Origin of the sequence: Gulosibacter chungangensis, from assembly GCF_008831155.1 — a bacterium.
In the GTDB taxonomy this organism is placed as follows: domain Bacteria; phylum Actinomycetota; class Actinomycetes; order Actinomycetales; family Microbacteriaceae; genus Gulosibacter; species Gulosibacter chungangensis.
Window position 1 is genome coordinate 1 of record NZ_WBKB01000006.1, and the last position, 115,343, is coordinate 115,343.

General features: G+C 62.9%; 99 protein-coding genes, 3 tRNA genes and 5 pseudogenes (1 of these 107 running past the window's edge). 57 read left to right on the plus strand and 50 right to left on the minus strand.

Annotated features, from left to right (window positions below; translation table 11 throughout):
- Window positions 1-326: 326 nt before the first annotated feature.
- The gene (locus F8O05_RS09880; RefSeq protein ID WP_158052586.1) at window positions 327-851 is read right to left on the minus strand and encodes a flavodoxin domain-containing protein; all 525 of its coding nucleotides are present in this window, start codon (window positions 849-851) and stop codon (window positions 327-329) included.
- 313 nt (window positions 852-1,164) lie between these two features.
- Between F8O05_RS09880 and F8O05_RS15290 the strand changes: the two are divergent.
- A pseudogene (locus tag F8O05_RS15290) lies at window positions 1,165-1,236 on the plus strand (hypothetical protein); the annotation flags it as partial.
- A 24-nt stretch (window positions 1,237-1,260) separates the two neighbouring features.
- Here the strand turns inward: F8O05_RS15290 and F8O05_RS15045 are convergent.
- On the minus strand, window positions 1,261-1,470 hold the full coding sequence (locus F8O05_RS15045; RefSeq protein ID WP_225735863.1) for a hypothetical protein: 210 nt from the start codon (window positions 1,468-1,470) through the stop codon (window positions 1,261-1,263).
- Window positions 1,471-1,557: 87 nt separating this feature from the next.
- Between F8O05_RS15045 and F8O05_RS15050 the strand changes: the two genes are divergently transcribed.
- On the plus strand, window positions 1,558-2,034 hold the full coding sequence (locus F8O05_RS15050; protein ID WP_225735857.1) for an endonuclease domain-containing protein: 477 nt from the start codon (window positions 1,558-1,560) through the stop codon (window positions 2,032-2,034).
- A gap of 105 nt (window positions 2,035-2,139) precedes the next feature.
- Here F8O05_RS15050 and hpt read toward each other — a convergent pair whose 3' ends face one another.
- From hpt to F8O05_RS09905, 4 genes are all read right to left on the minus strand, one after another.
- Window positions 2,140-2,775 (minus strand): hypoxanthine phosphoribosyltransferase, encoded by a 636-nt coding sequence (gene hpt, locus F8O05_RS09890; RefSeq protein WP_158052588.1) that lies wholly within the window; start codon window positions 2,773-2,775, stop codon window positions 2,140-2,142.
- Window positions 2,776-2,778: 3 nt separating this feature from the next.
- A complete protein-coding gene (tilS, locus tag F8O05_RS09895; RefSeq protein ID WP_225735858.1) occupies window positions 2,779-3,801 on the minus strand; it encodes a tRNA lysidine(34) synthetase TilS in 1,023 nt (340 codons plus the stop codon).
- A gap of 11 nt (window positions 3,802-3,812) precedes the next feature.
- Entirely contained in the window at window positions 3,813-4,070 is a 258-nt protein-coding gene (locus F8O05_RS09900) for a PLDc N-terminal domain-containing protein (RefSeq protein WP_158052590.1), read from the minus strand.
- Window positions 4,071-4,141: 71 nt separating this feature from the next.
- Window positions 4,142-5,728, minus strand: coding sequence for a SulP family inorganic anion transporter (locus F8O05_RS09905; RefSeq protein WP_158052591.1), 1,587 nt, complete (start codon window positions 5,726-5,728; stop codon window positions 4,142-4,144).
- Between the two features lie 172 nt (window positions 5,729-5,900).
- Here F8O05_RS09905 and F8O05_RS09910 point away from each other — a divergent pair, with 172 nt between their 5' ends.
- Complete coding sequence (locus F8O05_RS09910; protein ID WP_158052592.1) at window positions 5,901-6,386, plus strand: inorganic diphosphatase; 486 nt, start codon at window positions 5,901-5,903, stop codon at window positions 6,384-6,386.
- A gap of 221 nt (window positions 6,387-6,607) precedes the next feature.
- Here the strand turns inward: F8O05_RS09910 and F8O05_RS09915 are convergent, their stop codons facing one another.
- Window positions 6,608-8,023 (minus strand): M23 family metallopeptidase, encoded by a 1,416-nt coding sequence (locus tag F8O05_RS09915; protein ID WP_158052593.1) that lies wholly within the window; start codon window positions 8,021-8,023, stop codon window positions 6,608-6,610.
- Window positions 8,024-8,608: 585 nt separating this feature from the next.
- On the opposite strand from F8O05_RS09915, the gene F8O05_RS09920 reads away from it, so the two are divergent.
- The 4 genes from F8O05_RS09920 (at window position 8,609) to glsA (ending at window position 10,392) form a co-directional block, all read left to right on the plus strand.
- Window positions 8,609-8,681 (plus strand) — tRNA-Glu (locus F8O05_RS09920).
- Between the two features lie 68 nt (window positions 8,682-8,749).
- Window positions 8,750-8,823 (plus strand) — tRNA-Asp (locus F8O05_RS09925).
- A gap of 63 nt (window positions 8,824-8,886) precedes the next feature.
- Window positions 8,887-8,959, plus strand: a tRNA-Phe gene (locus F8O05_RS09930).
- A 389-nt stretch (window positions 8,960-9,348) separates the two neighbouring features.
- Window positions 9,349-10,392 (plus strand): glutaminase A, encoded by a 1,044-nt coding sequence (glsA, locus tag F8O05_RS09935; RefSeq protein WP_158052594.1) that lies wholly within the window; start codon window positions 9,349-9,351, stop codon window positions 10,390-10,392.
- A 125-nt stretch (window positions 10,393-10,517) separates the two neighbouring features.
- Here glsA and F8O05_RS14800 read toward each other — a convergent pair whose 3' ends face one another.
- Window positions 10,518-10,670, minus strand: a complete 153-nt coding sequence (locus tag F8O05_RS14800) for a hypothetical protein (RefSeq protein WP_192497124.1) — start codon at window positions 10,668-10,670, stop codon at window positions 10,518-10,520.
- Window positions 10,671-10,700: 30 nt separating this feature from the next.
- On the minus strand, window positions 10,701-11,531 hold the full coding sequence (locus tag F8O05_RS09945) for a DNA glycosylase AlkZ-like family protein (protein ID WP_158052596.1): 831 nt from the start codon (window positions 11,529-11,531) through the stop codon (window positions 10,701-10,703).
- 80 nt (window positions 11,532-11,611) lie between these two features.
- Between F8O05_RS09945 and F8O05_RS09950 the strand changes: the two genes are divergently transcribed.
- Window positions 11,612-12,358 carry a helix-turn-helix domain-containing protein gene (locus F8O05_RS09950; protein ID WP_192497125.1) on the plus strand — a complete coding sequence of 249 codons (747 nt, stop codon included), beginning with the start codon at window positions 11,612-11,614 and terminating at the stop codon, window positions 12,356-12,358.
- A 61-nt stretch (window positions 12,359-12,419) separates the two neighbouring features.
- Here F8O05_RS09950 and F8O05_RS09955 read toward each other — a convergent pair whose 3' ends face one another.
- From F8O05_RS09955 to F8O05_RS09970, 4 genes and pseudogenes are all read right to left on the minus strand, one after another.
- Entirely contained in the window at window positions 12,420-13,643 is a 1,224-nt protein-coding gene (locus tag F8O05_RS09955) for a globin domain-containing protein (protein ID WP_318655822.1), read from the minus strand.
- A gap of 93 nt (window positions 13,644-13,736) precedes the next feature.
- Entirely contained in the window at window positions 13,737-15,716 is a 1,980-nt protein-coding gene (locus tag F8O05_RS09960) for an AarF/UbiB family protein (protein WP_158052598.1), read from the minus strand.
- A 186-nt stretch (window positions 15,717-15,902) separates the two neighbouring features.
- Window positions 15,903-17,051, minus strand: a complete 1,149-nt coding sequence (locus tag F8O05_RS09965) for a cystathionine gamma-synthase (protein ID WP_158052599.1) — start codon at window positions 17,049-17,051, stop codon at window positions 15,903-15,905.
- A 64-nt stretch (window positions 17,052-17,115) separates the two neighbouring features.
- Window positions 17,116-18,069 (minus strand): annotated as a pseudogene (locus F8O05_RS09970) (PLP-dependent cysteine synthase family protein); the annotation flags it as partial.
- Between the two features lie 366 nt (window positions 18,070-18,435).
- Here F8O05_RS09970 and F8O05_RS09975 point away from each other — a divergent pair.
- Window positions 18,436-19,509, plus strand: coding sequence for a Fic family protein (locus F8O05_RS09975; protein ID WP_158052601.1), 1,074 nt, complete (start codon window positions 18,436-18,438; stop codon window positions 19,507-19,509).
- A 103-nt stretch (window positions 19,510-19,612) separates the two neighbouring features.
- Here F8O05_RS09975 and F8O05_RS09980 read toward each other — a convergent pair whose 3' ends face one another.
- Both F8O05_RS09980 and F8O05_RS09985 read right to left on the minus strand, forming a co-directional pair.
- Window positions 19,613-20,494 (minus strand): DUF817 domain-containing protein, encoded by an 882-nt coding sequence (locus F8O05_RS09980; RefSeq protein ID WP_158052602.1) that lies wholly within the window; start codon window positions 20,492-20,494, stop codon window positions 19,613-19,615.
- A gap of 32 nt (window positions 20,495-20,526) precedes the next feature.
- Complete coding sequence (locus F8O05_RS09985) at window positions 20,527-21,090, minus strand: nitroreductase family protein (protein WP_158052603.1); 564 nt, start codon at window positions 21,088-21,090, stop codon at window positions 20,527-20,529.
- A 104-nt stretch (window positions 21,091-21,194) separates the two neighbouring features.
- Between F8O05_RS09985 and F8O05_RS09990 the strand changes: the two genes are divergently transcribed.
- Window positions 21,195-21,851 carry a hypothetical protein gene (locus F8O05_RS09990; RefSeq protein WP_158052604.1) on the plus strand — a complete coding sequence of 219 codons (657 nt, stop codon included), beginning with the start codon at window positions 21,195-21,197 and terminating at the stop codon, window positions 21,849-21,851.
- 32 nt (window positions 21,852-21,883) lie between these two features.
- On the opposite strand, the gene F8O05_RS09995 is transcribed toward F8O05_RS09990, so the two are convergent.
- From F8O05_RS09995 to F8O05_RS10025, 7 genes are all read right to left on the minus strand, one after another.
- Complete coding sequence (locus F8O05_RS09995; protein ID WP_158052605.1) at window positions 21,884-23,227, minus strand: GNAT family N-acetyltransferase; 1,344 nt, start codon at window positions 23,225-23,227, stop codon at window positions 21,884-21,886.
- Window positions 23,224-24,516: an NtaA/DmoA family FMN-dependent monooxygenase gene (locus F8O05_RS10000; protein WP_158052606.1), complete on the minus strand. Its 1,293-nt coding sequence runs from the start codon at window positions 24,514-24,516 to the stop codon at window positions 23,224-23,226. The genes F8O05_RS09995 and F8O05_RS10000 overlap by 4 nt, the downstream gene beginning before the upstream one ends.
- Before the next feature lie 96 nt (window positions 24,517-24,612).
- On the minus strand, window positions 24,613-25,689 hold the full coding sequence (locus F8O05_RS10005; RefSeq protein ID WP_158052607.1) for an LLM class oxidoreductase: 1,077 nt from the start codon (window positions 25,687-25,689) through the stop codon (window positions 24,613-24,615).
- 146 nt (window positions 25,690-25,835) lie between these two features.
- Window positions 25,836-27,608, minus strand: coding sequence for an ABC transporter substrate-binding protein (locus tag F8O05_RS10010; RefSeq protein ID WP_158052608.1), 1,773 nt, complete (start codon window positions 27,606-27,608; stop codon window positions 25,836-25,838).
- An 18-nt stretch (window positions 27,609-27,626) separates the two neighbouring features.
- Complete coding sequence (locus F8O05_RS10015) at window positions 27,627-28,613, minus strand: ABC transporter permease (RefSeq protein WP_158052609.1); 987 nt, start codon at window positions 28,611-28,613, stop codon at window positions 27,627-27,629.
- Window positions 28,610-29,548 (minus strand): ABC transporter permease, encoded by a 939-nt coding sequence (locus tag F8O05_RS10020; RefSeq protein ID WP_192497126.1) that lies wholly within the window; start codon window positions 29,546-29,548, stop codon window positions 28,610-28,612. Before F8O05_RS10020 ends, F8O05_RS10015 begins: the two co-directional genes overlap by 4 nt.
- Window positions 29,545-31,305 carry a dipeptide ABC transporter ATP-binding protein gene (locus F8O05_RS10025; RefSeq protein ID WP_158052610.1) on the minus strand — a complete coding sequence of 587 codons (1,761 nt, stop codon included), beginning with the start codon at window positions 31,303-31,305 and terminating at the stop codon, window positions 29,545-29,547. Before F8O05_RS10025 ends, F8O05_RS10020 begins: the two co-directional genes overlap by 4 nt.
- Window positions 31,306-31,627: 322 nt before the next feature.
- Between F8O05_RS10025 and F8O05_RS10030 the strand changes: the two genes are divergently transcribed.
- Both F8O05_RS10030 and F8O05_RS10035 read left to right on the plus strand, forming a co-directional pair.
- A complete protein-coding gene (locus F8O05_RS10030; RefSeq protein WP_225735842.1) occupies window positions 31,628-32,899 on the plus strand; it encodes an acyl-CoA dehydrogenase family protein in 1,272 nt (423 codons plus the stop codon).
- Window positions 32,900-33,060: 161 nt separating this feature from the next.
- Entirely contained in the window at window positions 33,061-33,750 is a 690-nt protein-coding gene (locus F8O05_RS10035) for an asparagine synthase (RefSeq protein ID WP_158052612.1), read from the plus strand.
- A gap of 191 nt (window positions 33,751-33,941) precedes the next feature.
- On the opposite strand, the gene F8O05_RS10040 is transcribed toward F8O05_RS10035, so the two are convergent.
- On the minus strand, window positions 33,942-34,613 hold the full coding sequence (locus tag F8O05_RS10040) for a hypothetical protein (protein WP_158052613.1): 672 nt from the start codon (window positions 34,611-34,613) through the stop codon (window positions 33,942-33,944).
- Between the two features lie 452 nt (window positions 34,614-35,065).
- On the opposite strand from F8O05_RS10040, the gene F8O05_RS10045 reads away from it, so the two are divergent.
- Window positions 35,066-35,521: a hypothetical protein gene (locus F8O05_RS10045; RefSeq protein WP_158052614.1), complete on the plus strand. Its 456-nt coding sequence runs from the start codon at window positions 35,066-35,068 to the stop codon at window positions 35,519-35,521.
- A gap of 123 nt (window positions 35,522-35,644) precedes the next feature.
- On the opposite strand, the gene F8O05_RS10050 is transcribed toward F8O05_RS10045, so the two are convergent.
- Together F8O05_RS10050 and rarD are read right to left on the minus strand one after the other, a co-directional pair.
- Window positions 35,645-35,860, minus strand: coding sequence for a hypothetical protein (locus F8O05_RS10050; protein WP_158052615.1), 216 nt, complete (start codon window positions 35,858-35,860; stop codon window positions 35,645-35,647).
- 102 nt (window positions 35,861-35,962) lie between these two features.
- On the minus strand, window positions 35,963-37,027 hold the full coding sequence (rarD, locus tag F8O05_RS10055) for an EamA family transporter RarD (RefSeq protein WP_192497127.1): 1,065 nt from the start codon (window positions 37,025-37,027) through the stop codon (window positions 35,963-35,965).
- A 102-nt stretch (window positions 37,028-37,129) separates the two neighbouring features.
- Between rarD and F8O05_RS10060 the strand changes: the two genes are divergently transcribed.
- Window positions 37,130-38,056 carry a LysR family transcriptional regulator gene (locus F8O05_RS10060; protein WP_158052617.1) on the plus strand — a complete coding sequence of 309 codons (927 nt, stop codon included), beginning with the start codon at window positions 37,130-37,132 and terminating at the stop codon, window positions 38,054-38,056.
- Here F8O05_RS10060 and F8O05_RS10065 read toward each other — a convergent pair.
- Window positions 38,002-39,189, minus strand: coding sequence for a hypothetical protein (locus F8O05_RS10065; protein ID WP_192497128.1), 1,188 nt, complete (start codon window positions 39,187-39,189; stop codon window positions 38,002-38,004). The genes F8O05_RS10060 and F8O05_RS10065 overlap by 55 nt on opposite strands.
- 175 nt (window positions 39,190-39,364) lie before the next feature.
- On the opposite strand from F8O05_RS10065, the gene F8O05_RS10070 reads away from it, so the two are divergent.
- Together F8O05_RS10070 and F8O05_RS10075 are read left to right on the plus strand one after the other, a co-directional pair.
- Complete coding sequence (locus F8O05_RS10070; RefSeq protein WP_158052619.1) at window positions 39,365-39,751, plus strand: META domain-containing protein; 387 nt, start codon at window positions 39,365-39,367, stop codon at window positions 39,749-39,751.
- A 75-nt stretch (window positions 39,752-39,826) separates the two neighbouring features.
- Window positions 39,827-41,032 carry an MFS transporter gene (locus tag F8O05_RS10075; protein ID WP_158052620.1) on the plus strand — a complete coding sequence of 402 codons (1,206 nt, stop codon included), beginning with the start codon at window positions 39,827-39,829 and terminating at the stop codon, window positions 41,030-41,032.
- A 304-nt stretch (window positions 41,033-41,336) separates the two neighbouring features.
- On the opposite strand, the gene ald is transcribed toward F8O05_RS10075, so the two are convergent.
- A complete protein-coding gene (gene ald, locus F8O05_RS10080; protein ID WP_158052621.1) occupies window positions 41,337-42,455 on the minus strand; it encodes an alanine dehydrogenase in 1,119 nt (372 codons plus the stop codon).
- 284 nt (window positions 42,456-42,739) lie between these two features.
- Here ald and F8O05_RS10085 point away from each other — a divergent pair, with 284 nt between their 5' ends.
- Entirely contained in the window at window positions 42,740-43,825 is a 1,086-nt protein-coding gene (locus tag F8O05_RS10085; RefSeq protein WP_225735843.1) for a Zn-dependent alcohol dehydrogenase, read from the plus strand.
- A gap of 16 nt (window positions 43,826-43,841) precedes the next feature.
- Here the strand turns inward: F8O05_RS10085 and F8O05_RS10090 are convergent, their stop codons facing one another.
- Window positions 43,842-44,801, minus strand: coding sequence for a LysR family transcriptional regulator (locus tag F8O05_RS10090; RefSeq protein WP_158052623.1), 960 nt, complete (start codon window positions 44,799-44,801; stop codon window positions 43,842-43,844).
- Between the two features lie 163 nt (window positions 44,802-44,964).
- On the opposite strand from F8O05_RS10090, the gene F8O05_RS10095 reads away from it, so the two are divergent.
- From F8O05_RS10095 to F8O05_RS10145, 11 genes are all read left to right on the plus strand, one after another.
- Complete coding sequence (locus tag F8O05_RS10095) at window positions 44,965-46,221, plus strand: M24 family metallopeptidase (protein WP_158052624.1); 1,257 nt, start codon at window positions 44,965-44,967, stop codon at window positions 46,219-46,221.
- Window positions 46,218-47,435 carry an aminotransferase-like domain-containing protein gene (locus tag F8O05_RS10100; protein WP_158052625.1) on the plus strand — a complete coding sequence of 406 codons (1,218 nt, stop codon included), beginning with the start codon at window positions 46,218-46,220 and terminating at the stop codon, window positions 47,433-47,435. Before F8O05_RS10095 ends, F8O05_RS10100 begins: the two co-directional genes overlap by 4 nt.
- Before the next feature lie 59 nt (window positions 47,436-47,494).
- Window positions 47,495-48,817 (plus strand): M20 family metallopeptidase, encoded by a 1,323-nt coding sequence (locus F8O05_RS10105; RefSeq protein ID WP_225735844.1) that lies wholly within the window; start codon window positions 47,495-47,497, stop codon window positions 48,815-48,817.
- Between the two features lie 45 nt (window positions 48,818-48,862).
- Window positions 48,863-50,281, plus strand: coding sequence for an MFS transporter (locus F8O05_RS10110; RefSeq protein ID WP_158052627.1), 1,419 nt, complete (start codon window positions 48,863-48,865; stop codon window positions 50,279-50,281).
- 227 nt (window positions 50,282-50,508) lie between these two features.
- Window positions 50,509-51,261 (plus strand): SDR family NAD(P)-dependent oxidoreductase, encoded by a 753-nt coding sequence (locus F8O05_RS10115; RefSeq protein ID WP_158052628.1) that lies wholly within the window; start codon window positions 50,509-50,511, stop codon window positions 51,259-51,261.
- A 188-nt stretch (window positions 51,262-51,449) separates the two neighbouring features.
- On the plus strand, window positions 51,450-51,746 hold the full coding sequence (locus tag F8O05_RS10120) for a YciI family protein (protein WP_158052629.1): 297 nt from the start codon (window positions 51,450-51,452) through the stop codon (window positions 51,744-51,746).
- Between the two features lie 54 nt (window positions 51,747-51,800).
- Window positions 51,801-52,703 (plus strand): ABC transporter ATP-binding protein, encoded by a 903-nt coding sequence (locus F8O05_RS10125; RefSeq protein WP_158052630.1) that lies wholly within the window; start codon window positions 51,801-51,803, stop codon window positions 52,701-52,703.
- Window positions 52,696-53,574: an ABC transporter permease gene (locus tag F8O05_RS10130; protein ID WP_158052631.1), complete on the plus strand. Its 879-nt coding sequence runs from the start codon at window positions 52,696-52,698 to the stop codon at window positions 53,572-53,574. Before F8O05_RS10125 ends, F8O05_RS10130 begins: the two co-directional genes overlap by 8 nt.
- Window positions 53,575-53,619: 45 nt before the next feature.
- On the plus strand, window positions 53,620-54,807 hold the full coding sequence (locus F8O05_RS10135) for an MFS transporter (protein WP_158052632.1): 1,188 nt from the start codon (window positions 53,620-53,622) through the stop codon (window positions 54,805-54,807).
- 44 nt (window positions 54,808-54,851) lie between these two features.
- The gene (locus F8O05_RS10140; protein WP_158052633.1) at window positions 54,852-55,781 is read left to right on the plus strand and encodes a quinone oxidoreductase family protein; all 930 of its coding nucleotides are present in this window, start codon (window positions 54,852-54,854) and stop codon (window positions 55,779-55,781) included.
- Window positions 55,782-55,822: 41 nt separating this feature from the next.
- Window positions 55,823-56,860: a quinone oxidoreductase family protein gene (locus F8O05_RS10145; RefSeq protein ID WP_158052634.1), complete on the plus strand. Its 1,038-nt coding sequence runs from the start codon at window positions 55,823-55,825 to the stop codon at window positions 56,858-56,860.
- A 95-nt stretch (window positions 56,861-56,955) separates the two neighbouring features.
- Here the strand turns inward: F8O05_RS10145 and F8O05_RS10150 are convergent, their stop codons facing one another.
- The gene (locus F8O05_RS10150) at window positions 56,956-57,996 is read right to left on the minus strand and encodes an FUSC family protein (protein WP_158052635.1); all 1,041 of its coding nucleotides are present in this window, start codon (window positions 57,994-57,996) and stop codon (window positions 56,956-56,958) included.
- A 53-nt stretch (window positions 57,997-58,049) separates the two neighbouring features.
- Here F8O05_RS10150 and F8O05_RS10160 point away from each other — a divergent pair.
- The 5 genes and pseudogenes from F8O05_RS10160 (at window position 58,050) to F8O05_RS10175 (ending at window position 61,357) form a co-directional block, all read left to right on the plus strand.
- Window positions 58,050-59,239, plus strand: a pseudogene (locus F8O05_RS10160) (thioredoxin domain-containing protein).
- 27 nt (window positions 59,240-59,266) lie between these two features.
- On the plus strand, window positions 59,267-60,133 hold the full coding sequence (locus F8O05_RS10165) for a thioredoxin domain-containing protein (RefSeq protein ID WP_158052638.1): 867 nt from the start codon (window positions 59,267-59,269) through the stop codon (window positions 60,131-60,133).
- Between the two features lie 101 nt (window positions 60,134-60,234).
- Window positions 60,235-60,357: pseudogene (locus tag F8O05_RS15295) on the plus strand (ATP-binding cassette domain-containing protein); the annotation flags it as partial.
- A 50-nt stretch (window positions 60,358-60,407) separates the two neighbouring features.
- A complete protein-coding gene (locus F8O05_RS15300) occupies window positions 60,408-60,623 on the plus strand; it encodes a hypothetical protein (protein WP_192497145.1) in 216 nt (71 codons plus the stop codon).
- Window positions 60,623-61,357, plus strand: coding sequence for an ABC transporter permease (locus F8O05_RS10175; protein WP_158052640.1), 735 nt, complete (start codon window positions 60,623-60,625; stop codon window positions 61,355-61,357). The genes F8O05_RS15300 and F8O05_RS10175 overlap by 1 nt, the downstream gene beginning before the upstream one ends.
- Window positions 61,358-61,604: 247 nt before the next feature.
- Here F8O05_RS10175 and F8O05_RS10180 read toward each other — a convergent pair whose 3' ends face one another.
- Entirely contained in the window at window positions 61,605-64,634 is a 3,030-nt protein-coding gene (locus tag F8O05_RS10180; RefSeq protein WP_158052641.1) for a DUF7937 domain-containing protein, read from the minus strand.
- Between the two features lie 226 nt (window positions 64,635-64,860).
- On the opposite strand from F8O05_RS10180, the gene F8O05_RS10185 reads away from it, so the two are divergent.
- From F8O05_RS10185 to F8O05_RS10195, 3 genes are all read left to right on the plus strand, one after another.
- Window positions 64,861-65,157, plus strand: a complete 297-nt coding sequence (locus tag F8O05_RS10185; RefSeq protein ID WP_158052642.1) for a rhodanese-like domain-containing protein — start codon at window positions 64,861-64,863, stop codon at window positions 65,155-65,157.
- A 98-nt stretch (window positions 65,158-65,255) separates the two neighbouring features.
- Window positions 65,256-67,064, plus strand: coding sequence for a DNA helicase RecQ (gene recQ / locus F8O05_RS10190; protein ID WP_158052643.1), 1,809 nt, complete (start codon window positions 65,256-65,258; stop codon window positions 67,062-67,064).
- Window positions 67,065-67,218: 154 nt separating this feature from the next.
- Window positions 67,219-68,814, plus strand: coding sequence for an HNH endonuclease signature motif containing protein (locus tag F8O05_RS10195; RefSeq protein ID WP_158052644.1), 1,596 nt, complete (start codon window positions 67,219-67,221; stop codon window positions 68,812-68,814).
- 82 nt (window positions 68,815-68,896) lie between these two features.
- On the opposite strand, the gene F8O05_RS14810 is transcribed toward F8O05_RS10195, so the two are convergent.
- From F8O05_RS14810 to F8O05_RS10220, 5 genes are all read right to left on the minus strand, one after another.
- Window positions 68,897-69,385 (minus strand): hypothetical protein, encoded by a 489-nt coding sequence (locus tag F8O05_RS14810; protein WP_192497129.1) that lies wholly within the window; start codon window positions 69,383-69,385, stop codon window positions 68,897-68,899.
- A gap of 3 nt (window positions 69,386-69,388) precedes the next feature.
- Complete coding sequence (ypfJ, locus tag F8O05_RS10205; RefSeq protein ID WP_158052645.1) at window positions 69,389-70,309, minus strand: KPN_02809 family neutral zinc metallopeptidase; 921 nt, start codon at window positions 70,307-70,309, stop codon at window positions 69,389-69,391.
- Window positions 70,310-70,458: 149 nt separating this feature from the next.
- A complete protein-coding gene (locus F8O05_RS10210; RefSeq protein WP_158052646.1) occupies window positions 70,459-72,594 on the minus strand; it encodes an acyl-CoA dehydrogenase family protein in 2,136 nt (711 codons plus the stop codon).
- Between the two features lie 185 nt (window positions 72,595-72,779).
- Complete coding sequence (locus F8O05_RS10215) at window positions 72,780-73,994, minus strand: ABC transporter permease (protein ID WP_158052647.1); 1,215 nt, start codon at window positions 73,992-73,994, stop codon at window positions 72,780-72,782.
- The gene (locus F8O05_RS10220; protein WP_158052648.1) at window positions 73,994-74,929 is read right to left on the minus strand and encodes an ABC transporter ATP-binding protein; all 936 of its coding nucleotides are present in this window, start codon (window positions 74,927-74,929) and stop codon (window positions 73,994-73,996) included. The genes F8O05_RS10215 and F8O05_RS10220 overlap by 1 nt, the downstream gene beginning before the upstream one ends.
- Before the next feature lie 120 nt (window positions 74,930-75,049).
- On the opposite strand from F8O05_RS10220, the gene F8O05_RS10225 reads away from it, so the two are divergent.
- The 3 genes from F8O05_RS10225 to F8O05_RS10235 are packed head-to-tail and all read left to right on the plus strand — an operon-like array spanning window position 75,050 to window position 78,382.
- Window positions 75,050-75,625, plus strand: a complete 576-nt coding sequence (locus tag F8O05_RS10225) for an ECF transporter S component (RefSeq protein WP_158052649.1) — start codon at window positions 75,050-75,052, stop codon at window positions 75,623-75,625.
- Window positions 75,622-77,409, plus strand: a complete 1,788-nt coding sequence (locus tag F8O05_RS10230; protein ID WP_158052650.1) for an ABC transporter ATP-binding protein — start codon at window positions 75,622-75,624, stop codon at window positions 77,407-77,409. Before F8O05_RS10225 ends, F8O05_RS10230 begins: the two co-directional genes overlap by 4 nt.
- On the plus strand, window positions 77,402-78,382 hold the full coding sequence (locus tag F8O05_RS10235) for an energy-coupling factor transporter transmembrane component T family protein (RefSeq protein WP_158052651.1): 981 nt from the start codon (window positions 77,402-77,404) through the stop codon (window positions 78,380-78,382). The genes F8O05_RS10230 and F8O05_RS10235 overlap by 8 nt, the downstream gene beginning before the upstream one ends.
- A 388-nt stretch (window positions 78,383-78,770) precedes the next feature.
- Here the strand turns inward: F8O05_RS10235 and F8O05_RS10240 are convergent, their stop codons facing one another.
- Together F8O05_RS10240 and F8O05_RS10245 are read right to left on the minus strand one after the other, a co-directional pair.
- Window positions 78,771-82,109 carry a lamin tail domain-containing protein gene (locus tag F8O05_RS10240; protein WP_158052652.1) on the minus strand — a complete coding sequence of 1,113 codons (3,339 nt, stop codon included), beginning with the start codon at window positions 82,107-82,109 and terminating at the stop codon, window positions 78,771-78,773.
- 131 nt (window positions 82,110-82,240) lie between these two features.
- Window positions 82,241-82,873 carry a LysE family translocator gene (locus F8O05_RS10245; RefSeq protein WP_158052653.1) on the minus strand — a complete coding sequence of 211 codons (633 nt, stop codon included), beginning with the start codon at window positions 82,871-82,873 and terminating at the stop codon, window positions 82,241-82,243.
- 160 nt (window positions 82,874-83,033) lie between these two features.
- Here F8O05_RS10245 and F8O05_RS10250 point away from each other — a divergent pair, with 160 nt between their 5' ends.
- Window positions 83,034-83,486, plus strand: a complete 453-nt coding sequence (locus F8O05_RS10250) for an Lrp/AsnC family transcriptional regulator (protein WP_158052654.1) — start codon at window positions 83,034-83,036, stop codon at window positions 83,484-83,486.
- Window positions 83,487-83,816: 330 nt separating this feature from the next.
- On the opposite strand, the gene F8O05_RS15375 is transcribed toward F8O05_RS10250, so the two are convergent.
- The 4 genes and pseudogenes from F8O05_RS15375 to F8O05_RS10260 form a co-directional block, all read right to left on the minus strand.
- A complete protein-coding gene (locus tag F8O05_RS15375) occupies window positions 83,817-84,413 on the minus strand; it encodes a helicase-related protein (protein ID WP_449727776.1) in 597 nt (198 codons plus the stop codon).
- Window positions 84,402-85,454 (minus strand): annotated as a pseudogene (locus F8O05_RS15380) (DEAD/DEAH box helicase); the annotation flags it as partial. The pseudogene F8O05_RS15380 and the gene F8O05_RS15375, both read right to left, overlap by 12 nt.
- A 214-nt stretch (window positions 85,455-85,668) precedes the next feature.
- The gene (locus F8O05_RS14815; protein WP_192497130.1) at window positions 85,669-85,836 is read right to left on the minus strand and encodes a hypothetical protein; all 168 of its coding nucleotides are present in this window, start codon (window positions 85,834-85,836) and stop codon (window positions 85,669-85,671) included.
- Window positions 85,837-85,894: 58 nt separating this feature from the next.
- Complete coding sequence (locus tag F8O05_RS10260; protein WP_158052656.1) at window positions 85,895-89,167, minus strand: efflux RND transporter permease subunit; 3,273 nt, start codon at window positions 89,165-89,167, stop codon at window positions 85,895-85,897.
- Between the two features lie 166 nt (window positions 89,168-89,333).
- On the opposite strand from F8O05_RS10260, the gene F8O05_RS10265 reads away from it, so the two are divergent.
- From F8O05_RS10265 to F8O05_RS10280, 4 genes are all read left to right on the plus strand, one after another.
- Window positions 89,334-90,653, plus strand: a complete 1,320-nt coding sequence (locus tag F8O05_RS10265) for a DUF4097 family beta strand repeat-containing protein (protein WP_158052657.1) — start codon at window positions 89,334-89,336, stop codon at window positions 90,651-90,653.
- Entirely contained in the window at window positions 90,650-91,537 is an 888-nt protein-coding gene (locus F8O05_RS10270) for a helix-turn-helix transcriptional regulator (RefSeq protein WP_158052658.1), read from the plus strand. Before F8O05_RS10265 ends, F8O05_RS10270 begins: the two co-directional genes overlap by 4 nt.
- A 139-nt stretch (window positions 91,538-91,676) precedes the next feature.
- On the plus strand, window positions 91,677-92,207 hold the full coding sequence (locus tag F8O05_RS10275; RefSeq protein ID WP_158052659.1) for a CrcB family protein: 531 nt from the start codon (window positions 91,677-91,679) through the stop codon (window positions 92,205-92,207).
- Complete coding sequence (locus F8O05_RS10280) at window positions 92,204-92,575, plus strand: CrcB family protein (RefSeq protein ID WP_192497131.1); 372 nt, start codon at window positions 92,204-92,206, stop codon at window positions 92,573-92,575. Before F8O05_RS10275 ends, F8O05_RS10280 begins: the two co-directional genes overlap by 4 nt.
- Window positions 92,576-92,587: 12 nt before the next feature.
- Here the strand turns inward: F8O05_RS10280 and F8O05_RS10285 are convergent, their stop codons facing one another.
- The gene (locus F8O05_RS10285; protein WP_158052661.1) at window positions 92,588-93,721 is read right to left on the minus strand and encodes an NAD(P)-binding domain-containing protein; all 1,134 of its coding nucleotides are present in this window, start codon (window positions 93,719-93,721) and stop codon (window positions 92,588-92,590) included.
- Between the two features lie 212 nt (window positions 93,722-93,933).
- Here F8O05_RS10285 and F8O05_RS10290 point away from each other — a divergent pair, with 212 nt between their 5' ends.
- Window positions 93,934-94,149, plus strand: a complete 216-nt coding sequence (locus F8O05_RS10290) for a DUF3073 domain-containing protein (RefSeq protein WP_158052662.1) — start codon at window positions 93,934-93,936, stop codon at window positions 94,147-94,149.
- A gap of 14 nt (window positions 94,150-94,163) precedes the next feature.
- The gene (locus F8O05_RS10295; protein WP_158052663.1) at window positions 94,164-94,544 is read left to right on the plus strand and encodes an SdpI family protein; all 381 of its coding nucleotides are present in this window, start codon (window positions 94,164-94,166) and stop codon (window positions 94,542-94,544) included.
- Between the two features lie 73 nt (window positions 94,545-94,617).
- On the opposite strand, the gene F8O05_RS10300 is transcribed toward F8O05_RS10295, so the two are convergent.
- The 4 genes from F8O05_RS10300 to F8O05_RS15180 all read right to left on the minus strand — a co-directional run bounded on the left by F8O05_RS10300 (window position 94,618) and on the right by F8O05_RS15180 (window position 97,450).
- Window positions 94,618-94,941 carry a hypothetical protein gene (locus F8O05_RS10300; RefSeq protein WP_158052664.1) on the minus strand — a complete coding sequence of 108 codons (324 nt, stop codon included), beginning with the start codon at window positions 94,939-94,941 and terminating at the stop codon, window positions 94,618-94,620.
- Window positions 94,942-95,039: 98 nt separating this feature from the next.
- On the minus strand, window positions 95,040-96,149 hold the full coding sequence (purM, locus tag F8O05_RS10305) for a phosphoribosylformylglycinamidine cyclo-ligase (RefSeq protein WP_225735847.1): 1,110 nt from the start codon (window positions 96,147-96,149) through the stop codon (window positions 95,040-95,042).
- Window positions 96,150-96,409: 260 nt separating this feature from the next.
- The gene (locus F8O05_RS10310) at window positions 96,410-97,177 is read right to left on the minus strand and encodes a tyrosine-protein phosphatase (RefSeq protein ID WP_158052666.1); all 768 of its coding nucleotides are present in this window, start codon (window positions 97,175-97,177) and stop codon (window positions 96,410-96,412) included.
- A 138-nt stretch (window positions 97,178-97,315) separates the two neighbouring features.
- Window positions 97,316-97,450, minus strand: a complete 135-nt coding sequence (locus tag F8O05_RS15180) for a hypothetical protein (RefSeq protein WP_263970300.1) — start codon at window positions 97,448-97,450, stop codon at window positions 97,316-97,318.
- 29 nt (window positions 97,451-97,479) lie between these two features.
- On the opposite strand from F8O05_RS15180, the gene purF reads away from it, so the two are divergent.
- Window positions 97,480-98,934, plus strand: a complete 1,455-nt coding sequence (gene purF, locus F8O05_RS10315) for an amidophosphoribosyltransferase (protein WP_158052667.1) — start codon at window positions 97,480-97,482, stop codon at window positions 98,932-98,934.
- 299 nt (window positions 98,935-99,233) lie between these two features.
- On the opposite strand, the gene F8O05_RS10320 is transcribed toward purF, so the two are convergent.
- A complete protein-coding gene (locus tag F8O05_RS10320; RefSeq protein ID WP_158052668.1) occupies window positions 99,234-99,725 on the minus strand; it encodes an ABC transporter permease family protein in 492 nt (163 codons plus the stop codon).
- A gap of 168 nt (window positions 99,726-99,893) precedes the next feature.
- Window positions 99,894-100,370, minus strand: coding sequence for a sterol carrier family protein (locus tag F8O05_RS10325; RefSeq protein ID WP_158052669.1), 477 nt, complete (start codon window positions 100,368-100,370; stop codon window positions 99,894-99,896).
- 36 nt (window positions 100,371-100,406) lie between these two features.
- Here F8O05_RS10325 and purD point away from each other — a divergent pair, with 36 nt between their 5' ends.
- Window positions 100,407-102,788, plus strand: a complete 2,382-nt coding sequence (gene purD, locus F8O05_RS10330) for a phosphoribosylamine--glycine ligase (protein ID WP_158052670.1) — start codon at window positions 100,407-100,409, stop codon at window positions 102,786-102,788.
- A gap of 115 nt (window positions 102,789-102,903) precedes the next feature.
- On the opposite strand, the gene F8O05_RS10335 is transcribed toward purD, so the two are convergent.
- A complete protein-coding gene (locus F8O05_RS10335; protein ID WP_158052671.1) occupies window positions 102,904-104,034 on the minus strand; it encodes a DsbA family protein in 1,131 nt (376 codons plus the stop codon).
- Window positions 104,035-104,075: 41 nt separating this feature from the next.
- Entirely contained in the window at window positions 104,076-105,326 is a 1,251-nt protein-coding gene (locus F8O05_RS10340; RefSeq protein WP_225735848.1) for an AI-2E family transporter, read from the minus strand.
- 221 nt (window positions 105,327-105,547) lie between these two features.
- Between F8O05_RS10340 and purS the strand changes: the two genes are divergently transcribed.
- The 9 genes from purS to F8O05_RS10385 form a co-directional block, all read left to right on the plus strand.
- The gene (purS, locus tag F8O05_RS10345) at window positions 105,548-105,901 is read left to right on the plus strand and encodes a phosphoribosylformylglycinamidine synthase subunit PurS (RefSeq protein WP_158052673.1); all 354 of its coding nucleotides are present in this window, start codon (window positions 105,548-105,550) and stop codon (window positions 105,899-105,901) included.
- Between the two features lie 2 nt (window positions 105,902-105,903).
- Window positions 105,904-106,599, plus strand: a complete 696-nt coding sequence (purQ, locus tag F8O05_RS10350; RefSeq protein ID WP_158052674.1) for a phosphoribosylformylglycinamidine synthase subunit PurQ — start codon at window positions 105,904-105,906, stop codon at window positions 106,597-106,599.
- 367 nt (window positions 106,600-106,966) lie between these two features.
- Window positions 106,967-108,166, plus strand: a complete 1,200-nt coding sequence (locus tag F8O05_RS10355) for a DMT family transporter (RefSeq protein WP_158052675.1) — start codon at window positions 106,967-106,969, stop codon at window positions 108,164-108,166.
- 188 nt (window positions 108,167-108,354) lie between these two features.
- Window positions 108,355-108,807, plus strand: coding sequence for a DUF3817 domain-containing protein (locus tag F8O05_RS10360; protein ID WP_158052676.1), 453 nt, complete (start codon window positions 108,355-108,357; stop codon window positions 108,805-108,807).
- A gap of 298 nt (window positions 108,808-109,105) precedes the next feature.
- Window positions 109,106-110,740, plus strand: coding sequence for a phytoene desaturase family protein (locus F8O05_RS10365; RefSeq protein WP_158052677.1), 1,635 nt, complete (start codon window positions 109,106-109,108; stop codon window positions 110,738-110,740).
- A gap of 270 nt (window positions 110,741-111,010) precedes the next feature.
- Window positions 111,011-111,859 carry a hypothetical protein gene (locus F8O05_RS10370; protein ID WP_158052678.1) on the plus strand — a complete coding sequence of 283 codons (849 nt, stop codon included), beginning with the start codon at window positions 111,011-111,013 and terminating at the stop codon, window positions 111,857-111,859.
- Window positions 111,856-112,932, plus strand: a complete 1,077-nt coding sequence (locus F8O05_RS10375; RefSeq protein ID WP_158052679.1) for a hypothetical protein — start codon at window positions 111,856-111,858, stop codon at window positions 112,930-112,932. Before F8O05_RS10370 ends, F8O05_RS10375 begins: the two co-directional genes overlap by 4 nt.
- A gap of 308 nt (window positions 112,933-113,240) precedes the next feature.
- On the plus strand, window positions 113,241-114,413 hold the full coding sequence (locus F8O05_RS10380; protein WP_225735849.1) for a DUF1611 domain-containing protein: 1,173 nt from the start codon (window positions 113,241-113,243) through the stop codon (window positions 114,411-114,413).
- Window positions 114,414-114,434: 21 nt separating this feature from the next.
- Window positions 114,435-115,343 carry the start of an ABC transporter transmembrane domain-containing protein gene (locus tag F8O05_RS10385; RefSeq protein ID WP_225735850.1) on the plus strand. It continues 921 nt past the right edge of the window, so the window shows 909 of its 1,830 coding nt (coding positions 1-909); it begins with the start codon at window positions 114,435-114,437; its stop codon lies off the right edge, out of view.

Below are 115,343 nucleotides of genomic sequence, written 5' to 3' on the forward strand. Positions count from 1 at the left end.
TGATTGCGCTGGCTCACCGTCGATCGACAGTGCTGTTCGCGATGATGCGCGACGGCACCCTCTACGACGCACCGGAACCCCGACCGCTGGCATTAGCTGCTTGACAGATCACATAGGGGCACCCCCCGACCTTTCTTGTTCAAGTCATTGCGCACCTCGATGTGCGCCGCTGGGTATTAACAATACGTGCGTATTGGTTATGTGTCTAGCGGGAGTTTTGGTCATTTTCTTGATGGCTGACGGGTCGCTGTTAAACCCCGATGGCGCGCAAAATAGGCGCCCCGCTGAGGGGGCGCCTATCGCTACGGCTGCGCTCTGCTACGGCGCTACAGTGCGCGCACGTACTCCACGAGCGGGTTTACTGCCTCGCGGTCGAGGTCGCGGATCGGGTTGTCGAACATCTTCAGCATCCCCTGCTCCGAGGGGCTGAGGTTCGGTTTGAGCTTGAGCGCACTACGCATACCGCTCATCATGAGCTTGTCCTTGCCGCGCAAGATGCCCATGTCAAAGCCGCCGCGGAGGTAAAAGAGCTTTGCGGCGTCACACTGTTCGGGAGTCAGCACTTTCTCCCACTGGCGTGCGTTTGCCTCGGGGTTCTCGGGGCTCGCACCGGTGTACCAGAGCACGACCTGCTTGCCGCGGAGTTCGTCCCAGAGCTTCAGGAACTTCGACAGGCCCCCGAGATTTCCGGCCCGGTTGCCGCCGCCGTGCACGATCACGTCGTGTTCGGCGATCAGTTCAGGGGTGAGTTCGTCGGTAGTGACGAGCGTTGCGCCGAGATCGGCGGCAATCCACTCGGCATAGGTCTTCGTGAAGCCAGTTTTCGAGGTGTACGCAACCAAGACGCTCATGGGAACAGTTTACGTCGTGGTCCGTCTGCAATCTCTGTCGCTTATAGACCGTCAGGAGGGAATTATTCCCTCCTGACCACCTATACACGTCAGAAATTGCAGGTACAGGCAATGTCCCGGCCCCACCCCGCCCAACATCCGGCAGAGGCGCCGACACAGGCACAGGAACCCCAAAACCAGGAACAAAGCCAGTTCACACTGCATCTCCGCAGCGCGACACAGGTGGTCGACTTGGCGGCTGTGGAAACTCAGTAATCCACAGGTCATGACTAGTGCCTATCAGCCCGACGCAGATTCGACGTCCAATCACTGCATGAACGACCTTGAATACCTTCTTGCCCAACACCATGGCGTAGTGAGTTCTGCCCACCTCCGCGAAGCAGGGCTCAAACACAATGATGTCCGGAGACTAACGCAGCGTGGCGCCCTCACCCGCCTCCGGAATGGGTGGTACGGCGGTGATGGGGCGAACCGACTGGCTGTCAGCGCAGTTCGTGCGGGTGGAGTTCTCAGCGGCCCAGCAGCCCTGAAACTCTATGGAGTTTGGATCCCGCCAAGACAGCCAATTCATGTCAGGCTTCGCCTCCTCAAGAACTACGTGCCGCATAGGTCCGCGCATGCCCTGATGCCATTCGCTCTACCAGAAGCTCGCGCTGTTCGGCTTGATCGCAGTGTCGACCGCCCAGCCAGTGCACTTCTTACGAGCATGCTTACCTGCCCGCGTGACACCACCATTGTGCTCGCAGACTCGATCCTCAACCTCAACATTCTCAATTGGTCGGAGGTAGAGATGATTGCTCAACGTGCTGGCAAACGTGGTGCTGATGCATTGAAGCTGGTCGCGGACTCCGCACAATCGGGAACGGAAACGTATTTCCGACTGTGGTTGACTCGAAACAGAATTAAATTCCGGGCACAGGTGCGTATACCCATGGTTGGACGGGTCGATTTCCTCATCGGAGATCGCCTCGTTGTCGAGATTGACAGCCGCGCTCATCACGAGGCCCCAGAAAACCACGCCGATGATCGCCGGCGAGACCGATTCCTCACCAATATGGGGTATCGACACATTCGCCTCACCTATGCCGAGGTGATGTACAACCTAGAAGAGGTCGGATTAGACATTCTGGCGCTCATTCGACGCGACGAGCACCGTGGTGACCCGAGAACGCTTAGGCGATAGGTGATAAGAGACGTGTATGGGTGGTCAGGAGGGAATTATTCCCTCCTGACCACCCATACACGTCAGAAATTGCAGCCGCGCCGAAAAAGCCGCTAGCCTGCAGCGCTAGCTGGCGGTGGGGCCGCCGCCGAGGCCGGGGTTGATGACTTTGCGGGCGGGTTCGACGGGGCCGCTCGCGTCAATGTCGTCGGCGCCGAACACCGCGGGGTGCAGCACGACGACATCGCGCAGGTTCCGGTAGCGCTCGTTGTAGTCAAGCCCGTAACCAACCACGAACTCATTCGGCACGTCGAAGCCGATGTAACGCACCGGCAGATCTGTCTTCAGCCGCTCGGGCTTGCGCAGCAGCGTGCAGACTTCCACGGAGGCCGCTCCGCGAGAGGCCAGGTTCTGCGTCAGCCAGGTCAGCGTCAACCCAGAGTCAATAATGTCCTCGACGATCAGCACATCACGACCGGTCAAGTCGGTGTCGAGGTCTTTCAGGATCCGCACCACACCGGTAGATTCCGTGCCCGAGCCATAGGAAGACACGGCCATCCAGTCCATCTCCAGCGGCATCCGCAGTTCCCGCGCGAGGTCGCTCACGACCATGACCGCGCCTTTGAGCACCCCCACCAGCAGCGGCAGCTTGCCGGCGTAGTCACGCTCGATATCGCGCGCGAGTTCGCCGATGCGCTCCTGGATTTCTTCGGTGGTCAGTAGCACCTGACGGATCTCGTCCGGGCAGTCTTCCGCGCGCATCCGCTAGTCCTCCTCGTGTCCACGTCCGGCCGCGCCGAACAGGATTCGTCCTTCGGCTCGTTCCACGGTGATCCCTGGCAGGTCGATCGGCCCTTGACCGCGCCATTCGGTGGCCAGCGCGGACACCATCATGGTGTGGGCACGCGAGAGCGAGACGCCGAAGCCCTGCTCGGCAACGATTCGACAGATTCGCTGACGCAGGGCTGCAGGCTGGGTTACGAGTCCCCCGACATCGAGCGTGACGCGACCCTCAGCATCCGTGTCGACAATCTCCTGCGCCCATTCGAGAGCGAGCGCGTCGAGCGTTTCCGAGTCTTCCCGCAGGGTGGTTGCGGTGCGGGCAAGTGCCTGAGCGATGCCCGGCCCAAGTTCCGCCTCGAGCGTTGGCATCACGGTCTTGCGGATGCGCACCCGCTTGAAGCTTTCGTCCTCATTCATCGGGTCGAGCCAGGGTTCGAGCCCCTGGTCGGCGCAAGCATCGTGAGTCTCTTGACGCTCGATTCCAAGTAGCGGCCGCACGAGGTAGCCGTTGACGACCGCCATACCGTGCAGCGACTTCCCGCCGGAGCCGCGGGCCAGGCCCAACAGGACCGTCTCAGCCTGGTCATCCAGCGTGTGGCCCAGCACGACCCAGGATGCGCCGAGGCGCTTTTTCACCTGGTCAATGATGTCGTAGCGAGCCACGCGAGCGGAGGCTTCGGGGCCTGCACCCTTGTCCTCCACCGTGATCGTCTCAACCACGACGGGGTCGAGCCCGAGGTCACGAGCCTGTTGCGCAGCGCGCTGCGCAACTTCAGCCGAGCCCGGCTGCATCTGGTGATCGACAATGACCGCTCCGGCACGAAGACCAGCCCGCGGCGCCTCAAAGGCAAGGCCGGCCGCTAATGCAAGCGAATCCGGTCCACCAGAGAGCGCAACGAGCACAAGGTCTCCCTCGGCCGCGTATCCGCGAAGCGCATTGCGTACTGCCCTTCGGATGTTCGCGACCGCCGGGGTTAGGCGAGGTCGATCAGTCACGGATGCCAGCCTAGCTTGGCCTAGGCCTGACGGCTACGTCGCCGACCGAACACCAGGAAGGAGATCGGGCCAAAAAAGTTCACGAAGTTTGCGAAGAACCACAGCCATTTCTTCCCGCGCACCCGCTCCCGGTCGCTTGTGAGCAGCTCCGCTTGAGCCACGACCAGCAGCGTGATCTCCACGGCCGCGAGGCCCACGATTCCGAGCTTGGTGTTCTCGCTCAGGGCCTGCCACCGCTTCTTGCCTTGCGAGACCCACTCGCCATTCTGTGTCGCCATCTGCTCACGTCTCCCATTCGCGCCATTTTGGATGCTCGGGTCCAGTCTCGCGGATGCGGCTGGATGCGAGGCTATTGCGGCGTAGTTCCCCGCAGTTTTCGATGCAGGATGCGTGACTGCGGATTCATACCGACGAACTCGACTGTGGCGTCGTGCTGGGCATATTTCTGTTCGATTGCATCGAGCGTTACGACCGAAGAGGCGTCCCAGACGTGCGAATCGGATAGGTCGATGACCACTCGCTTCGGGTCATCGGCGTAGCGGAACTGGGTGACGAGGTCATTGCTCGAAGCCCAGAACAGCGGGCCGGAGACTTTATAGCGGGCCACCGCAACCGAGCCCGCACCCGAACTTGCATCCGCATCCGACCCTGCCCGCGCACCAGCGTCCGTACCTGTGCCCGCACCAGCATCCGCGCCCACGCCTACCGCCACGCCCTCAATCACGCGAGTCACCCGCGTGAAGTGCGCGACTCGGCGTGCAAAGGCGATCATCGCCGCGAGCACACCCACGATTACGCCGACGGCGAGATTCTCCGTCCAGACGACCACCACGACCGTCAGCACCATCACCGTGGTCTCGGCCCGGGGCATCCGCCGCAGCGTCTTCGGCGCGATCGAATGCCAGTTGAATGTCCCGATCGAAACCATGATCATCACAGCCACCAGCGCCGCCATCGGGATCATCCCGACCACGTCTCCGAGTAGCAGAATCAGCAGCATCAGCCACAGCCCGGCCGCGAAGGTTGACACTCGGGTGCGCGCGCCGGAGCCCTTCACATTGATCATCGTTTGGCCGATCATCGCGCAGCCACCCATGCCGCCGAACGCACCGGCGGCAAGGTTCGCGATCCCCTGTCCCACCGATTCGCGCGTCTTGGAAGAGTTAGTTTCGGTGATGTCGTCGACGAGTTTCGCGGTGAGGAGCGACTCCATCAGCCCCACAAGTGCGATCCCGACCGCCGTCGGTCCGATGATCTGCAGGGTCGCCAGCGTCAAGGGAACTTCGGGGAAGAAGAGGCCCGGTAGGGATGCGGGAAGCTCGCCTTGGTCCGCCACCGTCGGCACATCCACGCGAAAGAGCAGCGCGACCGCGGTCACCACGACGATCGCAACGAGCGGCGCCGGGACGGCCTTCGTGACCTTCGGGAACACCCACACGATCAAGATGCCGAGGGCAACGAGCGCGTACACCTGCCAGCCCACGCCAACAAGGTGCGGCAGCTGCGAGAGCGCAATCAGAATCGCCAGTGCGTTGAGGAAGGCGATCATCACGCTGCGCGGGATGAAGCGCATCAGCTTCCCCACCCCGAGCACGGCCAGCACGATCTGCAGCACACCCGCGAGTAGCACCGTCGCGACCACGTAGTTCATGTCGTATTCGCGCGAGACCTGTGCGAGCACGAGCGCGGTGGCGCCCGCGGCGGCCGTGACCATCGCAGGCCGACCACCGGTGATCGAGATCGCGAGCACCATCACCATCGAGGTGTACAGCCCTACGGCAGGGTCCAGCCCCGCGATGATCGAAAAGCCGACCACTTCGGGAATCAGCGCCAGACACACCACAAGACCCGCGAGCACCTCGCGGATAAGGATGCGCGGATGGGTGAGTGCGTGCCTCACGCGCTGCTCGACCACGGGAGAAACGGCGGTACTCATGCAAACCTTCCTGCTGCTAGGGACCTTCCGATCCTAGGCGCACCCATGCTCGGCGGCGGCACGCCCAGGCGACCCGGGGCCGCACCCATGCACGCCAAGGGACGTGCGCGCTAGCCTTGACCCAACGCATCCAATGCGAAATCACCCCATCAAGCACTTAGGAGCATCCTTCATGGCCGCATATGACGTCGTCATCGAGATTCCCCGCGGAAGCCAGAACAAGTACGAAGTTGACCACGAGACCGGTCGCGTCTACCTCGACCGGGTGCTCTTCACCCCGTTCGTATACCCGGTCGACTACGGCTACTTCGAGGACACCCTCGCCGACGACGGCGACCCGCTCGACGCGCTCGTGCTGCTCGAGTACCCGGTGTTCCCGGGCGTGGGCCTGAAGGTTCGCCCAATCGGCGTGCTGCGTATGTCGGACGAGGCCGGCGGCGACGACAAGATCCTCTGCGTCCCCCACAAGGACCCGCGCTTCGCGCAGTACCAGGAGCTCGAGGATGTCCCGCAGAACACTCGCGACCAGCTCCAGCACTTCTTCGAGCACTACAAGGACCTCGAGCCCGGCAAGTGGGTCAAGGTTGACGCGTGGGGTTCGGCTGCCGAGGCTGACGAGATCATCCAGCGTTCGATCGAGGCCTTCCCCGGCGAATAAGCGCTTTCTGGCGGCTGAGCACTTTCCGGCGGCAGAGCCCGTCCCGGCAAATCAGCGCTGACGCGAAAAATCCGCGGTGACGAGAAATCGTCACCGCGGATTTTTTAGTGGGTTGGATGCGCGGCTCGGCTTTGGCGGTATTCGCCCAGCGGGATGCTTTGTTTCGGCAGAGTGCGCGACGGCCTCGGGAGGTGTATCCCGGGCCGGATGCGCGCGTGGGCCTAGTAGTAATACATTCCGCGGTTATTCAGCCAGGCAACGGGGTCGACGTAGCTGCCGCCCTGCAGGATTTCGAAGTGCAGGTGACAACCGGTGGAGGCGCCAGTGGTGCCCGCGTAGCCGATGACATCCCCGGCATTCACGTACTGCCCAACGTAGACATTGATACCGCCCGAGGAAATGTGGCCGTTCTGGATCACGCTGCCGTCGTTGGTGCGGTAGGAGACCATGTTGCCGTAGTCACCGACCCAGCCGGCGATCGTCACGGTGCCGGATGCGACCGCATAGATCGGTGCCCAGCAGGTGCCGCCGGGGACGACCAAGTCGATGCCATTGTGCATCCGCCAGTAGAAATAGACAGGGTGCAGGCGCATGCCGTAGGGGCTGGTGATGTACGCCGAGGAGGACATCGGGTAGTGATAGCCCGCGGTGGATGCGCTGCTCGACCCGCTGCTGGAGGAACCGCTCGAGGATGAGCCGGAGCTGCTGGAACTGCTCGAGCTACTGGAGCTGCTTGAGGAGGACGAGGAGCTGGAGCCACTGTTGTTCTGCTGTTGGCGGGCGGCCTCGGCTGCTGCGGCTTCCGCGGCCGCTGCTTCGGCGGCTTCCTGGCGCTCCCGTTCGATGCGCTGGCGCTCTTCTTCGCGAAGTCGCTCGCCCTCTTCGTAGTCGGCTTCAACCACGTCGCGGTGCTCCATGAGCGGAATCAACATGGCTTCGAGTTCCGAGCCTTCGTTGATCGCCGCATCACGCTTGTTCTGGAGGTCCTGCTGCGCCGCGACTGCCGACTCGTAGGCCGCTTGCGATTCCGCCTCGAGCCGTTCGAGTTCATCGAGCGCGACCTCTGCCTGCTCGCCAAGCTGTTCGGCGTTATTGCGCTGACTGACCGCATCCTCGTAAGTGCCGCCGTTGTGGGTGCCGAGCTTGGAGAGCGTCGACATGCCCATCAAAAAGTCGTCGGCTGAGCCGGGCTGTGTGAGCAGCTGCACGGTCGGATCGACGTTGACCCGATTCGACATTGCGGCGACCATGGCGCCGGCTTCCTGCTCAGATTCGGTCGCGAGCTGGTCCGCCTCGTCAGCCTGCAGCTGCAGGTTGTAGACGACCGAGTTCTGTTCGGTGGTCGCATCTGCCGCGTCGGAGTACGCCTGGCCGGCGTCAATGGCGACCTGCTCAGCTACTTCGACATCGGCTTTGAGCTGATCAATCTGGCCGTTGATTTCGTCGATCAGGGCGTTTTGCTTGTCGACATCGCCCTGTGCGCTGATGACGTCATCCCAGGTGGCGTATTCGTCGAGATCTTTTGCGGTTGAGACAAGTGCGCCCTGTGCAATCAGAGCTGCGGTGAGAACTACTACGGCACCGGCTTTGAAACCAAGGTGGCGCGTGCGATCCCACAGACCACTGGTCGAAGTCATCCGTCCCTCTCTTTGCCTTCTTTCGAGACGCTCCGTTGCCTCGAATTTGGCATCGTCAGTGCGCAACTTTCACATACGCCACGTAAACAACATTTGCTACGGTAGTCACTCTGGCCAATGTAATCAATATTTTTCTCACGACACGCGCAGTCTGCCGACGCTATTTAGCCCGATGATGCGGTAAATACTCGCGTTATACACGGAGTGTCGGCAAGACGGCATTTTTTCACTGGATGCAGCGGGGCACTTTCCGAAAGGTTTAGTGCCTCCAGCGCCCGAGCGTTTTTTCACCGCCAGCATCCCGAGCAATTTTGCACCGCCAGCAGCCTCGAGTGACTTTGCACTTCCTGCCCCCTCGAGCGATTCCTCACTTCCTGAACCCCAAGCGATTTTGCCGCCCCAGCATCCACGAGCGATTCCGCACCTCCAGCATCCTGAACGATTTTGCACCTTCAGCATCATCGCGACACGCCGATAACTTCCCAGCATTTAGGCCGATTTTGAAACCCGAGCCGCAGCCAACTTGCGAGCGCTGCGCAATGCCCCTAAGCTTTACTCTCGGCAGTCAACACGACAGCAAATCTCGGCCCCATCGTCTAGTGGCCTAGGACACTGGCCTTTCACGCCGGCAACACGGGTTCGAATCCCGTTGGGGTCACTGTGGTAGCCCCGAGTGGTACCGAAGCCGAGAGATCTGTTACTGTTGGATGTCGCAAAAATTAATAAGGCCCTGTAGCGCAGTTGGTTAGCGTGCCGCCCTGTCACGGCGGAGGTCGCGGGTTCAAGTCCCGTCAGGGTCGCGAGTGCGACGCCCTTGTCGAAAGATGAGGGCGTTTCATCTCGGTAAAGGATTTCCTTTACCCGGCTCTGTAGCTCAGTTGGTAGAGCGCACGACTGAAAATCGTGAGGTCACGGGATCGACGCCCGTCGGAGCCACTAAACCCCGCGTAGCTTCTACATCGCGGGGTTTTTCGTTTTCCCGCGCCGCCGGCCGCCGCGCTTGCACTCCAACAATTCGTCACCAGACGCTCTTCTACCCGCCCCAATCAGCATCCATCGACGAATCTCCACACCCCACCCCCAACAACTCGTCACTCGACGCTCTCCCGCCAGCCCCAAACAGCATCCATCGACGGATCTCGGCGTCCCACCCCAGCAACTCGTCACTGGGTGCTCTTCTGTCGGCTACAACCAGCGCCTATCGACGGGTCTGTGTGGCGGGAGGGTCGGTGGAACCCACCGAGGCCGCTCGGCGAAAGCGGCGGAGGCCGAGGAATCTGCGGAGACCGCACAGCTAAACTGGGGCGATTTCACGAAGGAGTGCGATGTTCGAATCAGAAGCAAGCGTCGTCGACCAGCAAGTCTCGACGGGGCAACTCCCCACATGGGAAGAAGTCGAAGAGCTCACTGCGCTTGCGTATGCGGAATATCGGGATCTCGATGAAGGGGAAGTCGCCGACTATATTCCGGCGCTGGCCCACGCCAGCCCCGACTGGTTTGGGGTATCGGTAGCTGAAGTGCACGGGCGGATCCACGACGTCGGCGAAGCCCGGCATCCATTCTCGATCCAGTCCGTCTCCAAGGCGTTCGTGTTCGCCCTCGTCTGCGAAGAATTTGGCCACGATGTCGTCCGCGAGCGCATCGGCGCGAATAACACCGGCCTGTCTTTCAACTCGGTGATCGCCATTGAACTCAACGAGGGCAGCCCCATGAACCCGATGGTGAACGCCGGCGCGATCGCCACCACTGGGATGCTGGCTGGCATCTCGCACGAGCGGCAGTGGAGCCGCATCCGCGAGGGGCTTTCTGCGTTCGCCGGCCGCGAGCTCGAGGTGGATGCAGAGGTCTATGCCTCCGAGATGGCCAGCAATCAGCGCAATCAGGCCATCGCCTACCTCCTACAGAGTTACGGTCGCCTCAACAGGGACCCGCACGAAACTCTTGATGTCTATACCCGGCAGTGTTCGCTGCTCGTAACCGGCCACGATCTCGCGATCATGGGATCCACCCTGGCGAATGGTGGCGTAAACCCGATTACCGGTGAGCGGGTGGTCTCCCCCGACACCACGCGAGACACGCTGTCCATGCTCGCGGGTAACGGTATGTATGAACGTTCCGGCGAGTGGCTCTTCGAAATCGGCCTCCCGGCGAAATCCGGTGTCGCCGGTGGAATCGTTGCGGTATCTCCCGGGAAGGGCGCCGTTGGCACGTTTTCTCCGAGGCTCGACCGGGCGGGCAATAGCGTGCGCGGCCAGCGCGCGATCGCATATCTCTCGCGTGCCCTCGGACTCAATCTCTTCGCGTCCTCGGAACTGCCAGCCCAGCCACGCCCCACCTCAACAAGCGGATTCGGCATCCTCAACAACTAGCCGGGGTGAGACCAAAGGCGTCTACTTCGTTTCATTCGGGTGGCTCGTGTGCACCTGTTCAAGAAACACCGTCTGCCCCTCAACGAAAAACCAAATTCGTGCGCCGTCACCCCGCAGTTCGGGAGCTAGTTCGCAATCGCAACGGCTGCCAGCACCTGGCCGCGCGCGGCAGCGATCCGTTCGGCTTGGGTCTCGATTGCCTCGGCTAAATCCACCTCGGTTAAGTCCGCTTCGGTGATCGCGGCTTCGGCGGCCCCTGCCCACAGTTCAACGTTCACGCTGAGCTTTTGCTTCGCGGACTTCGGCCGTCACACCCCAATCACCTCGCCATCCACCCCAACCGCACCGGGCCGCCCCAACACCGGCCACAGCGTCTTCCGGTGGCCCTCATCCAACACGAGAAACTCCCGGTCCTTCGCCGCCATAAAGAGGTCGAAACCACTCAACAGCCGCAACTGCGGCGCATCCACCCTTCCCGCATCCCTAAGCTGCTCAACATCCGCCGTCAGGGCAAACAGCCGACGCCCCGCCACGGTCACCTCGCGCGCATCCGCTGGCCAATACGCCTTGATCTCACCCACATTCGTCTCCAGGTAGGCCGCAATGTCGCGCGGGCTTGCAGGCCCGAGGTGGTGCAGGTACGCGCGAATCACCTGCCGCGGGGTGGATGCCCGCAGAGGGTCACTCGCGAATCCGGGCTCACGGCGCGGCCAGTTCGGGATGCGCCGAAGATTCGGCGGGTTAGTGCCTGGCTCAAGCTCAAGCCCCGCGTGGAGTGCCCCGATCCGAAAGAGTTGCTCGTGCGGATGCGTAGCCCCGCACCGTCGACAATCAACCTGGTATTCGCCCGGAAGTCGCTCGTGCAGCAGCGTCGACAGCTCACCCTTCGAAATTGTGGCGCCACGGCTGGGAACCGCCTCACGCATCACAGTCGCAAAGACCTGCATCCCTTCAATCGCTCCGACACCGGCAGCCTGCAGACCTTTTCCGGCAAGCAGGATGCGTTTGGTCGCGTCGGCCTCAGAGAAGGGTGAGAGCGCGATCTGCAGGTCGGCGAGGTACTCGCGGCGCACAAAATGCGGCGCTCCACGAACGGCCCACACGGTTAGCTTGGCCGCCCGGGCCTCTTCTCGCTGCATCACCGCATCCTTCTCAGCCCAAGTTTCCGCCCTGGAACGACCACCGGCGCCGACCTATCATTGAACATATGCCTCGCCGGGTGACTGACTATCGCGGGCTCACCGAGATGAGCCGACTGAGACTGCTGCATGCCGTCCAGCGCCGTCCCGGCCGCCTGCTGAAAGACCTCGCGGCCGATGCGGGTATCCACATCAACACGGCGCGCGATCACATGCGGGTGCTGGAAGACGAGGGGCTCGTGTCGAGCGCTCCGATCGAGACGGGGCGACGGGGCCGGCCGCCGGTGGTGTATTCGCCGGTTCGAGATGTCGATGACAGTGCCGAGGCTTCCCGCCGGGTGCAGGATGCGACCGCTCGCGGCGATCTGCTCCGTCGCGTTCAGCCCGACCTTCGGGGCACGCTTGACCCGGTTGGGCTGCACCAGCTCGACACCCTCTATGAGCACTTGGATGATGTCGGTCTTGAGCCCGAGGTGAACCATCGAACGTTGACGGTGGGGCTCAAGCCCTGCCGATATGAGCCGCTGATTCATGAAGAGCGCCCGGTGGTGTGCGCCGTGCATGCCAAGTTGGTTCGTGACCAACTCCAGCACGTCGAAGGTCCGCTGGAACTTCGCCGACTGCATCCATACGTTGGGCCCGAGCGCTGCGAGATCGTGCTGGGCATCGCGGGCGAGGCGAGCCGCGCATCCCGCCCGGGCGGCGTTTCGAGCGAGGCCGCGGATGCGGAACTCGCTGAGCAGGCCGACGCCGCCTTGCGCGAATGGCAACAGAAGTCCTCCCGAGTATTCACCACCGGCCCCAGCGGCGCGAAGCTCGCGTCGTAGTGCGACGGGTGCGGCGGTGGCGCCAAGGGGATAACGCCACCACCGCACCGTCGACTGCCGACTACGCGTCGGGGTTCTGTGCCCAGAGGTCGGGACCGAAGACCTCGTAGTGGATGTTTTCGCTCGGGATGCCCTGGTCGATCAGCGATTTTCGCGCGATCTGCATGAAGGGCAGCGGGCCGCACATGAACACTTCAGCATCGCCCGGCACCTCAACGTCAGAGAGGTTCATGAACCCTTCCTTCGCTGGGTGGAGCGTGGGTGCCTTGTCAGCATCCTTCTCGTACCAGTTCTGCGCCTTCGCGTCCGACATCGCGAGCACCTGACGGCGCAGGCTGTCATACAGTGCGTGGTCGGCGTGCGACTTGTCGGCGTGGAAGAGGCGCACCGTGCGGTCTGGCTGGCGGCGCGAGAGGTCCTCGAGGATCGCGGCGACCGGGGTGATCCCGATACCGGCCGAAACGAGCACGATTGGCGAGTCGGTGTCGGCGCGGCCATCAAGCACCACGTCACCGGCAGGCTGTGAAAGGCGCAGTACCGTGCCGGGCTTGGCGTTCTCGTGCAGCCAACCCGAAACCGCGCCGTCGGGGGCGCCGTTCACACCGCGCACGCGCTTAATGGTCACTCGCAGCGAGTCGCCGCGCGGGCCCGAAGAGATCGTGTACTGGCGGGGCTGGCGCATCCCGTTTGGCAGGTCGACCTCGATCGCCACGTATTGGCCGGTGCGGTGCGAGGGCACGTTGCCTTCGAGCGGTGCAAGCAGCAGCGAGAAAACCTCATCAGACTCTTCGAAGCGCTCCACCACGCGGTATTCGCGCCACGGCGACTCGGGGTCGGTGCCGCCCTGAGCGTAGAGCTTTGCTTCTTCGGCAATGAGCTGGGTCGCAAAGAGCCAGTACACCTCATCCCAGGCAGCAGCGACCTCGGGGGTCACGGCGTCGCCGAGCACCTTGCCGATCGCACCCATCAGGTACTTGCCGACGATCGTGTACTGCGGAGCCTTAATGCCGAGCGAAACGTGCTTGTGCGCAATGCGCTGCATGACGGGGGTGAAGTCCGGCGCATCCGGCGAAATAAGCTGCACCGCGAACGCCACCACCGAGGCCGCGAGTGCCTTCTGCTGTTCCCCGATGGCCTGGTTGGCGTGATTAAACACGTTCAGCAGCTCGGGGTGAGCTTCGAACATGTCCGGGTAGAAGACCTTGGTGATCGCTTCAGCGTTCTCGGCGACAACGCCGGCGGTCGCGGCAACGATGGCTTCATTTTCCGGGTGGAGTTTCAGCATGAGATGGGCACCTCTCCTAAATTCTCTGGATGCGAGGAACACCTCGATCCTGCCCGGTCGCCAAATTCGCTGCTCGCGGTTCCACCGTGTTTATTAATGGATGCCCCTACCGCGGCGTCGCAGCACATCGAAGAGCACGCGCAGTGACAGCACACCAGAGATCGACAGCAACAAATAGCCGAACAGGTTCAGCAGCGTGACCTCGGGTGACAGCGCTGGCCCGGTGGTGCTGTTGAGCAGCAGTACCGACATGATCCCCGTGACTCCCGCGAGCACGGCGAAGGTCACGGTGGCAACTATTTCGCGGATGAAGTCACGGTCACGGCGATCGGCGAGTAACCGCATATTGAATCCGAAGCGACCTTCAGCGAGGTCCCCGGTGATCCGATCCACCCGCCCCGGTAGCCGCCTAATCATCGGCAGCGCCCCGAGTGCCTCGTCCGCGAGCGCCTTCGTGACAGAGGCGGGCTTGACCGCATCCACCGCCCGATGCTTCACGAAGCTCGCGACCTCCGCCAAGAAATTGAAGCTCGGATCGAGCACCGTGAGCGAGCCTTCGACGGCGATAATTGCCCGGAACGGCATCGTCATCTGCGCTGGCACGACAAGACCATATGACTGCAGCAGGTGGGTGACGTCGGTGACGATTGAGGCGTCGAGTTTCGTGCCGACGCCCAGCTTCGTAGCCATGAAGTCGGCAAGGCTACGGCGCAGGCTCGCCTCATCGAGATCATCGGGAAGATCGAGGAACCCGAGAATTGCTTCGGTAAACGCGCGCGAGTCGTGGCGCGTATAGGCGAGCAGCACATCGAGAATCTGCTGCCGCATTTGCGAGTCGAGTCGTCCCACCGCACCGAAATCGAGCAGCGCCAGCTGCTGCTCTGTGTCGATCACAATATTCCCCGGGTGCAGGTCCGAGTGATACGCGCCCACGTCAACGATTTGCTCGAGTGTAGAGGCGAGCAGGCGACGGGCAAGTTCATGCCGCTTTGCCGCATCCAGCGACTCGAGGCTCGAGATATGGCTCAGGGTCGTGCCCTCGAGGTACTCCATTACGAACACCTCGTCGGTGCTCAGTTCCGGGTATTGGCGAGGGATGCGCACGCGGGCCGATTCTGCGACCTCAGTCTGTGCGTGGGCCAACACCGCGAGGTTTGCGGCCTCGCAGCGGTAGTCGACTTCCTCTTTGAGGCTGTCGGTGAGGTTTTGCACGAGATGCTCGGCGTGGAGTTGATCGCCCCATTCGCTATTTTGCGTGAAAGTGCGTGCGAGCCGCAGCGCAATATCGGTATCGAGATTGATCCGGTCGACGATGCCCGGGCGGCGCACCTTCACCGCAACTCGCTCCCCCGAATGCAGGGTCGCGTCGTACACCTGCCCGATGGATGCGGAGGCAAACGGTTCCGTATGAAAAGACTGAAAGACCTCGCGATAGTCGCGGCCGAGGGATGCATTCAGCGCCGGTTCGATGGTCTCCCACGACGCTGGCGGTACTTGCTGTTGCAGCTTGCCGAGTGCGGTGATGAATTCTTGCGGCAGCAGATCCGGCCGAGTGGAGAGAATCTGGCCGATCTTCACGAACGCCCCGCCGGCATCCTCAAGGACCGCGCGCAGCGCATCCGCTTGCTCGCGGCGCGCAGTCATTGCCTGCACCGTGTTGTCGTGATGCAGCGCGCGCGGCAAGACCTTGTGCTTGCCGATAATCCGCGCGAGTTGTTGGTAGCGACGCTGTCGCTGAACACCGCGACGAACCGCCGGCAGCCATTTATCGGGTCGCGGGAGCGAACCCTGCGGGAGGACGAGTTCAGCCAGCACCAGGGTGGCCACGGAGACGAACAGGATGAGGGAGAGCGCGATCGCGATCATCGCGAACCGGTCGGTGGTGTTGTTCCACGCGAACCTCGCCGCGAACGCGACACCCGCGATGAGCCCCAGCAGCCCCGCGAAGGTAATCCGCGCGCGGCTCATTCGCTTCCCCAGCAGACGCTGCAGCAACGAACCGATCAGCAGCATGAAAACGAGGGCCGCAACCAACATCAACACAATGTCGAGCGAAACAGTCAGTGCACTCACGGGGCTCCTTCTTCGAGTCTCTCCTGAGTTCTACCAGTTCTCGACTGGCAGTTTCCGCATCGGTGAAAACTGATTTTGGCGCCTCGATGTGCAAAACAGTGGTGAAGCGCACGGCTCCACCACCGTTAGATCACTGAAACGGGCGCACTGCCACGAGATGTGGCTCATTCAACGCACGGCCGCTACCTAACCGAGCTGGTCGAGTGCCTGCAGGAGGTCGGCGACGAGGTCTTCGGAGTCTTCGATACCCACGCTCAACCGAACGAGGTCCGCAGGCACTTCAAGCTCGGTGCCGCTCACTGAAGCGTGGGTCATTGCCGCAGGCAGCTCAATCAGCGATTCCACGCCACCGAGCGACTCAGCCAGCTGGAAAACGCGAGTCGATTCGACGAGCTTGCGCGCCGCATCCGCCCCGCCGCGCACCTGCAGCGAGACCATGCCGCCGAAGCGTCGCTGCTGCTTCGCCGCGATCTCGTGACCGGGATGCGATTCCAGGCCCGGGTAGTGGATGGCCGACACGGCAGGGTGGTCGGCGATCGCCGCGACGATGGCCTCGCCGTTGTCGCTGTGCGTGCGCATTCGCGCCGAAAGCGTCTTGATGCCGCGGCTAAACAGCCAGGAATCAAACGGCGAGAGCGCCCCGCCCGAGGCGTTCTGCAGGAAGCCGATCGGCTCGCCGAGTTCGGCATCGCGCACGATCACGGCGCCGCCCACCGCATCCGAGTGACCGCCGAGGTACTTGGTGAGCGAGTGCACCACGAAGTCCGCGCCCAGGGTGATCGGCTGCTGCAGGTACGGGGTCGCGAAGGTGTTGTCGACCACGAGCAACGCGCCCGCAAGGTGCGCAATCTCGGCCACGGCGGCGATATCGGTGATGCGCAGCAGCGGGTTCGACGGGGTTTCTACCCAGAGGAGCTTCGGCTTGGTTTCGGCGACCGCAGTGCGCACCGCGTCGAGGTCGGTGAAGTCCACCGGGCGGTTTTCGACGCCCCAGTGGCGGTAGACCTGGTCGATCAGGCGGTAGGTGCCGCCGTAGGCGTCATTGCCGATCACGATCGTGTCGCCGGGGCGGGTGTGTGCACGGATCAGTGCATCCTCTGCCGCGAGACCGCTCGCGAAGGCGTAGGCCGTGGCACCTGCTTCGAGCGAGGCGAGGGTCTCCTGCAGCGCGGTGCGGGTCGGGTTGCCACTGCGCGAGTATTCGTACTCGCTGCGGAGCTTGCCGACGCCATCCTGCACGAAGGTGGAGGTGAGGTGCAGCGGCGGGATCACCGCGCCGGTGCCCGGGTCGTTGGGGTTGCCATCGTGGATCGCGCGGGTGCTAAAGCCGGTCATGCTGGGTCGTTCTCCTCTTAATTGGTGTCGGATGCGTTTAGGCGCTGACTTCGGAAGCCGGCTCGGTCAGGAGACCCTGCTCGCGCATCCAGTCGTCACTAAAAATCTTGTTGAGATAGCCGCGACCGCTGTCGGGGAAGATCACGACGACGACTGCGTTCTCGTCGAGCTCTTCCGCTACCCGCAGCGCAGCCCCGAGCGCCATGCCGGAGGAGCCACCCACGAGGAGCGCTTCCTCGGTCGCAAGCCTGCGCGTGAGTGCAAAGGATTCGGCGTCGCCGATCTTGAGGATGCGGTCGGGCACCGCGGTGTCGAAGGTCTCCGGGAAGAAGTCCTCGCCAACTCCCTCGACCCGATAGCTGTGTGCCTCGCCGCCGCTGTAGATCGAGCCTTCGGGCTCGACACCGATGATTTCGACGCGACCGTTGGAGATTTCTTTGAGGTAGCGGCCGGTGCCGGTGATGGTGCCGCCGGTGCCGACGCCGATCACCACGTGGGTGACGGTACCGTCGGTGTCGCGCCAGATCTCCGGACCGGTGCTGCGGTAATGCGCGAGGGGTCCGTTTTGGTTCGCGAACTGGTTCGGCATGAAGGCACCAGGGATTTCGCTGACGAGCTGTTCGGCCACGCTGTTATAGGAGCGCGGGTCGGAGGTCGCCACCGCGGTGGGCGTAATCACTACCCTGGCGCCGTAGGCCTCGAGCACGCGGATCTTGTCGATCGCGACCTTGTCCGGCAGGACGAACACCGTCTTGTAGCCGCGGCGCTGAGCTTCGAGTGCGAGCCCTACCCCGGTGTTGCCGGAAGTCGGTTCGACGATGGTGCCGCCCGGCTGCAGTTTGCCTTCGGCTTCGGCCGCGTCGAGAATCGCACCGGCAATGCGGTCTTTCACCGAGCCGCCGGGGTTCAGGTACTCGACTTTGGCGAGGATGCGGGCGCCAGATTTCGGGGTGACGTGCTGAAGTTCGACGAGCGGGGTATTACCGATGACTTCGGTAATCGAAGTGTGGATGCGCACAGATTTGTCCTGGGTGGAATGTTGTCGGGGTCAGTGATGGCCTCTGACCACTACGTCAGAGGTGACTAAAGACAACAACACTGCTGCATGCACCCCACGGTAGCGACCTCGAAGAGCGTAGGCAGCTATTTCGTCACGGAACGAAATATGACGAAACCGGGGCCCACTAGTCATGGATTGCAACAAAATTCCAGGCATACCGGCACTGTCTGGCCAACGGATGAGCGGCTTCATTACGTTACGACACCCGGATACTCCAGAACATTCCATCCACACGGCCAGTCATCCAGCCACCCAACCAAGAAACCTGTAAACTTTTCTTGAAATTTTTTACACGTTTTAAGGACGTGTGAAAGGATTTTGCATATGTGGAACGCGAACGAACCCTTCAATGATCTACCCGCGGCGCCGATAGAAGAACTGGAGACTCGGGCTGTCCTAAAAGCGACAGTCGGAGCTCGTGCGGAACTCGCCGGATTGAACGAGGCCCTCAAGCGGATGCCAAACCCGGCGGTTCTGTTGCAGTCAATCTCGCTCATCGAAGCCCAAGCAAGCTCCGAAATCGAGAACATCGTCACGACTATAGACGAATTGTTCCGGTCAGCTGCACACGTTGAACAAGAAATTACCCCGGCCACGAAAGAAACCCTTCGCTACCGGACCGCACTCTACGCTGGCTTAGAGAGCATCAAGTCTCGCCCGATCACTTCAACAACAGCATCGACAGTCTGCACGCAGGTGACCGGCAGGGACATGTCAGTCCGCAACCTTTCGGGCACTTTTATCGGAAACCCGACGACTGGCCTTGCCCGGTACACCCCGCCTGATGGCGCCAAGGTCATCCGGGAGAAGCTGGCAGAGTGGGAAACGCTTGTCCATGACGCAAGTGATGTCGATCCTCTTGTCATCATGGCGGCAGCACACTATCAGTTCGAGGCGATTCACCCGTTTGCGGATGGAAATGGCCGCACCGGACGCATCCTCAACTCCCTCATGCTTGTCGAGCGGGAGTTACTTTCATATCCAGTGTTGTACTTGTCGAAGTACATCATTCGTAATAAGAATGAATATTACGACCGCCTTCTCGAGGTCACTAGTAGCGAGGCTTGGGAGCCATGGATTCTGTTCATGCTCGACGGGGTCACCGAAACGTCCCGCGAGACTCTTCTCACCGTTGAGCAAGTCGATGCAGCACGACGCAGCGTTCGCACCGTTCTTCGTGAAGTCGGCGGCTCAAACTCCTATCTCCTTGACCTCCTGTTTGAGCTTCCTTACGTTCGGATTAATAATGTGGTGGCGCGATGCGATGTCTCTCGCCCCACGGCAACCAAATGGCTCAACGAACTCGTAGAGGCTGGCGTTCTTATCGACGAGAGAATCGGCCGCGAGAGGCTCTTCATCAACGTTCAGTTCCTTCGCGCATTGACTCTGTCCAGTTGATTGAGCTCCACTTCAATCAAGGCAGCAGCCTTCCCGCTGGACATGCAAAGACTTTTAACACATCCCCAGAACGTGTAAAAAATCTCGCGAATTTTTTACACGATTAATTTTGCCGAGCTATTCCGCGCGGCGGGTACACCACCGTCACCAGCACCACGCTGATCAACATCAGCAAGAACCACGACACCAGTTTCATGATCGACACTGGTTCCCAGCCGTCAACTTGATCGGGGTATGCCCACGCTCCCGCCCAGGTCGCAATGTTCTCGGCAAACCAAATGAACGTCGCGACCAGCCCAAAGGCGACCAGAATGGGCATCTTGAAGGTGCGCCGGTAGACGCGGAAATGCATCCAAGTCGGCCAATACGTGACGACTACCGCGAGCACAATCAGCCACCGCGCATCCCACACAAAGTGGTGCGTGAAGAAGTTGGCGTAGGCCGCGAGCGCGAGGATCGCGGTCAGCCACAGGCGCGGATAGCGGTCGAAACGCAGATCCATAAGCCGATACACCCGCACCATGTACGAGCCAACCGCCGCGTACATGAACCCGGTGAACAGCGGCACTCCCGCGATACGGAGCACACCGTCGGGGTCATAGAGCCAAGATCCGACCCCGGTTTTGAACAGCTCCATAATGGTGCCGGTGATGTGGAAGAGCATGATCACCCACAGCTCGCGACCGGTTTCGAGCCTGGTCACGAGCATGAGCACCTGGATGCCCACCGCCACGATCACGAGCGCGTCGTTCCGCGCGAGCGTGGCATCGTCGGGCCACCACAGTCGAGCGGCGATGATCGCGATCAGCATCAATGCACCGAAGAGGCAGGCCCACGCCTGCTTCAGCCCGAAGACGAGAAATTCCAGCAGGCCCGAGCGGAGGCCCCGGTCGCCTCGAGAGGCCAACCAACGATTCGCAGTCCGGTCGAGAAAGCGCTCAACACTCGTGAGATTTTTGGGTTGCTGCGATTCACCGGAGTTCATTGCGCCTTAGCTTGGCATAAGCAACCCCGCGATCACATCCGACTGAGGTGTCGTTCCATGTCGAGTGGCTTACGACGCTTCACGCGACGGTCGCGTTCCCGCACCCCACCGACGTAGATCCACCCGAGCAGTTGCTCGTGCTTTTCGAGTTTGTGCGCCTTGCGGATCTTCTTGCTGCGCGCGGCGTCACCCGTGCGCCACATCGTGCCCCAACCGGCTTCGTGCAGCAGCAGCGATAGGTAATGGGCGACGGCGGATGCGACGGATTCCTGCTCCCAGTACGGCACCTTCGAGCTCTTCTTGGGCGACACCACGACCGCGAGCACAAGCGGCGCTCGCATAGCCTTCGCAATCCCTTTGTCTTTGCTCGTCCCGTTCGCTTTCGCGAGCGCTTTGCCGAGCTTCTCGCGCCCCGCACCGCGGATCTCGATGATGCGCCAGGGCTTGAGCGCTGAGTGGTCAGACACGCTCGACATGGCGCTCAGGAGATATTCGAGTTCTTCGCGGTCGGGGGCTTCCTCGGTCACACGCGAGTGCGAGCGTCGCGCCCGCAGCGCAGCGAGCGCGGGACGTTCCGGGAATTCAGGTTCAGGCATCGTGGGCTCCAAAAGGATGCAGGCAGGGACAGGGTTAAGTCTCCCGTAACTTGCTTGGAATCAGACTTTGAGCGGCAGTTAACCGCCGCTGCTACGTTGCTCGCATGCCTTTCGTGAGCGCACTGCGCAATGCCGCCCCTGCCGTCGCTTCTCTTAGCCAGAACTCCGAGGAATATTGGTTCCTCGAAGACGTATTCCAGCGCATCCTGCACGGTGACATCGAAGATGCCTACGACGCCGTCGAACTCCTCGAGGAGAATATCGACGAGTATCTCGAAGACGGTGAGGATTTTCCCGAAGCCGCCGCGTTCGCTTTCGCTGAGGAACCGGAGGAATACACCGAAGCGCTCGCCGAGGCGCTCTGGGCCGCCGCGTACACGACCGCCCAGGCCTGGGATGAAGAAACTACCGACACCGACCGCTTCGTGGAAGCAATCGGTGCGCTGGAAGAACTCGGTATTGACGCCGGTATCTTCACCGACTTTGCTGATGTCGAACCGCGCGAGGGGCAGCGCGGCGCGGTAGTGCTCTGGGTGAATGCCTGGGAGAACTTCGACAACGACGATGCAGTTCCCGTCATGCTTTCGCTTGCCGAGCGTGGTGACGCCACCATGGATGAGGTCGAAGCGGATGCGATAGGCGCGTTTTCGGAGGCCGGGCTTGCGGCCGAGCGCACCGAACACCGCGGCTTCATCGTGGTGCCGATGCGATGGCGCCACCACGTGTCTTCGTGGGAAGACGCTGGCGGCCACGAGGTCTAGGCACTATCCACAGGTGCGACCCCACCGTCGGATCAGAAGATGGTGTTGGTGTAGGGGGTGGTCGAGGTGGTGAAAAGCCGCTGCAGAGTTTCGACTGCCTCAGGCGAAGCAGCCCTCACAAGCCCAGTGCCGAGCAGTTGCTGCACCGACACTCCCCCGAGGTAGAGCGATGCGAGCGCGGATGCGTCGATAGTCGCATCGACTTCCTTCGACGCGGTTCGGGTGACCGTCGCTTTGCCGCTTCGCGTCTCAAGACGATAGGCCCCGTCGATTAGCCCCAGCGCATCCTGCACTTGGAAGGTGACATCACCGTCGACCAGCCAGTCGCGCGCGGCGAGGGCCTGCTCGACGTCGAGGATGCGCAACCACAGTAAGTCGTTTTCAGTCACCACGCGATATGCGCGCGGGTCGACGAGCGCCCAGGGCAGCACATCTGCGGCCGGTGCGTGCTCAAAACGGATCACATCGGTCAGGCTCTGCCGCAGCAGGTACTCCCACAGAGCAAGATAGCCCGCGCGGGTTTCTGCAACGATATCAACGGCCTCAATCACCCGCGGGCTACCGTGCCAACCGCGATGCTGATAGGCGACATAGCCGTCGATCTCGCCCGAGGATGCAGCGATGTGGGCGGCGAAGCGGCGGTTCGGGTTCGGATTCAGGTCGGCCTGGTCGAAGCCGAATTCCCCCGCGATACCACGCGGTGTCAGCGTGGCCCGGCCAATCGAACCGGTCGTGGCGCCGTGGAAACGGTCAAAGACACCCTCCGCCACGCGGTCGTAGGTTACCCGGTCAATCTGCTGCACGGTGCCGGTGGCACCGTGCCCCTCGCGGAACTTCGCGGTGCGCGCATCCACCTCAACCGACTTCTGGAAAGTCGAAACCCCAAACCCGAACCGTGAATAGATGCCGCCTTCCGTGGCGGTGAGCGCCGCAATCGGTACGCCATCGCGCTGCGCCCGTGCGAGGTCCTCGCTGATCACCCGCCGCAGGATGCCGCGACCTTGGTATTCCGCCCGCACCCCCACGCCGGTGATGAGGTGCGCGGGCAATAGCTCGCGGCCCGCGTTCAGGGTGCGCCGATAACTGATGTATGTGGCCACCGGGATGTGTGCGCCATAGAGATTTTGTGCGTCGTAGACTCCGGTAAATTCGGCCTTGTCCGCAAGCCGGGCCTGCGCCAGAGCCTCGTGTTTTGCTGCCGAACCGGGCGGCAGCTGGAAGCCGATCTCGTGCGCAACGAGCCAGGCTTTCACTTCTTCGCTGAGCGGGCCCGGGGCATCCCCCGTTCGGAAGCGGCGCAGAGTCAACTCCGCGCCAGAGCCCGCCCGATCGCCAATGCTGTTCCCAGGGTCCGTGCCGTGTTCCGCTGCCGTCATGCGCCAACCGTAGCGCGCGAAGTCGAAGCAAAATGTCCGCGCAGGGTATTCGTCTCATACTCGTGGCGATAGAGGCCGCGCTTACGCAAAATCGGCACCACCCCATCCACAATCACCTCGAGGCTCTCGAGCAGCACATCCGGTTGCAGGTTAAAGCCGTCCACCGCACCCAAACGGAACCAGTCTTCGATCCGGTCGGCCAGCTGCTCGGGAGTACCGACAAACCCGCCGTGGCCGGAGCCCTGATAGCGGGTCCGCTTTAAATATTCGCGCACCGTGGGCTTAGTCTGTCGGATTTGCTCGAAGATAGACTGACGGAAGCCGACGCTGCCGAGCCTGCTATTCGCATCCAATTCCGAGTTCAGCAGCCAGTCAGGAAATGGCTCGTCCAGGGGCAGGGTGGATGCGTCGTACCCGATCGTGCGCGAGAGCCAACCGAGCGAATAGCTTGCCGGACTGGAATCGTAGAGTTCGTCGATGCGGCGCTTGGCTTCTTCCTCGGTGCTGCCAAGCGTCACCAGCAGCCCCGGCAGAATCTTCACATCCTGCGGCGCCCGCCCGTATTCAATCGCGGCTTCCTTCACCTCGCGGTAGTGCTGAATTGCTGATTCTTTGGTGATCTCTGCCGCAAAGACACCGTCCGCGAGTTTCCCCGCGATCTGTCGACCGGGCCCCGACCCACCAGCTTGGAAGATGATTGGTCGCCCCTGCGCGGATATCGGCGCCTCGAGCGTCGCATCAATCGAAAGGTACTTGCCTTCGTACCGGAACCGCTCACCGGTGCGTGCCGAATCCCACAGCCCCACCACAATGTCCGCGAACTCATTCGCCCGACCGTAGCGGTCCTCCCGTGTTGGCAGCTCCGTAAGCCCGTAGTTCGCCGCCGAGGCCGCCGAGTTGGTGGTCACGAGGTTCCAACCCGCCCGGCCGCCTGAGAGATAGTCGGCGGTGAGGATGCGCCGGGCCAGTTCATAGGGATCGTTGAAGGAGGTCGTTGCGGTCGAGATGAGCCCGATGTGTTCGGTGGCCTGCGCCACATGCGTCCACAGCACAGTCGGATCAAACTTCGCCGCATTCGCGTCATAGGACGGATCCCCGAGGAAGGGCCCGTCGGCGAGAAACACCGCGTCGAGAGTCCCCCGTTCCGCGGTCTTCCCAATCTGCGTCCAATAGTCCGCGTCAAAGGCGGAATTCGGTTGCAACCGATTCGACTTCCATGCCGACGGCACATAGCCGAGCACCAGTGCGTTGATACCGAGCAGAACGTGCCCAGTCTGCGATTCGGACATGAGTCAGTTTCCTTACTTATTGCGATTGAGCTTTTGCTGAGGCGTCGAAGCGACGCGGTTGGATGCGGGCCGACGGATGCGGATTTGCCGCCGCGGTCAGAGTCTCGACTGGACAGCCGGTGCGGCAAAAGCGGAGGGTTTGCCCACCAGGCGATCTGGCTGGAAGGGGATCCCGAGAGTGGCACGAAGTGTTTGCGAGGGGATGCTGCCGCCGTCAATGCCAGCTTCCGCGAGCGCAGGCAACGTGTCATCGAGAAGTCCAATCAGCCCGGTTCGACCTTCGGATGGTGTCACCACGAGACCCTGTCGTCCGCGGTCAATCGCGGCTCGGGCCGCGGCCACGGTCGTGCGACCGTATCCAGCCGGCAGCACCTCAAATACCGGGGTGCTGGGAAGGGATTCTTCCGCGCTCGAATGGCTCGTTGCTTCCCGTTCACTGGCAAGCAGCAGATCGAAAAGCCCGGGAGCGGTGTGTTCCCCCACCGTACTCACGAGCCCAGCAAGGACGGGCGTTTGCTGCGCCGAGGTCGGCACGCTGATTGGCCCGTGAATGCGGTAAACACCTTCGTGCTCGACGTTGCGGATGCGGTTGGCTTGGGTATACACGCCAGCTTCCTTATCTGCAATGATCGACTCGCGCGGCCAGCTCTGCCACAACTGCACGATCGCCTCGGCCGCATCCACCACGGTCTCGACCGACAGCGGGATATCCACCTGGCCGTCGATTCCCTGCCAAGCGACCGGTGTAGCCGAGTTCGCAGAAGCATCCGATCGAGGCTGTGATGCGGCCGCGGTCGCTTGCTTCACCAGCGCTGCATCCTCCGAGTCAAGTAGCAGACCGGTGCGCCCACCCGCGAGCACATCGAGGGATGCGATGCGGCGCGCGAGGCTATATGGGTGATCGCGTTGGATGGTTGCGGCAGCAATGAGTCGCAGGCTGCGAGCTCGCTGCTTGAGGGTCGCGGTGAGCAAGCCCGTGTCGAGTTGGGCGGGTTCGGTATGGGCATCGGTAGTCGGATAATTCGCGAGCCGATTCGTCCCGACGATCGCGAAAGACAGCGCAGCGAAGTTGAATCGCTCAAGCAGCGTCTGGTCGCCCAGCAGTTCCAGCACATGCCGGTCGGTCAACCCGACGGCGAGCTGCACCGGTCGACCTGCAGTGGTCGATGTCATCGTGTTCTTCCTTTCGTGGCTGTTCGCCGAGGGGCGGAACAGTTCGCCATTCACCGGTCGATAAAGTCGACCGGTTGTTCGCCGAGTAGCGGAGCATCGAGGGTTGCATGCCCGTCGACGCGCACGCTACTCAGCCAGCTGAAGGGTTAGCCCTGGACGGACAGGCTCGTGAAGTCCGGGCCGTTCCCGAGCGAAGACCAAGTCCAGTTCGCGACCTGTGGTGTGGTCGGGATGGTCTTAACGCGCTCGACTAGTGGGAACCAGGCGAGGTCTTCCGAGGCGAGGGCATTCGCCTGCTGCCACAGGTCAGTGGGGTCTTCGGCGCCGATCGCCTGCTGGGTGATCTCGTTGAGTTCCGGGTTGTCGTAGGTCACGCCGTTCCATGTGCCCCCGGGAGCGATATCCGAGTTGAGCCAGCCACCGAGCGTCATCGAAGCGCTGTTTCCCTGCCAGTCGGGCGACCAGGTAGTGATCGCCAGATCCCACTGGGAACCGTTGGCAGGGTCGGAAAGGAATGCGCTCATGCCGCCAAAGCCACCGGTGATTGGCACCAGATTGACTGAGTAACCGGCAGCTTCAAGCGAAGCCTGGATCGACGTTGCCATTTTCTCGTATTCCGCTTCGGAGCGGTAGGCGATCGAAAGGGTCAGGCCTTCATGGCCTGATTCCTGCAGCAGCGCGGCCGCCTGCTCAGTGTCGCCCCGGTCGCCCTCAGTTGGGTAGGGGTTTTCATCGTTGTAGCCAAGAATCGTGGAGGTCAGAATTTCAGTGCTCGGAATCGCCGCCGTCTCGCCGCCCAAACCGCGCACCAGGTCACCTCGGTCGATCGCGTAGTTGACCGACTGACGAACCGTGAGGTCGGTGAGTGCCTCCTGCGCCTCAGTCTGCGGGTCCCCGGAATTATTCCAGCTCATAAACACAGCCGAACCACTTGCCGAGGTGTGAAGGTTCTCGGGTTGGGTGTTTTGGTAGGTCTCGATCACCTGCGCCGGGAAGGCGCGCACGTAGAGGGATGCATCCGCTTCACCGGTCTGAATCTTCTGTGCCACCGCATCCGCCGAATCGGCGGTGGTGTCAATGCTGATCACATCGGCGTATGCCGGGCGTGGATCTCCGACGGCTGCCGAATCGTAACCGTCAACGCGAGTGAGTTCGAGCAGCTGGTCGGGCTGGTAGTTGGAGATGTAGTACGGCCCGCTCGACACATAGTTCTGACGGAACTCGAGCGAATCGGCAAAGTAATTCTCGACGATCTCTTCCGGCAGCGGCGAGATGAAGTTCAAGGTGAGGATATCGAGGAGGTCATTCGACTTCTTGGTGAGTTTGAGCTCGAGCGTGTGGTCGTCGAGAGCCGTCACCCCACTAATCTCGTTCTCCGCGTGGAATTCCTGAACCGCGCCCAAGTCACCAACCGGCACTTCCGCAAACTTATCCGCGTACTCTTCGAAGCCCTCGAAGAGGTTGTTGTAATAGGTGATCGCGCTCACGTTAGCGTTCGGGTCGGGGAATCGCTTGATCGCGTAGACGAAGTCATTGGCCGTGATTTCCCGGTCGGTGGCACCCGAGAAATGGATGCCTTCACGCAGGTGGAAGGTGTATGTCAGCCCGTCATCCGAGACATCCCAGCTTTCAGCGAGGTCCGGGACGATTTCAGTGTCGTTGCCAATACCTTCGCTGCTGCCGGAATAGGTTATGAGCTGACGAGTGGTGGCGCGGATGACCTGCCACGCCTCCGTCGTATAAGCAATCAACGGGTCAAGTGCATCCACGTCCCCCATCGACGCGACGTTGAGCGTGCCGCCGTACAGGTCGTCACCGGTTGGTTCGGCGGCTTCGCCGAACGTTCCGGTGCAACCGGAGAGCGCCAATGCGGCAACGGCAAAGAGCGCCGCGATTCCGGTCTTTCGTGTTCTAGCCATGAGATCCCTTTCAGGGTGTTATTTGCCGCTGCGGGCGTGGGTGATGATGTCGACGATGGTGGTGAAGAGGACGAAGGCGACGGCACCGACGAGCGCGACCGCGATTACGACGGGTGCGTCGCCGCCCTGCGCCGAGGTCACTGCGAGTCGGCCAATGCCGTCGAGGCCGAAGATCTGCTCGGTAACGATGGCACCGCCGAGGATTGCGGCGAACTCAATCGCCCCGAGGGTCATGATCGGGTTCGCTGCGGCCGAGAGCGCGTGGCCGAAGTAGACGCGATTGGGACCAAGGCCCTTGGCTCGCGCTGTGCGAATGTAGTCGTTGCCGGCTACTTCCAGTACCGAGCTGCGCACGACTCGTTGGAAGACCCCGATCTCGACGAGCGCGATCGTGAGCCAAGGCAGGATGAGATGCCGGAACCACTCGGACGGCGATTCGTTGAATGGCACGTAGCCACCGCCCGGGAAGATCCGGAATCCGTTCATCGAGAGCTGGAAGTAGAAGAAGTAGAGGAAGAGCACGCCGAGCAGGAACGTGGGGATCGACAGCAGCACGTAGGAGATCCCAGAAGTGACCCGGTCGAACCAGCCACCGGGCTTGCGTGCAGCCGTGACGCCAAGAAGCACCGACAGCACCATCCAGATCACGAAGGCACCGACTGCCAGGTCAATGGTGACCGGGAGTTTTTCAAGGATGAGTTCACTCACCGGGCGCTGCGAATGGTACGAGTATCCGAGGCTCGGAGGCCAGTTCGTGAGCATGCCGCTAGGGACACCCTGGATATCGGGACCGTGCACGAGGTAGCGCCACAGCTGCACCCACCAGGGTTGGTCGAGTCCAAGACTCGCGCGGATCGACTCGATGGTGGCTTCGGTCGCGTTCTCGGGCGCGATCATCCGAGCAGGGTCACTGTAGGCGACCTGCGAGAGTCCAAAGGTCGCGAGCACGACGGCGAAGAGAGTGAAGAGCGTGCGCCCAAGACGCTTAGTGATGTACCGGGTCATTCTCCGCGACTCGCATTCTTCGGGTCGAAGTGCACCTGCAGGCGCGTACTCACCAGGTTGAAGCCGAATACCGTCAGCGCGAGTGCAGCACCAGGAGCGATCAGCAGCCAGGGTTGCACTTGGTAGAGGGCTGTTTCTTGCGCGTTCGCGATCATGTTTCCCCAACTCGCTGTCGGCGGCCGCACACCGAGGCCCAAGAACGACAGGGTCGCTTCCGCAATGATGTTGGTCGGTAGCTGCACCGCCCAGTAGACGATCACGGCGGGCAACACACTCGGCAGGATCTCGCTGAAGACAACCCGGCTTTTGCTCGCACCCGACCCGATAGCCGCAAGGACGAATGGACGGTGCTTGATCTCAATCGCCTGTCCGCGCACGAGTCTTGCGAAATAGGTCCAGGAGAACAGCGCGATGATGAGGATTACCACGAGGACCGGATCAATCACCGTCGAACCACCGTCCGCCCGGTTCAGCGTCACGAGGCTCAGCGCCGTCACAAGGAACGGAAACGCGAGTGCAATATTCGTGAGTTCGGTCAGGACAGTATCGGTCTTCCCACCAAAGTAGCCACCGATCAGTCCCACGAGTGTCCCAATCACCGCGGCGATTAAGGTAGCCGGAATACCCACCAGCAGGGAGACTCTGGCACCGTAAATGGTGCGGAGGAACACATCCCGCCCGCTGCCGTCCACACCGAGCAAGAAACCAGGTGCCGAAGTGACCGGTAGACCGCTTTCGCTCAGGGTTTCGTCCGGGAACTGGTCGTTCGGTCCATGGCCGAGCAAGAATGCAATGACGGGTGCAAGAAGAGCCAAAAGTACAACCCCCGCGACAATGCCCAGGCCAATGAGCAGGCTGCGGTCGTTGCGGATGAGCTTCCCCACCCGCTGCAATCCCTCAGCAGTTGAGACCTGCAGCGAAGTAACAGTCATCATGAGCTGACAGCCTCCTTCGCGAAGCGTTGCTCGGACTCGGTTGAAACGCTGTCGGGGTGCGCGACTCCGTTCTGTTCGGTCTCCACGTCCCCAGGTTGGATGCGCGTAGTCACGGGAAGCTTCGGGATCGCGTCGAGCAACTGGCGGGTATAAGCCGAGGTCGGTTGGGCAAAGACCTGCTCGACCGGTCCAGCATCCTCAACACCGTCGGCAGAAAGCACAATCACGTTGTCAGCCAGGCTGCGCACGACGCCGAGGTCGTGCGTAATAAAAAGAAAGGCCGTGCCTTCTCGCTCGCGCAGTCGCTGGATGAGCTGCACAATTTCTCGCTGAGTCGTGACATCGAGTGCCGAGATCGCCTCATCGGCCACGATGATGTCTGGCGCAAGCATGAGCGCGCGGGCAATAGCGACGCGTTGCCGTTGCCCGCCACTAAGCGCACTCGGATAGCGCTGCAATAGGTTAAGCGGCAGCTGCGCGAGCTCGGCAACCTCAATGACGCGGCGCCAAGTCTTGTCTCGGTCGATGCCTTGGACCCGATACCCGGATGCGATCGACCAGGCCACGGTACGACGCGGATTCAGACTCGTATAAGGGTCTTGAAAGACGAGTTGCACCTTGTGTCGGGTCGACACTGCCAACGTGGGAACCGCATCCGTCTTCGCCGTGGGCAGCGTCTCACCGTCGAGGACAATCTCGCCCGAATCCGCATATTGCAGGCCCGCGACGATTCGCCCGATCGTTGATTTCCCCGAACCAGATTCTCCGACCAGCGCAAGCACCTCACCCCGCGCCAATTCAAGATCGATGTTCTCGAACACTGTGGTGCGTCCGTGCCCGCTGCGTTTTGGATATGACTTGGTCAGCCCGCGCACACGAAGGATTGTTCCTTCAGCAGCCGGGGTCTGTGCCACTCGAGTCACACTCGCGACGGTCGCCTCGGTCATCGTCGCTGCATTGCGGGCCACGTGCATCGCGGAGGCCGCGAGCAGCTCTCGCGTGTAAGCCTCACGCGGCTCGCCGTATATGTCGTCACGAGTACCGCACTCGATGACCTTGCCGTGGCGCATGACCACCACGTCGTCGGCAAAGCTACCGACCACCGCGAGGTCATGGCTGACGATCACAATGGCCGTATTGTGTTCCTCCTGCAGCCGCTTCAATAACGCCAAAATCTCGGCCTGCACACTCGCATCGAGTGCTGTGGTCGGCTCATCCGCGATGATCAATGCGGGGTTATTCGCGATCGCGATCGCAATCATGACGCGTTGCCGCTGGCCTCCGGAGAGCTCCGCCGGGTATGCGCGCGCAACTTTGGGGTCACGTCCCAGTCCCACCTGCTGCAGCAGCTCGGTTACGCGCGCTCGCAGCGCAGTCCGCGAGATCCGCTGGTGTGCGCGCACCGCTTCGGCGATCTGCGTGCCGATTCGCTTAAAGGGATGCAGATTGCTCGCCGGGTCTTGGAACACGAACCCGATCTCTCCGCCAAGGACGCTTCGGTGGGCGCTTTCCGAAAGTTCCATGAGTTGTTCGCCCCGAAGCGTTGCCGACCCCGTCACTTGAACGCGATCTGCCAACAGCCCGGTTGCGGCCAATAACGACACAGTTTTTCCGGAGCCAGATTCCCCCACGATTGCGAGAGTCTTTCCAGCTGCGACTTCGAATGAAACACCATCGACCGCCCGCGGGACAGCAGTCAGGTGGCGCGTTGCACTACCGAACTGCACGGTGAGATCGGTCACCTGAAAGAGGGTCATACTGGGTCCATTTCTGCGGGGTAGGTTCGCCGGGCTGTGTCACGAGGCGGCATAGCTCCACGGTGTTGCGCGTCGGTCTTGCCTCAAGAAGTGTGCGAAGCGGAAGTGGCTCGGTCAAAGCTCCCGGTGAATATTTCGTCATGTGCATTCACACAGTGACGCGGAGTTTCACAAACGGACATACGCCGTAATCAGCTTCGTGATCGGCTGCTTTCTCGCTATACAGTCCCTGCCTATAGCCAGCCCCGAATCCGACTCGGGCACATCCGCGACGATGCTCCGCAGCACCGATGCCGCAGCACAGACCCGAAGGAATGAAGATTTGACCTCACTCACCGCTCAGGTACTCCTGCAATCCGGTACCGCCACCGACGAAGACCTCAAGGCCCGATTCGCCCCGGTAATCGCGAGGATTGCCGAGGGTAATGTCGACCGGGAACTCACCCGCACGCTCCCGCATGAGCAGGTCCGCTGGCTCACCGAAGCGGGTCTCGGTGTCATTCGGGTCCCCGAGTCCGCCGGTGGCCTCGGGGCTTCGCTCCGACAGACCTTTCTCGTGCTCGCAGATCTCGCCGAAGCGGATGCGAACATTGCGCACATTTGGCGCAACCATCTTGCCTTCGTTGAGGACCGGCTCGCCGCATCGGCCCGCCCCGAGACCGACCCGGCCGTCACCGAACGCTGGCTCAAGCGATTCCTCGCGGGTGATTTCGTCGGCGGGGGCTGGACGGAAGCAAATAACGGCACCTACAAGACGCTCAAGACGCTCATTACGCCGCACGAGGACGGTGCCTATCGCATCAGTGGCGCAAAGTTTTACGCCACGGGCAGCCTCTACGCCGACTGGCTTGATGTGATCGGCAAGACGGAAGACGGCCAGTTCCTTACCGCGCTGGTTCCGCGCCACCAGCCCGGAGTTGAACTCGTCGACGACTGGCCCGGTTTCGGCCAGCAGACCACCTCCAGCGGCAGCGCCACCTATCGGGATGCGGTAGTTCAGGGCGAAGATCTCTTCCGGGTGGAAGACCGGTTTAGCTATCAGGGGCTGTTCTACCAAACGTCACTGCTGTCGGTACTCACCGGCATCGGCCGGGCTATCGAGCGCGACGGCATCGTCGCGCTCCGGGAGCGCGGTCGCAATTACACCCACGGCCTCGATGAGGTGCCACACAAGGACCCGCAGCTGCTGCAGATCATCGGCCAGGTGCACACGCTCCGCTACATCGCCGAGATCGCACTCGAGAAGGCAGCTTCATCGCTGGATGTGATCGCCCTCGCACAGGCCGCTGGCGATACCGAGGCGGGTCAGGATGCACTGATCAAGGCGAGCATCGAGGTCACCCAAGCACAGATCGCCATTACCGACTCCGTGCTGCGCGAGGCGACCCTCGTATTCGACGCACTCGGCGCATCCGGAACAACCGTGGCTCGCGGCCTCGACCGCCACTGGCGCAATGCCCGCACGATTGCCAATCACAATCCGCGCGTATACAAGGAGCGCATCCTCGGTAACTATCTCGTCAATGGCGAGAACTCGACCGATAGCTTCACGAGGCAACTCACCGAAAGCACCGGTGGCCAGGGACAGGGCTAATCGGCGCCGACTTCGCCGGATCTGATACCAACGCAGGCTTACGCCGCCCAAGTCTGCGACGCTTCGAGCGCATTTCGGACCCGGTTCCGGCTCTCCCGCGCGGCCGCTGCACGCAAACCAACCCGCGCAGAGTAGATTCTTAAGGGGAGAGGGAGGTGTCGATGCCGGAACCAGAAGAATCAAAGCAGCCCACGTCGGAACAGATCGCGACCGAGGGCGTATTTATCGCATCCGCGACCACCAGGCTCGCGGTGAAAAACCGCATCCTCGTCGATACCCTCTCGGGTGACGTAAATTTCACCGTGGCTCAGTACGTGGAGTTCGCGCGAGAGACGCTGCGCGACCTCGCCCGCGAATCTGAAGCGGAAGTTGTTCGGCTCGAAACGATGATGCAAAAGGCCAAACGCCGACGCAGTCGACCGATGAGCATGCACGACTACCAGAAGGCCGACCTCGGAAACCTCAAGCACCGCAGGGATCAGGCAGACCTCGTCGCACACAAGCTGCGCGAGCGGGCCGCCGACACCGAAGCTGTCGAAGAACTCGTTCGAGTCGCTCATGAAGCCGCTTGGGGTGAGATTTCTCGCAATATCCAGTTCAACCTGGATAGCGAGTTTGCTCGGGTTGGGGAACTCACCGAAGAAGAGTCGGAGGCTCGGGCGGAGCGGATGCAGGACGTGCTGCGGGTCGACCTGCCGAAGCTTGAAAAGGATCTGCGCATCCTGAAGAAGCGCCAGGCTGCTGCCCAGCGACAAGCGGAAAAAGAGGAAGCGCACAAGAGTGCCGGTGACTCCACGAGCGAACAACAGGGTCTTCTGAGCCGGATCTGGCAGCGCATCCGATCCCGATAGCATTCGGGTTTGCCGGGCCGTCACCGCGAATTGCATGAGTGTTACGCGTACACCCAACTCTTCATCTCTATGAAGGTGCATAATCATTGCAGGGTTGGAAGAACTTCTCTTTAATTCCCTCCCTAAAACAACCTAACGCCCTGTGGTGATCCCTCACCACAGGGCGTCTTAAGTTGTCAGCCTGGGGCCTACTACTTGGTCCAGACCACCGGGCTACCGTCAAGTACGTTGTACTCACCCTTGAACGGCGAGAACTGGATCCCAGCAACCGGAGTGTCCGAAGTCGAGAAACCGGGGACGCAGGTGGTGAACGTCACACCGGGACCGAAATCACCGGGCGCGGACTCTGATTCGCAGGGCTCCCACTTACCGATGATGGAGATGAGGTCCGCATCGTCGCCGCCCTCGAGCAGCGCATCCAGATCGCCGTTGACGCTCGCGTGGGTGAGGTTAGCCGAGGACTCGTCAACACCGGTCACCTCGACGGTGATGTAGTAGGGGGTGATGCCTTCGCCCTGCGCGCCGAGGTCAAGCGAGTCGAGGTCTGCGGGGTCTCCCGGCACGACCTCAATCGGTGTGATCTCGACCAGGCCGGTTTCTCCCGCGTATTCGAGCGGCACGATTGCGCCTTCACCGAAAGCGAGCTCGGTTCCGGGAGCGGTGACGTCGCCCGCCGGTGCCGCACCGGTGTCGGTGCCCTCCGACTCAGCGGGCTCTTCTTCGGTAGTTTCGGCCTCATCGACTTCTTCTTCAACGACCTCGGTGGTCTCCTCGGCTTCGGGTTCTTCGTTGGAAGAGCACCCGACGAGTCCGAATCCGACGGCGCCAATTCCCAGGAGCGCCAGCAGCTGCTTAGTCTTCATATTTGCGATTTCCGTTCGTTTGGCGCATCGATGCGCACGAAAAGTGTCACTCATAGTCTTGAATACCAATTTCGCTCGGACAAATCTGGGCGAAGATTTGCTGCTTTGGGATGACGGACGCCCATCCCCTTGGGGACAGTGCCGTCAATCCCCAAAAGTCCCTTTAGACCGAGTCTCTATATTCGCAGCGTGCAGTCCTTTGTAAATCTGCCACCTTTGTCCTGTCATGGGTGTTAGCGTCACGGCATGACATTTGAGGATTTCACGCACTACCCAAACGTTGGGGTGTCCCTTTCCGAACTCCCCAAAGACAACTGGGTTCTTCGCGATGTGTATGAGCGAATTCTGACGGGACAGCTCCTGGACCCATACGAGGCCTGCGACCTTTTGCACGACTACATCGACGATGGCGAGTTGCGCACTTTCCCCCTTCGATTGCCGCCGCTTACGAGATGAATGCGGAGCAGTCAGCCGAAGAAGTTGTTCGTACCCTCTGGAGCGCCGCACACGATACGGCGCTCGCTTGGGATTCTGAACACACCGACACGGACCGCTTCTACGAGGCACTGAACGACCTCCACGAAAACGCCGATATTGACGTCGCTCTCTTCGGCAATATCTTTGACATCGATAGTCGACCGGAGCTGCGCGGCACCTGCGCACTGCTGGCCAGTGCCTGGCACGACTTCAGCCCGGAACTCCCCACCCGGGTCACGATCGCATTGGATTCGTGCCAGCAGGATATTTTGATCTCCGAGATCGCCCTCGATGTGCTGGATGCATTCGCCCGCGTCGGCCTCAAAGCCGAAGTGAACGACGACTTCAGCGTGACGGTAACCGTGATCTGGCGCCACCACGTGCTCTCGATTGAGGATGCACTCGAAGCGGCGGATCTCCTCCCCCGCTAGCGGCAAATGGCGGCACCGGGTTCGGTGCCGCCAAGCACTGGTGTCACAAAGCATTGCATCGGTGTCGCCAAGCACGGGGTCGCCACCGATGCCGATCAGCGCGAAACAGGAACCCCGCTCCGACTAGCTTGCTTGAGCGCGCGCCCAGGCAACCGTGGCGGAGTCGGCCGTTTCGATAGCGTCGACCACTTCCCCGCCATCACAGCGACACAGCAAGATGCGCACGAGGTCCGCCCCGAGCACGTCCACCTTCCAGGTGCCGCCGGAATCCTCCCAGCGCTGCACGGCGTCGGGAGCGGTATTGGGCGTACCCTCAGATTCCCTGTGCGTCTCGTTCATGCGGGGAACGGTACTCTTGCCTGCTGACTTTTCTATCCTCGGGCACTGCCACACCGACCAACCATTCGGAACGCGCTGCATCCATCGGCCAGCGACCGATGGCTATCGTCGACTCACCTGCGCGGACTTCCGCCGCGCAATTCGCGATGCGCGAGGCCGGGGCCGTTTGGCCTGCTTCGATCGCGAGCGCTTCGGTACTCCATCCATCCCGAGCGCGATAATGCCTAGCGCGATCGCACCGTAGCTCAGCGCATCCGCCAGGCCCAGCGGCTCACCGATCAGGAGCACTGAGACCACCACGAGCAGAATCGGTTCGAGATAGCCGAGCATCCCAAACACGCTCATCGGCAGATTTCGCTGCGCGAGCGTGTAGGCCGAGAAACCGACTGCGGTCAGCAGGCCTAGTGCGATCAGGCCGTACCAGTTGCCGGGGTGCGCGGAGAGCCCCTCGAAAGCTCCCGGCTGGAGCACGAATACCAGCGAAACCGGTGCCAGCAGAGCGATCTCCAGCGACTGCGCAGAGGGGGTGTCGAGCTCAAATTTGCGGCGCAGAATGAAGTAGGCGGGGTATCCCACAGCCACCGCAAACGTCGCCCAAGAAACGCTTGCACCCGCCACGAAGGCGATCGTAACGCCGGCCGCGGCGAGGACGACCGCGATGATGCCGAAGATACTCAGCCGTTCGCGGAGGAATACGACCCCGAGGGCGACGACCGCCAGCGGCAGCAGAAAATAGCCAAAGGACACCGCGAGCGCGTTGCCGCTCACCGGCCCCCAGGCGAAAAGAAACATCTGCACACCAAAGAGCAGCGCATTGAACGCCAGGATGCCAAGCTGCATCGGTTGGCGGCGGATGCGCCCCAGCAGCTCCCCCATCTGGCCCCATTGACGCAGCACAAAGAGAATGGCCACGAGGAAAGGTAGCGCCGCGATCACGCGCCATCCGAAGGTCGCGAAGGGGTCCAGCCCGGTGAGCATCCCGGGGACGCTGAACAGCGCCGCGAAAGCGACCGAAGCCGCGATGGATGCGAACACTCCCTTGCGTGCGCTGGCAGGCGAGGTGTGTGAGGCGTGCTCGGGCTTAGCCACCTGTGCAGACACCTCACGTGCGCGCATCACGGACTCCTTGGGAAGCACCGGGATCGCGGCAGTGGTGGGCATCATCATGTCTGGCATGCTCCCACCGTAAGAGCGAAGACATATAAGTAAAAGCTGCAATTCCCGCACAGTATTGTTGCGGTTTACTTCACATTCTGCGAGGCTCCAAATATGAGCGACATCAAACGCCTACAGATGCTCGTCGAGCTTGGCCGCCTCGGCACAATTTCAGCGGTCGCGCGGTCCCTCGCCTACAGCACTTCCGCGGTCTCGCAGCAGCTCACCCAGCTGGAACGCGACTTCGGTGCATCCCTCATCGAACCCGATGGGCGACGGGTGCGACTCACACCACAGGGCGAGGTGCTGCTGCAGCACGCCCAGGAGGTACTCCGCGAGTGGGAGGGTGCGCACTCAGCGGTGCGCGCATCCACCAATGAGGTAACCGGCAGCGTCGCGATCAGCGCATTCGAAACCGCCTGCCTTTCGCTGATTCCACCGTTGGTTCGGCAGCTCGCGATAGAGCATCCGGCAGCCCGAGTGACGGTCCAGCAGGCCGATTCGGATGCGGCGCTCGACCTCGTAGTCGCCCGCGCCGCCGACATTGGGATCGTTGAGCGCTACCCACATCAGACCCTGCGACATTCCGGGGAGATCACCGAGTCGGTGCTTTTTCACGATCGCATGATGCTCGCGGTGCCCGAAAAGTTTGACCGTGAAGTGCGAGGGCTCCAAGACGTCGCCGACTGCGATTGGGTGGTCGAGCTCCCGGGTGCGCCCGCCCGCAGCTGGGCCGAGTCAATGTGTCGCGGTGCGGGCTTCGAGCCGCGGGTCTGCTTCGAGTCCTTCGACGTGCTCGTGCACCACAATCTGGTTCGCTCGGGGGTCGCAATCGGGTTCGTACCGGAACTCACCCCCAGACACATGCTTTCCGGTGTCCGTTTCATCGATCTCGGGCAGGATGCGCTGCGCACCGTCTATACCGTCTCGCGCACCAGTCAACAGGGCATGCCGCTGCTGCAGGCGGTGATCAAGCTGCTGCAGGGTCATTCTGGACGGAAGCCAGCTACCGTTGCGCCGTCGCCTTCAGCAACAAAGTAGATCGCTTCAATCCCGGCGCCGCTGGCTTGTACCTCGTCGGCACTGAGCGTGCAGATTTCGCCGTCCGGACAGGTGAATTCCGCGACGTGGTTGATGGGACGATCGAGGACCGCGATCCCGGTATCGGGAGTCTCGAGACCCCAGTCCTTCGGCGCGATATAGCCCCAGGGGATGTTGACCCCGTTGTCACGGATCACCGTGACCGAACCCGAGTACGTGGCGCGACCATCCGCATCCACCTCAAGCGGGGTAATGGTCAGCGGCTCAGCTGACCAAACACCCGACTCGGAAACGCCGCTGTCATTGATCACGCAGACGCCATCGCATTGGGAGCGAAATTCGGCCATCGCATCCACCAGTGCGTCGTTGTGGAAGGTGATCATCGGCGGGTCATCAGCAATCGCGAACAGTGACACATTGATTGATAGCTCGATGGGTTCGCCGGTGAGGAAGTGTTCCGGCACGGTCATCGTGTGCTCACCGGGCGGTAACAGCCAACCGCTATCAAAGGGGTCGGTCGCTTCGATCCACGTGCCGGTTGGGATGTCAACGACTGCCCAGCGGAACTGCGTGCCGTTGCCGCGGACGAACGAGTCGGTCTGGAAAAGCGTGATGCGATTTCTGACGCTCCAGTCTTCGCCGTCGCTGACTGCGGTGATGGTGTCGTGGAATGGCACACCGTAACAAGTCCCGCTGACCTCGACGTTGGCCGCTTGACCGCCATCACCGACGACTTCTGCCGCCACGATTTCGATCTTCGGTGCGACGTCGCTGCCGGTTCTACGGAGCTCGCTCAGCTGCAGGAAAGCCTGACCATCGGCGGACAGAAGCTGCGCATCCGAGTCAACAAAACCTGGCGAGTCGATGCGCCCTTCTTTTGCAGCCGTCGAATTAGCCTCCGAGTACCGTCCCTCACACTGAAGCTCGACCCAGTGGTGCACGGCCTGGCCATAAGGGGTCTGGCCAGATGACCCGAGGAGTGTGCAGCCCGCGAGCGACCCGGCGAGCAGCGTCGCGAGCAGGGCAAACGCCGAGCAGATATGCGGCCGGGCGCTTCGAATACAAGGCTTCACACCCATGCCGTGTCTCACCTGTGAACCTTTCGCGGCATCCGCCCGCCGCCTCGTAGCCATTCGCCGCTCATTCTCTTCCACCGATGTCTCGCCCGTCGACTGACGGCATCCAAGCACGGGCAGTTGTCACGACCCCACTTGTCGTAAAGATTAGTGAAAGGTTGCGCTTACCCTCACTATCTGGCAACCGGTCCAACATAAACTGAACCGCATCCACCTATTATGAGAGGTTGCAATGCCGCGCTTGCCGTTTGTCGGTCGCTATGTCTTTTCCGCGCTTGCGGCCACGGCAGGGTTTTTGTTTTTGACCTCTTGCAGCGCCGAAGAGGCCGCACCTGTGCCATCGCCACACGGTTTCTGGGGTTCCGAAGCATCCGACCAACCGAATCTGTCATTTTCCGGAGACACGGTCCACGGCACCGACGGCTGCAATCGACTCAACGGCACCTGGCGTCACGATGTCAACGACCGCATCCGCTTTGAAGAAATCACCTCAACACGGATGCACTGCGATTGGGTCAATACGTGGCTCGAAGAACTCGACACTGCTGTCATCCACGGCGATGAGATGCACGTGTTCAATTCCAGCGGTGTCGAAATTGGCACCCTCACGAAAAACTAGGAGTAGTCTGCGGACTTGGGCCGCTCGAGTTCCTGCTCAGCGCTATGCCCCGCGCTGAGAGAAGGAGTCGAGTTCGTGAGTGCCGCAATTCGCGCCCCGATGAACTGGGGCGCACTGGTCAATATCATTCTGCTCGCGGCATCCCTGCGCGCTGCGGTGGTGTCATTCGGGCCCGCGGCACAGCGTATCGGCGAAGACCTCGACCTCAGCAGCACCGCACTGGGCCTGCTCGGGTCTCTGCCCGTGATCGCGTTCGGCCTCGTGGCCGGATTCGTTGATCGCCCCGTGCGCTGGTTCGGTTTCGACCGACTTTCAATCTTCTCGTTGATCGCGCTCGCACTCGGCCTCGTCACGCGTCTGCTGCCGGATGCATGGGCCATGTGGCTGGGGACGGCGGTGATCGGTCTCGGCATCGGTGTGCTGAATGTGCTCGCACCGGCCTTCGTCAAGCGAGATTTTCCGACCCGAACCTCCGCAATCACCGGAGTCTATTCATCCGTCATTGCCGGTGCCGCGGGAATCAGCATTGCGCTGGTCACTCCCCTCACGAATGCCTTCGACGGTAATTGGCGAATCGCGCTCACTGCCTCGCTGCCGGTGGTCTTGCTTGCGATCTTGCTGCAGAGCATCCGTTATTTCCGGGACCGCAGCCCCGGGAACGCCACTGCCGAACCGGTGCCGGTGAAGGTAGATAAGAGTGCGACGGCACGAGTGTGGCGCTCCCCGCTTGCGTGGGCGGTCACGATGTTCATGGGCATGCAGTCGCTGATCTTCTATGCCTTCATGACCTGGGTTCCGTCAATGGAGATGGCAGCTGGTTTTAGCGAAGCTCAAGCGAGCCTGCACCTGACCATTGGCCAGTTCCTCGGCATCATTGCCACGCTGATCACCAACACCGCGATGCAGCGGCTGCAGGATCAGCGCATCATCTCCGTTGGTTTGGGATTCCTCGGCGCGGTTCCGATTCTCGGCATGATTTTCTGGCCAGCGTTCTTTCCGCTGTGGACTCCGTTCATGGGGCTCGTGATGACCGCCTTCCTCGGTGTCGCGCTCGCCCTCATTGGCGAGCGCGCGGGCTCAACAGTCGAGGCGGCCTCACTGTCCGGCATGGCGCAATCCGTCGGCTATATTCTCGCGGCGGTCGGTCCGGTACTCCTCGGGGGACTCTTCGATCTCACCGGCAGCTGGGTGCCCGCCCTGTGGTGCCTCATCGCCATGTTCATGGTCATCTCCGCCGCAGGCTTAGTGGCCGGTCAAAACCGCACGATCAGCAACGAGTGACGAGTCTGCCGACCTCCGCCGGGCCACCTTCACCGCCACTTCCACTAACTCGTCAATGAATGCAGTTTTCTCCACCACACACAGCATCCAATGACGAGTCTGCCGAGCCACCTTCACTAACTCGTCGATGGCTGCTGTTTGCGGCCGTTAGTACAGCATCCAGTGACGAGTCTCCCGGGCCACCTTCGCTAACTCGTCAACGGATGCAGCGTGCAGCCGTGATTACAGCATCGAGTGACGAGTTAGCGAAGGCAAAGGTGGAAGGGGAAGGGTTAGGGGAAGCGGATGTGGAGGTTGCGCGCCCTTACGCCGACACCGGCGCGCGCGAGGAGCGCGGGCCCGCGAGGTCGGGGAATGCATCCGCGACCCCGGGGTAGACGATCTCGCCGTCGCGCACGTTGACGCCGGCCGCGAGTGACGCATCCGCGGCGATCGCCGCATCCACTCCCCGATCGGCAATCGCGCGAACGTACCCAAGCGTCACATTCGTGAGCGCCTTGGTCGCCGTTTGCGGCACGGCACCCGGCATATTCGCCACGCAGTAGTGCCGCACCCCGTCCACTTCGATAATCGGTGACTCGTAGGTCGTCGGACGCGAGGTTTCAAAGGCCCCACCCTGGTCAATGGCGACGTCAATCAGGAGCGCCCCCGGACGCAGCAGCGGCAGCTGGTCGCGACGCACCACCTTCGGTGCCGCGCGGCCCGGTACGAGCACCGCGCCAATCACGACATCGGCATGCTGCAGCTCATCCTCAAGCACGTGCGGGTCAGACATCAGCACCCGCACGCTGCCCTTGAAAATACCGTCGAGCTCGCGGATGCGTTTGGCCGACATATCGAGGATCGTCACTTCCGCGCCCATCCCGTGAGCGAGCTGCGCGGCATTGGTGCCGACCGCTCCCCCACCAATGACGAGCACTCGCGCGGGCGCGACGCCGGGTGCGCCACCGAGCAGCAAGCCCGGCCCGCCGTGTTGCCGCATCATGAAATTCCCGGCGGCGTGCGCGGCGAGGCGACCGGCGATTTCACTCATGGGAGTCAGTAGCGGGAGCCCGTGTGCATCCTGCACCGTCTCGTAGGCAATCGCGAGCGTGCCCGAGTCGAGCAGCGCCTCGGTGAGGGACCGGTCGGCCGCAAGGTGCAGGTAGGTGAATAGGACGAGGTCCGAACGCAGGAAGCGATATTCCTCGGCGATGGGTTCTTTGACCTTGAGCAGCAGTTCGGCATTTGCCCACGCGGTATCGCGGTCAACGATCGCGGCGCCCGCATAGGTGTACTGCTCATCGCTGTACCCCGACGCTTCACCAGCGCCGCGCTCGACAAATACGGTGTGACCGCGCTGGACGAGGTCGGTGGTGCCCGCCGGGGTCAGCGCGACCCGGGTCTCTTGTTGCTTGATTTCTGTGACGACTGAGATTCGCATGGCCGTTCCTAACTCCTCACTCCAGTGTGATCCTCGTGGCTTGCGAACCAATGTATGCCCGGGCCGACCTAAAGAGAAGTGGATGCAAATTAGCGATATTCGTAAGTTTTGCTTAATCCTCGCGGCAGCGAGAACACATGCATGACTTTGCACGCAGGGACCAGAGTTGAGCACTTTTTCGTGGGTCACCTGCGCATCGATCTGAAATGGTGAAGATGGCCGAAGTGGATGCCACGTTCCGTGGTACCAAATCGGCCAGGAAAGGATTGAAAACTATGCGGGCCATGGTGGTACGTGAACTCGGCGGAGGCTGGGTCGAGGAAGATATCGAAATCGCTGAACCCATCGGTAACGAGGTGCTCGTCGAACTGCGGGCATCTGGGTTGTGCGGCAGTGACCACATGGAGATGTCGACCGAAGTGAACTACCCGCCGCCCGCTGTACTGGGCCACGAAATTGCCGGGGTTGTCACCCAGGTTGGCCCGAACGTCACCACCTTTGCAGTCGGTGACCACGTCGCCGGCTGCCTCGTGCAGTTCTGTGGGAAGTGCGAGCAGTGTCTCTCGGGCGAGGTTGGCCTGTGCCGCAACCCGCAAGACACCGTCCGCAGTGAGGGTGAAGAGCCCCGTCTCAAGGACGCCGAAGGCAAGCCGCTCACCCAGGGCATGGCACTCGGTGGTTTCGCGCAGCAGGCGCTTGTGCACGAGAACATGCTCGTGAAGATCCCCGAGGAGATGCCGTTCCCACAAGCTGCTGTACTCGGTTGCGGTGTAGTCACGGGTACCGGTGCCGTCTTGAACGCCGCCAAGGTGCAGCGCGGCGAATCGGTCGCAATTATCGGCGCAGGCGGTGTCGGTTTGAACGCGATTAGCGGTGCGGTGCTGGCCGGCGCCACGCAGATCATCGTGATCGACCTGAACGATGAGACCCTCGAGACCGCCAAGAAGTTCGGTGCAACCCACGTCATCAACTCGAGCAAGACCGACCCGGTTGCCGAGGTCAAGGCGCTCACCGGCGGCTACGGCGTGAAGTACGCCTTCGACATCGTCGGTATCGGGCCGACAGCGCGCCAGGGCTACGACATGCTCGACCGCGGCGGCACGCTCTACCAGATCGGCATGTCCGGCAACACCTTCGAGCTCGCCAGCCTGCCAAACATCTTCGATCGCAAGGCGATCCAGGGTGTCTTCATGGGCTCCGGCGTCCCGAAGCGCGACATCGCCTCGCTCGCGAGCCTCTATCTGAACGGCCGCCTGAACCTCGACGACCTCGTCTCCGCAGAGATCGCACTCAGCGAGATCAACGAAGGCTACGCCAAGCTGAAGGACCCGAAGGTCAACCGCGTAGTCATCACCGACTTCGCAAACTAAGGCTCACCCAGCTGGGTCATCCGGTTACACTCGCCCCGTCGCCCTCGGCCGTGACCTCGCGCATGTGGCGCAGGAATGCGGCGACGGCGGGACGGGTGTCGCCGCCGCGGCGCATGACCGCGAAGATGTCGCGGTAGAGGTCCCGGTGGGGTTTGCCAGCGATACCCACCGCATCCCCTTCTCCCGCACTTTCGGGCCACTCGAATCGATACTCGGGGGCGACTGGCGTCCGCCGCGCGCCCTTGATCACGGTCTGCGGCAGAAAGGCCGCCGCCAGCCCCTCGGCCGCCATGTCAAAATGCAGCCGCAAATCGGGCGACTCAAAGAGCACGCGCGGCGTAAACCCGAGGCCATGGCACATCCGCTCCGCCCAAATCCGCGCATCGCTCCCCGCAGGCTCGAGCACCCAGGGCACATCCGCGAGGTCATTGACCGAGGCAATCGGCTCCGGCATAAACGCCGAGATTTCATCCCGCACCAAGAAGGTCGACACCAGGTGGGTGTCGGATGCGCGCGGAATCCCCGGATACTCATCGGTCACGGCCACGTCTGCCCGGCGACCGGAAACCGCCTCGAGCGCCTCGGTCGGTTCCACGTGCACGAACTCGACCACGACATCCGGATGCGTCTGCTGCATCCTCCGCAAGAGCTCCGGCACATACCGCAGCGCGAAAGACGAAAACGCGGCGAAGCGAACCACGCCCTGCACCCGCGTGCGGCGCGACTCCAAGTCCGCCTCCGCATCCTCCAAAATCGCTTCGATCTGCACCGCCCGCCGCGCGAGTAGCTGCCCCGCTGGGGTGAGCTGCACATTCCGCCCGATGCGCTCGAGCAGCGGCATCCCCACCTCCGCCTCAAGTTTGGTGAGCTGCTGCGAGATCGCCGAGGAAGAAATTCCCAGCGCCCGAGACACACCCACGAGGCTCCCATAGCGCTCAAGATCACGCAGCAAACTGAGCTTGCGAACATCGAGCATGATTCGCTCCCCTCGACAACACCGTCGAATACACACTTAAGTACTACTTAAGCATATTGGGAAGTCGCACCCTGTTCCTCGAAAGAGTTCAGCGCCATACAGTCATTGAACACAGGCAACGGTGCCAGCCCAATTCCAACCAAATTGAGGCAAAGGAAAAGTAATGACCACGGATATCGACCGCGCCGGCATCCCCTTCGAGGCCGAGGAATACGCGAACCGCCAGCGACGCGCCCGCGAGGCCGCACGCGAGGCGGGCTTCGATGCGCTGCTGATTGCTGACCCGGCGAACCTCTACTACCTCACCGGGTACAACGCATGGTCGTTCTATATGCCGCAGGTGCTCTACTTTCCCGTCGAGGGCGAGCCAGTCTTCATCCTGCGCGAAATGGATGCGAACGGCGCCCACCGCACCGCGACCGGCATCGCTCGCGAGCGCATCTTCGGTTACCCCGAGACGCTCATCCACCAGCACGATTCGCACCCGGGCCAGTGGATCGCGCAGAAGCTTCGCGAGCTCGGCCTCGGCGGAAGCGCGGGGCAGGATGCGCGGGTCGGCTACGAGGGCGAGGCGCACTTTTTCACCGTGCGCACCTTCCGCTACCTGCAGGAAGAGCTGCCGAACTGGCGCCTGGATGAGTGCCACGACCTCGTGAACTGGGTGCGCCTGGTGAAATCCCCCGCGGAGATCGAATACCTGCGTGCCGCGGGCCGAGTCTGCGACCACGCCATTTCGCAGGGGGTCGGAGCGCTCTATGCGGGGCGACCCGCGAACGAGGTCGCGGCCGAGATTCTGCACGCGCAAGCGCAGGGGCCGGTGGCCTACGCCGACGAGGATGCACGAGGCCAGCTCGTCGACGGCGACTACCCCGCGATCGTGCCGATGCTGCCCACCGGCGAAGGCGCCGACACCCCGCACCTGACCTGGAGCAACTCCCCCATGCCCGCAAACGAGGGCATCTCCTTCGAAATCGCCGGCGTGCACCGTCGCTATCACGCACCCATGGCGCGCACCGCAGTAATCGGCACACCGAGCAAGGAACTCGAGCGGCTCGCGGGGTTCACCGTTGAGGGGATGCTCGCAGCCCTCGAGGTGGTCCGTCCCGGCGCGACCGCGCACGAGGTCACCGAGGCCTTCACCCGCGAGATCGCCAAGGGCGGCTACACCAAGAACTCGCGCCTGGGCTACTCGATCGGCATCGGTTTCCCACCCGACTGGGGCGAGCGCACCGTGAGCCTGCGTCGCGACGACCAGACCGTCCTGCAAGAAAACATGACCTTCCACCTCATCGCGGGGATGTGGATGACCGGCTATGGCTTCGAAGCCTCCGACAGCATCCGGGTCACGGACTCGGGCGTCGAACGCCTCACCAGCTACCCCCGCGACCTCATCACGATCCCGAATAGGAGCCTCTTATGACCAACACCCTCTCCTACGCCAGCACCCCGCGCCTGTCCTCGCGAGTCGAGCAGCTGCACGGTTCGGTGATCGACTCCTCGACCTCACTGCTCGCGAGCCAGACGCACGACATTGTGCGCTTCGCCATGGGCGCCCCGAACGCCGAGTTGATCCCCGAGGCCGACTTCGCGCGCCTGTTCGCCGCACCCTCGCAGGGCCGTTTTGACTATGGAGCAACCGAGGGCGAGCCGGAGCTCATCCGCGAAGTGGCCGCGCAGTTGCACCGCCAGGGCCTGGCGGCCGATCCCGAGCGCATCCTCATCACCACCGGAGGGATGCAGGGACTCGACATCGCATTCAAGTTGCTTATCGACGCGGGCGACACGGTCGTAGTAGAAGCCCCGACCTACACGAACGGGATCGGTACGGCACAGAGCTATCAGGCGCGCATCCTGGAAGCTCCGATCGACCAAGACGGAATGGTCGTCGAGGAGCTCCCCCGCCTCGTTGCCGAACACGGCCAGACGCCCAAGGCGATCTACACGGTACCGAACTTCCAGAACCCCTCCGGCACGACCATGTCGCTCGAGCGTCGCCGCGAGCTCCTGCGCCTTGCCGAGGAATGGGATGCGGTGATCATCGACGATGACCCCTACGGCACGCTGCGCTTCGAGGGCGAACCTGTCCCGAGCTTCGCCGAGCTCAGCCCGGGGAACCCGCGCATTATTCAGGTGCGCACCTTCTCAAAGGTGCTTGCCCCGGGGCTGCGCATCGGCTGGTTGGAGCTCGACCCGGCGCTGCGCCAACTCGCGATCAACGCAAAGCAGTCCATGGATACCTGCACGGGCGTACCCATGCAGCACATCGTCGCCGACTACCTCGCCGAGGGCGCGCTCGATGCGCACATCGCTCGGCTTCGCGGCGTCTACCGCGAGCGCAAGTACGCGCTGATCAACGCCCTCGCCGACACCTTCGGTGAGGAGGTCACGACGACGAATCCCGAGGGCGGATTCTTCCTGTGGCTCACGCTCGGCGGGCGCTACGCGCAGGTGGATGCGGAGGAGCTTTTCCCCATCGCGCTCCGTCACGGGGTGGCCTATATTCCGGGACCGGCGTTCACCGCCTCTGGCACTTTCCACAATGCTTTGCGGTTGTGCTTTGCCACATCCTCGCCGGATAGGATCCGCGAAGGCGTCAGCCGCCTCCACCGAGCACTCGAGGAGGCAATTGCATGAGCGCTGTTCGACAGACTCAAGGAGCGGCCTTTCGACAGGCTCAAGACAAGGAGGTTCGCGTGGATTCCTTTCGACAGGCTCAAGACGAGGCCTTTCGACAGACTCAAGGTGGCAGCGCAGCGGAGTCGCTAGCGGTGAGCGAAGCCGAAGCCACGAGTGCGGACACCCGCGAGGCACTCGAGGCGCGCGTGCTGGAGCGAATCGATCCCGAGGCGATCGCGCAGCTTGCGAGCGACCTGATTCGCGCCGAAAGCGAGAATCCCGGCGGCACCGAAGAAGCCACCGCGCAACGGCTCGGAGTTTCCTTCCGAGTGATGGGCGCGCAGGTGGACGTTGACTACGTCGAACCCGGTCGTCCGAATCTCGTGGTCCGGATGGGGCCCAACAACGGTGAGGGCGGCATTCTCTTCCTCGGCCACAGCGATGTCGTGCCCGCAGGTGAGGGCTGGAGTGGCGACCCCTTCATCCCCCGCCGCGAGGGCGATGACATCATCGGCCGCGGCGCCACCGACATGAAGGGCGGCATCGCCTCGGTGGTTGCCGCCATGCACGCAGTCAACGCCGAAGCTCCCGAAATCCCCATGACCTTCGTGTGCACCGTCGACGAAGAAGTCGACGCCAGAGGCGCACGGCACTATATCCAAACCGTCTCGCCGGCGAACTATGCGGGATGCGTGGTCGCAGAGCCCACGAGCCTGGTCACCATTACCGCTGCTCGCGGGGCCACGAACCTCCGCGTCGATATCGAGGGGGCGAGCGCCCACGCGGGGAAGCCCGAAGAAGGCGCAAGTGCGATTTACGCGGCGGCCGATGTGATTGCCCTGATCGAAGCCGACCACAAGGCGATCCACGACACCGCGCATCCGGTGCTCGGCTCGGGAGACTGGAATGTGGGCATGATCGAGGGCGGCCACGGCACCTCAATCGTCCCCGACCGCTGCACCCTGTCGATTGACCGACGCACCCTGCCGGACGAGCATCCGGAAGCCATTCTCGAGCAGCTCCTCGACGCGGCCCGCACGCGCACGGCCGAAAAAGACCGGCCGGGTGCTGACCGCATCCACTTCACCGGCGAGGTCGAAATGACAATGCCGGGCTTCCTCACCGACCCCGAAAGCGACTTCGTGTGCTGCGTCCGCGACGCGGTACGCGAGGTCGGCGGCAATGGCGACGCCGGGGTCTGGAGTGCCGCCTGCGAGGGTGGATTCATGGCCCAACATCACAAGACGCCAACAATTGTGCTCGGTCCCGGCGATATCACCGGACAAGCACACCAGCCCGATGAGAGAGTGTCAGTCACAGAACTCCACACCGCGGCTCGGGCATTTGCCCTGATTGCGCTGAGGATTGGCGCAGTCGCCGGGGGTCCGACACAGGGTTAGTCCCCCAGTTTATTCGCTCGATCGCCAATCTGTAAAGGAGCAGACATGACAAACGAGCAACAACCCACCCTCCCGCCGATCACGCGGGAGATCGACCTCACGCCGTTGCAAAAGAAAACGGCGCGGAAGTCAGTTGCGGGTTCGGCAATCGGTAACGCAATTGAATGGTTCGACTACGGCATTTACGGCTACCTTGTCGTCTACATCTCGCAGTTGTTCTTTACCTTCAGCGATGACGCTGGGGCGCTGCCGCGCATCATGGCCTTTGCGACCTTTGCGGTGTCGTTCCTGGTGCGTCCGCTCGGCGGGTTCATCCTCGGCCCCCTCGGCGACCGGCTCGGGCGCCAAAAAGTGCTCGTGTTCACGATCCTGATGATTTCGCTGTCCACCGCCGCGATCGGCATCCTGCCGACCTTCGAAACAGCCGGTTTCCTCGCACCGATTCTGCTCGTGCTGTTGCGCATGGTGCAGGGCTTCTCGGCCGGCGGTGAGTATGCGGGCGCCGCGGTCTTCATGTCGGAGCACGCCCCGGATAACCGCCGCGGGTTCTACGGCTCCTTCCTCGAGTTCGGAACCCTCGCCGGCTTCTCGGGCGCCGCGATTCTGTGTACCTCGCTGACGCTGATCGTTGGCGAGGACGGGATGATGGCGGGCTGGTGGCGACTGCCGTTCCTCGTGACGCTGCTACTTGGTTTCGTCGCCCTGTGGATGCGCAGCAGCCTCTCGGAGTCGGAGACCTTCACCGAAGACTCGGCACACACCGAATCGAACGCCTCAGCATGGAAGGCCTTCGCAACGCTGATTAAGGAATACCCCGGCCAGCTGGTCAAGCTGATCGGTTTCGTGATCCTCATCAACGTGGCCTTCTACCTCGTGCTGACCTATATGCCCTCGTATCTATCGGCCACCCTCGGCCACGGGGTCGTGGAATCAAATATGTCGCTGGTGATCATCCAGCTGGTGATGATGGTGATTATCGTGCCGCTGGGTGCTCTCAGTGACAAGATCGGGCGAAAACCACAGCTGATCATCGCGAGCCTCGGCTTCATGGTCTTCTCGGTACCCGCGATCATGCTCGTGAATATCGACAGCATCTGGACGCAGCTGGCAGGCATTGGCATCCTCGGGTTGTTCCTCGTGATGATCATCTCGACGATCTCGGCGACACTGCCGGCGCTATTCCCCACCGCGGTGCGGTACTCCGGCTTCGCGATCGGCTACAACCTTTCGACCGCGATCTTCGGTGGCACCGCGGGTGCGATCAACGAGGGGCTCGTCGCCTCGACCGGCAACGTGCTGGTGCCCGGGTTCTACCTCGCAGCGGCAGGTCTGATCGGCTTCATTTCGGTGCTGACCTTCCGGGAAACCGCGGGCCGATCCCTGCGCGGCAATGTCGTCCCCGGCAGCGACGACCACCTGCGCGTCGCCCAGGGCGAAAAGCTCATCGGCGCCAAAGCGAAGTAGCCGCCGCGGTTCCCTCCCGTCCATCCCCCATCCGCAATCCGTCACTGGATGCTGTTTTTCTAGTCGCGAACAGCATCCAGCGACGAATCAGCGGAGAAACAGGCACTAACTCGTCAACAGATGCTGTTTTCCTCGTGGAGAACAGCATCTAGTGACGAGTTAGCGGGAGTGGGGAGTGAGAGTGGGGTGTGGGGCACGGCGGCACCGAAATTTACGAAAGGAAACTCATGAACGAACAGCGCGTCGCACTGGTGACCGGCTCGACCTCAGGAATCGGCATCGAAATTGCTCGCAGGCTGCTGCGGGACGGCTTCCGAGTTGTAGTCAGCGGGCGATCCACCGAGCGAGGCGAGCAGATCGCGAGCGAACTCGGTGACGGGGCCTCATTCATCCGGGCCGATCTCACCGAGCCCGGCGCGCCCGCGAAGCTCGTCGACGCGACCGTCGAACAACTCGGCCGCCTCGACGTGCTCGTGAATAACGCGGCCATCGACCACACCGGTTCCCTGCTCGACACCCCCATCGCCGAGATCCGCGCAACCTTCGAGACGAACAGCTTCGCGGCGATCGAATGCTTGCAGGCGGCGGGGCGAGCGATGCGCGAGCAGGGTGAGGGCGGCGCGATCATCAACGTCACCTCGCGCCTCGCACACATCGGCGTGCCCACCATGGGGATCTACAGCGCAAGCAAGGGCGCAATGCGTTCGCTCACCACCGCCGCGGCGGTGGAACTCGCGCCGCTCAACATCCGTGTCAACGCGGTTGCACCGGGCATGACCCGCACCCCGCTCTATGAAGAATGGGTTGCGCAGCAGGATGATCCGGCTGCGACCGAAGCGCAGGTTGCGGGCGCAATTCCACTCGGTCGGATCGCCACACCGCAGGATGTGGCCGGCGCCGTGGCCTATCTCGCCAGCCCCGAGGCAGCCTATTTAACGGGCGTGCAGATTCCTGTCGACGGCGGCTACATCGCAAAGTAGCGGCGCTCGGTTCGCTGGACTCGGTTCGCGGGAACCATTTAGCCGCGCTCAGTCAACTGGAGCCGGTTAGCCGTGCTCGGTCGACCGGAGCCGGTTAGCCCTGCTCGGATGACCAGAATCGGTTAGCCGTAGGCTGGATGCGTCGCAGGTGATACTTGTGACGCATCCAGCCTGTCGAAAGGAACCCCATGCAGTTTGTCGTTACCGGTTATGACGTCAAGGATGGCGGCAAGCTCCGCGCCGAGCACCGCCCGGAGCACCTCGAAGGGCTGAACTCGCTCGTGGACGGTGTCGTCCTCAGTGCCGGTGCTTTCCTCGACGAAGAAGGGAACCCCGCCGGTTCCTCGATGCACATGGAGTTCACCTCGCAGGAGGCCTTCGATGCGTACCTCGAGAACGAGCCTTTCGCGAAGTACGGTGTCTGGGAGAAAATCGAAACGCACGTGCTACGCCAATCGATCAGCAATCCGAGTCGCGAAAGCTAATTCGAAACACTCGACACACAAGCGCTACCCAGCCGCACTCGCAAGGATGGCTACATGAGCGCAGGCGTCACCGTGGACGGTCTCACCAAACGATTTCGTGAGGTGACCGCAGTTGACGACATCTCCTTCGAGGTGCCGGGCGGTGGCGTCTTCGCCTTTCTCGGCACGAATGGCGCCGGGAAATCGACCACGATCAACTGCCTGACCACGGTCATCCAGCCCGATCGCGGCAGCCTCGCCGTCGCCGGGCACGATGTCGCCACTGAAAGCGATCAGGTTCGGCAAGCGATCGGCGTGGTCTTCCAAGAATCGGTGTTGGATGACCTGCTCACGGTTCGCGAAAATCTCTATCTGCGAGGGCTTCCCTACCTCGGTAGCAAATCGAACGTCACCGAACGGCTGACCGCACTCACCGAAGTGATCGACCTGCACGAACTCCTCGACCGCAGGTACGGCAAGCTCTCGGGTGGCCAAAAACGTCGCGTGGACATCGCCCGTGCACTCCTTCACGATCCCAAGATCCTTTTCCTCGACGAGCCCACCGCGGGGCTTGACCCGGGCAACCGGCAGCTCGTGTGGCAGACGGTGCAATCGCTCCGCGAGCGCACCGGGCTGACCGTGTTTCTCACCACGCACTACATGGAAGAAACCGAGCAGGCGCAGCTCGTGTGCATCATTGACCGCGGCCGCATCATCGCCCAGGGGTCTCCATCCGAACTGCGCGCGAAACACTCCGCGAGCATCCTCACCCTCACCATCGATGAGGGGACCAAAGACATCCCCGTGGCCGACGCTGCCGAGGCACTGCGCATCCTCGGCCAAGAAACCAATGTGCGCGATTTCGAGTTCCGCCACGGCCGCATGGACGATGTCTTCCTGAACCTCACCGGCAGCAGCATCCTCGCAAACGATTCAGACGCGAAGCCAGACGATCCGAAGGAGCCCGCCGATGGCTAACGTGCTCGCGATCTCTCGCCGAAATCTGCTGCTCTACCTGCGCGATCCGGTCGGGATCTTCTTCTCACTCCTTGGCGCGCTGATGGTGTTCCTGCTCTACAGTCTGTTTCTCGGCAATATCCAGGTGCAGTCGATCAGCCAGAGTGCACCCGGTGTCGACCCTGCGCTCGTGCGCAGCTTCGTGGACAGCTGGATGTTCGGCGGCATCATCGCGATCACCACCATGACCACCCCGCTCGGCGCGCTCTCGACTTTCGTCGAAGATGGCGCCACCAAACGCTTTCAAGACTTCCTCGTCTCCCCGGTCCCCCGGAGCGAACTCGCACTTGGCTACCTTGTCTCCTCCTTCGTCATCGGCGCGAGCATGACCACCATCGTGTTTGTCATCTCGTTGCTCTATCTCGGGCTGCTGAGTGGAGTGTGGCTCGGCATCGGCGCAATCGCTACGAGTTTCGGCTGGCTGCTGCTGTCGGCCGCCGGGTTCGCGGCGCTGTGGTCGTTCCTCGTTTCCTTCATCAAGACCAATGGCGCCTTCGCCGCCGCTTCGACGATCATCGGTACCGTCGCGGGTTTCGTGAGCGGATCCTATGTGCCGGTTGGGTTGTTTCCGGATGCGGTGCGAGAGGTTGTCAGTGCCCTGCCGTTCGCGCATTCGGCAATGCTGCTGCGGCAGTCCTTCGTCGGCGAAACACTCACCGATCTCTTCGGCGGGCATGCGGATGCGACGCTCGGGATGGAAATCTTCTTCGGCATCCGGCTCTACGTCGGCGACTGGGAGATTCCGGTCTGGTTCGCGGCCGGGCTGCTGGTGGTGATCGCGGTGCTCTTCGCGTATCTCGCGTCGCGCCGGATCCGGCATCGGATTCAGTAGCGGCGCAGATTCGATGGTTCGGCTCGGGCTTCCTAGACTGGCCGAATGAGCAGCATCCAGTTCTCCCGCGCCGCTTCCTTCACGGTCGCGACCCTCGCGCTCGTGGGCTGCTTCATTGCATCCGGCGTACCGGTGCCGCTGTACAACTTGTACCGCGTCGAAAATGGCATCACCGACGCCGACCTCGCGCTCACCACGGTGTTCTACCTGCTGTGCACCGCGCTTTCGCTGCTGTTTTTCGGGCGACTCTCGAACCACCTCGGCCGTCGCACGGTCGTGTTCGGAGCCGTCCTCACTGCCCTCGCCGGTTGCCTCGTGTTCATGCAGGTGCAGTCGCTGCCGGTGCTCATTCTCGGTCGCGCGCTGCAGGGTATCGCGTGCGGGGCGGCGTCCTCGGCGGCGGGCGCGATGGCGATCGATTTCAGCCCCCGCTCGCGCCTACGCTGGTTGCCGTCGGTGGTGACCAGCAACCTGCCGATCTTCGCGATTCCAGTCGGGGCCATCGCGTCCGGTGTGCTTGTCGAATATTTCCCGCACCCGCGCATCCTGAGCTTCGCGATTATGGCGAGCATCCTCGCGATAGTCGCCGTGCTCATCCCCTTCTGCCCCGAAACCGCCGACCGCAAGCCCGGCGCCCTACGCTCGCTCATCCCCCGAGTCGAAATTCCGCAGGGCGCCGGTCGCGCGGTCTTCGCCACCGGTGCGGGGCTGCTAGCAACCTGGTCTTGGGGAGGGTTCTTCCAGGCCTTCTCGCCGGGACTGACCAGCGACTACCTCGGCACGAGCAATGCCCTCGCGATCGCGGTGGTGTTCGCATCCTTCACCATACTTTCGCCGCTGGGTGGGGCCGCATCCGCGCGGATTCGCGCCGTGCCCTCACTGCGCCTCGGTCTGGTGCTCTTCTCGATTTCGGTGGTGCTGATCGCCGTAACGCTGCACGCCGGGTCAATCCTGTGGCTGCTGCTTGCCGCCCTCGTCGCCGGATTCTTCAACGGCCAATCCAATAACAGCGGGATGCGCGCGGTGTTCGAGTACGTCACGCCGAGCGGTCGCGCGGGCACCCTCGCGACGATCTACCTCATCTCCTACCTGTGTTCCGCAGTGCCGGGCCTATTCGCGGGCGAGCTTTCGCGGCACCTGCCGATCCCCCATATCGCGAGCCTCTACGCTGGCCTCGCGATCTTCGGCACGCTCGTGGCGCTCATCGTGGCCCGGCCGAAAGCGACAAAATAGCCCGTTCGCACGCGCTTTCCAGCCCGGGCGCGCATGCTGGATGCATGGACAAGCATTGGGTCGCAACAGAGTTTGGCAGCGGGATCGACTCCCTCGAATTTCAGGAGTTCGAGGTACCGCCGCCGCGGCCCGATGAGGTGACGATTTCGGTGCGCGCGGTGAGCATCAACCGCTTCGACACGAAGGTGCTCGACGTTCTCGACGATGCGGATCTCCTTCCTTATCCACTCGGGGTTGAGGCAGCGGGCATTGTGACGGCGATCGGCTCGGAGGTACCCGCCGGGACGCACGTGCTCGGCGACGAGGTACTCACCTTCCGGGCCCGCGGTGCCTACGCCACGAAGATCAATGTCCGGGCGAAGGATGCGTACGCGAAGCCCAAGAATCTTTCCTTCGCGGAAGCCGCGGGGCTACTGCTCGTTGGCACCACGGCCGCCGAGATGCTGCACCGAGTAGCACCCGAAGCGGGCGAGACCGTGCTGCTACACGGCGCATCCGGTGCCCTCGGCGAGAGCCTGCTGCAGCAGGCCACGCGGCTCGGGTTGAAGGTCATCGGTACGTCTTCGGAACGTCACTTCGAGAACGTGCGCCGCTACGGCGGCACCCCGGTGGCTTATGGCTGGGGACTCTCCGAACGCTTGCGCGAGGCCGCACCCGAGGGCATCGATATCGCGCTGGATGCAGCGGGCACCCAAGAAGCCATCGACACCTCGCTGGAGTTTGTGCTCGACCGGCGGCGCATCCTCACCGTGGTGCGCGGTGATTTGGCAAAGAAATACGACTTCCAATACATCGATGGCAGCGGCGAGGGGCGGAAATATCGCGATGCGGTGAGTCGAGAGCTGATTGCGGCGGCCGCTTCGGGCACGCTCGAGGTCGCAATCGCACGCACCTTTGGGCTTTCCGAGGCTCGAGTGGCGCTCGAGTACATTGCGGACGGTAAGGCGGGCGGCAAGATCGTGCTGCTGACGTAGTAGCCGTTTATACCCAGCACGGGTCGCTAGGGTCAGGCACCATGACGAACGACGCGGTTAATCAGCAGGGGGAAGGCCAACCGGGCGACGACAAGCGGTCCGAAGATAAGCAGCATCAGGATAAGCAGCATCACGATAAGCACTGGGTCGCGACAAAATTCGGTGGTCTCGACTCTTTCGAGCTGCACCCGGTCACGGTGCCCGCGCCTGCTGCCGATGAGGTCACCATCCGAGTCAAGGCCGCCGGGGTGAATCCCATCGACCTCAAGATCCTCGGTCGGCTGAGTGACCCGGCCCTGCTGCCGCGGCCCGTGGGCACTGAGATTTCTGGGGTGATCGAGGCGGTCGGCGCCGCGGTTGGGCAGGATGCGCAGACCGGCACCCCGGGGCTGGGCGTCGGTGACAAGGTGGTCGCCTTCCGCACCCCGGGCGGCTACGCCACTCGGATCAATGTGCCCGCCCGCGATGTCTTCGCAAAGCCGCCGACGCTGTCGTTCGACGAGGCTGCCGGTCTGCTGCTGGTGGGAACCACTTCGGCGGAGATGCTCGCAACAGTTGACGCGAAGGAGGGTGACGTAATTTTGCTGCACGGCGCTTCCGGTGCGATCGGGGCGATGGTGCTGCAGTTGGCGGCCCGGATTGGCGCGACCGTAATTGGCACCACCTCGGCGCGGAATGCCGAGAACGTCAGCCGCTACGGTGGCATCCCGGTCGAGTACGGGCCGGGGCTTATTGATCGCGTTCGGGCCGCTGCTCCCAGCGGGATAACGGTCGCGCTTGACGCCGCCGGTACCGAGGAAGCACTCGAAACTTCACTTGCACTTGTCGCCGACCACAGTCGTATCTTGACGATCGTGCAGCCCCAGGCGGCCGCCGAACACGGCCTGCACTACATCGGCGGCAATCAGCCGAAATCGACCGCGTTCCGGGATGCGCACCGGGCGGAACTGCTGGAGCTTGCCGGTTCCGGTGAACTACAGGTGCCGATCTCGCACACCTTCCCCCTCAAGGAAGCAAAGTTCGCGATCGACCTCGTCGCCCACGGCAGGGCGGCAGGGAAGGTGGTCGTTCACCCATAGCTGGCAGGGTGTGCATCCGCTTCGTCTCAGACAAGTGGGCGCTTCCGCTCGCCGCGACCGCGGCCAGGCAGCCCCGGGCAAATCACGCGTACAACCTAGTCAGCTTCGTCCTTCACGAGCCCCATTCGGATGCGCCGCAGGTCCTCCATGAGCGCGCCGATCAGAATCCAGTTGCCGCCCCTGGGTGGCCGCAATTCGAGCGGTTCGGTCAGGGCCGGGATCATCGAGGTCATCGGCTCGGGGTTGATATCCGCCTCGTGCACGACCAAGCGCACGTCGTGTGCCGCGCGATCAAGCTGATCGGCGATGTCATGCGCCGCCGGTTCTTCGGCGAGCGAGTCGGTGTAGTGGTCAAAATAGGCCCGCGTCATTCCGAGCACCTGCGTGCCGATCGGTGAGAGCACTTCATCCAGTACTCGTTTCATTTCTTCTAGCTCGGCGCGGTGCTTCGATCGGCGCGGGTTGAGCATGAGCGACTCGTAACCGTCCTCGATCGCTTTGGCGGCCGCATCCCGCATGGGGCGCAGCAACCGCGCCTCAATCATCAGCCCCTGCAACTGGCCGGGCGTGTGGGTAGCAACCAGCGCATCCGCCAAGCGCACCATGGTGGCGGCGGTCTCCGAACCGAGATCGGCCATCTTCTCGCGCGCCGGGCCAACCAGCACCGGCGGCACAATCAGCATGTTCACCCCGATACCCACGAGCGCGCCGATCACCGTTTCAACTATGCGCAGCAGCGAATAGTCAAAACTTCCCTGGCCAAGCGCAATCACAAGCATCGCGCTAATCACCATCTGGTTCGTAACCCCCGGTGAGGCCCGCACGAGCCAGGCAACCCCCATCGCGACGAGGATCGCGATCATCACGGCCCAGGTTTCGGTGCCGAGCACGAAGGTCCCGATGATCGCGATGACGACACCGAGGACCACTCCGAGGGAACGTTCGACGCCCTTCATGAGCGACTGGTTCACACTCGGGGCGACCACCAGCAGGGTTGCGATTGCGGCGAAAATTGGCATCTCGACCTGCAACAAGAGGCCCGCGAGGAACCAGGACAACGCAATCGCCACACCGGTTTTCGCGACCTGCAAAACCGGGGCACGCTTAGCCGCCCGCAGCGCCGAGGTAATCTTCATAGTCCTCAAGGCTAGTTCGGTGAGCTACGAGGTAGCTCTGTCAGACTGCAGCCATGCCGAACGGTCTCGCGGATTCCACCAGCAGTTTTCTCCGCCAGCACGCGGACCAGCCCATCGACTGGCAGCCGTGGGGCGAGGATGCTTTTGCGCAAGCTCGCGAACGAGGCGTGCCGACCTTCATTTCGATTGGCCATGCATCCTGCCACTGGTGCCACGTGATGGCTCGCGAATCCTTCGAAGACCCGGAAGTGGCAGCCTTCCTCAACGCGAATTTCGTGTCCTTCAAGGTGGATCGGGAGGAGCATCCTGCGGTGGATTCGGTGTATCTCGACGCCGCGCTCGGCATTTCGGGGAAAGCGGCTGGCCGCTCACGATCTTCGCGACGCCCGATGGGGATGCGTTCGCCGCCGGTACCTATTTCCCACCGATTCGCGAGGGCGGCACGCCTTCTTTCCTCGAGTTGGCGGCGAATATTGCGCGGCAGTGGGATGAGTCGGCGGCGGAACTCACGGCGGCCGCGCGGAAGATCACCGACACCCTGAAATACTCCCGCGACCACTACGCCGGCGCGCTCGCGTTTACCGAGCCGGGCAATAAGCACGCGCCGCTCGACGAGCTCCTGCCGGATCCGCCCAAGCGCTCCGATTTCGACGTGGATGCGACGGTCGCCAAAATTCGTGAGCAGTACGACAACGTGTACGGCGGCTTCGGCGAGGACACCAAATTCCTGCACGCGCCCCTCCTGCACGGCCTGCTCAACCATAATTTTGAGGGCTGGGTGATGGCCTACGGCACGCTGCTCGCGATCATTCGCGGTGGCGTCCACGATGTGGTCGGTGGCGGCTTCATGCCGTACAGCACCGTCCGTAGTTGGGGGCTGCCGCACTTCGAGAAAATGCTCGCGGACAACGCGCAGATGCTGACAGTGTTCTCGCTCGCGACTTCCAAGGCAAACTCACTCGGGCTGGATGCGAGGGGTTTCCAGCGCGCGGCATTCGGCATCATCGACTGGCTCGAGCGAGAAATGCAAGCTTCGGCTGGCGGCTTTGTCACGAGTCTCGATTCGGAAGCTGCGGATGCGCAAGGCGAGCGCTATCCGGGCATCCAAATTGCCTGGTCACGTGCACAAACTGCGGAAGTGCTCGGGGAGGATTCCGAATGGGCTTGCGAGGTGTTCGGGCTCAATACGCTCGGTTCCAGTGACACGGCGCTGATGCTCCCCACCTTCAAACACGACCCGTAAGATCTTGACCAGGATCGCCTACAGCGGGTGCTCGGTGCCCTGCTCGCATCACGTCGGCAACGGCCACAGCCCGCACGAGATGAGCAGGTTGTCGCCGAGTGGAACGGCCTCATCATCGACGCATTCGTGACCGCGGCGTTGCATTTCGATGAGCCGAATTTGGTGAATGTTGCCGAGCGCACCGCCAATTACATTTGGCAGTCGCATCGCGTGGCGGGCCGGTTGCGTCACAGTTCTCGCGATGGCGTCGTCGGCGAGGCTCTCGGCACGGCCGGTGATCTCGGCGCGCTGGCGATTGGGATGCTCCGCCTCGCGGCCGTGCGCGGGGATGAAGTTTGGCTCGAGCGTGCCATTTCACTGCTTGAAGAAGCGGATGCGCATTTCGCCGCCCCGGGAGGCGGCTGGTTCGATGCGGCGGCCGATGCCGAAGCGCTCATTTACCGGCCGCGCGACGGCAGCGACAGTTTCTCGCCCTCCCCCACGAGCCTGCTGATCACCGCGAACCAGCTCGCTTCCCGGCTCGGGCACCGCGAGCGCCGAGGCATCGCGCACCGAGCCGAGCGGTCGCGCATCCAACGGCTGCTTGCGGGTCCCGAGCTTGCCGGCTGGGCGCTGCACGATGCCATCCTGCGCGCATCCGCCAGGCCGCCCGCTGAGACGGTCGTCACCGCGCCAACCAAAGCCGAGGCTTGGCCGCTCGCGGTCGCCGCCGCGAGGCAGGCTGAACCGGCCGAGCTGATTTTGATCGGCGACGCCACGGTCGACTCGGCCGCGTTCGGTGGGCTCTTCGAGGCCCGCACCGCGGTTGCCGAGCCGACCGCCTACGTGTGCCGTGCGGGGATTTGTGAACTACCGCGGGCTTCCTTCCGCGCCGAAGGTGGCGTAACGCCATGACCGAGGTGGCCGTTCGGGTTCGTGATCTGCGGGTACGCCGCGGCAAGACGCTCGTGTTCGACGGGATCGATCTTGCGGTGCCGCGCGGGCAGATCACCGGGATGCTCGGCCCATCCGGCTGCGGGAAGACCACGCTCATGCGGTCGATCGTCGGGGTGCAAAAGCTCGCGGGTGGCAGCGTCGAGGTGCTGGGGAAAGCCGCTGGTTCCCGTTCCCTACGGCACCGGGTTGCTTATGACACCCAGTCGAGTTCGGTGTATTCCGACCTCACGGTATGGACGAGGCGCTGCGCTGCGACCGGCTGCTGCTCATTAGAGCCGGGTCTATCATCGCCGACACCACACCCGCGGGGCTCCTCGAGTCAACCGGGACGACCGACCCGGAGTCGGCGTTCTTGGCGCTGCTGCGGGAGGGAACCAGCGGTGCCGATTCGGATGCGACTCGACCACCGCATCCACCCGGCCGACACGCAAAGCCGGGAGAAATCTAATGACTCCGCAACGCAGTTTGGCAACGGCAGGTCGGGTGCTGCGCCAGCTCAGCCACGATCCGCGGTCGATCGTACTCATGCTCGTGGCCCCGAGCCTGCTCGTTGGGCTATTCGCGTGGCTCTTTGACGAACAACCCCAAGTGTTTGCGAGCCTTGGTGGGCCGATTCTGGCGCTGTTTCCGTTCGTGGTGATGTTTCTGATCACCTCGATCACGACGCTGCGCGAACGTCGCTCGGGTACCCTCGAGCGGCTCATGACCACGCCGATCGCGAAGGCCGATTTCATTCTTGGCTACGCGATCGCCTTCGGGCTGATGGCGATGTTCCAGGCCGTGATCACCGTGACTTACGCCGTGCTCGTGTGCGGGCTCGAAGTCAGCGGCCCGGTATGGCTGCTCGGTGTGGTCGCGGTGGTGGATGCGCTACTCGGCAGTGCCCTGGGGTTGCTTGCGAGCGCATTCGCTCACACTGAATTTCAGGCGGTGCAGTTCATGCCCGTGATCGTATTCCCGCAGATCATTCTCGGCGGGCTCTTCATGCCGCGAGAGGACATGCCGGAGGTGCTCTACCAAATCTCGAAGTGGATGCCTTTGAGCTACGCGATCGACGCGATTAACGCCGTCACTTCGGGCGATCAGGGGTGGGATGTGTGGGGCCCGGTCCTGCTCATCTTCGCGATCATGCTCGCCGCGCTCGCCCTCGCGGCCCTGACGCTGCGTCGCCGCACGGCGTAGCTGCCCGAGCACCCATTGCCGCTGCGCGCATCCCCGGCCAGTAGTGCTACCCGGCCTACACGGAACTGCAATGGCAACCACGCCACCTCGTCGTTGCTGCCGAGCACCTATTGCTGCTGCGTGCATCCCCGGCCGGTAGTCCAACCCGGGCTACACAGAACTGCAATGGCAACCGCGCCGCCGCACAAAGCGAGCGGGCTGGGTGAACGTTTCCGTTCATCCAGCCCGCTCGCTATAGATATCTTGCTTAGACCTGGTGGCCGCGGTTCTTCAGGTATGCGAGCACGGTCGGGTCGCCGGTCATTCCGAGCCAGTCAAGCAGTTCGGTGGATGCTGAGGGTGCCGACGCGAGATATGGCCAGAGTTCCTTGTGCTCCTTCATCCAGTCGAGTTCACCTGCAGGAGTGTCCGGGTCGAGCGCCTTGCGCGCGGCGGCCGGGAGATCGACAGGTTCCTCGGTCTTGGGTGCTGCGGCAGAATCCCCGGTAGCAGCATCGGTTGCGGAGCCGGATGCTGCGGAGCCCGATGCATCCGAAGCCGAGGCTTTCGAACCGGCCACATCCGCGGCGTTGGATGCGGACGATGCGGATGCTGCAGCGTCCGACTCCGTGGCGGTTGCTTCCGAACGGGAGTGCTGTGGGTTCTTTTCCGACTCGCTACCGAAGGGACTGCGAGGTGACGCTGACTGCGCGGTTCCGTTGTCGACAGCCTTGGCTTCCGGCTGGTCGCTCTGTTGCTCAAACGGAGTCTGGCCAAAGGGAGACCTGCTCGGTTCCTGGCGTCCCTGGGTGGATGCATAACCACCGGTCGAGGACTCGCTCAAGGATGCATCCGAGGAAGGCTGCCCGCTGGAGAACTGGTCGCGCTGCTCACGGCCGACGCCGCCCACCGCATCCGTCGACTGGCCGTAACCCGACTGGCTCGGTGACTGGTGGTCGGCAGCAGCCTGGCCAGGAGCCTGCTGACCCGATCCCTGCGAGCCAGGGGTTTGCTGGCCAAACCCTGGCACAACACCAGTGGGCTGGTAGTGGCTCGGTTGGCCTGGGGCATCCTGGTTCTGCTGGCCCGATGCCTGCTGGCTCTGCGCCTGCTGGCCCGAAGCTTGCTGACCGAAACCGGCGCCTCCTCCAGTGGGCTGGTTGTAGCCGGGTTGAGCCGATGCATCCTGAGCTGGCTGCTGGCCAAAGCCCTGCTGTCCCGGCTGGCCTTGCTGACCCTGGCCCTGCTGCGCACCGAAGCCCTCGGACGAGGTCGACTGCTGAGAAGGCTGGCCCTGCTGACCGTACCCCGGCGCGAAGTTCTGTGGCTTGCCCGGCTGACCACCGTAGCCCGGCTGACCGCCAAAGCCTTGCTGACCCTGCTGGCCCTGCTGGCCACCGAAGCCCTGCTGACCGTAAGTCGGCTGCTGTCCGTGTGCCTGCTGGTTTGTGGCGCTCGATCCAAACTTGAGTGCGGTGCCGGTGCTTGCAAAGTGCTGACGAATCTCCTTCGGCAGCAGCAAGCCGAGCGCGATGACCAGGGGCAGCAAGAAGAGCGTCGCCGTCGGGTAAATCGCGGGCAGCACGGAAGCCGTGTCGTAACCGTCGAGCCGTTGCTCGACGAGCGCGAGGATCATCAGGATGAATCCAGCGATCGCCGCGCCGCCTACCATCGCGATCAACTGCGTTTGCGAGGCCTTGATCTGTGGTCCGCGGATCGACAAGTATGCGAGCACCGCTGCGGCGCCGATTGCCAGTGCAAGCACCAGCATCAGGATGGTGAGTACGAGTCGGCCGCCCTCGAGACTTGCCGATACGAAGCCGCCGAAGTCTTTCGGAATCAGGGCGTAAATCGCGATCACGATGAATGCGAAGGCACTCGCTGCGACGACGAGCAGTCCGAGGCCTGCGGCGCTGAACCAGCGCTGCGTCGGGTGGATCGGCTTGCGGTCTGCAATCGAGTGCGGAGCGATCGCGAGCCCACCGAGCGGCGCCGCAAAGACCAGCAGGTACGGAATGAACTGGAACGTCGCCGTGCTTTCAACGCCCAGCAGCGAGAAGCCCAGGCCGAAGGTACCGTCAAGGATGAGCGCTGCGGCAGCAACCATGCCGACGCCGAGAAGCACGAGGCGTCCCGGTTCCGAGCCGAGCGTAAACAGGGCGGCGGGGAAGATCACCACGGCGAGTACCAGTAGCAGTGCGCCGAGTACTCCAACGATCGGGGTGAACAGTTCGATCTGTCCCATCAGCATGAAGGAGCTGATGATCCATACGAGCAGACCAATCGCGACAAGCCCCGCGAAGGCGTACAGGAGGGATTTTCCAACCAAGGCCATGATTCGCCCCAGAGGCGACTGCAGACCGCCGATCGCGCGAAGTTCATAGTCGCGACCCTGCACGACCAGCACCGCACCGAGTAGCGCGATGCCTACACCGGCACCGAGGCCGAGGAAGACCAGGTCGCTATAGCGACCATCCGTCGCCTGGAACGCACCAATGATGTCGAGTACGGCGTAGACAACCGCGGTCACCAACAGCGGTGCCTGCGCACCCGAGCGGATGTAATAGGTCAGTTGCGGCGACAGCGGCAGCAACCCGAAGCGTGCGAGCAGTTGGAAGATCGCACCGAGTGCCGCGACGAGCACGGTGATCAGCGGGGCGACGGTAACCGCGGTGAGCGAGATGCCGTTGGCTCGATCCGGGTCAACGCCCCAGACCATCACGAGTGAAATCAGCAGCAGTACCGGTGCGCCAATGTCACGCACCCAGTCGAGCTTCGAACCCTTGACCGCCTGCGGCGCCTGCCGTTGCGGCTGTTGCGGTTGCTGTTGACCGAAGCCGGGCTGACCAAAGCCAGGCTGACCAAAGTTCTGCTGACCGGGGGCCTGCTGACCAGGTCCCTGCTGGTTGTACCCCGGCTGGTTGAATCCCGGTTGTCCGCCCTGATTCGGCTGCCCGAATTGGCCGGGCTGCTGACCGTACTGTCCCTGTTGGGAACCGTGCGCCGGCTGCTGGCCGAAGCCTTGGGACTGCTCAAACTGACGCTGCTGGCCGCCACCAAATTGGTTTGGTTCCTGGTTCCCCTGCTGCCAACCTGCGCCCTGCTGGCCAACTCCCTGCTGCGGCTGAGCCAACTGGCCCGAAGAAGACTGGCCCAGACCTGCGGAGCCCTGACCCGACGCATCCTGCCCCAATGCATCCTGGCCAAAGCCTGGCCGGTTAGGTTGCCCCTGCCCATACTGACCGGGTCGACCGGGCTGTTGGTCGCCCGATGGTGGGTTCCAGTTGCTGTCCGTCACTTGCAGACTCCTTCGCACGCGGAGCCGGGCTCCGCGGATTGTCATGGGTCGTGAAGGCGACGCAAAGTGGCCGGAGCGTCTCGACTGGCGAGTGTGGCCACGGTGATCGCCCCAACACCCGAGCCTACCGGCCCACTATTTATTTGCGGCGAACTGAGCACAAAGATCCTCATCCTGACTCCGAATATCCTTCGCGAGTCGGAGCATCCGCCTACCATTGGGAGGCATGAACGAAATCACGCCCCAGGAACTGCACGCACTCGGCACCGAAATCGACCTGATCGACGTCCGCGAGCCGAACGAAGTTGCTGAGGTCCGCGTCCCCTTCGCGAAGAGCATCCCCTTGAGCGAGTTGACCGACCGAATCGACGAAATCCCCGAAGGCGCGTACATCATGTGCCACGGCGGCGGGCGATCAGGTCGCACGGTGCAGCATCTTCAGCGCCTCGGCCGCACGGCCACGAACGTGGCTGGCGGCATCTCGGAATGGGAATCCGCAGGCCTGCCCGTGGAACGCGACTAGTTCTCCACAGTTCTCTCGCGCAGACTTAGCCGCCCGGGTTTTGCACAGGATGTTCGGGCCGGGTCGGTCATGTCGGTGGCAACACCTAGGCTGGATGCATGAGTGAAGCCGCGTTGTCGACCCTCCAGCGGGTCTGGGGTTACCCCGATTTCCGTGGCCCGCAGCGGCAGATCGTTGACACGGTAATTGCCGGGCAGGATGCGCTGGTACTGATGCCGACCGGCGGCGGAAAGTCGCTGTGTTATCAGGTTCCGTCGCTGGTTCGTCCCGGTACCGGCATCGTTATTTCACCGCTGATCGCGCTGATGCAGGACCAGGTCGCTGCGCTTGAGCAGCTCGGTGTGCGGGCCGCGTTTCTGAATTCGACGCTCGACCCCGATACGCGCCGCGCAGTTGAGTTGCAATATCAAGCGGGCGAACTGGACATGCTCTACCTCGCGCCGGAGCGCCTGCAGCAGTCGCTTGACCTGCTAAAACGCGGCAATATTTCGCTTTTTGCAATTGATGAGGCGCACTGTGTTTCGCAGTGGGGCCACGATTTCCGGCCCGACTATCTCGGGCTCGACATCATCCATCAAGAGTTCCCTGACGTCCCGCGGATTGCGCTGACAGCCACCGCAACCATCCAGACACGCGAGGAAATCGCATCCCGCCTGGGCCTGGAAGCCGCACCCAAATTCGTCTCGAGCTTTGACCGGCCGAATATTCAGTATCGAATCGTCCCTAAGAATCGCGCCCGGGATTCGCTGTTGCGCTTCATTCGCGCCGAGCACGACGGCGATGCCGGAATTGTCTACTGTCTATCCCGCAAATCGGTTGAGCAGACCGCGGAATTTTTGCGCGACCAGGGGTTGGATGCGCTCCCCTATCACGCGGGGCTCACCGCCGAGCAGCGGCAGTTCAACCAGAAGCGGTTCTTGCGCGACGAGGGCGTCGTGATGTGCGCGACCATCGCGTTCGGGATGGGCATTGACAAACCCGATGTGCGTTTTGTCGCCCACCTGGATCTGCCAAAGTCAGTCGAGGGGTACTACCAGGAGACGGGTCGCGCGGGCCGCGATGGCGAACCGGCCACAGCTTGGCTCGCCTACGGCCTGCAAGACGTCGTGCAGCAGCGGCGGATGATCGAGCAGGGCGAGGGAGATGCGTTCCGTCAGCGACAGCAGTCGCTGCACCTGGATGCGATGCTCGCCTTGTGTGAGACCGCCGGCTGTCGGCGACAGATGCTGCTCGCCTATTTCGGTGAGGATGCCGAGCCCTGCGGGAACTGCGATAACTGCCTGAATCCGCCGAAGACTTGGGACGGCACGGTGCAAGCGCAAAAGCTGCTTTCGACAATCGTGCGGCTCGACCGCGCGACGGGGCGAGCGTATGGCGCCGGGGCGTTGATCGACATTCTTTTGGGCAAGCGCACCGAGCGTTCTGCGGCGCAGGGGCACGACAAGGTCTCAACCTTTGGCATCGGCACCGAGCTCGAAGATGCGTCCTGGCGCACCGTGGTGCGGCAGTTGCTGGCGATGAACATCATCACGGCGGTTGGCGAATACGGTGTCATGCGGGTCACGCCGCGCGGAGCCGAAGTGCTTGCCGGTCGTGAGCAAGTCATGCTGCGTAAGGACGAGGCAGCCGCGGTGGCGCGCAGTTCGCGTCGGACTTCGACCGCAGCTGCAGTGTCGGAGTTGCAGCCGGGTCAGCGCGAGCGGTTTGATGCGTTACGCGAGTGGCGGCGTGATACTGCGCGGGATCAGTCGGTTCCAGCGTATGTCGTCTTCAATGACGCGACCCTGCGCGAGCTGGCCGTCGAACGACCGAGCACTTTGCGTGAGCTCGCTGGCATCTCGGGCGTTGGCCGAGCGAAGCTCGAACAGTATGGCGACGAGTTGCTCGCGGTTCTGGCAGATATTTAGCTCACTTCAGCACCTCGAAATCGAGTATCCATTCGAGAAATAAATTCCTCATAGGGGTTGCACTTTCGAAACTAATACCGGTAGAATATTCGAAGGAACAAGGCGCAGTCATTCGATAGAATGTTTGCACAGTGTCATGAGGAGGTGACCTTTCGTGTCCGATTCCAGCACAACGAGCGAGGCCCCTACTTTCGATGCGTCCGGCGACTTTTACGCGGAGCACAAGCATCGCCTCGAGACTGCCTCCTGCGACGGCACGGAAGATTCAGCCCGGCAACAGTCGCAGCTACTCCGCGATACATACGCAACGGCGCAGGGACTCCTCGGCCAAGCGGATGCGATCAAGCTCCGTGCCCTCGCCGCAGCGTATGAACTTGCCGATACGCTTGCCGACTCGCTCTCGCCGACCAGGGGCGCAGATTCGCCACTAACCGAGCGCATGCTTGAAGATCGTGACCGACGATTCGCCTGGCACTTACGGTCGCTCATGGGTGAGTTGAGTTTCATTGCTCGCGAAACTGACATCTCGCTGCGCAACCGCGCCTACGACGCCTACGAACTCGTCACGAACTACCCCGAATGGATCGATGCGATCGCTGCCGGAGAAGTTGAATTCCGGCACGCACGAGAGCTCCTCAAGAATGCCCGGGCCCTCGAGCGTAAAGACGCACTCGCCCTCTCAGAGCGAGGCCTGGAGTATGCCCGCGAGCACTCGGTTCGGGAGACGAGTCAGTTCCTCGAACAAGAGCTCGCCACGCTCGCGGCCGAAGATTTTGAAGAGGCATGCAAGCGCGAACGAGCGGAGCGCAGCGTGTACGTTAAGCCGGCTCGTCACGGCATGGCGTACCTCATTTCGTATCTTCCGATCGAGCAGGCAACCGCAATTGATGAGATTTTGACGCGCCAAGCACGAGCCCTTCGCGAGGACGCCGAGCGGGAGGCTGCCGAATGCGCCTCGGTCGACGGTTTCGTCGCCGATGACCGCACCACAGCGCAGATTCGCGCCGACGTATTTGCGGAGACGATGCTTACAGCCACGCCCACGAGCATTCTGGAGAGTGAAACCGCGGGCGCTTCTCGGATTACTGCCACCATCAACGTCACGGTGCCCGTGCTCTCGCTGATCAGCGGGCGCATCGACGGTAGTGACCCGGCGCTTTTGAACGGCACCGCACCAATGAGTTTCGAAGAAGCTCGACAGCTTGCGGCAACGGCACCGGCCCTGCAGCGGGTTCTGACAGATCCGATCACCGGGCACACGCTCTGTGTCGACCATTACCCGCCAGATGAAAGCCAGCGCCGCTTCCTCAGGGTTCGCGACGTCATATGTCGCTTCCCAGGTTGCTCGAGACCAGCCGCCGGTTCAGAAGTCGACCATACGATCCCATATTCCGAGGGCGGGCCGACAAGCATCAATAATCTCGCTCACCTCTGCAAAGCACATCATGTGCAAAAACATCACGCCGGTTGGGGTGTCAAGCAATTGGGGCGCGGAGTCCTCGAGTTCACAACACCACTCGGGTATCGCGCGACCACGAGCCCATCACCTACGGGACCACGGTTCCGCCCCACAGGCGAGCCCGCGAGTCCGTTCAACGACGCCAGCCCATTCAACGATGCCAGTCGAACCAGTCAACCCGACGGAACAAACCAGGCGAGCCGAGCCGACGAAAATCGTGGAGCCAGCGAAACCGACCAATCCCCTCGATCCAGCGAACCCGGCCGAACATGCGAACCCGCACCGTTCTGACGATCCGGTCTGTGGGCGGACCGGAGGTGAGACGACGTTACTTCTCCGGTGTCTGGTGGGTAGAAATACGCTTGTTCGCGGGCTACGCGATTAACGCGATGGTGCTCAACAACATGTAGACGCCGATAAGTGCGAGCAGTCCGCCCACCACGAGAAAAGACTTCTCGCGCGCGTGCTTGACGTTCTTAAACCAGTTGGATGCGGTGCTCCCGGCTTCGCTTCGGGAAGTCTCGCCGTCAGAAATATCGCCAGCCGCATCGCGACCCGCTTCGCCGATACCAGCACCGGCCGAGCCAGCACCGGCCGAGCCAGCACCGGCCGAGCCACCGCCGGCCGGGCCAGCACCAGCAGCGATCTCGCTCGCCCACTGCTGCTTATCTTCAAAGCCTCTCTCAATACCGTTCTCAGCCGGATAGTCCACCGATTTCGAATAACTCGGCGCCGCAACAGGAGCGCGCCGCGCCCTCAACAGGGCAAAGATCCCGAAGCCCAGCAAGAGCAACCCAACCAGCAGCAGGATTCCACCGATTCCGAGCACGACAATGTTGAGAATAAAAGCGAAGGTAAACACGAACTAGAGCTCCGAATCGGGCACGGTAAAGGTATTGCAGGCACTCGCACCGCCCTGATAACCGGCCATCAACCAGTTCGTACGCTGCTCACTCGTGCCGTGGGTAAAGCTTTCGGGCTGCACTTCCATCCCAGCCTGCTCTTGCAGATGGTCATCCCCAATAGCCTGGGCCGCCGAGATTGTGGTCTGAATCTGGGCGCGAGTCGGCTCCTGCATCAGCTGGTTGCCGTCAGCATCCACCGCCTGCGCCGCGCTCTGCATCCACGCCCCAGCAAAGCAGTCCGCCTGCAACTCAGTACGAACCGCACCTCCGGTTGCACCCTGATCCTGCGTATTGCTGCTCGAAAGAACGCCACTCAAATTCTGGATGTGGTGGCCCCACTCATGACCGAGCACATACATCTCCGCAAGCGGACCGCCCTCGGCACCGTACTGCCGCACGAGCACGTCAAAGAACGACGTATCGATGTAGATACTCTGATCCGCGGGGCAATAGAACGGCCCAATTGCATCCGTGGCATTACCGCAGCCGGTACTCGTGTGGCCCTCGAACAAATACACCATCGGGTTCACATAGTCATTGATGCCGAGCTCGGGAGCAGTCTGCGTCCAATACTGCTCGAGGGACACAGCGGCACCCTCCATCCGGCAGTCGGTCTGCTCATTCGCCTGGGCGCCCGTGCACGAAAAGTCTTCATCTGCATACGTACCGGATCCGGCCGAGCCGCCACCGAGCATCCCAGAGATATCCACGCCAAGAAACTGCGAGATAAGAAAGGCAACCACCACAAGCAGGATGCCACCGCCGCCAAGCGCGCCACCCTTGCCCAAACCGCCACGGCCGCCACCGCTGCCGCCCGAGCTCGACGAGCGACGACGGCGCACGTTACTCGAATCAAAGCGCGAGTTGTCGTTGAAGGTCATACCGCGATACTACTCACGCACTCGATAGCCAGGTGGATGAAACCGGGACCGATACGCAATCGCTTCGGTCCCGGCACACCAGTCTGCCAACCATCAGACTAGGCCTTCGGCTAGCGCTCGATCGGTCAGTCCGCAATCGAACAGCACACCTAACCAGCCTGCTTCGCAGCCTTCCGCTTCTGCCGATACACCACACGCTCATCAAGCGGCGCATTTCCGGAAGCTCGAAGCTCCTCGTAGTAGGCCGCAGCCTCCGTTTGCCGTTCCTGCTCGATGCCCGTGGCGATCTTGGCTCGTAGGTGCGCATCCGTATACCCGAATGCATCCACCAGCGACTGCGCGTGTGGACGCAATCGGGAGATCAGCCGCGAAATATAGGAAGTCACCAGCCGCGCACGCTTGGTCGTGAGCCTTCCCGAGATGAGATACCAGGACAGGTCACGTTCGATCAGAGTCAGCCCAAAGAGATCGCGCAGCCAGGTCAGGATGCGGTGGGTCTCGCTCTCGGGGCTGAAGTCCTCAAGTTTGCGCGTGAAGGCTTCCCACTGGATGAGCTCCCCGTACGCGTGCGAGGCATCAATGAGCCTGCTCTGCAGTGCATTGAACGCTGCTTCGCCGCGCCCCGCCTTGGCCGCACGATTGAGCGCCATCCCGATTTCGGCAATCTCGTCCTGAACTCGAGCGGCGAGCAGCGCGTGCTGATTCTCGGGTTCGCGCAGCCAACCAACCGACCGCGCGCTCGACCCAAGGTCGCGAGCGATGCTGCCAAGCCGAGCCAAGCCGATCTCGTGGAACGCCTTGGTCGCAGCCTGAGTGACGAACAGTCGCGCCGCTTCACGCGCATCCGCGCCCTTGAACTTTGCCGCGTAGTCCTCCAGCAGTCGCTTGCCGACGAGCTGCAGCAGCACGGTGTTGTCGCCCTCAAAGGTCGTATAGACGTCGAGATCGTGGCGCAGCAGCGTGAGTCGGTTATCGGCCATGAAGCCCGCGCCGCCACACGCTTCACGCGCGACCTGCAGGGTGTCCATCCCCTGCCAGGTTGTCGTCGGCTTGAGTGCGGCCGCGAGGGTTTCGAGATCAGCGCGACGGTCCGGGGTGTCACCGGCACCAGAGAACACCGCGTCAAATTCCCGCAGGAATTCATCATGTGAGAAGGCGGCGGCGTAGACCGTCGCGAGCCGCGGGATCAACCGCTGCTGGTGGCGACCGTAGTCGAGCAGCACGGTCTCTTCGCCCTTGCCCGAGTTATCGAACTGTCGACGCTGATTACCGTAGGTCACGGCAATCGCGAGCGCCGCCTGCTGCGCAACCACGGCCGAGCCGTCCAGGGAAACCCGCCCCTGCACGAGCGTGCCGAGCATCACGAAGAAGCGCCGTCCCGGAGATTCGATCGGCGAAGAATAGGCGCCATCCGCGGCTACGTCGCCGTAGCGGTTGAGCAGGTTCGTGCGCGGAATCCGCACGTCCGAGAAATGCAGTCGACCGTTATCGACACCGTTCAGGCCACCCTTGACCCCGTCGTCCTCGCCACCGACGCCGGGCAGGAAGTTGCCCTCGGCATCCCTAATCTCGATATAGAAAGCATGGACCCCGTGGTTCATGCCCTTGGTGATGAGCTGGGCAAAGAGTACGGCCGCCGTCGCATCGCGACCGGCGTTGCCGAGATACTCCTTCCACGCGGCACGGAAGGGCGTATTGATCACGAACTCTTCGGTCTCGGGGTCGTAGGTCGCGGTCGTCCCGATCGAGGAGACATCCGAACCGTGACCGATCTCAGTCATCGCAAACGCGCCCGGCACGGACACATCCATTGCGCCCGGCAGCCAGCGTTCGTGGTGCTCTTCGGTACCGAGGTGCATGATCGCCGCACCAAAAAGCCCGAACTGGACGCCCGACTTAATCTGCAGGCTCGGGTCGGCGAGGAAGATCTCCTCGAATGCGGCAATATTGCCGCCGGGGTTCTCGCCACCACCAAAGCGCTTCGGGAATGCGAGGCTCGGGGTGCCACGCTCGGCGAGCAGTTTGACCTGTGCGAGTACGCGGTCGCGATGTTCCGCAAGGCTCAGGCTGTCGTCACGCCAGAATGCGGGGTCAGCGGCAATATCACGGGCACGTTGCCGCTCGGCAGGCCAGCTTCCGAGCAGGGCGCGGTGGACCTCATCGACATCGATTCTGGTTGACTCGGAGGATTCAGCGGCTTCGAGATCCGAATCGTCGAGCTGATCTTCAACGATTTCGGCGAGTTGGTCAGTCACGGAGGTGCTCCAATCAATAAAGCGCGTCATTGCAAGACAGCGAGCGGGCATTTCCGCCCGCAATTTCGCTCTCATATCAGGCTACGACCGCGTCTCACGCAGCAAAAAAAGAGTCTCGTAACGGACACAATTGCGGCCCGTCACGAGACTCTCGACTTATGGGCATTCTACAAATACGAGAACGAAAAGTTATTCGACTCGCACAGTTAGGATGCTCAACTCCCCCTGAGTGCGTCCTTCAGCTTCACCTTCGGCCCGGTTCGCAGCACCGAGTTCTCGTAGATTCGGCCGGCCACCCAGAGCGCGCCAACCACGGTCACCAGCAAAATCGCGAGCGCAAGGAATGGTTCCCACCACGCCACACCGGCACTGAACATCCGCACCGGCAAGGCAACCGGTGAGGAGAACGGAATGTAGCTCAGCCAGGTCATGACCGCTTCATTCTGATTCGCGAACACAATCAAGAAATAGGGAATCATCACCAGCATGCTCAGCGGCGAGGTGACGCTCGCGACATCCTCGGGGCGCGAAACGGTGGCCGAAAGCGCCGCGTAGAGCGAGGCAAAGAGGATGAAGCCAACAATGAACAGCACCACGAACCAGATCATCGAAGGCCCAAGCAGATCGAGCATCCCGGTCTGCCCGGTGATCGCGAAACACGCCAGCGCAACAATGACAATCGCGGCGACCTCCCCGACCGCAAGAACTGTGCCGCCGATGATCTTGCCGGCGAGCACCGTGGTCGGCTTCACTGTGGACAGCAACAGCTCCACAATGCGCGAGGCTTTCTCCTCAATCACGGTCTGGGCAATGCGCTGGCTGAACATCATGATCGACAAGAAATAGATCAGTGCGAATACCGTCGACAGTAGGAAGAGCGTCATGAATTCCTGCGAACCGCCGGCCTCCAGGAAGCCTTGCCCGGGGGCGATCGTGAGTAGATTCACGACCGAGTTGGGAACTGCCTCCTCACCGATGAGCACGAAGGGCAACTGCCCGTAATCGGTAGTGTCAAGTGCCGAGCCCTCGGCGTCGAAGAGTCCGTCGAGCGCGGCTGCTTCCGGCCCCGAAACTAACGCAACCTGCGCTTGTCCGTCGCGCACCGCATCCAATGCGGCTTCGGCAGATGCGGCCGACTCGAACGTGATGCCCGAGTCTTCCGATGCATCGGCTATTTGGCTCACGTCGATCGTCGAAGCCACCACCGTGTCGTCCTCCGCGACCACCATCGCTTCCATGAACCGGCCGATAAACCCCTGCGCGAGGATGCCGACCGCAATGACCACGAGCATAATGATGAAGCTCCAGACGAACGCCTTCGAGCGCACGGTCGTGCTCACCTCACGCTGCGCGATCAGGCGGATGCCCTGGGCCCGACTGAGCGGTCGGGCGAGGGTCTGGGGTCTGGCTTGGCTATTCTGCTCGGGCACTAGCGGATCTCCTTAAAGATGGTGGAGAGGCGAACAAGCTCGTGGTTGAAGCGGCGGACCGGGCCTCGGGAGACAGCCTCCTGGAGAATTGCCTGCCCGCGCGCATCAATATCGGCACCATCACTGTCGCCCGCAAAACCAGCTGACCCATCATCTCCAGCACCACGAGCTATGCGGAAGATCAAGTCCTCGCCTTCGCGTCCGACCTCGGTGACGCCGTCCTGCGCGAGAATCCATGCATCGTCGTCGACAGAGATTCGGAACAGGCCCTGCGAATGCTGCTCCTGCAGCGAGCGTCGGGAGCCGGTGGCCTTGATTTCGCCTTCGGAGATGATCACGAGTTCGTCGCTGAGCCGCTCGACCACGTCGAGCTGGTGCGAGGAGAAGAGGACCGGCACGCCGCGGGCCGCTTGCTCTTGCAGCACACTGAGCACGACATCCACCGCGATTGGGTCGAGGCCCGAGAAGGGTTCGTCGAGGATGAGGAACTCGGGTTCGTGAACGAGCGATACGCAGATCTGGGCGCGCTGCTGGTTGCCGAGTGAGAGCGCCTCGACGTTTTCATTCGCGCGCTCGGCGAGGTTCACTCGTTCGAGCAGTTCATCGGCGCGTTTGGCGGCGGTGGCGCCGTCGACACCGTGCAGCTTCGCGAAGTAGATGATCTGCTCGCGCACCTTCATTTTCGGGTAGAGCCCACGCTCCTCCGGCATATAACCGAAGCGGGTGCGATCGGTGTCCGAGATCGGCTTCCCTTGAAACAGCACTTCACCCTTAGTCGGGCGAATGAGACCCAGAATTGACCGCATCGTGGTGGTCTTGCCGGCACCGTTCGCGCCAACAAAGCCGGTGAGGTGGCCACTGGTCACCGAAAAGGTGACGTCTCGGAGCACTTGCCGTTCGCCGTACCAGTGGCTGATTCCTTTAACCTCAAGCAAACGGCTCTCCCCAATTCCTGTTGTATGCGCGCAGCAGTAACAAAATTTCGCTCGACGGTAGCACGGCGAAATAGCGGAAGATTGGATCCGGGCAACCGATAGACTACTAAGGATTGCCTTATGAGAAATATCAGCACCCGCCTCCTCATCGCCTGCGCCGCCATCGGTGTCGCCGGTGGTGTGCTGTTCACCGCGCACGCGTGGGTGGGCGGCCTGACCGTCAACACCATCCCGTTTCTGTACGGCGTCACGATGGGCCTTTACTTCTTGCCCGGGGTGCTCGCGCAGGCACTTTTCCATCGCGGCGGGGTGGCGCTGCTCACCGCGGCGCTGTCGGGTTTGGTGGCAAGCCCCTTCCAGCCGATCGGTTTCATGGCCTTCCTCATAGGTGTGGTGATCGGCCTCGTGCAGGAACTGCCGTTCCTAATCGCGCGCTATCGCGTGTGGAAGCCCTGGCTCTTTATGGTCAGCGGCCTAATCTGCGGCCTCATCACGATGGGTGCAGCCTTCGGCATCCTCGGGAGCCACAATTTCAACCTCCTCGGCACGATCCTCGTGGTCGTCACCTTCTTCATTTCGCCGCCCATTTTCACCGTGCTTGGGCTGTGGCTCGCGAAGGCCCTCGATGGCGCGGGCGTCGCGCGTGGGCTGCGGGCGGATGAGCGGCTGGCGAACAATAACCGGCAGGGCAATTGACCGCGGAACTCCTTGAGGTCGACGCGCTAAGCATCACGCATCGGGATGCGCCGCGGCCGACTCCCGAAGGGGTCTCGTTTTCGGTTCGTCCAGGCGAGGCACTGCTTATTCTTGGACCGTCCGGATGCGGGAAATCAACGCTCTCGCTCGCGCTGAACGGACTTGTTCCCAAGGATGTGTGGGCGGATGTATCGGGCCGCGTGACGCTTTCGGGTCACGATCTTGCGGACCTTGAGATGGCACAGACGAGCCAGTATGCCGCGATGGTTTTCCAGGATCCGGATGCGCAGATGGTGGCCGCGACCGTGTTCGACGAGGTCGCATTCGGCCCCGAAAATCTCTGCGTACCGGCGGATGAAATCGAGCGCCGCGTCACGAATGCGCTGCACGAGGTAGGTCTGTGGGATCGGCGAGAGGATGCGCCAGAGTTACTCTCCGGCGGGGGTCGCCAGCGGCTGGCGATCGCGGCCGCACTCGCACAAGGCGCGCCGCTGATTGTTCTTGACGAGCCCACCGCAAACTTGGACCCGCACGGTGCCCGCGAAGTGTACGAGGTGCTCGCGAAGTTGCTTGCCGGTGGCAAGGTCGGCATCGTGCTGATCGAGCACAACCTCGATGAGGCGCTGCGCATCGCCACTTCGGTGCTCGTGCTTGATCGCGAAGGGCGCCCTGCGTTTTCCGGCAGCCCGCGCGAGGTCCTCGTGGAACACCGCACCGAACTCGCCAAACTCGGGGTCTGGCTCCCCCTTGCCACCGCAGTAGGCGAGCAGCTTCGCCACGCCGGTTGGCACATCCCCGAACTGCCGTTGACGATCACGGAACTGCGCACGCAGCTGATCGAGACGCCGAGTCCTGCAGCTGATCCTCCCGCGGCTGACACTGGTGACGCTGCCACGCCCGCGCCGAACACCGGCGGACTTGCTGTCGTACGCGATCCGGCCGAGCCTATCCTCATGGCCCGGTACCTCAGCATCCGGCGCGGTCGACGCGAGATCCTGAAGGACGTTTCGGTTGAGATTCCGCCGGGTGCGTTCGTCGCCGTCGTGGGCCCGAATGGCGCGGGTAAGACCACGCTGCTGCAGGCGCTCGCCGGAATCGAAACACCTCCGCGAGGCACTGTTTCCACCGATGGCCGGGATATTTCTCGGCTCAAGGTCCGTGAGCTGCGTGACCGGATTGGCTATGTTTTTCAGAATCCCGAGCACCAGTTCCTCGCCCACAGCGTGCGCGATGAGCTCTCCCTCGAATTGCGCACGCAGCGATTCAGCGAGGAGGCGATTACGCAACGCGTCGAGCACGCCCTCACCCAGTTTGGCCTTGCCGAGTTCGCAGATGCGCATCCCTTCCTACTTTCGGGCGGGCAGAAGCGTCGGCTCTCGGTGGCGACCGCGCTCGTCTCGGGCGCGCCGGTGCTGATTCTTGATGAGCCGACCTTTGGGCAGGATCAGGCCCGCGCGGCCGAGCTGATCGACATGCTTTCGGAGCTGAATTCCGCAGGTGCGACCGTGGTCATGGCCACCCACGATCTGCAGCTAGCGGCCGAAGTCACCGACCGGCTGTTGGTCTTCGTGGACGGTAAGGTCACGGCGTACGGGCCAACTGCCGAAGTGCTCGCGAGCAACGCACTCGAGACCGCCGGGCTCGGTCTGCCGCCGCTGGCGACCGCCTTCCGCGGTTTGGATGCGCATCCCGCACTTTCCGGAATCACTCGCTTTCGTGATCTCCCCGGCGCACCTGCGGTTGGCTCGCCCGTGCATCGATTGGGTGGGCTGATCGATGAGTGAGCGTGAACCCGCCGAAGACTATGCCCCGACCCGGAGCCTTTCGACTGCTGATGCGGCGATGCTCGCAGAACAGGACTCTCGCCGTGCAAGCCTAGCCGCGGGTAAGGCCGGTCCACTCTCACGCAAGCGGAAACCCACCTTGCGAGACCGACGCTCCGGCGCGCGGCTCGACCGCCCGACAATTGCGGAAGCCGATAGCCTCGGGCTGCCGTTTTTACACCGCATCCACCCGCTCGCGAAGCTCTTCGCGGCGCTGATTCCGATGATTGGCGTGTTCTTCGTGGGTGGCGTGTGGATCCCGGCGGGGCTCGCTTTGCTCTCGATTGTGCTGCTGCTGATCGGTTCGTCGCTGCGTTGGAGTGTGCGGCTGGCGCTTGTGCTGGGGTTCCCGCTGCTGACGCTGGTGCTGTCAATCACGCTTGGAATCTGGATTGAGCCGAGCCTTGTGGCCGACACTCCGGCACTCTTTTCAATCGGCAATTGGACGTTCCATCAGGGCGCTTGGCTCGCAGGCTTGGAAACGGCCTGCCGCATTGTTGCGATCGTGGCGCTTTCGATGCTGAGCGGTTCGACGACCTCCGGCGGCGACTTCGTGCGAGCGCTCGTGCAACAACTGCGCGTACCCTACCGGTTTGGTTACGCCGGGCTCGCGGCGCTGCGCTTCGTGCCACGTTTTCGACTGGAGCTGCGCATCATCAAGCAGGCGCATCGCGCGCGCGGCATCTCTTTCGGGCGCGGACCAATCGGCTGGCTGCGACGCCAGCTTTCCTCGCTCGTGCCGCTACTCGCGGCGGCACTTCGGCACGCGGATCGCGTTGCCCTGTCAATGGATGCGCGCGGTTTCGGCTTCCGCGAGACCCGCACCGAGCGTCACCTGCTGCGAGTTCTGCCCCGCGATTGGGCGTTCCTGCTGCTGGTGCTGTTGCTCGCCTCGGCGATCTTCGCGTCCGGGTTCGCCCTCGGCCTCGGGTAAGGCGGTCGCGGCCGGCTTGCCAGCCCGCCCGCTCGTCGCTCCGTTCGCTCTTTCTCTTCCACTAACTCGTCACTCGATGCAGTCCAACCCGCCAAAAACAGCATCCATCGACGAGTCTCCAGAACCCCTCCCCCAACTCGTCACTCGATGTAGCTGGCCCGCGATACGGCGACGTTTATCGACGAGTTTGCGGGAGTGCCGAGCGCAGACTCGTCACTCGATGCTCCCCAACCCACGAAAAACAGCATCCATCGACGAGTTTGCGGAGGGGGCGATGCTCGGGCACTGACGGATGTGCATCGGAACTGCCGAAACGCAAAGTGGGCCGCTCGGAAGAGCGACCCACTATGCGTGATTAGCCGGATGTGCCAGCAGACATCACTTCCGACTACTCGTCAGCGGATGCATCCGTCACGTTGCCCTTGCGTCGTACGAAGAAGAGCACCAGGCCTGCAGCGATCAGTACGCCACCGGCGATGAGGATCCAGGTGAGGCCCTCGGCGCCGGTCTGTGCGAGGCCGCCCTTGTCGTCGGCGTTGGGCTTGCCGTCATGAGACTTGCCGTCTTCAGCTGCGTCGTCACCCGTGTCGGAACCGTTGCCACCAGCGGTTGCGGTGCCGTTGTCGTCGCCCGAAGCCGAGTCATCACCCGAAGCCGAGTCGTCGCCGTTAGCGTCATCCCCAGCATTCGCTTCGTCGTCATCCTCAACTACGCAGTCAAGCGGCGCGGTGCGAAGGGCTGCCGGGGTCTCGCCATCGGCGAACCACCAGGCGGGGCGCTGACCGTCAACGCAGTACTCGGCAGGCGAGGTCGCGAAGCCCTCGTTGTTGAGGTTCGGCATCGAAGCCGGACGGTCAATGTGCACGATCTCCGGTTCCGAAGTGCCGTTGAATGTCAGCTGCGCGAGGCGGCCGTTGTAGCCGTCGTCAGCCTCAACCCACAGCACGCCGAGTACCGAGTCGTAGTCGAGACCCATTGCGCCACCGATCTTCGGGTCGAGATCGGCGATCTGCACCGCAGAGCCATCCTCGTTCAACACGTAGGCGTAGACGTGACCATTGTCTTCCAAGGCGACGAAGAAAACTCCGCCGGCTGCCGCATCCGGGTAAACCGAAGCGTCGAAGGGCGAGCCGGTGTTCGCATCCACAATCGCACCTTCAACTACCGAGTTTGGCACCCACTCGATGGCCTCGATGCCCATGTTTGCAGAGACAGACGGCAGCGATTCTGTGAGGTCCCATTCAGAATCAGCAACGATGTCGGGCCCTGCCTTTGTCGGGTCAACCGCGAGCACGGTGTTGAAGTTCACGCCCTTGGCGGAGTTGTCCCGCTCGACCGCGAGGTAGACGATGCCGGAGCCGTCGAGCGTGATGCCTTCAGCGTCGGGACCAGCGGCCGAAGCATCCGCCGCATCCTTCTGGAAGCGCACGCGCTTGCCGTCTTCCCAACCCTCGGCGAACGAAACCGAACCGTCCAACGCGGCGTCGAGCTTCCAAATCATGCCGGTGCCGTTGTCGACGGCCCAGAGCGATCCGTCGTGGAAGTCGAGCCCCGAGGAGTCCTCAAGGAACATGGCCTCGGGGTCGAGCACAGTCACTTCGTCCGCGCCGGTCCAGGCTTCGACGGCCGGGATGCCGGGGCACGAGTTGAGTGCGCCGGGGGTCGCCGCCGAGGTGGCCGCGAAGTTGCCGGTTGCGCTCGGGCAACGGCCCCAGGTGTGCTCGGCGTGGCCCGACCAGCTGGTTTCCTCAACGATGTTTTCACCCTCGAAGATGCGCACCGAGTCGTTGCCTCCGAGCCCGAAACCAAATTCGCTCTCGGTGATCACGAGGTACTCACCCGCAGCGATCGAGGTGCCCGCGGGGATTTCGTAGGAGTGCGAGTCGTCGTTGTCGCGGATCACGAGGCCCGAAACGTCAAGCGCCTCCTCGAGGCGGGGGTTGTAGAGCTCGATCCAGTCGTCGCCGCCATCGGCGTCCGAGGACTCGACCTCGTTCAGTACGACGGGGTTGCCGCAGGCGTTCAGCTGTCCCTTGGTCGAAACCTCGGTGTCAACGAATTCGCCGGTGCCGTCGGGGCAGCGCGAGAGTGTGCCAGCTGCGTGCGCGTCGTAGACGTGCTCGTCAACGGTCTGTCCGGCAGCGTCACGCACGGTCGCGGTGTCACCGTTGCCGAGGCCAAAGTCGAAGTCGCGCAGCTCTTCAAACACGAACAGCGCGCCCGGCTCCAGAATGGTGCCCTGCTCGAGCGGGGTCACGTCGTTCGCGTGGCCGATCGGGTCGTTGTCCATCACGGTCCAGCCCGAAATGTCGACCGGGGTGTCGCCGATGTTGATGATCTCGACCCAGTCACCCGGGGTGCCACCGTTCGATTCGATCTCGTTGATCGCCACCGCAGGCGTCACGCACTCATTGGCGGCGCCAGGGGTCGGATGTGCAAGGGCAAATTCGCCGGTGGCATCCGGGCAGCGGCCGAGCGTCGCGAGCGCGGCGTCGCCGTCAATTGCGGCGTGCTCAGTCCACGAGTGCTCCTGAATGAGCGTGCCCTCAGCGTCGTACACGCGGATCGAGTCGCCCGAACCAATACCGATCGCAGCCTCGAAGGTGTTCTCGTCCCAGCCCTGAGTCTGGTCGTTGTAGATCAGGCCCATCGTCGAGGCCTCAACAAGCAGATATTCGCCCGCTTGGATGCTCGACCCGGCCGGGAAGCGCCAGCGGTGGTCATCAGCGTTATCGCGGATTTCGTAGCCAGAGATGTCGAGCGCCTCGCCACCCGGGTTGAAGAACTCAAGCCAGTCGGCCGGACCCGAGTCGATCTCGTTGAGCACGAGCGCTGCTTCCGCGGTCTCGAGCGGGTCGCAGTTGTTTGCCGCGCCGAGGGTGAGCTCAGTCGCGTGCTGCCACGTGCCGATGCCGTCGGGGCAGCGAGCGAAAATCATCGTTGGCGAGGTGTTCTCGTAGGCCATTGCCTCGACAACGTTCCCCGATGCATCCTTCAGGCGAACCTGGTCGCCCTTGCCGAGCCCGAAGGTGAAATCGACGTCGTCGCCGGTCATGACGAAGTACTCGCCGGGCGCGAGCTCCGTGCCGGCGGGGATGTCGCCCTCGCCCGGGCGGTCCTTGTCGTCGTGCAGGCTCCAGCCGCCGATCGCGACGGATGCGCTGCCAGCGTTGTAGAGCTCGACGGCGTCTGGCGAGCCCGAGAACGCGTCGTCGTAGTTGACCTCGTTGATGACGATGCCGGTGAAGTTGTTCATCGTGCCCTTCGAGGGCACCGCCGTTTCGACGAACTCGCCTGCCGAGTTCAGGCCGTAAGTGGTGGATGCGTGGCCCGGGTAGGTCTGTTCGGTCACCAGCGTCGTCCCGTCGGGCGCGAACAGGCGGACCGAGTCGCCGTTGCCGAGACCGAAGTCGAAGTGGCCCTCGCTGCCGTTCAGTTCGTCCAGCACGAGGTAGCCGCCCGCGGCCACCGTCGTGCCCGCCGGAATTACGTATTGGTGATCGTCGTCATCGTCCTTGACGATGTAGCCGGACAAGTCGACCGACTCCGCACTCTGGTTGTAGAACTCGATCCAGTCGCCCGGGATACCGCCCGATGACTCGATTTCGTTGATTACGATGTTGCCCTCGACTGGCGCGGCCATGGCAAGCGAGGGTGCCGTCATGATGACGGATCCACCGATTGCCAATGCCGCGACGGCCGAGATACCTCGCCCTACTGCGCGCACTTCTGCTCCCTTAGTTCAAGTGTTGAGAACACGCTGCGTTCCCAAAAACACAACTTGGACAGCTAAGTGAACTTCGACGAGCGACTGGTTGCGGCAAGGTAAACGAGTGGGCAACCCGGGATGAAATCACGCTAGATCATGCCCGTAAGTTCCGCTATCTGCTCGCCGAAGAGCATGCATCCAAACACGATCATGAGGGTTCCCGAGACAGTCCCGACGCGGGTCGCCCAGCCGGGCTTCGCCTTCAGCAGGGAGCGCGCGAGGAGCGCGATGACCGTGTACACGATCGCGCTATTGAGCAGGTGGATGCTCCCGAGCGTCAGCATCTGCAGGGATGCGGCGGCACCTTCCGCGGCAACAAACTGGGGTAGCAATGCCATCAGCAGCAGGATGCCCTTGGGGTTGATGCCGCTTACTCCGGCGCCGCGGAAGAACTGCGCAATGTTCCCGGTGCCGAGGTCGCGATCACTCGCGGAAATCTCGGTCGTGCGCGATCGGAGCGTACCGATGCCGAGCCACACGAGGTAGAGCGCTCCCGCAAACGTCAGCGCCGAAAGCACCATTGGAAACTCTGTGACGAGCGCGCCGACTCCGAACGCCACTGCCACAATTACGACGACGTAGCCCGCGAGAATACCGGTGATCGACGGCACGATCGAGCGTGCCCGCACTCCCGCAGCGATCGAGTAGGCCCAGTCGGCACCCGGCGTGAGCGTGAGCAGCAGGCCGATGCCCCAGAATTGCGCGACCAATGCTGCGTCCATCTGAGCCCTCCCTAATCCTGCCGAATGCCCGAGCGGTCAGTGATTCTTTACGACTCAGCAGACGGCACTCTTACGATTACGGGAGATCCTACGAAGTATCTTGCGAAATGTGCTTCGATCATTGGCGAGACATGCGGACAAGGCTGGGAGAATTTTTCACATGGATGCGATAGACCGAAAAATTCTTTCATTACTTCAGGAGGATGGTCGCCTGAGCATGACCGACCTCGCCGCACGCATCGGTGTGAGCCTGTCGACCTGCCACCGCCGAGTGCGCGAACTCGAGACCTCCGGCGCGATCGAGAAGTATCGCGCCGTGGTCTCCCCAGCAGCGCTCGGCCTCACTTTCGAGGCGATCGTCTTCATCACTCTCGCCCGCACCGACACCGAGACGGTCACCGCCTTCGAGACCGCGGCCATCAGCATCCCGAATGTCGTCGAGGCCGAGCGACTCTTTGGCGAACCCGACTTCGTACTGCGCGTGCTCGCGCACGACCTCGAGTCCTATCAGGAGCTCTACGACGGAACGCTCGGGAGCCTACCCGGCGTGCAGCGCATGGTGTCGACGCTCGTGATGAAGCGCCTCCACGACGACCGAGTCATCCCGATCTAACCCGACCTATCCTGCCCCAGCAGACCCACTCATTCAGCCCTGCCACCCATCCAGCCGGGCCCACCCATCCAGACAGGCCCACCCATCCAGACAGGCCCACCCATCCAGACAGGCCACCCGCTCAGGCCATGGTCAAAATTGTGCATGGGATTCGGTGACGCGCCGAGAGACGGCACCGAATCCGCGGATTTCCCTCGTTTGCCGGAGATCGCGTGCACAATTTTGGAGAGCAGTTCGCGGTTACCCCTCGATATGCTTCGCTACTCGGGGAACTGGGCCCGCTCGCTACTCGGGGAGCGGGCCCGCTCGCTACTCGTTGGGCAGACCCTGCTATGCCATAAATTCGTCGAGGGATGCGCTGCCCGGCCCCGCAGGAATCATCGGCGCATCGATTTCGGCGCGTTCGAGCAATTCGATCATCCGGCGTTCGCGACCCGGCTGAACGAGCGTCACGACGATGCCGCGGTTGCCCGCGCGGCCGGTGCGGCCCGCACGGTGCAGGTAGGTCTTGTATTCGTCCGGTGGATCGGCCTGCACGACCAGTCGCACATCGTCTACGTGGATTCCGCGCGCGGCCACGTCGGTGGCGACCAGCGCATTTACCTTGCCATTCGTGAACTGCTCGAGGTTCGCGGTGCGCTCGGGCTGGGAGAGATCCCCGTGCAACGCCACCGCCGCCACCCCGTGCGTGCGCAAGGCGACCGCGAGATCTTCCGCACCGGCACGCATCCGCCGGAAGATGAGCACCCGCCCGCCCGAGCCCGCGAGCTGGGCGAGCACCGCTTCGCGTTCGCGACGTTCGACGATCAGCACGCGATGCTCGATCTCACCGACCGCATCCTCATCGAGTTCGTGCACGGCCGGGTTCGGCATATAGCCGGCGACCAGGCCGAGGACCGCGGCATCGAGCGTGGCCGAGAACAGCATCCGCTGCCCGGTGGGTTTGGTGAGGTCGAGGATGCGTTCCACCGGTTCGATGAAGCCCATCGCGCTCATCTCATCAGCTTCGTCGAGCACCGTGATCGCGATTTGTGAGAGGTCAAGGTGACCGCGGCGTTCGAGGTCTTCCACGCGGCCGGGTGTACCGATGACGATATCCACACCCCGCTTGAGCGAGGTGTTCTGTTTCGTGTAACCGACCCCGCCGTAGATCTGCGTGGTGAACAGGCCGAGGGCCCGGGCGAGTGGCTGAATCGTCCGGTCGAGCTGCAGTGCGAGTTCGCGGGTGGGTACGAGAATCAGCGCGAGGGGCGCGCGACCGACGCCCTTTTTCCGCTTGCCGTGCATCCAGAACAGGCGCTGCACAAGCGCCGCCCCGAAGGCAATCGTCTTCCCCGAGCCGGTGCGACCACGGCCAAGCACGTGTTTGCCGCCGAGCGCATCCGGAATCGTCGCGACCTGAATTGGAAAGGGCTCTTCCGCACCGATTTCCGCGAGTGCCTCGACGAGCCGCGGGTCAAGCCCGAGGTCTTCGAAGGAGACGCCCTCGGCATCGGCCGCGGTGGTGATATTCGCTTCCAGTCGCTCGAAGACGCGATCCTCGAGCGGCTTGCGGCTAACGACCTCATCCGCGTGCCGCCCGGTGCGCGCATCGTCGAGCCCGTTCGACCCTTGACCGGAACGCTCCCGCCGCGGCCGCGCCTTCGCGGACTCCTCGCGGGCCTCGGGCTTGACGCGCGGGCGCGGCTCGCGGTCAGGGGTCAAGCGTGGCGATTTGGACGCGCCGCCTCGGGAAGCCGCACCCCGTGGTTGCGCGTCCCTTGACCGTGCATCCTTCGACCGTGTCTCCTTCGACTGGACATCTCGTGACTCAGCGTTCCGCTTTACTGCGCCCCGACCAGTAGCGGGACGCCCCGCACCAGCCCGACCTGTACCAGCCTTGCCAGCGCGACCCTTGCCGCCTTTGCCTGCATTTCCGCGCGGGTCGTAGTTCCTGGGCGCCTTGTAGCCGCCGCCTCGTTTCGCCATTCGGGTTATTCCACCAATCCGGTTCCGCGCAGCCTGCCTCGTTGCGCCACTCGCGACGAGTTACTCGCCGCTCAAGCGTTCCCTCAACTATCAACGGTACCGCGCTCACATCATGCTGGCAGGGCGCAGCCATCAATTGTCTAGGCGGTTCTTCCAATAACCGGGTTCGCGACGTTGATGCGCAAACGCCAGAATCATTACTTCTCGAGCTCAGTCATCTGCGCAAGTCGTCCAGGAGCGTTCTCGCCTTGGCGCGAGTCTGAGCAAACGTCGTCAACTCAACTTCGCCGCCCATAACTTCGTCGAAGCGCGAACTTATCTCTTCGCCCCAGGCCTTGTCATTATCGGAATCCTCGACCGGACTCGCCTCTTCCGTGCCCATAAATTGAATGTACGACTGCAAACCGGACGGTAGCTTGCTTCCGTGAAAGTCTCGAGAACTACTCCACCAGCCCCGACTCTCGGAGCCTTGCCTCGTTGCGTTCCGTTCGACGCCGCGCGCGCCGCTCGAGCGCACCTTCGACGACGACGTACAGCGCTGGCAGCACCACGAGCGTCAACAGCGTCGAGGACAGCAGACCGCCGATCACCACGATCGCCATCGGCTGCGAAATGAAGCCGCCGTGGCCGGTGATACCGATCGCCATCGGCACGAGGGCAAGAATCGTCGCGAGCGCCGTCATGATGATCGGCCGGACACGCCTACTACCACCCGCAAAGGTCGCCTCCCGCACCGTCAGGCCTCGACCGCGGTACTGGTTCACGAGGTCGACCAGCACGATCGCATTCGTCACGACGATACCGATCAGCATCAGCACACCGATCAGCGAAGCCACCCCGAGCGGAATCCCGGAAGCCACCTGCAGCAGAATCGCGCCGGTCGCGGCGAAGGGAATCGAAATCAACAGCAGGAACGGCTGCAGCAGGCTCTTGAAGGTCGCGACCATCACGATGTAGACGATCAGGATCGCAGCAAGCAGCGCCAGACCAAGCTGCGCAAAGGCTGCCTGCTGGTCGGCCGCGGTGCCAGCGAGTTCGGCGGATGCACCAACCGGCAGCTCGACGTCGGCAAGCGCATCCTCGATCGCGGCACTCAGGCCACCGAGGTCCGCGCTATCGGTCGACACCGAGATATCCACATACGGGGTGCCAGAGGATGCGTTGATCGCGACCGGCCCATCGACCACCTCGATCTCGGCGAGGTCGCTCAGCGGCACCGTGCTTGCGCCAACCTGGATCTGCAAGTCTTCAAGCTCGGCGACGCTGGTGGGAGGTTCTTCGCCACCCTCGAAGTAGATGTTCATCGCTTGCCCGTCGAGCATTACTTGCCCGACTTGAATCGGCTGCAGCGCCTGGGCGATCTGCCCACCGATCGCAACCTCGCTCAGCCCCATGCTCGCGGCGGTGGCCTGGTCAATATCGAGCCGCACGAAAGGCCGCGTCTCGTCAAGGTCACTCACCGCTTGGGTGACGTTCTCCACACCTGCGATTGCCGGGACGACCAGGGCTTCCGCTTCCGCAAGCACCTCAAGGTCGGGCGCCGAGACTCGTACGGTCACCTCATCGGTGAAGCCGCCACCGGCATACCCCACCGTGACCTCACCCAGGTCTTCACGCGCTTCAAAGACCTTCACGAGCTCAGCCTGCAACGCATCCGCGTCGGCGGCCGGGTCAACCGTAATCGAGAACTGCGCGGTCGAGGCACCGCCACCAAACATTGCCAGCAGCGGGTCGGAGCCGTAACTCAGCTGCACAAGCTCGATCTCCTCGTACTCGTCGAGCACTGCCTCCACCTCGGCCGCCTCATCGCTCATCACCTCGATGGATGCGTTGGCCGAGAGCTCCTGAGAAATCGTGAAGGTATTTTGCCCGGCAGAGCCGAGGAAGTTTGTGGTCAATAGCGGCACGGTCGCGCCGGTGCCAATGAGCACGAGCAACGCTCCCGCGAGGGTCGCCCAGGGGTGACGAATCACTCCGCCGAGGACCGGTTCAAAGATGCGCTGCAGCCAGTTTCGCGGCTCGGCCTCAGCCTGCTCGAGCGCGGCTTCGCGCTCGGCCATAGTGACGTGGGCGTAGGCGGTTGAGAAATATTCCGGCGCAGATTGCTCCTCGGCCGCCGCATCCAGCCCGACTGATTCATCCGTCTCGGCAGCATGCTTACCCGCACCCGACATTGCCGGAACGAGCCCGCGTACCTTCGAGCCGCCCATGAACCAGTAGCCAAGTACCGGCACGATCGTCAGCGAGACAATCAGCGAGGCGATCATCGCGAGCGCACTCGTGAACGCGAAGGGTCGGAAGAGTTCGCCCGTGATATCCGCGACGAACATAATCGGCACGTACACCGCGACGGTGGAGATGGTCGAGGCGGTCACGGCCGAGGCAACCTCGCGCACGGCTTCGGCGATCACGCCCACTCGTTCGCGCCCGCGCAGGGCCGCGGTGGGATGCAGCGAAAGGTGACGGCGGATGTTTTCGACCACCACGATCGAGTCGTCCACCACGCGACCGATCGCAATGGTGAGCGCCCCGAGGGTGAGCATATTGAGCGAATACCCCGCGAACTGCAGGCCGATAAAGGTGACCAGCAGCGAGGTGGGGATCGAGATCGCGGTGATGATGGTGGCGCGGATCGACAGCAGGAACACGAAGATCACCAGCACCGCGAAGAGCAGCCCCAGCAGCCCCTCGTTCACGAGCGTGTCGATCGACTGCACAATAAACGGTGCCTGGTCGACACCGACAATAATGCTGATGTCATCACCGGTCGCCGCGCTGAGTTCTTCTTCGAGGTCAGGCAGCGCCGCCACGACCGTCTCCGAAACCTCAACCGTATTTGCATCCGGCCGTTTCGTGATCGAGAGGGTCAGCGCGTCCTCACCGTTCACGCGCGAGATCGAGGCGACCGGGGCGTAATTGCGTTCCACGTCGGCGACATCGGCAAGCGTTACGACCTCACCGTCGGCGCCGAGCTCGGCTCCGAGCACCGGCATTTCCGCGAGGTCGTCCACGGATTCGAGGACGTGCCCGGCCTGCACCGTGAGGGTCTCACCGTCCTCGGTGATCTGCCCGGCCGGGACTAGCACGCCCGCGTTGTCAAGGGTGTCGGTAATTGCATCCATCGACAGCCCGTTGGCCACGAGCGATTCCATATCGGGAGTGATCGTGATTCGCTCGGAACGGTCGCCGTAGAGATCAACCGCCCGCACGCCCTCGAGCGAGCGCAGCTCCCCCACCGTCTCCACGCGCAGGTACTCCGCCACTTCGATCGGGTCACCACCGGTCACCGCGAGCTGGATCACCGGCAGATCATCCACTCCGCCCGACATCACGCTCGAGTCAGCGTCCTCCGGCAGCTGCCCGTCAATGCGATTGAGCGCCTGTTGGATGCGCTGCTCGGCATAGACAATGTCGGTGCCGTAGGTGAAGCTCGCGAAGACCATCGAGGATCCAGCGCTCGAAACCGTGGTGGTTTCTTCAAGCCCTTGCAGACCCTGCAGCGCCGATTCGATCGGCCCGGTCACGTCGCTATCGACGATTTCGGGGGATGCGCCGGGGTACGTCGTGATGACCGACACCTGCGGCAGCGAGATCGACGGGATGAGCTCCTGCTTGAGCGAAGTCATCGACGTCACCCCGAAAAAGGCAATCGTGATCGTGACGAGCGCGATCAGCGCTCGGTTGGTCAGGCTGAGTTGGGCGAGACGATGCACCTGTTGATCCTGTCACTTTCTACGGTGTGACGCAGCACGCGGTTGATTTCAGTGGATGCACAGCTACCGCTCAGTGCGAAAGCTTGCCTCGATCATAACTCGCGATATATCGTGAATTATCGCGATATATCGCGTCTTCGTTGACGTGCTTGCCCGTCCTGATCTTGTGGCAAGAATCTGGCGCAGCGAAGGCTTTAACGACGAACTGGAGTACCCCGTGGCCATAGAACAGTGGCATGTCGACACCCCGAAGACCATCGACCTTGAACTCGTGCGCCATGTGCGCGTTAACATGATGGGCGGCTCGGTCAACATCATGTCCCACAACCTCCCCTCCACTCGGGTTGAGGTCTCCGCGGTGACCGGTCGCGACATGAAAATCGCGATCGACGGCGACACCCTCATCGTCGACCACCCACAGCTTGGCTGGGGCTCGCTCGGTGCTTCAGCGCGGACGCTCGTTGACCCGCCGAAGGCAACCGTGAGCATCCTGATGCCGAAATCCGTCAGCGTGAACGTCAAGGCGACCAGTGCCGACGTGCTCGTGACCGGTGTGGATGGCGATATCTCGATCACCACAATTGGCGGCGAGCACTTCCTCGATGGCACCACCGGCAAGCTGCAGCTCACCTCCGCTGGCGGCGAATTGAGCGTGCGTGGCCACCGCGGCACGATCGAGGCCCGCACCGCGACGGGTGATGTCACCGTGACCGGCCCGATCACGAGATTCGATGGCAATACGATTTCCGGTTCGACCGTGATCGACGTTGCCGGGGAGGATGCTTCGCCCAGCTCGATTGCGCACGCATCGGTATCGGGCGCCGTAACGGTGCGACTACCGGAAACCACGAATGCGAGCTACCAGTTTGCGACGGTTGCGGCGAAGGCGCAGGTCGGCGACGTCATTGTTGAGCCGCAGTACGGCAAGATGGTCCGCTACGAAGCGCCGATTCCGGGTGAGCCGATCACCGAGGTGAAGCTCAACACCGTCGCCGGGCGCATCACCGTGCTCGGTGGCCTGCCCGTCGCCGAGCGTGCGGAGGCTGGCACTGGCGCTACTGCAGATGCTGCTGGTGCTGGTGCTGCTGCTGGTGCTGGTGCTGGTGCTGACGCAACCGGTACTGCGGGCGACGCCACCCATGCATCCGCAAATACAGCTGCCAACGCATCGGGCAATGCAACTGCTGACGGTGAGGCCCAATCCGCTGCCTGGACCGTGCCGCCGAACCCAAACATTGATCTCTCGCAGGCGCCGCGTCCGGAGGGGAATATCGTGCCGCCGATTCCCGGAGCCGCAGACGTCCCCAACCCCAGCACTCCACCCGCGGGAACGCACACCGCTGCCGGGCCGATTCAGAACGCAAACCTGACCGATGAGTCAGACCTTACGAGCGCTGCGGGAGCAAGCCCTGCCGAGTCAAACACCGCCGAATCAAGCACTGACTCAACAGACGGCACCAACACAGACAGCGAGAACCAGCGATGAACCCACCAGTATTCGGTCACGGTGAGCTCCGGCTGGTGCTGCTGACCCTCATCGCAAGGGAACCTCGCCACGGCTACGACCTCATCCATGCCCTCAACGACCACTTTGAGGGTGACTATTCACCTTCGGCGGGCACCATCTACCCGCGGCTCGCGAAGCTGCAGGAGGAGGGCCTGGTCACGAAGACGCAGGACGGCCGCAAGACCGTCTACTCGATTACCGAGGCAGGGCTCCGAGAAGTCGAGGAACGGCGCGAAGACTTCGAGCGGATTACGACCGAGCGCACGGATACGGTTCGCACCGTCGCACAGTCGGCACGCGCTGGTCTTGCTCAGGCTCGACGCGGGCTTCGAGAAGAGCTCGAGCAAATCGCGACGCAGGCTCGTACGGCTGCCGAGGCGGCACTGCTCCGCGAGCGAGCAGACGCCGAAGCGCAGACCGCGGCGAAGGCCGCGGCGGATGCGGAGGCCAAGGTCGCTGCTGCGGAACAAGCCGCGAATGAACGCATTGCTCAGGCTGAGCAGCGCGACCACACGCGGGTCGGCGCCACTGGGGATGCGGCTGGCGAAGCACATGGCCAAGCAAGCGCCCCGGACTCTGCACCGACGGCTGAGCCTGGTCCCACGCCAGATACCGATCAGGCACCAGAGTCGGGGCAGGCGTCAGAATCGGAGCAGGCGCCAGAGCCGGATCCGACAGTGCTGCGCGCCCAGTTCGTGCGTCGGGTTGATGTTGCGCTGCAGCAGTTCCGGATGGAGCTACGACAAGACGCGCGCGAAGCGAATCAGCTCGGCAGCCTGGACGAGGACACCGTAAGCGAACTCGAGACGCAACTGCGCGAACTTCGCCGGCGCCTCGGCTCGCTGCTACGCGTGCACCGGTAGTCGCCAAGTCGCCAACTGCTGGCCGCCGCACCCATGCTGCTTGCGTGCAGGACTGCACCAGCGGTAGTCAAGTCTGTGCCGCTGGCAGTCATGTCCAGACCTCTGGTAGTCAGGCGTGCACCGGTAGTAGCGTGGCGGGGTGAGTTCTCAACCACCAGCTGACGAACAACCGGAGGCCGCGGCAGGTACCCCGGTTGTCGAACCGACACCAGTCCCCGATCTCTTGCGGAACGCGGGACTGGTGTTTGTCGGCGGTGGGCTCGGTGCGCTGACACGCGCTGGGCTGATCGAACTCTTCCCCGCGAATGCCTCGTCCTGGACGGTGCTTGCGATCAACCTTGTTGGTTCCTTTATCTTCGCCTGGCTCGCCACCGCGCTCCTCGCCCGGCACCGGCGCATCCTGCTGTTCTTTGGCACCGGTTTTCTTGGCGGCTTCACCACGTATTCGACACTTGCGCTCGATCTTGCGTCGCGCGTGATCGCCGCGGACTACCTGGGACTCGCGCTACTCGCGGTCTTTTCGCTCGCTGGCGGTGTTGCGCTTGCTCGGCTCGGTTGGCTCCTCGGTCGGATGCGCCAAGACAGCCAGTCTCACGGCAACGATTCTTCTGGCCCGGGCGACATCGACTTGCCCCCGACTGTGCCGGGCGGAACGGCGGTGGCTCCGTGAGTGTTGAACTTCTTCTGGGCATTGCCGTGCTCGGTGGGCTTGGCGCGGCTTGCCGTTATATCGTCAGCACCCTACTCACGGAGCGCGGGAATTGGTCGGGCCCTGGTGCCATTGCGGTGGTGAACGTGGTGGGGTCCATGGGGTTGGGTATCGCCGTGGGGCTTGCCTTAGAAGGCCCCGTCGCCGCGTGGCTCGCGACCGGATTCTTCGGCGGCTTCACGACCTTCGGCACCGTCAGCCTCGACATTGTTCGGCTCGCACAGTCAGGTAAGCCCTGGCAGGCGCTCTGGTACTCCGTCGGTCAGCTCGCCGTCGCCGTACTCTTCGCGATCGCCGGAGCGCTCCTGTTCACGATGCCCCCGCAGTAGTAATCCCCGCTCCTACCCCACGAGGCGGTCAATCACATCCTCACTGACCTCAATTGCCTCATCGAGGGCTTCCTCCGTCTCAATACCGGGGCCATACCCAAGGAACGCCACCCGTTCATCCCGTCGCGACCAACTGCCGCTGATCTTGGGCGTCCCGCCCGCATCCCGCAAGTGCAGCGGCGCCAGGTGCCGCGCCGATTCGCGGCCACCGGTTGCCCAGATCACCACGTCGACGGGTTCAGTCGTACCGTCACAAAACTCCACACCGAACTCGGTGAAGCGGGTAATCGGCCCACGCGACTGCAGCGTCCCGCGGCGGATCGCGTCGAACACCTCGCGAGTCATCGGCAACCCCCGCACCGACACATCGCTCGGCATCGGTTTTCCCCGCGCCGCCAGTCGCTGCACGCGGCGGCGTGACGCCAACCCCAACTGGCCGACTGTCAAGCGACTCTCGCCGTGGATGGTGAATCGCGGTGGTCGATGAAAATCAGGCTCGCGACGGGTCGACCACATCGGCACTACTCCGAGCCGTTCGAGCTCAAGCACAATCGACACCGAAGTTCGGCCGCCACCGACGACCAGCACGCGCTTGCCCACATACCCGCGCAAACTATCGATCAATTGCGCGTGCACCTTCTCGCCCTTGAAGCTGTTGAGCCCGCGATACCAGGGCACGAACGGAGTCGTCCAAGTGCCAGTCGCATTAATCAGCACGAGGGTTTCAATGGTCGTGCGTCGGCCATCGGGATGCTCAACCAGCACCCGAAGCTCCGGCCGTCGCGGGTGCGCATCCACCCGCACCACACGCAAAGAATGCGCAATATAGAGGTCATAGGCATCCTCATAACCGCGCCAAATCTGAGGCACCACGTCACGGGTGAGCGACGCGGGATCGACATCCTCAAAGCTCAACCCGATCTCCGCTTGCCCGGCCAGATCTACGAGTTCACCGCTGCGCAGCCCTTGCTCGACCGTGTAGAAATCCCAGGCTTGGCGCCATGTCCCACCCGGCCCGGGCTGCGCATCCAACACGATGAAATCCCGCAGCGGCTGCTGACCCAGTGCTTTCAACGAATATGCTGCGGTGAGCCCGGCAGCGCCCGCGCCAATCACAACGGTGTCGATTCGCTGCAATTCGGACATCGGATTCCTTATTTGATTCGTTGAGGGGACAGAGTGCAACCGCACGACCTTGAGGCTCCACCGGATCCAATATTGAGGATACTGGGCATCGGTTCGCAAACACCGTCGCAACGTGTCGTCATGGTAAACTCGCGCTCAAGGATTTCATCATCATTGGTGGCCGGTTGACTCATGGCTCGACCGGCCCGCGAGCTATTGAGGGGGTTACGCATATGGGGCGTGGCCGTCAGAAGGCAAAGCACACGAAGGTCGCTCGGGAGTTGAAGTACAACGTTCCCGAGACGAACTACGAGCAATTGCAGCGTGAACTGCAGGGCTCTTCGCCTGCTTCGCACGAAGAAGACGAGCTTTCGAAATGGTCTGAATACCTCGACGACGAATCCGCCGAAGAGGACGCTGAAGACTACGACCACCGTCGTTTTGCGTAAGTTCTAGCGACTCAATGGAATCGCTCCAAGCACCCGGGGTAGGTATCGCATTCGTCCTCGGGCTCATTCTCGTGCTCGGCAATTTCACCGCGATCCTCTCGATCCGCCTCGCCGTGCTGGGGCGCATCGCACCCGACACTATGGCGGGCATCCGCACGAATGCGACTCGGGCGACACCGGACTCTTGGGACGCCGCACACCGCGCGGCCTGGCCGTGGGCACTCGTGCTCAACGGCCTGGCCGCAATTGGTGGTGTCGCGGTTATGGCGACCGGAAGCACCGTCACACCGTTCTTGACCGCGGCGGGTTTCGCGGTCATCTTCACCATCGCGGGAGCCCTCGCGCAGATCATCGTCGGCCATCGCGCCGCGACGCGCGTGCTCAACCGAAAGTAAGCGTTAGGCGCGAGACGCACACCGGCCGCGCGCGTACAGCCGACGGCTTGGAACCGCATCCTGGCCGACGCACCTAGTCGAGCGTTTCCTCTGCGGCAGCCACCGCATCCGCGTGTGCATCCCGCGCCTTTTGCCAGCGCAAGGCGAGCACTGGCAGCGTCACGAAGCACGCGGCGGCGATCACGAACAACGCCACGATCGCCGTCACCACCAGCCCATCGCTGACGTGATCGGCAAGCCAATAGTGCAGGTCACGGATCGAATCCGCGAGCTTACCGCTGCGGCTTCGTGCCGACCCTGCCCAGCTGTAGTTCTCAAATCGATAGTTATACGCGGCGGCGAGGTGAGCGCCATAGAACCCAGCGATCACCATGATCACGCTCGCCGAAATTGCCAACCGACGCAGGCGTTTCTTGGCATGATCCAGCGAGCGATCAGCGGCTTCGATGGCCGCGACCGCCCGCTCGAGCTTGGCATCGTCCGTCGACGTGGTGATTACTCCGCGTAGCTGCCGACGAGGCGCACGGCACCGCCGTCAACGCCCTTGGCGCCCTGTTCAAAGCCTTCGAAATCACGCGCTGCGGTCGAAACCTTGCCGGCGATCCAACCGTCCAAGCCTTCTTCCTTGCAGGCCGCGAGCACCGCATCCGCCTGCTCGGCCGCGACGATCGCGAACATGCCGACACCGAGGTTCCAGGTGCCTTCCATGTCCTCGAGACGAGCGCCCGCGAGGTCGGTGAGCACGCGGAATACCGGCAGCGGTGACCACAGACCGCGGTCGAGCTCAACCCAGGAGCCCTGCGGGAGCACGCGCGCGAGGTTCGCGGCGATGCCGCCGCCGGTCACGTGCGAGAAGGCGTGAATTGCGCCGTCGAGTTCGGGGCGGCGAAGGATGCGCACAAGCTCGCCCGTGTAGAGCCGGGTCGGCTCAAGCAGTTGCTCGCCCCAGCTGCGGCCAAAGTCTTCTGCCTGGTCGGCGTAGTTGATGCCGTTGTTTGCGATGATGCGGCGAACGAGCGAGTAGCCGTTCGAGTGGAAGCCGGAGGCCGCAAGCGAGATGATCACGTCGCCGTCCTTGACCCGCTCGGCGCCGAGCACGCGGTCGGCGTCAACCACACCCGTGACCGCACCGGCGACGTCGTATTCGTCGGGGCCGAGGAGGCCCGGGTGCTCGGCGGTCTCGCCACCGGTCAGTGCGGTGCCCGTCGCGGCGCAGGCCTTTGCGATACCTTCGACAATCGCGGCGATGCGCTCGGGGACGACTCTTCCGCACGCGATGTAGTCGGTCATGAACAGCGGCTCGGCGCCCACGACGATGATGTCGTCGACGACCATACCGACGAGATCCTGGCCGATCGTGTCGTGCTTGTCGATGGCCTGCGCGATCGCGACCTTGGTGCCCACACCGTCGGTCGAGGTCGCGAGCAGCGGCTTGCGCATCCCGAGCAGCTTCGAGCCGTCAAACAGACCCGCGAACCCGCCAAACCCGCCGAGCACCTCGGGGCCGTGCGTTGCCTGCACGGCCTTCTTCATGAGTTCAACGGCGTGGTCGCCAGCTCGGGTGTCGACACCGGCGGATGCGTACAGGTCGCGTTCTTCGGCCACGGCCACTCCTCTCGTCGAGAAACCGAGGTTTCTCGTCATAAAACACTGCCGCTAAGCCTAGTCGGTTCCCGAGTAGCCGTAGGCGTATCGAGGGACGGTTCCCGAGTAGCGCCGTTGCTATCTCACCCAGCCGGGCCTCCGCCTCCTCGAGCCGTGCCGATCGCACCGAGACGGGGTGTTCAAACAACCCGGCTCGGCGATTGCGACCTGTCTCGGCGATAGGCGAGCTCGAGGTTGCTCAGCCTCGCGGGGCACAGAGGTCAGTCGACGAGGCGGGAGCGGATGGCGATCAGCTCGGCTTCTGTCATGCCGGCATCGATGAGGTCCGCCCAGGGGTCGAACTCTTCGAGCTGTTCGACCACGGCCGATTCGATCGTGTATCCCTGTTCGGCGAGACGGGCGGCGATTGCTTCTGCGCGATCCGGAAAATCGAGGCGCTGGAAGAACGGTCCAAGCTCACGAGCACTCACCGCATAGTCGGCCGCAATTGCCGAGGGCTCAACCTCCGCGAGCGCGAGCAGAGCGAATGTCAACAGCCCCGTACGGTCCCGGCCAATCGCGCAGTGAAACAGCACGCCTCCTGGCGACGCCGCAATCGCGCGCAACACCGCAACCACCCGATGCGGTTGCTCTTTGATCACCGGTCCGAAAAAACGCGGCGACCCGAGCCGGCCCTCGGCAGCCAACCGTTTCCAAAACTCGATGTCTCCGGTCGCATCCAATGGCACCCGTACACCGAACACCCCATCCGGCAGTGGTGCCTCCGGCGACGGTGGAACTCTGTGAGCATTTGCCTGAGCTTCATTCTCATTGCGCGGTTTGAGCCGCGTCTCGAAGTCGTTGCGCAAATCCAGCACCGTCTGGAAGCCGCTCGTACCCAGGGCCTCGAGCCCATCATCCGTCGCAAACCGCAGGTCAGCCGAACGCGCGAAACGGCCAAACTTGGTTTCCCCGCCGCCAATGCGCGGCAAGCCGCCGAGATCCCGCGCGTTATAGAAACCGTCCCAGCTCAGCTTTCGATGTTCCATCCCACCATTCTGCCTGCCCCAACCTCAACCGACACCCCGCGCACCGAACGCGAGCAGCGCATCCGAACCGGGCGACTCGCGCGCCGAGCCGGGTGCCTTGCGCGCCAAGTCGGGTCGCTCCGACTGGCCCGGGGTGTTCTAACAGCCCGGCTCGGCGTAATAAGCACGGGTCGGCGTCGCACCACCCCGCTTCGCCGCATCCGCGACAGCAATCAGCTGCGAAAGCTGGTACCCGAGTAGGCCGGGAAGTGACAGAATGGTGAACTGTCCCAAATTCTTCAGCCAAGGGAGCACCATCAACCGTGTGCGGCATCGTCGGTCACGTCTCTTCATCCCCCGTTAACCAGCAAATCTACGACTCGCTCCTGCTCCTGCAGCACCGCGGTCAAGACTCCACCGGCATCGCTACTGCGGCGGGTGACACCTTCCACACCGTCAAGCGCAGCGGCCAGGTCCGCGAGGCCTACCGCACCCGTGACATGCGCACACTGATTGGCAACGTCGGCATCGGCCACGTTCGCTACGCGACTTCGGGCGCCAGCACCGAAGACGAGGTGCAGCCGTTCTACGTGAACGCGCCCTACGGCATCCTGCTCGTCCACAACGGCAACCTCACGAACACCCGCGAGCTCACTGACGAACTCTTCCGGGTGGACCGCCGGCACCTTAATTCCTCGAGCGACACGGAGTTGCTCCTCAATGTGCTTGCAAACGAACTCCAGCAGTCGATCAGCGGCGCGGACCTCACCACGGACGTCATCTTCGACGCAGTCGCGAACCTGCACAAGCGAGTCGAGGGCTCATACGCGGCACTCGCGATTATCGCCGGTCACGGGCTGCTCGCCTTCCGCGACCCCTTCGGTATTCGCCCGCTGGTTTTGGGCCGACGGATGGGTGAGGATGGGCGTGACGAGTGGGTGGTCGCATCCGAGTCGCTGGTGTTGACCGCGTTCGGCTATGACGTCGAACGCGAGGTGGCGCCGGGTGAAGCGATCTTCATCGACACCACTGGCAAGATGACTTCGCGTCAGTGCGCTACTGAAACGCGACTTGCGCCCTGCTCCTTCGAATACGTCTATCTCGCTCGTCCCGACTCGGTCATGAACGGTATCTCGGTCTACGACACCCGGCTCAACATGGGTGAGAAGCTGGCTCGCAAGGTCGAACGGGAGATGGATATCTCCGAAATTGACGTGGTCATGCCGATCCCCGACTCCGCGCGGCCGTCGGCCATGCAACTCGCGCACACCCTGGATCTGCCCTACCGCGAAGGCTTCTACAAGAATCGGTACGTCGGCCGAACCTTCATCATGCCGGGCCAGGAAGTGCGCAAGAAGTCGGTGCGTCAGAAGCTCAACGCGCTCGAGCGTGAATTCGAGGGCAAGAACGTGCTGCTCGTGGACGACTCGATCGTGCGCGGCACCACTTCGAAGCAGATCATCGACATGGCCCGCGCGGCCGGCGCCAAGAAGGTGTTCTTTGCATCCGCTGCCCCCGCGGTGCGATACCCGCACGTATACGGCATCAACATGCCGACTCGCGCGGAACTCGTCGCCTCTTCTCGCACCACCGAAGAGGTCTGCAAGGTCATCGGCGCGGACAAGCTCATCTTCCAGGACGTCGACGACCTCTTCGACGCAATCACCGTCGGCACCGACCTCACCGAGCTCGACATGTCGCCCTTCACCGGCGAGTACGTCACCGGCACGGTCTCGGACGAGTACCTGGCCTACCTCGAGGCTAACCGGATTTCCTAGCGGGCCGGTTTTGGCTGCAGCGCCAAGCGCGCTTGGATAGCTGTCGTTGGTGGCGGCTGGCGGTACTGCCAGTCGCCACCGTCTTTTACCGTGTTTCTGCGTTTTTGCGAGCTGAGCCGAGGTTGCTGACCCTCGAGCCGGGTTCGTCGGTTATCGAGCCAGGGTCGATAACCCTCGAGGTGGGGTGGATGCACTGAGCCGGGTTGTTCTATCAACCCGGCTCAGCGCAAAGTACCCGGCTCGCTCACGCCAAGCCCGGCTCGCTCATGCCAAGGCCGGGCTCGACTCAAATGTTTCGGTTAGCGGCTGCCGTTATTGTCACTTGAGGCATCGTCGTGGCCCTCGGCTGCATCGCTTTGAGCGTCGGCAGCATCGCCGTGGCTGTCCGTAACGTCGCCGCGATCACCGTCGAGAGCTTCTTCCTCGGTCTCCGGCGCGTATCCCAATTCCTCCGCTTCTTCTGGAACCCGCTCGAGCAGCACCCGCTGGGGTTCGCCGCGGCGAACCATGAAGAAGTTCACAATTAGCCCGATCGCGAGGGTAATCACCACGACTAGCGCAGTGAGGAACACCGCGAGGAAGCCGAGCACCTGACCGCGCGAAAACTCTTCGTGCTCGGGCAGGAACATCGCAAAGATAAAGCTCAGCACCAGGCCGAGCACAATTCCGAGCGTGAGCCACCCCTGCAGGCGAATTCCCCGCCGCACTTCAGCCACCGTAAAGTCTTCCGGCTTGCGGATGCGGGGCTGGTCGGGGTCATTCGGCTCGGTCGCTGCGGGGTCAGTAGACATAGGAAACATTGTCTCATTTATTAGTACGCCGAATTTTCGGGGCGCCTCCGCCGGTTTGGATTTTGTACGACTCCATGTGCGGCCCCTTCGAGGTGCATTTACCCCAAACACTCTCTGGGCGGAGTCGCGCAAAACTAAATCGGGGAAACCCGCCCTCCACGTCAATTCCTACGGCCGAATTACTGGCAGCGCGAAGGAGACGTTGGCGCGCACACCGGAAGCGTGCAGCTTGCCGGTCGCAAGCGCTGCGTCCCAACTCAAGGTACCGGTAGCAAGACCCAGCCAGAGGTCAGCTGGCATTTCGGTCACGTTCGGCGGGGTACCTCGTGTGTGGCCAGGGCCCTCAACACACTGCACCGCACCAAACGGCGGCACCCGTACTTCCACCGCATGCCCCGGCACTTTCTCGGCGAGGAGTTGCAGCGTGTATCGCACCGCCGTGGCCAGCACCGTTCGGGGAACACCAACGGCAGCACCATTCGCGCGAGCACCAGCACCAACCGCAGCGCCATCCGCACGCCCGACAGCACCAGCACCAGCACCAGCACCAGCACCAGCACCCTCAGCATCCCCAACCGACTGGGCAGAAAGCCACTCCCGAACAGCCTGCTGGCCCACCGCATCCGCAATTTTCGCTCGTGCCATCCGACAATCCCTTCGACGACCGGTAGCCTAGTGCCCGTGAAGATTCTCGTACTTGGCTCCGGCGCACGTGAGCACGCCATCCTCAGCTCCCTCGCCAGCGAGGGTACCCACGAACTGATCGTGGCGCCCGGCAACATTGGCATGGAGACCGAGGCCAGCCGTATTCGCATCGACCAGACGAACCCCGACCTCATTGCCGAATTTGCCGAAGATGAGCAGATCGACCTCGTGGTGATCGGGCCCGAGGCTCCGCTGGTCGCGGGTGTCGCGGACGCCGTGCGCGCGAAGGGCATCACCGTGTTCGGCCCGTCAAAGGCCGCCGCGCAGCTCGAGGGTTCCAAGACCTTCGCGAAGGAAATCATGCAGCAGGCGGGGGTTCCCACCGGTGGCGCACGGCTGCTCCACGAGCTCGCCGACGTCGCGGCAACGCTCGACCAGTTCGGCGCACCTTATGTGGTGAAGGCTGACGGGCTCGCTTCGGGCAAGGGCGTCATGGTCACCTCCGACCGCAATGACGCGCTGCGCCACGCGGAACACTGGCTCGCCCACGGCCCGGTGCTCGTCGAAGAATTCCTCGACGGCCTCGAGGTCTCACTCTTCTGCATCGCGGACGGCAACACCGTTCGCGCACTGCCGCCGGCGCAAGACTTCAAGCGCCTCCACAACGATGATGCCGGACCCAACACCGGCGGCATGGGGGCCTACACCCCGGTACCTTTCCTCGAGGATCGCTTCGGTGGCGAGCGCGCGTTCATGGACGAGGTCGTCCGCACCGTCGCGCAGCCCGTGGTCGACACCATGCGCGAGAACGGCAACCCCTTCCAGGGGCTCCTCTACTGCGGTCTGATCGTCACGGCCGCGGGCATCCGCGTGATCGAATTCAACGCGCGCTTCGGTGACCCGGAGACCCAGGTCGTGTTGCAGCGCCTGGCCGAGCCGCTCTCGCCGCTGCTGTATGCATCCGGCGCCGGCACCCTCGACCAGCACGCGACCGAGCTGCAAGTCGCTGATAAGTCGGCCGTCACGGTCGTGCTTGCCTCCGAGGGATACCCGGACAAGGTTCGTTCCGGCCGCCCGATCTCGGGGCTGGATGCTGCTGCCGCGACCGGCGCGCTGATCTTCCACGCCGCGACCGGCGCGAATGAGGAGGGCATCACCGCCACCGGTGGTCGGGTGCTCAACGTGGTCGGCCAGGGCGGCACCTTGCAGGAGGCCCGTCGCCGCGCCTATGAGGCAATGGCACAGATCAGTCTCGATGGCGGCCAGTTCCGCACCGATATCGCCCAGACTGGCGCTGCCCTGCAAAATTCAATCCTCGCGCGCGAGGGGCAGATCACGGATGCGCAGGCCGGCGAGTCTGAGCGCGCAGCCAATGAGATGGCTGAGCAGGCCTTTCAGGCGATGCCGATTGCCCCGGAGGAATCCACCGGTGCACTTGAGGTGACCGATGCGTCCACCGACACCGGGTCGTCGCCTTCGCTCGAGGACACCCCGATCGCTGCACAGATTGCGGCGCAGCGCGCCTTTGGCCTCGAGTCGATTCACGCAACTCGTGCGCTGACCGGTTGGCGTCACGTCTACTCGGGCAAGGTGCGCGAGGTCTACGAGTCTGAGACGGACGCGGATGCGCTGCTCGTGGTGGCGAGCAACCGCGTTTCGGCCTTCGACCACATTCTCGAGCCGGAGATTCCCGGCAAGGGTGAGCTGCTCACGAAGCTGAGCCGCTGGTGGTTTGATCAGCTCGAGGTACCCAACCACCTTCGCGAGCCGGAGGGTTGGGATGCTGAACTTCCCGCCGAGATTTCGGCGCGCTCAATGCGCGTGGCAAAGCTGGAGATGTTCCCGGTGGAGTGTGTAGTGCGCGGCTATCTCACGGGTTCGGGGCTCAAGGAATATGAAGCCACCGGCACCGTTTGCGGTGTGCCGCTGCCCGAGGGGCTGCGCGATGGCGATCAGCTTCCGGAGCCGATTTTCACCCCCGCCTACAAGGCGCCGCAGGGTGAGCACGATGAGAACATTTCTTTCGAGCGTGTGGTTGAGCTGATCGGGGCGGATGCGGCTGCCGCACTTCGCGACCTGTCGCTGCAGATCTTTGCGGTGGCGAGCCAGCGTGCCGCCGAGCGCGGCGTGATCCTCGCCGACACGAAGTTCGAGTTTGGCGTTGACCCTGCGACCGGTCAGATCACGCTCGCCGACGAGGTGCTCACTTCGGATTCTTCGCGCTACTGGGATGCATCGCTGTACTCGAACCTGGAGCTGCCGTTTGCCGAGCGCCTGTCCTCCTTCGACAAGCAGATCGTCCGCAACTGGCTGCGCGAGAACTGGGACGGCGAGGGCACTCCGCCGGAGCTTCCCGCCGAGATCGTTGAGCGCACGGTAGCCCGCTATCAGGAGCTGCTCGAGCGCCTCGCGAGCTAGAGGTTCCCGAGTAGCCGCAGGCGTATCGAGAGAGTTATCTAACGCTGCAGAAATCGGGGGTCGGACGTCTTATACGACGTCCGACCCCCGACTTCGGCATGGAAACGTAAAACTTCTACTTGCTAGCGAGACTCTGCAGCTCAGCCAGCGTATTCGGCAGCGGCGAGACCTGCTCGCCGTCCTGCGCGAGCCATGGCGTGCCGCCTACACCGTCACCGAGCGCCTGATCCGTACTGCTAAGGATCCAGTCCTCGTAGTTGCCGCCCTCGATGACGGCATACACGTCGGCAGACTCCACGCCAGCGTCCTCAACCGCCAGCGCATACTCGGTGCGGTCCATGCTCGACTGCTCCGAGTTCGGGATCGCGAAGAGCGCGTCCATCACCGTGAAGAATTGTTTCGGTTCGTACTGGACCGTGGCGGCAGTTGCTGCACCCGCAAGTGTCCCGTATTCGCTGACGATATTGATCATGTGATAGCGCACCTGAATGTCGCCATCCGCGATGCCGGTCTGGAACGCTTCGCCCATTGCCCCGTGGTAGTCCACGCAGTGCGGGCACGAGAAATCGAAGTAGTAGTCGAGTGTGACGGGAGCATCCGCAAACCCGACGAGCACGCCGTCTCCTGACGCTTCAATCGGCACCGAAACGGTCTCCCCCTGCGAGGTCTCGAGTTCGACATCGCCAGAGGAATCGGGGATCCCGCTGTCACTTGGGGCAACCTCGGTTGACTCGGCTGCGGATGAATCGTCTTCCACCACCGGGTCGGAGTCCATCGCCGCAAACAAGCCCCGGAAGATGAAAATTCCACCGATCACGAGGCCGAGCACCACCACAGTGCCGCCGGCAATGATCCCGATGATCAGGCCGGTTTTTGATTTTTTCGGGGCGGGACCAGCGCCTGCCCCGTCCCCGAAACCAGGGCCAGCACCAGGTCCGTATCCGGCACCAGCACTTCCACCGACCGAACCCGACGTGCCGAGGGATTCCGAGGCACCTGGTGCCCCCTGCCCGTAGCCGCCGCCCACACCGCGATTCGCGAGTGCCTGCCGAGCCGCTGCTTGGCCTTGCGGAGTCCCCTGCTGCGTCAACCAGTGCAGCAGGTTGTCGGATGCGCCGGGATGGGCGGCGATCTGCGGCTGCAGTTCGGGAGCTTGGCTGGCGGCCTGACCGAGTTGCCAGTCGGCGGATGCCGGGTTATTGACAATCTCGTACGGCGAGGGCTGATTCGCGTCGGGTTGGTTCATGACTAAAGCAGTCGTCCTTGTCTCGGGCTCGGCGAGCGGTCTTAGGCTTTGACTTCGGAAGTCTTACTGCGCTTCCAACGGTCACGCAGGCGGTCGCGAATTGAGTCACCGTCAGGATCACGTTCAAGATCCGGCAGCGGCTCGTTCCAGGCCTTGATGAGTGCCCAGCCCACTGCTGTGAGCGGCACGGCGATCAGCGTGCCGACGATGCCACCGAGGATGGTACCGGTGGTCAGGGCAAGCAGCACCACGAGTTCGTGGAGTTTCAGCGACCTGCCGAGCACGACCGGTGAAAGCAGATTACCTTCAAGCTGGTTCACCACAACGACGATGATCACCACGATCACGGCGGGCCAGAATCCATTGGTCACCAGGGTCACGAGTGCCGCGACGATACCGGCAAGCGTCGCACCCACGACCGGGATGAACGCGGTAATGAAGACCACGAGGGCCAGCGGCAGCGCGAGCGGCACCTGCAGGATGACGAGGCCAATTCCGATAAATACCGCGTCTACGAGAGCCACGATGACCGTGCCGCGAACGTAACCGCCCATCACGCCGACCGCGCGCAGACCCATCAGTTCTGCCCGGCGGTGACGTGCATCCTTCAACGGCTTAATCAGGAACGACCAAATCATCGGGCCGTCCTTGAGGAAGAAGAAGAGGATCACCACGAACAGCACCGCGGAGGTCGCGAAGGAAGCGAAGGCACCGATGCCGGATGCGAAGCCTGAGCCCACCGCGCTGTAGTTGAGCTTGCCAAGCCACTCTTGGACGGTTCCCCACATGTCGTTGATTGCGTCGGTGTTCAGCTCGAACTGGGGGAAGGTGGCATTCCACCAGGTCAGCAGCTGGTCAATTCCTTCGCTGACCTTCTGCGCCATCGAATCCCATTGACTCATCACCTGAGCAACGACGATCCAAATCAGACCGCCAAACACGAGAACGACAACCAACAACACGAGCACCGTGGAGAGCAACCGCGGCCAGCCTTTCGAACCGAGCCAGGAGAGCACCGGTTCCATCGCCGAAGCGATGATGATCGCCAGCAGCAGCGGGATGACTACGATCGAGACTTGCAACAAGCCCATGACCACGATCGCCAACGCTGCCAAGACAAGGAGCAACTGGAGCGACCGAATGGCGGTCACACCAAGCGCATCGACCCACGGCGCCGCGGGATTCTTCAGCGTTGCGAACCGCCCCTGGCGACGTTCTTCTTCAACACTCGCCCGATCGGTTGATTCCTCGCGCAGTTCGTCTTCAGACCAGGTTCTTGACTCCTCAGCCATGGTCATCTCCCATCACTTCTTTCACACTGTCAACACGACAGATTCCCTATCTTTTCGCAACCAGTTGACCGTCGCATCCATCCCTAAGCGCAATTGCGTCTTCAGCCGCGCAGCCTCGCGAGCCTCGGGCGTCGAAACGACCGCCCGGGAGCGTGCCGTGGGCCGCGCATCCACGGCTAGACTGGTACCCAAACGTCGCCGACTTAGTTTCAGGAGAGCTGATGCCGAAGATTCTCGTGCAGGTCATGCCCAAGCAGGAACTGCTTGATCCCGCTGGAAAGGCTGTGCAGCGGTCGCTCGCGAGCAACGGCCGTGAATACCTCACGGATGTCCGGATCGGTAAGCGCTTCGAGATCACCACTGACCGCGAAGCCACGCCAGAGCTGCTCGAAGAGATTGCCGAGCTCGCTGCAAACCTGCTCTCGAACGACGTAATCGAAGATGTCGTCTCGATCGAGGTTGCTGACGAAGAGCCCTTCGACCCGGCCCAGACCGAGACTGTCACCGACGACGGCTTCCTGCCCACCGGCGCTTCGAGCGACGAGCAGGCGCGCCAGAACGTGCAGGGCGAGTAGTCGTGCGCGTAGGTGTCATCACTTTCCCCGGTTCTCTCGACGACCGTGACGCGCAGCGCGCGGTCGAAATCGCTGGCGGCGAGCCCGTCGCACTCTGGCACGGCGACCACGACCTGCAGGGTGTGGATGCGGTGGTACTGCCCGGTGGGTTCAGCTACGGCGACTACCTGCGTTGCGGTGCGATCGCAGCCCAGGCACCGATCATGACCGAGCTGATCGAGCAGGCGAATAAGGGCCTGCCGGTACTCGGTATCTGCAATGGTTTCCAGATGCTCGTGGAGGCACACCTGCTGCCCGGCGGGCTGATCCGCAACGACCACGGACGCTTCATTTGCCGCGACCAGAAGCTGCGCGTCGAGAACATCGACACCCCGTGGACTTCGCTCTACGAGCAAGACGAGGAGATCGTCATCCCGTTGAAGAACGGTGAGGGCGGCTACATCGCCGACGAGGAGACCCTCAAGCGCATTGAGGGCGAGGGCCTCGTGGCCTTCCGCTACCTCGGCGCGAACCCGAACGGCTCGGCGAACGACATCGCGGGTGTGCGCAACGCCGCCGGAAACGTCGTCGGCCTGATGCCGCACCCGGAGCACGCGGTCGAGCGCGGCTACGGACCCGACACTTCCGAGCGGATGCGCTCGGGGATCGACGGGCTCGGCATGTTTGCGAGCGTGCTGCGCTCGCTCGCTGCGGCGTAGTAGGTTCGGCTTCCAGTAAACCTCACCGAATGGTAAGCAGTCCCGTTCGGTTCGAAGTAACCCTGGGCCGTGTCGGAAAAGTGCACGCTACGGGGCACACGTCGGCGTGTCGCCGCGTGTCGCTCCGGCTCGTGCACTTTTTTGACGAACGCCCGCGGTTGCCGAACGAGCACCCGCGGTTGATGAGCGGCCGCGGCTGACAAGCACCCGCACTTGTACCGCCGCACAATCTGCTTCCCCACAATTCACCCGCACGCCAGTGTTCCTCGCGGAGGCTGCGCATAGGCTAGATCGCAGGGTCTGGATGCTGGGCTCGGCTGCCAGAGTGTGGGCGCCGGGCCCAGCGCGACGGGTTAAGGGGTGACAATTGCGCGAGGAACACGAACACATCGATCGATCGCACTGGGCGACGCCAAAAAAGAGCCAGTCTGACCGTCATGAGCGTCTGAATACCTCGGTCAGCGGTATCCCCGCGACCCCACTGCAACCGGATGCCTCCGCCGACACCGCATCCAGCGCATCCTCGGATGCGCCTTCCACCGAAGATCTGATGTCGTCGCCCATGCTGGGCCCATCGACCACACCAATCACCCTCCCGATTACGCTCGAGGAGGAGGCGCGGCTCAAGGCAGCTGGCAAGCCGGTACCGAAGAATCTCTTCGGCTTTCTCAATAAAGTCGACCCGCGCGTGGTCGCCCTACTGGGGTCGATTGCGGTGGGCATGAACCCAGTGTTCGTGCGGCTCGCGGGCGAGAACGCGGCGACTGCGGTGTTCTTCCGGTTCGCGATCGCACTGATTCCGCTGGGGATTTTTGCGCTCCTCGAACTGCGGCTGAACGGTCGGATGCGCGCCAAGGACGTCCTGCTGCACCTGCTCGCGGGCGTGTTCTTTGGCCTCGACGTGGGCTTGTGGATCCCCGGTGTGCTGCTCGCCGGTGCGGGAATCGCGACGGTTGCGGGCAATTTGCAGGTCATCATTGTGCCGCTCCTCGCGCTACTGATTTTCCGCGAGAAACTCTCGAAGCCGTTCCTGATCGCGATTCCGGTGATGCTCGGCGGGGTGGTGCTGCTCAGCGGTGTAATCGAGCACGGCATCGGCGGGGATGCGTTCCTCGGCGTTCTCCTCGCCGTCGCGGGCGGCATCGCCTACGCCGGGTACATCATGATCATCGGTCGGGCCCGGCCCACCGGCCACGCCTCCACGAACGTATTTTTGTCCTCGTTCTCGTCCATGATTGTCGGTACCGCGGTGGCCTCCGGCTGGGGTGCACCAAATTTCACGCCCGACCTACAACCCCTGATCCTGCTCATCCTGATGGCGCTGTTTAGTCAGGTGATCGGCTGGGTGGCGACCGCGAGCGCACTGCCGCGACTGGATGCATCCACCGGTTCGATGCTGCTGCTCACCCAGCCGCTGGTCGCGATCCTCGGTGGAGTGCTGCTGATTGGCGAGCAGATTTCGGTGCTGCAGTGGGTCGGTATCGCGGCAATTATTGCGGCGGTCTGGTTCACCTCGTTCATGTCCGGGCGGATGCGGCGCAAACGGCCCGGGGCGGCTCGCAAGTAGCTTCGAAGGGCGACCTCGAGCAGCCTCTCGATCGTTTCCCGAGTAGCGTCGCGCATCGAGCGGCGATCCCCGGCAGCGTCGAGGCGTGGTCCCCGAGTAGCCTCCGGCGTACCGAGGCGTGGTCCCCGTGTACCGAGGGACGGTCTCCGAGTAGCCCGACGTAGCGAGGTGGCACTAAGCTAAATCCGATGCATCCCTCACGTCTTCTTCATATTGTCTCGGTCGTCGAGGCAGGTACGTGGGCCTTCCTTATTCTGGCGATGCTCACGAAGTATGTCTGGGCGCCGGAGCTTGGGGATGTGCTGGTTGCGTTTGCGGGCGCCGCGCACGGTGTCGGGTTCATGGTGTTCCTGTTCGTCGCGACCGTGGTCGGCGCGAATGCGCGCTGGCGCTGGTGGATGTATTTGCTCGCCTGGGCGAGTTCGGTCCCGCCGTTCTTTACCCTGCTCTTTGACTGGTTTGCGCACCGTCGCGGGGCGCTCGAGCACGACTGGTTTGCTCCGGAACTTGAGCGTGAACATGGCGAATTGCGCCCACGCATGGCCGGAGTGATTCGCTGGACCATTTCGCGACCGATCACTCAAACCGCGACGATCATCGCCGCATTCTTGTTCATCCTCACGCCGGCGCTAGCGAACTAGCCGCGAGCATCCACGCTCGCGCCGCCTGGTCGATGGCGCTGCTCGCCCAGGCCGATGGCGCCGAGCCGGGTCGATTGCACCGAGCCGGGTTGATAGAACAGCCTGGTTCGGCGCGTCCACCCCGGCTCGGGGATGCTGGGAACCGGCTCGCGGCGACTGGGGCACGGCTCGCGGTTGTCCGGCGCCGACTCCGGTCCGCGCGACTGTGAGGGCTCTCATCGAGGTCTCATAGTCGGCTCACGCCTGTCTCATTCCCTCGCTGAATAGTGGAATTGCCAGCGAATGAGGGGGAGATTCCATGGGACAGCACAGCCCACGGTCAGCGGCAGCGGCAGCAGCAGCGGCAGCAGCAGCAGCGCCAGGACCAGGACCAGGACCAGGACCAGGACCAGGACCAGGACCAGGACCAGGACCAGGAGGAGCGCGCAAACCAGCGAAAACCTCAAGGCCTGAAACCAACTGGCGACGCGCCGCCATCATCGGTTCCGGACCAAACGGCCTCACCGCCGCAGCGATCCTCGCGAAGGCCGGCTGGCAGGTCGACGTCTACGAACAGAACTCGACGCCGGGTGGCGCCGCCCGCTCACAAGCCACCCTCGGCCCGGGCACAATCGTTGACCTCGGCGCGGCCGGACACCCCTTCGGCGTCGCTAGCCCCATCTTCCGCGAACTCGAACTCGAACAGCACGGACTCGAGTGGCTCCACTCCGACTTCCCGCTCGCGCATCCACTCGACACCCGCCCCGCGGCGATCCTCCACCGCGACCTCGACGCGACTGCAGCGGAACTCGGTCGTGACGCGAAAGCCTGGCAGCGCATCCACCGGCCGGTCACCAGCAATATCGATGCCCAGCTCGAGAACCTGCTCGGCCCGATGCTGCGGTGGCCCAAGCATCCGCTTCGACTGGCGGCATTCGCGCCGAGCGCGCTGCCGTCCGCGAGCGCGCTCACGAAGTTCGCGTTCGACGGAGCGCCGGCTCGCGCCTTATTTATGGGCTCGGCGGCGCACGCGATCGCGCCGCTCGACCAGGTCTTCACCGGCGCGTTCGGGACGCTCTTCGGCTCGCTCGGGCAGGTCGGCGGTTGGCCGGTTCCGCGCGGCGGCACGCAGGCGATCGTAGATGCGCTGGTCAGCGTGATCAAGTCGGCCGGCGGGCTCATCCACACGGGCGCCGAGGTGCGAGACCTGCGCGCGCTGCCAGAGGTCGATGCGACGCTGCTCAATCTCACGCCGCGGCAGGTGCTGAAACTGCAAGGTCCGCAAATTGAGGGTCTTCGCGCTCGCACGCGCGGCCGTCTCGGTCGCTGGCGCTACGGCGTCGGCGTGTTCAAAGTCGATTTTCTGCTGCGGGAGCCTGTGCCTTGGGCGGATGCGCGGGTCGGTCAAGCGACGACCGTGCACGTGGTCGGATCGGCGGGTGAACTGCAGCGTGCGGAGGCGCTTGCCGCGGCGGGGCTCATGCCCGAGAAACCGTTCGTGATGGTCGGCCAGCAGCAAGTCGCCGATCCCTCGCGTGCATCCGGACCGGCCGCTGAATATCACGTTATCTGGACCTACGCGCACGTGCCGCATGGTTATGTTGAGCAGCGGCCGGGCGAGGTTGCCGAGCGGATCGAACAGCAGGTTGAGCGGTTCGCGCCGGGGTTCCGCGATCTCATCGTGTTCCGCAATGAGACTTCACCCGCGCAGCTCGAGGCCGAGAATCCGAATTTGATCGGCGGCGACGTCGCTGGTGGTGCGATGACCGGGATGCAGGCGTTGCTGCGGCCGGGGTTCACACTTGACCCGTATCGACTTTCGGGCGCGGGTGCGCGGGGCAGCGGCCGCCTGTATCTTGCGTCGTCTGCCGCCCCGCCGGGTGCTGGCGTCCACGGGATGCCCGGCGCTTGGGCGGCGCGAGCAGTTCTTCGCGACTTCACGAGCATCCAATGACGAATCTTTCGCCAGCCCGCGCAACAATCCGTCACTCAATGCTGTCGGAGAAGTCTCCCACAGCATCCATCGACGAGTCTGCGGAAGGTCGCCCGCTAATCCGTCGATGGATGTCCCCAACAGCCAGAAAACAGCATCCATCGACGGGTTTGCGGGGCTGGTCCCACTAATCCGTCAATAGACGTCCCCAATCGCCGGGAAAACAGCATCCATCGACGAGTTACGGCGCGAAGCTGCGCCGACAGCCACACATCTAAGGAGTAAATAACGATGAGTCGGAAAATTTTCCCTGCGGGGCGAACGGCGGCGAGAACCGCGGGGCAAACTGCGGGGCGAACCGCGGCGACAACTGCGGGGAGATCTGCGGTGCGGGCTGCGGGGCAAACTGCGGCGCTACGTCAGGGCGACCTCTGGGCGCTCGCCGGATACGCCGCGTTTGCGGCAACGCTCCTCGCACCGCTGCGGCACTACGTCGGTGACCTCAGGACCGTCACGAAAGCGAAGATTGAGGAAGATTCCTTCCCGCTGTCGACGTATCCGATGTTCTCGGCCGATAGGAAGGGACGCATCGTGATTCCGCACGTTGTCGGGTTCACCGCGGCGGGCGAGCGGATCGTTCCGCACTACAGCCACTTTGGTTCCGGTGGGCTCAACCAGGTCCGCAAGCAGATCGCACGCGGAATCCGGCAGGGGCAGGCCGTCGAGATCGCGCAGCAGTACGCAGATTCAATTGCCAAGCAGCAGCGCCGCACGAGCGTCCCTTCGAAGCCGGAGGTGCAGCGGCGCCACAAATGCGAGGCCGAAATCGTGACGGTCGCGGTCGTTCGAGCCCGGTACGTCTTCGATGACTACTTCGCCGATGACAAGGATCCCGCGGCTGAGGTGATTCATGCCGAGTGCCCGGTTGGCGGGACGGCTTTTGCGCATCCCGCGAAACAGCTCCCCAAACACAGGCCAGCAAAGCACGGGCCGGTCAGCATGCCAGCATCCCCGAATCACACCGCGAAGCCACAGCGTTCGCGCCCACAATCTCCGCTGCCACAAACCGGAAAGCACACCGACGCGAGCGCCGCGACGAGCCAACCCACCGCATCCGCCAGCCAGAAAGCCCAGCGATGAACAAGATCCTCAGCCTTCTCACGAGCAAGCCGAGCGGCGCATCCAGTCGGCCCATCGACCGGGTCATGGACACGCTGCGCCCCGCCGCGACCCCGGTCCGCCCCGCACTTATGCGGCTCGGCATCGGCGGGTTCTCGGCTGTGCACCAATTCGGCCGCCGCGAAATGATCCACAAACTGCACCGGCAAGATGCCCCGCGCTTCGCGCCGATTGGCGTCGTGCGCATCTTGAGAAAACCGCTGCCGCCGAAAATCGCGGACGGACTCTTCACCGCGGCGCAGGTCACGAATGCCCTGACCACGCTTGGCATCGCGCACCGCGTCACCGGTCCGTTCAACGCGGCCCTGCAGCTGTGGACGATGACCTACCGCAACTCGTGGGGCATGATTTTCCACAACGACAACGGGCTCGTGCTGCACCAGGCTGTGCTCGGGCTGAGCCGATCTGCCGACGCCCTGTCGGTGGATGCGCTGGTCAAGTTCGCGAGGTCGCGGGCGGCTCAGAACCGGCTCGGCAGCCAGACTCGAGCGAGCAGCCAGCCTCGACCGAGCAGCGAGACTCGAGCCCGCATCCAACCGATACCGAGCATCCGGCCCCAACCGAGCACCACACTCGCGACACTCTGGAAGGCCCTCGCACCCGAGCGTTTCGATCGCCACTACGGTGGCATCCCGACCGCCATGAATATTGGCACGATGGCGATTTATTTCATCTCCGGTATCGCGAAAATCCGCAGCCCGAAAGGATGGGGTTGGGCGAGCGGCGACACGCTGCGCGAGCAGATTGCGTCGGATGCGATCCGCAAGGAGGTCTTCGGGTCGGTCGCTCCGAAGGCGGCTGGCGCGCTCTACAACAGCAAGGGTCAGTTCGGGGTGCTCGCGATCGTCACGCTGATCGTCGAGCTCGGGGCGCCACTGTCACTCGTGAATCGACGAGTCGGGCAGCTGTTTGCGCTCTCGGCATGGGCGATGCACGTTGGGATTCGGATCGTGATGGGGATCAAGTTCAAATACAACGTTTCGGGGGTCTCGTATCTGCCGTACTTCCCGGTGGGGAGGGAGTTGGCGGCGTAAGCGTTGGCGACCTTTCGATACGCGACCTTTCGATACGCGACCTGCGGCCGCTACTCAAGGATCGGCTCTTCACTGCTCAAGGATCGGCTCGGTTCGCTACTCAAGGATCGGCTCTATTCACTCAAAATTCATACTGATGGCCGTGCGGGAAACTGCGCGGCCATCAGCGTTTTCCTTCGTGAAATTCATTCATGAGAGAAGTCTCATCTTCGCCTAATTCGTGCCTCATGTCGCGCCGATTTACTCATATCAGTTGCTTCAGACGACCTCCGAACAAACGATGTTCCAGCATTTGAAAGGCAAATCCCATGACTACTGTGTTCTCGCAGGACCCGCAGACCAACTCCCCCGCGAACACCGCGATCAATGGACTCGACCGCTCTGCTGGCATCAGCACCGCACCGATTCCGATCATCGTCCGCACCGAGCTGCCCGAGCGCATCCAGGCCGCCTATACGACGCGGTTCGTCGACGAGGCAGTCCAGCGCAACCGTGCCGATTTCCATCTGCTTTCCGGCGCTGGCCTCCATCCTCGCTCGGGCGACGTCGTCGTCGCTCGCGTGACGAAGGTCGGTAACCACAAGCGCATTGAGACGCCGACTTCCCGCAAGGCGATCCTCTTCGAGGGTGCCCTCGTGATGGTCGCGTACGGCAATCGCTATGCCGCCGATCAGTTCCTCGCCTACGTGCCCGAGTCGCTCGAAGCCACAAGCCTCGTCGCGGCGGGTGGGCTCGCCGGTGACGTGGTTGCCGCACACACCCGTGTCAGCGCTCCCACCGAAATCGAGCCGCTGGGCCTGCTCGCAACCCGCACCGGTGTCGTCAACCTGGCCGACTACGCCCCGCACGTGAACACGCCCGTCACGACCCCGGTCAAGCGCAATGAGCGCCCTGAGGTAATCGGCGTACTCGGCACCTCGATGAACTCGGGCAAGTCCACCGTGATGGCGAACCTCATCAACGGTCTCGCGAAATCCGGCCGCACCGTCACCGCAGGCAAGATTACCGGCACCGGCGCCGGCAACGACCCGATGATCTACCACGACGCGGGTGCGGTGAGGGTCCTCGACTTCACCGACTTCGGCTACCCGACCACCTTCCTGCTCAACATGGAGGCGATCCTGTCGCTCACGATCAACCTCGTGCAGCAACTCACCGAGGCCGACACGGATGTCGTGGTCGTTGAGATCGCTGACGGCATCTTCCAGGAGGAGACAGCGAAGCTCCTGCGCGACCCAATCTTCCACTCGACGATCGATCAGGTCCTGTTCGCCGCGACGGATGCGCTGGGCGCGCGTTCCGGCATCAGCGAGCTCAAGAGCGTGGGCCTCCAAGTCGCTGCGGCTTCGGGTGTCCTCACCTCTTCGCCCCTTGCGACCCGCGAAGCAAACGACGTGCTCGCGAAGTACGAAACCCCCGTGTTCGGCACCTTTGACCTCAGCCAACCCGAGGTCGCCGAATCCCTCCTGCTGCGCAAGTAGTCCCGCGAGTAAGGAACGTAGATGACGGCAGTGGCCGACACCGAGCCGACTACCAAGATGCCGCCCGTGTGGCGCGGCAAGCGTCGCTGGCTGATCGTGAGTCTCGTCGTGCTCGGTGTCGTACAGGCGGCACTCGCGCTCGTGATGGCATTCAGTGTGGATGCGTTGCTCACGGCGGCGGGGTCGGTCGCGGATGCTTCGACGGGCTCAGCACAAGTTGCTTCGACAGGCTCAGCAAGCGGCGCCTCGACAGGCTCGGCGAACGGGGAGACAGGCTCAGCGAGCGGAGGCGGTGACGCAGCCTGGCTCGGCATGGGCGGTCTCGTCGCCGCCGTCCTCGGCGTTGGCCTCGCACGCTGGTTCGAGCGGATCGTCGCCGAACGCCTCGGCCAGGATTACGTGTACGAGCAGCGCCGCCGCCTGATCACCTCGGCACTCGGGGAATTCGGAAACCGCTCGCTCGGGGTAATAGTGACCCGCGCATCCAACGACCTCACGGCCGTGCGCAACTGGATCGCGCAGGGCATCGTGCCGCTCGCGACCGCGCTGCCGCTGATCATCACGGTGATCGCCGTGCTCGCGTTCACGAATTGGCCGGTAGCGCTAGCAATCTTCATACCGCTCAGCCTCATGACTGCGGTGCTCCCTTTCCTGTCAGCGATGGCGCACAACCGCGCCCGCACGCTACGCCGATATCGGGGACGCATGTCCGCACACATCGCCGACACGGTGCGCGCGGGCGAGTCGATCCGCGTCGCGGGCGCAATGCGCCGCGAGCTCAACGCGGTCGACCGCAACTCGGCCAAGGTGGTGGATGCGGCGGTCGCCAGGGCGCGCGTCACCGGTTTCGTACGTTCCCTGACGGTCACGGCAGCGTCGCTGTGCACGGTCGCGGTGGTGTTTCTCGCGCTGCGAGGCGTGATCAACGTG

Bases quoted from the DNA above. Each gene is read 5' to 3' on its own strand.
- F8O05_RS09880 (WP_158052586.1), bottom strand. From the start codon at position 851: ATGAGCGTCTTGGTTGCGTACACCTCGAAAACTGGCTTCACGAAGACC.
- F8O05_RS15045 (WP_225735863.1), bottom strand. From the start codon at position 1,470: ATGCGCGGACCTATGCGGCACGTAGTTCTTGAGGAGGCGAAGCCTGAC.
- F8O05_RS15050 (WP_225735857.1), top strand. From the start codon at position 1,558: ATGCTTACCTGCCCGCGTGACACCACCATTGTGCTCGCAGACTCGATC.
- hpt (WP_158052588.1), bottom strand. From the start codon at position 2,775: ATGCGCGCGGAAGACTGCCCGGACGAGATCCGTCAGGTGCTACTGACC.
- F8O05_RS09900 (WP_158052590.1), bottom strand. From the start codon at position 4,070: ATGGCGACACAGAATGGCGAGTGGGTCTCGCAAGGCAAGAAGCGGTGG.
- F8O05_RS09905 (WP_158052591.1), bottom strand. From the start codon at position 5,728: ATGAGTACCGCCGTTTCTCCCGTGGTCGAGCAGCGCGTGAGGCACGCA.
- F8O05_RS09910 (WP_158052592.1), top strand. From the start codon at position 5,901: ATGGCCGCATATGACGTCGTCATCGAGATTCCCCGCGGAAGCCAGAAC.
- F8O05_RS09915 (WP_158052593.1), bottom strand. From the start codon at position 8,023: ATGACTTCGACCAGTGGTCTGTGGGATCGCACGCGCCACCTTGGTTTC.
- glsA (WP_158052594.1), top strand. From the start codon at position 9,349: ATGTTCGAATCAGAAGCAAGCGTCGTCGACCAGCAAGTCTCGACGGGG.
- F8O05_RS09945 (WP_158052596.1), bottom strand. From the start codon at position 11,531: ATGCAGCGAGAAGAGGCCCGGGCGGCCAAGCTAACCGTGTGGGCCGTT.
- F8O05_RS09955 (WP_318655822.1), bottom strand. From the start codon at position 13,643: ATGCTGAAACTCCACCCGGAAAATGAAGCCATCGTTGCCGCGACCGCC.
- F8O05_RS09965 (WP_158052599.1), bottom strand. From the start codon at position 17,051: ATGACCGGCTTTAGCACCCGCGCGATCCACGATGGCAACCCCAACGAC.
- F8O05_RS09975 (WP_158052601.1), top strand. From the start codon at position 18,436: ATGTGGAACGCGAACGAACCCTTCAATGATCTACCCGCGGCGCCGATA.
- F8O05_RS09980 (WP_158052602.1), bottom strand. From the start codon at position 20,494: ATGAACTCCGGTGAATCGCAGCAACCCAAAAATCTCACGAGTGTTGAG.
- F8O05_RS09985 (WP_158052603.1), bottom strand. From the start codon at position 21,090: ATGCCTGAACCTGAATTCCCGGAACGTCCCGCGCTCGCTGCGCTGCGG.
- F8O05_RS09990 (WP_158052604.1), top strand. From the start codon at position 21,195: ATGCCTTTCGTGAGCGCACTGCGCAATGCCGCCCCTGCCGTCGCTTCT.
- F8O05_RS09995 (WP_158052605.1), bottom strand. From the start codon at position 23,227: ATGACGGCAGCGGAACACGGCACGGACCCTGGGAACAGCATTGGCGAT.
- F8O05_RS10000 (WP_158052606.1), bottom strand. From the start codon at position 24,516: ATGTCCGAATCGCAGACTGGGCACGTTCTGCTCGGTATCAACGCACTG.
- F8O05_RS10005 (WP_158052607.1), bottom strand. From the start codon at position 25,689: ATGACATCGACCACTGCAGGTCGACCGGTGCAGCTCGCCGTCGGGTTG.
- F8O05_RS10010 (WP_158052608.1), bottom strand. From the start codon at position 27,608: ATGGCTAGAACACGAAAGACCGGAATCGCGGCGCTCTTTGCCGTTGCC.
- F8O05_RS10015 (WP_158052609.1), bottom strand. From the start codon at position 28,613: ATGACCCGGTACATCACTAAGCGTCTTGGGCGCACGCTCTTCACTCTC.
- F8O05_RS10020 (WP_192497126.1), bottom strand. From the start codon at position 29,548: ATGATGACTGTTACTTCGCTGCAGGTCTCAACTGCTGAGGGATTGCAG.
- F8O05_RS10025 (WP_158052610.1), bottom strand. From the start codon at position 31,305: ATGACCCTCTTTCAGGTGACCGATCTCACCGTGCAGTTCGGTAGTGCA.
- F8O05_RS10035 (WP_158052612.1), top strand. From the start codon at position 33,061: ATGCCGGAACCAGAAGAATCAAAGCAGCCCACGTCGGAACAGATCGCG.
- F8O05_RS10040 (WP_158052613.1), bottom strand. From the start codon at position 34,613: ATGAAGACTAAGCAGCTGCTGGCGCTCCTGGGAATTGGCGCCGTCGGA.
- F8O05_RS10045 (WP_158052614.1), top strand. From the start codon at position 35,066: ATGAATGCGGAGCAGTCAGCCGAAGAAGTTGTTCGTACCCTCTGGAGC.
- F8O05_RS10050 (WP_158052615.1), bottom strand. From the start codon at position 35,860: ATGAACGAGACGCACAGGGAATCTGAGGGTACGCCCAATACCGCTCCC.
- rarD (WP_192497127.1), bottom strand. From the start codon at position 37,027: ATGATGATGCCCACCACTGCCGCGATCCCGGTGCTTCCCAAGGAGTCC.
- F8O05_RS10060 (WP_158052617.1), top strand. From the start codon at position 37,130: ATGAGCGACATCAAACGCCTACAGATGCTCGTCGAGCTTGGCCGCCTC.
- F8O05_RS10065 (WP_192497128.1), bottom strand. From the start codon at position 39,189: ATGGCTACGAGGCGGCGGGCGGATGCCGCGAAAGGTTCACAGGTGAGA.
- F8O05_RS10070 (WP_158052619.1), top strand. From the start codon at position 39,365: ATGCCGCGCTTGCCGTTTGTCGGTCGCTATGTCTTTTCCGCGCTTGCG.
- ald (WP_158052621.1), bottom strand. From the start codon at position 42,455: ATGCGAATCTCAGTCGTCACAGAAATCAAGCAACAAGAGACCCGGGTC.
- F8O05_RS10085 (WP_225735843.1), top strand. From the start codon at position 42,740: ATGGTGGTACGTGAACTCGGCGGAGGCTGGGTCGAGGAAGATATCGAA.
- F8O05_RS10090 (WP_158052623.1), bottom strand. From the start codon at position 44,801: ATGCTCGATGTTCGCAAGCTCAGTTTGCTGCGTGATCTTGAGCGCTAT.
- F8O05_RS10095 (WP_158052624.1), top strand. From the start codon at position 44,965: ATGACCACGGATATCGACCGCGCCGGCATCCCCTTCGAGGCCGAGGAA.
- F8O05_RS10100 (WP_158052625.1), top strand. From the start codon at position 46,218: ATGACCAACACCCTCTCCTACGCCAGCACCCCGCGCCTGTCCTCGCGA.
- F8O05_RS10110 (WP_158052627.1), top strand. From the start codon at position 48,863: ATGACAAACGAGCAACAACCCACCCTCCCGCCGATCACGCGGGAGATC.
- F8O05_RS10115 (WP_158052628.1), top strand. From the start codon at position 50,509: ATGAACGAACAGCGCGTCGCACTGGTGACCGGCTCGACCTCAGGAATC.
- F8O05_RS10120 (WP_158052629.1), top strand. From the start codon at position 51,450: ATGCAGTTTGTCGTTACCGGTTATGACGTCAAGGATGGCGGCAAGCTC.
- F8O05_RS10125 (WP_158052630.1), top strand. From the start codon at position 51,801: ATGAGCGCAGGCGTCACCGTGGACGGTCTCACCAAACGATTTCGTGAG.
- F8O05_RS10130 (WP_158052631.1), top strand. From the start codon at position 52,696: ATGGCTAACGTGCTCGCGATCTCTCGCCGAAATCTGCTGCTCTACCTG.
- F8O05_RS10135 (WP_158052632.1), top strand. From the start codon at position 53,620: ATGAGCAGCATCCAGTTCTCCCGCGCCGCTTCCTTCACGGTCGCGACC.
- F8O05_RS10140 (WP_158052633.1), top strand. From the start codon at position 54,852: ATGGACAAGCATTGGGTCGCAACAGAGTTTGGCAGCGGGATCGACTCC.
- F8O05_RS10145 (WP_158052634.1), top strand. From the start codon at position 55,823: ATGACGAACGACGCGGTTAATCAGCAGGGGGAAGGCCAACCGGGCGAC.
- F8O05_RS10150 (WP_158052635.1), bottom strand. From the start codon at position 57,996: ATGAAGATTACCTCGGCGCTGCGGGCGGCTAAGCGTGCCCCGGTTTTG.
- F8O05_RS15300 (WP_192497145.1), top strand. From the start codon at position 60,408: ATGGACGAGGCGCTGCGCTGCGACCGGCTGCTGCTCATTAGAGCCGGG.
- F8O05_RS10175 (WP_158052640.1), top strand. From the start codon at position 60,623: ATGACTCCGCAACGCAGTTTGGCAACGGCAGGTCGGGTGCTGCGCCAG.
- F8O05_RS10185 (WP_158052642.1), top strand. From the start codon at position 64,861: ATGAACGAAATCACGCCCCAGGAACTGCACGCACTCGGCACCGAAATC.
- recQ (WP_158052643.1), top strand. From the start codon at position 65,256: ATGAGTGAAGCCGCGTTGTCGACCCTCCAGCGGGTCTGGGGTTACCCC.
- ypfJ (WP_158052645.1), bottom strand. From the start codon at position 70,309: ATGACCTTCAACGACAACTCGCGCTTTGATTCGAGTAACGTGCGCCGT.
- F8O05_RS10210 (WP_158052646.1), bottom strand. From the start codon at position 72,594: ATGACGCGCTTTATTGATTGGAGCACCTCCGTGACTGACCAACTCGCC.
- F8O05_RS10225 (WP_158052649.1), top strand. From the start codon at position 75,050: ATGAGAAATATCAGCACCCGCCTCCTCATCGCCTGCGCCGCCATCGGT.
- F8O05_RS10235 (WP_158052651.1), top strand. From the start codon at position 77,402: ATGAGTGAGCGTGAACCCGCCGAAGACTATGCCCCGACCCGGAGCCTT.
- F8O05_RS10245 (WP_158052653.1), bottom strand. From the start codon at position 82,873: ATGGACGCAGCATTGGTCGCGCAATTCTGGGGCATCGGCCTGCTGCTC.
- F8O05_RS10250 (WP_158052654.1), top strand. From the start codon at position 83,034: ATGGATGCGATAGACCGAAAAATTCTTTCATTACTTCAGGAGGATGGT.
- F8O05_RS15375 (WP_449727776.1), bottom strand. From the start codon at position 84,413: ATGCTGTTCTCGGCCACGCTCGATGCCGCGGTCCTCGGCCTGGTCGCC.
- F8O05_RS14815 (WP_192497130.1), bottom strand. From the start codon at position 85,836: ATGGGCACGGAAGAGGCGAGTCCGGTCGAGGATTCCGATAATGACAAG.
- F8O05_RS10270 (WP_158052658.1), top strand. From the start codon at position 90,650: ATGAACCCACCAGTATTCGGTCACGGTGAGCTCCGGCTGGTGCTGCTG.
- F8O05_RS10285 (WP_158052661.1), bottom strand. From the start codon at position 93,721: ATGTCCGAATTGCAGCGAATCGACACCGTTGTGATTGGCGCGGGCGCT.
- F8O05_RS10290 (WP_158052662.1), top strand. From the start codon at position 93,934: ATGGGGCGTGGCCGTCAGAAGGCAAAGCACACGAAGGTCGCTCGGGAG.
- F8O05_RS10295 (WP_158052663.1), top strand. From the start codon at position 94,164: ATGGAATCGCTCCAAGCACCCGGGGTAGGTATCGCATTCGTCCTCGGG.
- F8O05_RS10310 (WP_158052666.1), bottom strand. From the start codon at position 97,177: ATGGAACATCGAAAGCTGAGCTGGGACGGTTTCTATAACGCGCGGGAT.
- F8O05_RS10320 (WP_158052668.1), bottom strand. From the start codon at position 99,725: ATGTCTACTGACCCCGCAGCGACCGAGCCGAATGACCCCGACCAGCCC.
- F8O05_RS10325 (WP_158052669.1), bottom strand. From the start codon at position 100,370: ATGGCACGAGCGAAAATTGCGGATGCGGTGGGCCAGCAGGCTGTTCGG.
- F8O05_RS10335 (WP_158052671.1), bottom strand. From the start codon at position 104,034: ATGAACCAACCCGACGCGAATCAGCCCTCGCCGTACGAGATTGTCAAT.
- F8O05_RS10340 (WP_225735848.1), bottom strand. From the start codon at position 105,326: ATGGCTGAGGAGTCAAGAACCTGGTCTGAAGACGAACTGCGCGAGGAA.
- purS (WP_158052673.1), top strand. From the start codon at position 105,548: ATGCCGAAGATTCTCGTGCAGGTCATGCCCAAGCAGGAACTGCTTGAT.
- F8O05_RS10360 (WP_158052676.1), top strand. From the start codon at position 108,355: ATGCATCCCTCACGTCTTCTTCATATTGTCTCGGTCGTCGAGGCAGGT.
- F8O05_RS10365 (WP_158052677.1), top strand. From the start codon at position 109,106: ATGGGACAGCACAGCCCACGGTCAGCGGCAGCGGCAGCAGCAGCGGCA.
- F8O05_RS10370 (WP_158052678.1), top strand. From the start codon at position 111,011: ATGAGTCGGAAAATTTTCCCTGCGGGGCGAACGGCGGCGAGAACCGCG.
- F8O05_RS10375 (WP_158052679.1), top strand. From the start codon at position 111,856: ATGAACAAGATCCTCAGCCTTCTCACGAGCAAGCCGAGCGGCGCATCC.
- F8O05_RS10380 (WP_225735849.1), top strand. From the start codon at position 113,241: ATGACTACTGTGTTCTCGCAGGACCCGCAGACCAACTCCCCCGCGAAC.